Below are 113462 nucleotides of genomic sequence, written 5' to 3'. Positions count from 1 at the left end.
CGCTGTTCGCGGGCGTGATCCTCGCCCGCTGGGACTACGGGGTGGCGTACGCCCTGGACGCCGTGTTGTTCACGGTCGCCATGTACGCGGCGCTGCGCCTTCCCGCGATGCCGCCGCTGGGCGACGTCACGGGCTCGCCCGGGCTGCGGTCGGTGTTCGACGGGCTGCGCTACCTGGCCGGGCAGCCGGTCCTGATGATGTCGTTCGTCGTGGACATCATCGCGATGGCGATCGCGATGCCGCGCGCCCTGTTCCCCGAGGTGGCCGAGACGCGGTTCGGCGGCGAGGGCGCGGTCGGCTACCTGTTCGCCTCGATCGCGATCGGCGCCGTCCTCGGCGGGCTGTCGTCCGGCTGGATCGGGCGCGTGCGCCGCCAGGGCGTGGCGCTCATCGTCTCCATCGTGGTCTGGGGCCTCGCGGTGGCCGCGGCCGGGCTGTCGGGACGGCTGTGGCTCGTGGTGGTGCTCCTCGCCGTGGGCGGGGCGGCCGACCTGGTGTCCGCGGTGTTCCGGCAGTCGATGCTCCAGACGTACGCGCCGGACGAGATGCGCGGCCGACTCCAGGGCGTCTTCACCGTCGTCGTCGCGGGCGGGCCCCGGCTCGGGGACGTCCGCGCGGGTGCGACCGCCAGCGTCGCCGGAGCCACCGCGTCGTGGGTGGGCGGCGGACTCGCCTGCGCCGTCCTGGTCGTGGTGGCCGGTTTCGCCGTCCCGGCCCTCCTCCGCTACGACACCCGCGTGGCGGAGGGCGTCTCGGCCGACGGCTGATTCCCAGCGGTCTCAGCCGAGCGCGGAGGCCGCCACCTTGAGGTCGTCGAGGAACCCGGCGTACATGGCGTCGCGGTCGTCGGCGCGCAGGACGGCGGACGGGTGGATGGTCGCGACGATCCGGGCGCCCGCGCCGTCCGGCGGCTCCGCGCCCAGGTCCCGTCCGGCGGCGGGGGTGCCGATCGTGTCCAGGCCGGGGAGCGGCAGCAGCCGCCCGCGCTCCTTGGTCACGCGGAACGACGACCCGAACAGGGCCTTGCCCGCGGTGGCGCCGAGCACCACGAGCACGTCCGGGTCCACGAGCCGCAGCTCCGCCAGCAGCCAGGGTCGGCAGGCGCGGATCTCCACGGCGCTCGGCGGCTCGTGGATGCGGCGCTTCCCGTTTCCCTCGCGTTTGAACTTGAAGTGCTTGACGGCGTTGGTGACGTACACGTCGTCGCGCTCGATGCCCGCCTCCGCCAAGGCCCGGTCGTGGCGTTCTCGTAGAGCCCGCGGCCCCGGCAACCGGCCGCGGCGGCGCGCAGCTCGTCCACATCCGAACGCTTTTCGGGGGCGTTAGGCAGGAAAGGTGTGGCGTCTGGGGAAGTTCTCGCGTTCATCTTGCGTTCTCCCTACCCGGCTTCAGGGGGATATTCGCTGGGCCCGGCAACGCGTGGTCCGAGCAAGTAGACTCCTGCCCATAAGAGTGGAGGGAGCTGTGACCTCACACGGCCTGATCGATACCACGGAGATGTATCTCCGGACGGTTTTCGAACTTGAAGAGGAGGGGATCGTTCCCCTCCGTGCGCGCATCGCCGAGCGCCTCTCGCAGAGCGGCCCGACGGTGAGCCAGACGGTGGCGCGGATGGAGCGCGACGGTCTGCTGAGGGTCGAGGGCGACCGGCATCTGGAGCTGACCGACGACGGACGCGGTCTCGCCACGCGCGTGATGCGCAAGCACAGGCTCGCCGAGTGCCTGCTGGTCAACGTGATCGGGCTCCCCTGGGAGGACGTGCACATCGAGGCGTGCCGCTGGGAGCACGTCATGTCGGAGGACGTCGAGCGCCGTCTCGTGGCGCTGCTCGGCAACCCGACCACCTGCCCGCACGGCAACCCGATCCCCGGCCTGAGCGAGCTGGGCGGACGTGGTCAGGAGATCGACTCGGCACCGCTGTCGGTGATGACCGCCGTGGCCACCCCAGGGGGCGCCGGGGCCGTGATCAGGCGGATCAGCGAGCAGGTGCAGAGCGACAGCGACCTGATGCTTAGACTCAAGCAAATAGGGATACAACCGGGACGAGAGGTGACTCTTCGGGCGACCGATGACGGGGTGCAGGTGATCAGTGACGACGAGGCCGAGAGTCCCGCGACGGAACTGCCGCGCGACATCGCCGAACACGTCTTCGTCAGCAGCTGCTGACACGGTCGGCGTGCGTGCTGCGGGGGTGCGTACGGGTCCGAAGTCCGATGTACGGGGTGCCGTCTCGACGGTCTATACCGAAGATCTCCGTAGTGGCGGGTCTTTCGGGCGTATCTCGGCGGCGGGTTCGTCGTTCAATACGACGGGACAGGTACGCGCGGCATCCGTGCCGCGACGCCGGGTGACCACGGGCCGCCGCCGCCGACGGCCGGACGCCGCCGGACGGCCGCGTCGGACGGCGGCCACCGCCCGGCCCGCGACAGGTATCGGGATGGGGACATGAACCAGTGGGGGGAAGCGCCTGACGAGGCGCATCTGCCACCCGAGACCGTCCTCAACCAGATGGAGATGGCGGTCATCGTCTGCGACCGCTTCAGCAACGTCATCTACGGCAACGCCTTCGCCCGGCAGCTGTTCGGGTTCGGCGGCGACGAGATCATCGGGCACTCCATCCTGTCGCTGGGCATCGCCGAGGAGGACCACGAGCAGGCCACCGAGCTGGCTCGGCACGTCCTCAAGGGCGGCGTCTGGGAGGGCACGTTCTGCAACCTGCGGCTGGACGGCACCACCGTCTACACCCGTGCGCACGCCGTGCCGTTGCGGCACCCGTCCGGCGCCGTCGACGGCGTCGTCATCTTCGCGCGCGAGGCGCTGCGCTCCAACCAGCGCGAACAGGACCGTTACGGCCTGATGGAGCGCATCGGCGAGCGGCTCGCCGGGTCCCTTGAGCTGGAGAGCACGCTGCGCCGCGTCGCCGACACCCTCATCCCGCAGTTCGCCGACCACTGCTTCATCGACCTGTACAGCGGCGACCGGCTCTACCGGCGGGTGTCGCGGCACGCGAGCGGTTGGGCGCCGCCGCCCGGCACCTGGGCCGAGGTCGGCGAGCCCGTCTCCTACCCGCCGGGGCATCCCAGCGAGAAGGCGATGAGCCGCCGCGACGCCGTCCTCGTCGAGGACACGGTGCAGCACCGGTTCGCCTCGCCGACCGAACCGTCCAGAGGGCTCGGCGACGCCATGGGCATCACCTCGGTGATCTCCGCGCCGCTGCTGGTGCGCGGCGAGCTGCTCGGCGTGATGAGCCTCGCGCTGTCGCACCTGTCCAAGCGGCCCGACCCGCACTACGACGGGTTCGACCGCGACCTGCTCGGCGCCATCGCCAGCCGGGTCGCGCTCGCCGTCGACAACGCGCTGCTGTTCGGGGAGGAGCGCGACACCGCGCTCGCGTTCCAGAAGCACCTGCTGCCCGGCGAGCGTCCGCCCCGCCTGGACGGCCTCCAGATCGCCTGGCGGTACGAGCCCGCCCGCCCGCTGGAGTCGCACGGGCACGGCATCCAGACCCAGGTCGGCGGCGACTGGTACGACGTGATCCCGCTGTCGGCGGGCCGCGTCGGGCTCGTCATCGGCGACGTCGAGGGCCGCGGCGCTCGCGCCGCCGCCGTGATGGGCCAGCTCCGCGCCGCCCTGCGCGCCTTCGCGCAGGACGACAAGCCGCCCGCCGACATACTGCGCAAGCTCGACGAATGGGTCCGCACGATGACGCGGCCCGAGCGGATGCGGTCCGGCTGGAACAGCGACGACCTCGTCCGGCCCCCGCTGGTGTCGTGCACCTACTTCGTGTACGACGCCTGGTCGCGGGTGCTGGAGTTCGCCAACGCCGGGCACGACCCGCCGCTGCTGATCGTCGACGGCGACGTCGAGGACCTGCCGTTCGAGAGCGAGGGCGGCATGCTCGGCCTGCGCGCCCCCGGGCTCGGCGGCGAGATCCTCTTCAACGAGGAGACGACGCAGCTCAAGCCCGGCTCGACCCTCGTGCTGTACACCGACGGCCTCATCGACCGCAGGCCCAAGGACGACGGTGACCACTACACCCGCGAGGAGTCGCGGGAACTGGTCCGCGCCGCCGTCGCCAAGGCCGCACGCGGCGGTGTCGACGGCGCACGCGGCGGTGTCGACGGCGCACGCGGCGGTGTCGAGGCGATCGCGAACGCCGCCTACGAGGCGGTGCCCGGCGACATCGACGACGATGTGGCGATCGTCGTGATCCGCACGGCGGGCGACGAGCTCGCCGTCGAGGAGCGCACCTTCACCGCCGAGCCGATCATGGTGTCGGAGGCGCGGCGGATGGCCGCCGACTCGTTCGCGTCCTGGGGGATGGCCGACGAGCAGGCCGAACTCGCGTGCCTGCTCGTGTCCGAGGTCGTCACCAACGTCGTCCTGCACGCCACGGCCACGCCCTCGCCGCGCCGCGAGACGCCCGTCCCGGTGCCCGCCGGGCAGCCCGGGCGCGGCGGCGAGCCGCTGGGCGCGCCGCCGCCCGTCCAGTTCAACACCGACTTCGGCACCGGCACGCTCGACGGCGACCCCTTCGACAGCGGCGGCTCGTTCGAGAGTGCGCCGTTCGAGGGCGGCCCCTACAAGGGCGGCTCGTTCGACGCCGGGTCTTTCGAGGGCGGCGCGTTCGACGAGGACGACTGGAACCTCGGCGCCGACCTCGGCCGCCGCGAGCCGCCGACCAAGGAGTTCCGGCTCCGGCTCCGCCGTGGCGCCGACGCCATCTGGGTCGAGGTCTTCGACTCCGACATGCGGCTGCCGCGCATCCGCAGCGCGGGCGAGACCGACGAGGGCGGACGCGGCCTGTACCTCGTCGACCAGCTCGCGACCCGCTGGGGGGCACGGCCCACGTCCAGCGGCAAGGCCGTGTGGTTCGAGCTGCCGCTGACGCCCTGACCGCCATGCGCGCCTGGGTGGTGGAGCGGCCGTCCCCGATCGAGACGGGTCCGCTGAAACGCGCCGACCGCGACGTTCCCGACCCCGGGCCGGGTGAGCTGCTGGTCCGCGTCCTGGCCTGCGGCGTCTGCCGGACCGACCTGCATGTGGCCGAGGGCGATCTGGCCGTCCACCTGCCGGGTGTGACGCCGGGCCACGAGATCGTCGGGGAGGTCGTCGCCACCGGCCCCGGCTGCCTGCACGCCGCCGGTGACCGCGTCGGCGTCGCCTGGCTGCGCGGCACCTGCGGGGCGTGCCGGTTCTGCCGCCGGGGCGCCGAGAACCTGTGCCCCGCGTCGACCTACACCGGCTGGGACGCGCACGGCGGCTACGCCGAGTACGCCCTGGCCTCCGACGCCTACACCTACGCGCTGCCACCCGAACTCGACGACGTCCGCGCGGCCCCGCTGCTGTGCGCGGGCATCATCGGCTATAGGGCGCTGCGCCGCGCCGACCTCCCGCCCGGCGGGCGCCTCGGCATCTGGGGGTTCGGCGGCTCCGCCCATCTAGCCGCGCAGATCGCGCTCGCCGAGGGCGCCGACGTGCACGTGTTCACCCGCAGCCCGGCGGCCCGCGAGCTGGCCCGCGACCTCGGCGCGTCCTTCGCGGGCGACTCCTTCGACGCCGCCCCCGCCCCGCTCGACTCGGCGATCATCTTCGCCCCGGCGGGCGAGCTCGTCCTTGCCGCGCTGGAACGTCTCGACCGTGGCGGGACGTGCGCCGTCGCGGGCATCCATCTGAGCGACGTCCCGTCCCTGAACTACCAGCGCGACCTGTTCCAGGAGCGTCAGGTCAGGTCGGTGACGGCCAACACCCGCGCGGACGGCGAGGAGTTCCTGACACTCGCGGCCCGGCTCGACGTCGCCGTCACGACCCACGCCTACCCGCTGGACGACGCCGACCGCGCCCTGGCCGACCTCGCCGCCGACCGCTTCACCGGCGCGGCGGTACTCGTCCCGTAGGGCGAACCAGGGTCAGGGGATCGGTTCGGCGGCGACGTGCGCCCACGACTGCGTGAACCACAGTTCGCCGCCGATGACGCGGGGTTTCGCGCCCGTCCTCGGGCCGCCGTCGACCTCGGCGACGAGCGCGGTGCGGATGCGTTCGGCGGTCGCCTCGTCGCAGGCGCCCGCCAGCCACGGCTCGACGGGACGCTCCACGGTGAACACGTCCAGGCGGCGGATGCTCCCGCCCGCCGACGTGATCATCTCGGTGAGCCGGGCGATGGACGGCGTGCCGGGATGGTCGGGGTCGCGGAGCCGTTCGATGCGGTCGCGGTCGGGTCCGGCGAGGTTGCCGCGCACCAGGTCGGCGATCACCACCCGTCCGCCGGGACGGCACACCCGCAGCAGCTCCCGCAGCACATGATCGGGGTCGCCCAGGTTGTAGAGCGAGAACCGGGCCGTGACCAGGGAGAACGTGTTGTCCCTGTAGGGCAGCGCGGTGGCGTCCGCACGGATGCGAGTGTGGTCGGGGCCGAGCGGATGGGGGACGTGGTCCTCACGTGTCGTGGCGGCGGGCAGCGCGTCGCCGTCGGCGATCCGGACGGGCCCCGTGCCGAACTCCACCGTCGACATGCGGCGTCGCGGCGTGGGCGCGGTGGCCGCGACGGCGGCGGCCGGGACGGGCAGCCGCATCGCGTCCACGGCGGTCAGATGGCGCACCTGCGGGCCGAGCGCGGCGGGCATCGGGCCGCGCCCGCGCGACACGTCGAGACAGACGTCGTCGCGGTCGGGTTCGACGAACTCCAGCAGTCGCCTCAGATGCGGGGCGATCGCGCCGCCGTTCTCCTGCATCGCGGTCGCACTCCCTCGGCTCGGACCGGCTCCGCCGGACGGGGTACCGCTCGCGGCCGCCAGCGCGGCGCGGAACGGGCGTGAAGCCGGTTTCGTCAGTTATGACTCTCCGTCGAGGGAGTTAGTTCGGGATTCTCCGAACGGGTTCGTCATCCGCGCAGCTGGTCGCCGTACAACGTGAGCACGACCAGTACGAACACGGTGATCACCGCGACCCGGGTGGGCATGGGCAGGCGCAGCCGCACGGCGGCCCAGCGTATGCAGAACGCGGCGAGGAGTGACACGACGACGAGGGCGAGGATGCCTTCCATGGTCACCTTCAATCCGGGGGGACTGCCGCCTCCGTGGAAAACAATAGACGTGTAAGGAGGGGATTACCCGGGTCTCCGCGCCGACCGCTCGACATAGATAATCTCCATCTGTGGCAGATGCGAAGGAAACAGACGGCCGGGACGGCGGCGACACGATCGACGGCATGATGACGAACCTCGCGCGGGCGCGGGTCGCCATCGGGGTCGCGGCGTTCGCGGCGCCGAGGCTGGCCGCGCGGGTCGGCGGGAGCGCCCGCGGCGCCGACGCGGGCCGTGACTTCATGGTCCGCATGTTCGCCGCCCGGGAGATCGCGCTCGGCGCCGGGTACCTGCTCAGCGGCGACGACTCCGTCCGCCGCCAGTGGGCCAGGTTCGGCCTCGCCGTCGACGCGCTCGACGTGTTCAGCGCCCTGCGGACGCGGTCCCGCGCTCCGCTGTGGGTCACCGCTGGCGGGGTGGGCGTCGCGGGCACCGCCGCCGGGATCGGCGCCGCGAAGGTCGTCCGGGAGATCCTGGGCTGACGCCCGGTTCCGGGTGATCTCGCCCGGCTCGCGGGTACCCCGGTGGAATGACGGCAGGAATGGCGGGCATGTCGGGAACGGCGCCGAGCGAGCGGGACATGCCGAAGGGCAGGGACCTCTACGTCATCCTCGGCGCGCTCATGCTGGCCATGCTGCTGGCCGCGCTGGACCAGACGATCGTGTCCACGGCGCTGCCGACGATCGTCAGCGACCTCGGCGGGCTGAACCATCTGTCGTGGGTCGTGACGGCGTACCTGCTGGCCGCCACGGCGTCCACACCGCTGTGGGGCAAGCTCGGCGACCAGTACGGCCGCAAACGGCTGTTCCAGTCGTCCATCGTGATCTTCCTGGTCGGGTCGGCGCTGTGCGGGCTGTCGCAGGACATGACCCAGCTCATCCTCTTCCGCGCCGTGCAGGGCCTCGGCGGCGGCGGGCTGATGGTGCTCGTCGTCGCGATCGTCGGGGACGTGGTGCCGCCCCGCGAACGCGGCCGCTACCAGGGATTGTTCGGCGCGGTCTTCGGCGTCGCGAGCGTGTGCGGCCCGCTGCTCGGCGGCTGGTTCGTCGACAACCTGTCGTGGCGCTGGGTGTTCTACATCAACGTCCCGATCGGCATCGTCGCGCTGCTGGTCATCGCGGCGGTGCTGCACGCGACGGGCGAACGCGAACGGCACCGCATCGACTACCTCGGGACCGCGCTGATCGCGGGCTGGGCCGTCGGGCTCGTGCTGATGACGACCTGGGGCGGGACGCGCTACGACTGGGTGTCCGCGCCGATCATCGGGCTCGGCGCCGGGTCGGTCGTGCTGATCGGGGTGTGGCTGCTCGTCGAGCGCCGCGCCGCCGAGCCGATCATGCCGCCCCGGCTGCTGACGAACTCGGTGTTCTCGCTCGGCGCGGCGATCAGCTTCGCGGTCGGGTTCGCGATGTTCGGCGCGCTGACGTTCCTGCCGATCTTCCTCCAGGTCGTGCACGGCGTCTCGCCGACGCTGTCGGGGGTGCACCTGCTGCCGATGATGCTCGGCATGTTGGTCGCCTCGATCGGCTCCGGGCAGCTGATCAGCCACTTCGGCCGCTACAAGATCTATCCGATGCTCGGGACGCCGCTGATAGCGCTGGCCCTGTACCTGTGCTCGCGGCTGGACGAGGACGCCTCCACCCTGACGATGAGCCTGCGGTTCGCGCTGCTCGGCTTCGGGCTGGGGCTGGTGTTGCAGGTGCTGGTCATCGCCGTTCAGAACGCCGTTCCGTACGGCGATCTCGGTGCCGCGACGTCCGGGGTGACGTTCTTCCGGCAGATCGGCGGGTCGTTCGGGGTCGCGGTGTTCGGGTCGATCTTCAGTAACCAGCTCGCGAGCCACATCAACGATCTGGCGCGGATGCTGCCGCCCGGGTTCGATCCGTCCGCCGTCCAGGGGAATCCGGGCCTGCTCGACAAGTACCCGCCGCAAGTGAAGGACGGCGTCCTGCACGCCTATGCGCAGTCGATCGACTCGGTGTTCCTGTGGGCCGTGCCCGTGGCATCTGTCGCGTTCTTGCTGAGCTGGTTCTTGCGCGAGGTCCCGTTGCGGGCCACTTTGCAGACGCCCGACTACGGCGAGGGGTTCGGGGCGGCTCCGACCGTCCGGTCGTCCAGGCACGAGATAGAGCGCGCCCTGAGCGAACTCATGCGGAAGGACCCGAAGGCCGTCCAGCTCTACGAACGGTTGAGCGCGCGTTCCGGCGTCGCGCTTCCGGCGGGCAGCGTGTGGGCTCTGTGCCGGATCGCCAAGGACGGGACGGTCACCGGCCACGACCTCGCCGACCGCGCCGGAGTCCCCGTCGAGCAGGGCCGCCCGTACGTCGACCGGCTCGTCGACGCCGGATACGTCCAGCGCGCGGACGGGACCATCGCCGTCACCGACTCCGGCCGGGAGCTGGCCGAGCGCTTCTTCACCCTCCGCCGCGAGGCCCTCGCCCGCCACCTGGACGGCTGGTCGCCCGAGGACCATCCGGAGCTGGCCGACGTCCTGCGCAGGCTCGCGGACGTGTCCCTCGGCGACGATGCGGACGGCGCGACCTGTCTGGCCCCCGAACCGGGACCCCCTACTTCGTAGTAACCTCGATTCCACCAACCGAATCTCGCTCGGTTTCGGGACGGAACCTCAGACCTTGGAGGCGCAGTGGCCGAGGCGTACATCGTCGGCGCGGTCCGTACCCCCGTGGGCACCAAGAAGGGCGCCCTCAAGGACGTCCACCCCGCCGATCTCGGGGCGCACGTGCTCAAGGAGGTCGTCAACCGCACGGGCGTCGACCCGTCCGCCGTCGAAGACGTGATCATGGGCTGTGTGATGCAGGTCGGCCCGCAGTCGCTCGACATCGCGCGCACCGCGTGGCTGTCGGCGGGCCTGCCCGAGTCGGTGCCCGGCGTGACGATCGACCGGCAGTGCGGCTCGTCCCAGCAGGCGATCCACTTCGCCGCGCAGGGCGTGCTGTCCGGCACCCAGGACCTCGTCGTCGCGTCCGGCGTCGAGCAGATGGCCATGGTCCCGATCGGCTCCGCCGTCGCCATGGGGCTGGAGAAGGGGATGCCGTTCCCGTTCGGCGAGGGCTGGACGGACCGGTACGGCTCGCAGGAGATCTCCCAGTTCCGCGGCGCCGAACTCATGGCCGAGAAATGGGACTTCAGCCGCGACGACCTCGAACGCTTCGCCCTGGAAAGCCACCAGCGCGCCGCCAAGGCCATCGAGTCCGGCTACTTCGACCGGGAGATCGCGCCCGTCGCGGGCGTGTCGCGGGACGAGGGCGTCCGCCCCGACACGTCCCTGGAGAAGATGGCCGCCATGAACCCCCTGCGGGACGGCGGCCGGATCACCGCCGCCGCGGCCTCGCAGATCTCGATCGGCGCGTCCGCGCTGCTGATCGCGTCCGAGGAGGCCGTCCGGCGGCACGGCCTCACCCCGCGCGCCCGCGTGCACACCCTCGCGATGTGCGGCTCCGACCCCGTCTACATGCTGACCGGCCCCATCCCCGCGACGGAGAGGGCCCTGGACCGGGCCGGGCTGAAGATCGGCGACATCGACGTCTTCGAGGTCAACGAGGCGTTCGCGCCCGTCCCGCTGGCGTGGGCGCAGGAGACGGGCGCGTCCCTGGCCAAGACCAACCCGAACGGCGGCGCCATCGCGCTCGGCCACCCGCTCGGCGCCACCGGCGGCGTCCTGATGACCAAGCTGCTGCACGAACTGGAGCGCACCGGCGGCCGCTACGGCCTCCAGACGATGTGCGAGGGCGGCGGCCAGGCCAACGCCACGATCATCGAGCGCCTCTAACCCGCGGTGCCGCCCGCCCGGGTCTCGGACGGGGTCCGACCGAACCGGGCGCGGAAGTGCCGGGCGAAGTGCGCCTGGCTGGAGAACCCCCGGCGGTAGGCGATGTCGGCGATCGTCGTGTCGGCGGCGCCGGGGGCGGTCAGGTCGTCGTGGGCGTGCTGGAGACGGCGTTCCAGGATGTGCCGGGCCGGGGTCGAGCCCGCCGACTCGAAGATCCGTCCGAGATGCCGGACGGACACCCCCATCACGCCCGCGACCTGCCCCGGCGTCAGGCACGGGTCGTGTAGATGCCGCTCGATGTAGTCCTCGGCGACGATCAGCTGGGTCTGGTACGAGGCGGGCGCGGCCCGTCCACCGGAACGCTCGGTGGCCAGCATCCCGATCAGATCGAGCACGGCCCCCCGGGCGACGTCCGGCCCCGGATTCTCCAGGACGGACCGCAGCGCCACCACAAGCTCGCCCTCCCGGGCCGTCCCGCGTCCGAACAGCATCGGACCCGGGACGCCACCGGGAACGCACTCCTCAACGAACATGTCACGCGGGATGTCGACCAGGAACTGCCGCATCGACGACGAGAACCCGAACAGATACGGGCGCCGCGTGTCGTAGACGACCAGGTCACCCGCCGTGGCGGCCAGACAGCCGTTCTCGTGCAGGAAGACCGCCTCGCCCTTGACCAGCAGCGTCGCGAACACCGAGTCCTTCGGGGTGGACCGTGCCACCTGCGGTGTGCGCTCCACGGCGTGCGCGTTGCCGCTGATCTCGGCGAGCCGCACGTCCCCGAGCTGGAAGTTGGCCTGCGTCGCCAGCAGCCCCCGCTCGCTGTAGGACGAGCACGACAGCCCGACCAGCGCTCTGCGGTTGTAGTCCTCCCAGAACTCGATGCGCTCGCGCGGATCGACGTCCCGCGTGCTCGCCTGAGAGATCATCTGTGCAGGTGCGGGCATGTCCTCGCTCCCCAGGTCGGCGGCGCCCTCCTCGTCTGGAGCTTATGCGCTGTTCGAGGTCATACGGCCAGGTAACCCCCGTCCACCGGAAGAACCGCCCCGCTCACGTAGGACGCGGCGGGCGAGCACAGGAACGCCACCACGGTCGCGATCTCCCTCGGACGCCCGTACCGTCCCGCCGGGATCCGGGCCCGGACGGCTTCAGCGGCGGGCGGGTCGTCCAGCAGCCCGCGTGCCAGCGGGGTGACCACGAACCCCGGCGCGACCGCGTTCACCCGGATGCCGTCGTCGGCGTACTCCGCCGCCAGCGACTTCGTGAGCTGCGAGATCCCGCCCTTGCTGGCGCTGTAGGCGGGCCGGTCGCGGCTGCCGCTGAACGAGAACATCGACGAGATGTTCACGATCGCGCCGCCGACCTCCCCGGCCCGCGCGAGCGCGGGCCGGGCCGCCTGGCACGCCACCATCGTCGCCGTCAGGTTGATCTCCAGGACGCGCCGCCACCGCTCCAGGTCGTACTCCTCGCGGTCGTGGCTGACGCCCGCGCAGTTCACCAGCACGTCCAGCGGGTCGGTCTCCGCGATCAACCCGGTGAGGCCGCCGCCGTCCAGCACGTCATGCTCGACCACGCGGACGCGGGGATGGTCCGGCAGCTCCTTCTCGTCGGCCGGACGCAGCCCGAGCGCGATCACCTCGGCGCCCAGCTCGGCGAACAGCACGCCGGTCGCGGCCCCGATCCCGGACGTCCCGCCGGTGACGAACACGCGCCGACCGGCGAACAGGCCCGGCTCGAACCCCTCGGTCATGGCCGCACCAGCACCTTGATCTCCTCCATGGTGTTCATCAGCGTCTCGAACCCGTCGCGGACGACGTCCTCCAACGGGACCACGGAGGTCACGATGGCCGAGAAGTCCATGCCCTCCTCGGCGACGAGCCGGATCAGCTCCGGATGGCAGTCCCGGTAGCCCACCGACCCGATGATCGTCTGCTCGTCGTTGACGAGCGCGAAGGCGTCGATGGAGAACGTCCCGCCGAGCCCCAGCAGCACGACCCGGCCACCACGCCGCGTCCCAGCCAGGCAGTCGCGCAGCGTGCGTTCCATGCCGACCGCCTCGAACGCCACGTCGGCGACGCCTTCCGGCAGCTCACCGGCGTCGACGGTCTCGTCCGCGCCGAGCCGCTCCGCCAGGATCCGGCGGCTGGGCGACGGGTCACACGCGATCACCCGTCCCGCCCCGTACCGGACGGCCAACTGCACCACGAGCAGCCCGATCGGCCCGAGCCCGACGACCGCGACCGTCTCGCCGTCCCGCAACCCGGACCGCCGCACACCGTGCAACGCGACCGCAGCCGGTTCGAACACGGCCGCCTGCTTCAGCGTGACCCCGTCCGGCAGCCGGTGCAGCATGTACGACGGCAGGACGGCGCGTTCGGCGAGCCCGCCGTCGCCCATCAGCCCGGCGAAACCGAAGTGGGCGCACAGGTTGTACTCACCGGCCAGGCAGCGCGCGCATTCGCCGCACCGGTAGTGCGGCTCGACCGCGACCCGGTCCCCGGGCGCGAGCCCGGTCACGCCGGGCCCGACCTCGGTGACGGTGCCGCTGAACTCGTGCCCGAGCGTCAGCGGCGCGGCCCGCCCCGACTCCGGATGCGGCGCCCCGACCGGGATCGCGTGCGGCCCGTCGGCGTACTCGTGCAGGTCGCTCCCGCAGATCCCGCAGTACGCGACCGTGACCGCGACCTCACCGGGGCCCGGGGCGCCGGACGGCACGTCCCGCACCCGCACGTCCCGCGCCCCGTACCAGACGGCCGCCTTCATCAGTTGGCCCATCGGTCAGCGGAAGAGACCGTCGATGTAGTCGGCGCCCAGCCCGACCTTGTCGTAGTGCTTGCGGCACATGTCGATGTAGTCGTGGACGTCGAAGAACCCGGCGGTGTCACCGTTCTCGTCCAGCCAGATGAGCGGGCCCTTGACGATGAACAGCGTCTTCATGGGATCTTCGTGCTCGTAGGCCACGAGCGTGTGACCCTCACCCGGCGACTCGTAGACGAAGTCACCGGCGGTGGCCGTCCACGGCCGCTCCAGGTAGCCCCACTTACCGGAGATGGTGTACGCGAACACCTCGTGCGGGTGGTAGTGCCGGTTGACGAGCCCGGCCTCCTTGGACCGCAGGATGTCGGACCACGTGTTGTCCTTCACGTTGATCCACAGCGGCCGCGACCCGACCGTGTCGGTGAACGGCACGTAGTACCGGTCGTCGTCGGTGGCGACGTTCGGGATGTACACCTCGGGCAGGGCGTCCGGCTTCAGCGAGTTCTCGATCGGCTTGAGGTTCTTCCAGAACTCCGACTTGGGGGCTTCGGGCATGTGAACGGCTCCTCTCACGACGGGATGCCGTGAGTGAATCGTTTTCGGGGCACTCCCGTCTATCCCGGACCGGACGCCGCCTTTTGCAGATCCAAGACATGAGCCCCCGCCGCCCGGTAGTGAAACGCCCGAACCTCCCTGAACCCCGCCCGCCCGTACAACCGCAGAGCCGGGTCGTTCCCATGCTCCACCTGGAGATACATCCGCCAGGCCCCCCGCGCCTCAGCCCATCCGGCCAACGCGCCGAGCACCGCCCGTCCAGCTCCCCGCCCCCGCGCCTCGGGCAGGGTGGCCATGTTGAACACCCCGGTCCAACCAGCCTCGGCGACCGCCCGCCCGACCGCGACGACCTCGTCCCCGACCGTCGCCCGGACGTAGGCGGACGGCGCGTCCACCCGACCGATCATGTTCCGCTCGGAGCGCACATCCCCACCCCGCACCGCGTGCCAGGCATCGAACCAGGCACCGCTCGGACGCTCGTCCACCCGGATCCCGACCGGCCCGGACGTCCGCTCCAGCACGTCCGCGGCCACCCCCACCTGCAACGACACAGGACTTTCCCACCGATACCCACGCTCTCCCAGAACCCCGTCAAGCCCCTCGGGGCACACCCCGGGAGTGATCTGGAACCGAGCAGAAGCACCATGCCCCGCGTAGAACTCCTCCGCCTCCACGACCTTCCGCACAAGATCGTCCGCCCCGACCTCCCCATGCGGAAGCACGGTCTGCACCCACCACGAAGAACCAGGTGCAAGCCGCAGCAACCACCCACCAACGTCCCGCACATGCTCAGCGGGAAGCGCCCGAGCCGCCCGCTCCTGCAACTCCCGCACATCGACCATCGTCAGTGACGGTGCGCCTCGTCGATGGACGCGCCACCGAGACGCGCCGAGACCATGCCGGTAAAACTCGGGCAGTCGAAGAAGTCCTCATGCGGACACGCCAGCGAATGAGCGACGGCAGTCCGAGCCGCCTGAACCTGGACGATCCGCTCATCCAGCTCGGCAAGCTTCCGCCCAGCCACCTCCCGCCGCCCGTCAGCAGACGTCGCCGAAGCGAGAAGTGCCTTGAGATCACGCAACGAGAACCCGACGTCCCGCAGAAGCAAAATCACCCCGACCAGCTCAACCGTAGAAGGCGGATACCGCCGCTGCCCCGACACCCGTACAGGCGGCGGAAGCAGCCCAACCCCTTCCCAATACCGCAACGCAGAAGCCGCGACCCCACTCCGGCCCGCCAGTTGCCCAATCGTCAACGTCTCATCCGCCATAGCGCCTTCAACGGTACGTCAACAAAGCAGCCCGCGCCGGTACATAGCCCACCGAACAGCCGCGTCGACAACCGCCCGCGCCCATGGATGCGCAGGCGCCCAGAACGCCTCCAGCCACGTGGAAGCCAGCAGCCGGGCGTAGTAGTCGACCACCTCAGGATCGGCCGCCTTCCAAGCGTCCAGGTCACCGACGATGTCTTCGGCATCCCTCGGGGCGTGACCGCACGCCACCAGGTTGACCACCAGATCGGCGGGGTTCACGAACCGCGCACCCCGCGAGGCCATACCCCAGTCGACCAAACGGGCACCCGCGCCAGCGACCAGAAGATTTCCAGGATTCAGATCAGTGTGCAGCAACGCCGTCCCAGCAAGTCGCCCCAGGCGCTGCGGAACGATGGCGTAGTCGGACCACCGCCCCTCGAACCACATCACCCTCAAACCATCGGGCACCCGCAGACCGTCCACCGCCGCAAGCGTTTCGAGGACGGCGTCCAAATCCCGAGACCCAGGCGTGTAATCCGCGCGACGCCCCCGCACATGTTCGAACCCCAGCAGCCGCCACTGTCCGCACTCGACGTCGCAGACCAGAGCAGGGGTAATAGACAGGACGTGCGGGTTGACCGCGGCCTCGCGGTCAAGCTGGGCGACCGCGCGCTCGTTGACCACGGGAGCGCCCTTGATGAACACCTGCCCGCCGTCGAAGCGGGCGACAACGGCGAGGGCCGAGCGTCGCCCCTCACGGACGGGCTCGACTGTTGCCGGCTGCCCCAGTTCGTCCTGGACGGCGTCACGAAGTTCGTGTGGCAGGCTCTCCCACTCGACGCGGTCCACGAAGGGAGAGCCCGCCCCGCGATCAGGCACCTGAAATCTTGACGACGCACGGGTTGGGCGGGCAGCACGGGTAGGCCGCGCCCGCCCAGTGCTCGACCTCGACCCGGTACCCGGTGGCGAACAGCGCCGGGAGCGTTCGTGAGATCTCCTTGTCGCCCATGCTCACGCCAGGCGCGGGCGGGACGTGATGCAGGAAATAACCAAACGTCTCCGCGCAGAACTCGGCGTAGTCCTGGCTGTGCAGCAGGAAGGCGTGCCAGCCCGGGTCCACGGTCTCGGACATCCCGAGCCGCACTCCGGGGTTCTCGGCGACGGCACGCAGCCACACCAGCGTCTGCCCGACCACGCCCTCGGCGTAGGAGAGGGTGACCTCCTGGCCTTTGGCGACGTACGCCGACAGCTTCGCGAACAGTTCGGTTCCGACCAGCTCGCGCGGGTCCTTGGCGGTCTTGGCTTTCCGTTCGGTTGCGACGATCACCGTTACCTCCAGACGTCGATTCCCTTCGCGGGACGTCTCCAGATTGGCCGTGCGTCCGGACGCGGGGCCAGGAGCTTGCTTCAGCTTGCTCGTAGCATTCGGACCGCATCCGCGATCAGCTCACGCGCGGCGGGTCCGTAGACGGCTGATCTCGCGAGTACGTCGAACTCCTGGAGGTACACCGCGATCTCTCGTGGCTGTGTGATCGTTAGCTCGGCCGAAGCGGTGTCCACGAGGACGAGGCGTTCGTCGAAGACCCAGAAACCGTGATGGGGTGCTCGCCGATGCCGGGCCCGCGTCGGGATGATGCCAAGGCTCAGCCTCGGCAGGATTGACAGCGTGAGCAGCCGTTCAAGCTGCGCGATCATGACATCGTCGTCCGCCAGTCCGATCGTCAACGCGACCTCGCACATCACCATGTGGAAGCGGCGGTCACGGTCCCCGCGCCTGAGCACGTCCTGCCGGTCCATGCGACTCTGAACGGCCGTGTCGACATCGCCGCCGGTGCCGTGAAAGGCGATGTTGTCGCGGAACCGTTGCGCGGCATAGTCGCGTGTTTGGAGCAGGCCGGGGACGACGAATGGTTCGAAGATCCGGAACAGCCTCGTTTCGGCTTCCTGCGCCGCGATGCTTCGCTGGCGTCGTCCCGCGCCCGCCCGCCACTCCCGCCGCCATTCCGTGTAGGCACTCGAGATGTTCCGGACGGTCGCGATCAGGTCAGGAAGGTGCTCCTCGGCGTTGACGAGGCGGCACCACGTCCGGATGTCGTCCTCGCCGGGCGTCTGCCTGCCGTGCTCGATCTTCGAGACCTTGCTCTCGTGCCAGCCCGCCAGCTCGGCGAGACGGCGCTGCGCGAGCCGCGAGTCCTTACGCAGCTCGCGCAAGCGCAGGCCGAGCGCATCGCGGGCCTGTTGATGGGACGTGGACATGGGCGACGATCAAAGGCCCCGCGAGAACTCGTCCCGGCTGACCGATGCCTTCCAAGCGAGGTCCCGCCACCGCTGGTGCTCCACGACGGTGGCCGCCTCGTCGAGCAGTTCGGCGCCGAGAGGCTGGTCGTCGTCGTCGAAGTGCAGGACGGCCACCCGTTCCTCGTCGAGCAGCCATGCGTCATGCGGTGGCCGCACCGGCAGCCCGAGCGCGGCGGCCCGCTCACGGTCGAGGTATTGGATCTCTTCCCCGGCTCCCAGATTGCCCTGAGCGGACCACAGCGCGTATCGCGAGTAGTCCCCCAGTGGCACCGACACGACGCGGACCCGCGTGAACGGGCGCCCTTCCCTCACCGCCACCCGTGTCATCTCACCCCAAGAGTGCGCGCCGAGGAGGAAGTGCTCGTCCGGGTCGCCCGCGAGAAACCGCCGAACTCGTTCCTGCTCGGCGGGCACGTTGTAGCGGTCGCGCGTCTCCAGCCGGAACGCCGAACGCCGGACGTTGCGGAAGATCGCACCGAACTGGTCGCCGCTCACCAACTCGGCCACGGTCAGCCCTCCGCATGGTGGTCGTCGTAGTGCTCGATCAGATGCCGGACCAGCGCCGGTTCGATCTCCACGATGCTCTCATCGTCGGCGAGGTTACGTACATCGCCGAGCGCTGCTGGGTCGGTGACGACCTTCCCTTGAACCACGTAGGTGCCGCGGTCGGTGGCGTACAACGCCGGGCAGTTGCCGTGGTCGGAATCCGTCCCGAGGAGCCGTAACCGCATGATCCTGCCTCCATCCGAGTGCTTGCCGAGACTTGCTCACCTCACAGAGCAGCTTCAGCTCGCGAGCACGCTCTCGTCCATGACCACAGGCGCTACAACGTGCAGGCGTCCGCGCCCACCTCATGTTGCAAGGGGTCGCCGAATGCCGGACCGCAGAAGATGGGGGCCAGGTTGTGGAGTGGGGGGCTGGCCGAACAAAAGTAAAGCCCCTAGAACCGAAGGAGGGTCTGTGGGGGCGGTTACTGGTCGAGTTCGCCGGTCTTGATGCGACGGACGAGCCCGGCGACCGCCGGGCGGCTGAACTGGAGGACGGGCCCTTGCGGGTCAGTGCTGTCTCGCACGCCGATGACGACGCCCAGGCTGGCCAGTTCGACGCAGGTGCCGCCTTCCTGGCCAGTGTGGCTGCTCGTGCGCCATGTGGTGCCCAAATTAGCGAGTTCGACGCACGTGGTGCCCTCTTGGCCACTGTGGGTGCTCTTACGCCATGTGTCGTGGTCGGATCTCATGGCCTGATGTTCCTCTGTTGGAGGATGGTTGGCGATGCTGTGCTCTGTGGCTGAGCAGCCGAAATACGAGTAAAGCCCCCTCCGGAGAGGGGGCCTGTGAGGGGACGGTTAACGGTCGAGTTCGCCGGTCTTGATGCGGCTGACGAGTTGGGCGACCGCTGGACGGTTGAACTGGAGGACCGGCCCTTGCGGGTCCGTGCTGTCCCGGACGCCGACGGTGAGGTCGAGGTTGGCCAGTTCGACGCAGGTGCCGCCTTCCTGGCTGGTGTAACTGCTCTTGCGCCATGCGACTTGTTCTACGTTCTTCACAAGCTCTCCATCACCTCGCGGATCAGAGCCTCCGACGCCACATCGGGCAAGGCTGCGCTGAAGATTAGGTCCCACAGCTGTCGGAGCCCTTCCACTTTAGAGCTTAGTTCGATCACCCGGCCGGTGCCGCCTGCGCTTTCTACGAACCCGATCTCGGGTTCGCCTGCCTGACTGAACAGTGTGAAGCCTGCCGCAGGATAGACCTCTGCGTCATCCGGTACGACGAGTACGGTGATGTTGGGCTCGCTTATTAGGTCCAGTAGCGAGGTGAGCTGGGCTTTTGTGATCTCCTTGCTGCCAATGATCTTTCGGATTGCCGCTTCGAGAATGAGAACGACGACCCACGGTGGCTCGTCCCTACGCAGCACTTCCTGCCGGGCCATTCGACTGGCGACGGCCCGATCGAGGCGGTGAGCTCGTTGACCTGGCCGCAGAAGCGCGCGTGCGTAGTCTTCGGTCTCGAACAGCCCCGTCACAGCGACGGGTTCGTAGATACGTATGGCGTCGGCGGGGCGCGGGGTCTTGCGGCGGGGGTTTCTGGCCACGCCGGACGTTGTGCGGGAGGGGCGGCTGATCGTCGAGTCGCAGGCGCTTCAGTGGGGGCTTGCCGAGGAGACGGTGCAGGCCGCTGTTCTGATCACGTCGGAGCTGCTCACGAACGCGGTGGAGGCGACTCCGGGTTCGCCGGTCGCGTTGCGGATGGGGCTGGTCGGCAACGGGCTTCAGGTGGAGGTGTGGGACTCGTCGCCCGAGCGGCCGAGGAGGTCTTCGCCCGATCTGGAGGGGCCGCTGTCTGGTGCTGCTGATCCGGGTGGGTGGGGGCTCGGGATCGTGGACGCTCTGTCCGAGGCGCATGGGGTTCGGGACGAGGCCGAGGGCAAGAGCGTGTGGGCCGTGGTGAAGGCGCTCCGGGGAGATCGGCGTTGACTGTCGGTGGTGGCTTCTAGGGTGCGGGTCTGGAGGTGGGAAATGGGGACTTGGGATGCCAGCCCGTTCGGTAATGACTACGCGGCCGACTTCGCCTCGGAGCTTGACGAGCTGCCGCTTGTGGAGCGGGCCGCGGCGATTCGGGGAGCGTTGGAGGACGTGATTCGGGAGGCGGGGTACCTGGACAGCTTCGAGGGCGTGCGCGGGGTCGCCGCTGCTGCGTTGGTCGCTGTGCAATGTCCCGGGGGCCCGTCTACCGACTCTGTCTATGGGCCGGACGAACCTGTGCCGGAGTTGCCTGTCGATCTCCGGGCTTTGGCGGTCAAGGTGTTGGATCGTGTCCTTGCGCCGGAGTCGGAGTTGCGGGAGCTCTGGGACGAGGTCGATGGTCGGGAGTGGCTAGATGAGCTCGACCGGCTCCGCGCGCCTCTCGCCGCATCCCCGAACTGACCGGCGGAGGCCGTTCGGTGGCCAACCGTTGGGTGTGGGTTGGGGCTAGTGGCGGAAGGTCTGCTGTGTGGGGGACTGGTTCTCTAGGGAGATCGCGGACGCTGGGCGGCTGAGGCTGACCTGTTTCCTTGTGGCGTTCATCGTCGGGTTCCTGTTCATCCGGTTCAGCGTCCGGATGATTCGCAGGCAGGCGCGGTGGTGGCCCGGGAACGTCGCACCGGGTGGGCAGCACATTCACCACGTGGTTTTTGGGCTGGTGTTCATGTGCGTCGGAGGTGTCGGCGGGCTTGCCATCGCGGACGGGACGTCGGCGTGGGCGGGGGTCGCGGCGGGGGTGTTCGGGGTTGGTACCGCGCTTGTGCTGGACGAGTTCGCGCTCGTCCTGCACCTGGAGGACGTCTACTGGAGCGAGCAGGGACGGTTGTCGGTCGAGGTGGTGTTCATCACGATCGCGTTGTGCGGGCTGCTGCTCGTGGGCCTGCGGCCCCTGGGGGCGGACGACGTCGCCGGGGACGGCCTCTGGACGATCGCGTTCGTCCTGATCTTCGACCTGTGCCTGTCGTTCGTCGCGCTGCTGAAGGGCAAGATCTGGACCGGGCTCATCGGGTTGTTCGTCGGGATCGTGGCGTTCGTCGGCGCCGTCCGGCTGGCGCGCCCCGACTCCCTGTGGGCCCGGCGTCGGTACGCGGAGGGATCGCGGAAGGAACGTCGCGCGCGGGTGCGTGAACGCCGGTACCGGCTGCCCCTCCAGCGGCTGGGGGACCGGTTGAGCGACCTCGTCGCCGGACGTCCGTCCGGCGGGCCGTAGATCTTTCTGGAAGGAACGCGAACTATTTCCGGGTGCGCGGACGTCTGACTGTGTGGTGGCCGTGGCCATCGGGGGACCACGGCCACCTCGTGGGGCGCGTCTCACCGGTGAATATTCAGGTGGGATTGTCCGATCCGTTTGGCATGCTTGTGACGTGAGCGCGCGTGCGATGAGTCCTGTCCTGGTCGGTCGGTGGGCCGAGCTGGGAAAACTGGACGCTGCCCTCGCCGAGGCGCCCGGGGCCGTGCTCGTCGGCGGGGACGCGGGCCTCGGCAAGACCCGGCTGATCCGCGAGTTCACCAAGGTTGTGGACGGGCAGCGGGCCAAGGTGCTGGCCGGGGGCTGTCTGGAGCTCGGGTCGGACGGCCTGCCGTTCGCGCCCTTCACGACCGTTCTGCGGGGGCTAGTCCGCGACATCGGCATTGATGGGGTCGCGGCGCTCGTGCCGCGCGGTGACACCGGGCTGCTCGCGCGGCTGCTGCCCGAGTTCGGGGAGCCGGAGTCCGACGAGGCGTCCGACGAGGAGCGCGCCCGGCTGTTCGAGGTCATGCTCGCGCTTCTGGAGCGGCTGGCCGAGCGCGAGACGGTCGTGCTGGTCGTCGAGGACGCGCACTGGGCCGACCGGTCCACCCGCGACCTGTTGGCGTTCCTGGTCCGTAACCTCGGCATCGCGCCGGTGCTGATCGTGGTGACCTATCGGACGGACGAGCTGCACCGCACCCATCCGTTGCGGCCGCTGCTCGCCGGGCTGGAGCGGGTCGAGCGGGTCCGCCGGATGGAGATCGAGCCGCTGTCGCGCGCCGACGTCGCCACGCTCGTCGCCGAACTGCTCGGCGCTCCGCCGACCGCCGGGCTCGTCGAGCGGATCGCGGCCCGCAGCGAGGGCAACCCGCTGTTCATCGAGGCGCTTCTCGACGACGACGGCACGCTGGCGTGCGAGCTGCCCGAGTCGTTGCGCGATCTGCTGCTCGCGGGCGTCCAGCGGCTCCCGGAAGAGACACAGGACGTGCTGCGCGACGCCAGCGGCGGCGGCACCCGGATCGAGCACGCGCTGCTGGCCGCCGTGACCCGGCTCGACGACACCGCGCTCGCCCGGGTGCTGAGGCCCGCCGTCGCGGCGAACATCCTGGTCGTGGAGGGCGACGGGTACGCCTTCCGGCACGCGCTGATCCGCGAGGCCGTCCACGACGACCTGCTGCCCGGCGAGTACACGCGGCTCCACAAGCGCTACGCCGAGGCCCTGGAGGAAGATCCGGGGCTCGTTCCGGCGGGCCGATCATGGGTCGAGCTGAGCTACCACTGGAACGCGGCGCACGACAGCACGTGGGCGCTGGTCGCGTCCTGGCGCGCCGCCGCCGAGGCGCGCAAGGCAGTCGCCTACGCCGAGTGCCTGGCGATGCTGTCGCGCGTCCTCGAACTGTGGGACCAGGTCCCGGACGCCGAGGCGCGCATCGACGCGAGCCACGTCAAGGTATTGCAGGACGCGGCCACCGCCGCCGACCAGGCGGGCGAGTACGACCGTGGCCTCAAACTCGCCACCGCCGCGCTCCGCGAACTGGAGGCCGAGGCCGAGCCCGACCCCGAGCACCGCGCCCTGCTCCTGGAGTTGCGCGGCCGGATGCGCTACCAGATGGCCCGTCCCGGCTTCCTTGAGGACATCCGCGCCGCCGCGGACGCGTTGCCCGCCGACCCGCCGACCGTGCTCCGGGCGCGGGCCCTGGCGACGCTGGCGAACTACGTCCGCGTCACCGTCGACATGGAGACGGGCCGCCGGGCGGCCGCCGAGGCGCTGGAGACCGCGCGCCGGCTCGGCGATCCCGTGACCGAGGCCGAGGCGCTGGTCACCGCGTTCTGCGTCGACATCGACTACGCCAGCGACGCGATGCTCGCCGAGGTGGAGGACGCCGCCGAGCACAGCGGCAACCACCGGGTCCTGCTCCGCTACTACGTGATCAAGTCGCATTTCCTGGAGGGCGCCGGACGGCACGAGGAGGCCGCCGCCGTCGCCGGACGCGGCACCGAACTCGCCCGCGAGTACGGGGTGGCGCGCACGCAGGGCACGTTCATGTCCATCAACCAGGCCGAGCCGCTGGTGTCGCTCGGCCGGTGGGACGAGGCGCTCGCCGTCCTGAACCACGCCGTCGAGCAGGACCCGGCGGTCACGACGCGCACGTCGCTGCTCGTCCTGTCCGGGTGGATCGCGCTGGCGCGCGGCGACGTGGCGGCCGCCAAGTCGCGGCTGGTGCCGTCCCGCGAGATCATGAAGGTCAAGGCGAAGTGGCTGAAGACGCAGGACTACTTCGCCGCCCTCTGGCTTGAGGCGAACATCGCGCTCGCCGAGGGTCGCCCCGAGGCCGCGCTGGACGCGGTGCGCCCCGTCCTGGAGAAGCAGGGCCTGCCCGACGACGCCCGTTACGCCTGGCCCGCGCTGATCACCGGCGTGGCCGCGTGCGCGGAACTCGGCGACGCCTCACCCGGTGAGCTGCGCCGGATCGAGGAGCGCGCCGCCGGGCTGCGCTGCGTCGGCCCGCTCCAGGACGCGCACCGGCTGATGTTCGCCGCCGAACTGGCCCGCGCCCGCGGCGATCTCGACACGCTCGCGTGGGACGAGGCCGCGGCCGCGTGGGAGACGCTCGGCAACCCCTACTACCGGGCGCGGGCGCTGCTGCGCGCCGCCGAGGCCGCCGTGGTCGACGGCGACCACGACGGGGCCGCCGAACGGCTGCGCGTCGTGACCGATTTGGCCGCTGGGCTCGGCGCCGTCCCGCTCGGGGAACAGGCCGCCGACCTGCTGCGCCGCACCCGGACGCCGCGCCGCGACGCCTCGGTGCCGCTCGGCCTGACGCCCCGCGAGTTCGAGGTGCTGCGCCTGGTCGCGGACGGACGCAGCAACCGCGACATCGCCGAGGCGCTGTTCATCTCCGTGAAGACGGCCAGCGTGCACGTGTCCAACATCCTCGGGAAGCTGGACGTGACGAGCCGGGGCGAGGCCGCCGCGACCGCGCACCGGCTGGCGCTGTTCACCGCGAACGGCCACTCGCCCCGCGTCGAAGCCTGACCGCGCGTCGAAGCCCGACCCCCGCGTCCAAGCCGACCCCCCGCGTCCAAGCCCGACCCCGCGACCCGGCGGCCCGCCGGGACCCGGTCAGCGTGGGACGCGGGCGACGCAGAAGACCGTCTGGCCGAACGGCGGCCGGACGAAACGCTCGATGGTGCGGGTCAGCGGCACGACCGTCCGGTCGTAGATCTTGACGAGCTTCGGGTCGGGATATCCGGCGCCGCCCCGGCGGACCGCGAACCACCAGGCGATGCCGCCGAGGAAGTTGATCGGCTTCAGCACCTCGGGGACGAGCCCCGCCGCGCGGACGGTCTCCTCCAGCGTCGTCGGCGTGTACCGGGTGACATGCCCGACCTTGCGGTCGAAGTCGCCGTACAGCTGCATGTAGCCGGGCACCCAGATCACGATCCGGCCGCCGGGCTGGGTGACGGCGGCGAGGTCGCGCAGCGCCTGCGCGTCGTCCTTGATGTGCTCCAGGACGTTCATCATCACGACGGTGTCGACCTTGCGCCGGATCTCGATCTCGGCGGGCAGCGCCAGGTCGATGACCTCGACGTCCTCGTTGCCGTCGTAGCGTTCGCGCAGCTCGCCGACGCAGTACGGGTCGTTGTCGCTGACGACGAGGTAGTCGAGCCTCCCGGCGAACTGCTCGGAGAAGTGCCCGAGCCCGGAGCCGACCTCCAGCATCGACCGGCCGACGTGCGGCGCGACGGTGTCGTACTCGTACTTGCGGTAGTTGCGGGCCTCGTCCCCGCCCAGATGGTTCTCCAGCTGGCCCTCACCGGCGGCCGGTTGGACGACGTCGCCGTCCGGGTCCGGCTTGGCGGCCGCCGGTTCCTTCGGACGGCTGCCGACGAGGCTGAGGAGCGATCCCGCGATGGACTTCTTCTGACCAGGTGACTGCATACTTCCCGCTCGCTGGGTGCGTTGGCGTGCGGCGATCTCGCCGCTGTGCTGTTGGTTCCGCCGGATCGAATGACCTGTCCCGACTGGGGACGGCGCGATCTTCGGCGCGAAGGTCGGGTCAGTCTACCGTCGCGTAGATCAGATCGTCCGGTCGTCAGCCGATGGCGCGGCGAACGAGTCGGCCGACGGCCCGGTGAACCAGTCAGCCGATGGTGCGGTGAACGCGTCAGCCGATGGTGCGGTGGACGTCGTCCTTCTCGCTCGGGCCCGGCTCGGACGGTGCGATCCACGGCCCCGGGATGGACGGGTCGATCACGCCCGCCTCCACCCAGGTGAACTCACCGGCGAGCACGCCCCGCGCGAGCTTCGCGTCCATCGCGTCGGTGTTTCGCCACAGCCCTTCGAACAACTCCTCGACGCGGACGCGCGCCTGCTTGCAGAAGGCGTCCGCCAGCAGGATCGCCGACTCGCCGGGGTCCGGGACGCTGGTGCTGATCGGCGGGCCCGCCGCGGACGAGTCGGCGTGGGCGCGCACGCACACCGCGCTCATCGCGAACAGCTCGGCGCCGATGTCGACCATCCGGCCGAGGAAGCCCTGCCGCCGTTCGAGGCCGCCCTGCCAGCGTCCGGCCGCGTAGAAGATCGACCGGGCGAGTTTGCGGGACGCGCGTTCGACGTAGCGCAGGTGCGGCGCGAGCGGGCCAAACTCGCCGTAGGCGTGCGGGCGCTGTCCGGCGCCGGTGACCAGGGTCGGCAGCCAGCGCGCGTAGAACCCGCCCGCCTTCGCCGCCGCCTTGGCCTTCTTGCCGGTGGTCGCGTCCGGGTCGATGATGTCGCCCGCCACCGACAGGTGCGCGTCCACCGCCTCGCGGGCGATCAGCAGGTGCATGATCTCGGTGGAGCCCTCGAAGATCCGGTTGATGCGCAGGTCGCGCACCAGTTGCTCGGCGGGGACGCCGCGCTCGCCGCGCGCCGCGAGGGACGCGGCCGTCTCGTAGCCGCGGCCGCCGCGCAGCTGGACGAGCTCGTCCGCGACCCGGTAGGCCATCTCCGAGCCCCACAGCTTCGCGAGCGCCGCCTCGATCCGGATGTCGTTGCGGTCGTCGTCGGCGAGCTGCGCGGACAGGTCGACCATCGCCTCCATCGCGTACGCGGTCGCCGCGATGAACGCGATCTTCTTGGACACGGCCTCGTGCTCGCCGACCGGGCGACCCCACTGCACCCGTTCGCCCGACCACTCGCGCGCGATCTTGGTGGCCCACTTTCCGGCCGCCGCGCAGGTCGCGGGCAGCGAGAGCCGTCCGGTGTTGAGCGTCGTCAGCGCGATCTTCAGGCCCGCGCCCTCGGACCCGATCAGGTCGGCGCGCGGGACGCGGACGTCGTGGAACCGCGTGACGCCGTTCTCGATGCCGCGCAATCCCATGAAGGCGTTGCGGTTCTCGACGGTGATGCCGGGCGTGGACATGTCGACGACGAACGCGGAGATGCCGCCCCGGTGCCCCTCCGACTTCGGGACGCGCGCCATCACGACGACGAGGTCGGCGACGACGCCGTTGGTCGTCCACAGTTTGACGCCGTTCAGAACGTAGTCGTCGCCGTCCGGGACGGCGGTGGCACGCAGCCGCGCCGGGTCCGATCCGACGTCGGGCTCGGTGAGCAGGAACGCGCTGATCTCGGTGGCGCAGCGCGGCAGCCACCGGTCCTTCTGCTCGCGCGTTCCGAACAGCTTGACCGGCTGCGGGACGCCGATGGACTGGTGCGCCGACAGCAGCGCGGCGATGGCGGGGTTGGCGGACGCGACGACCATCAGCGCGCGCCCGTAGTAGAGCTGGCTGAGCCCGAGCCCGCCGTACTTCTCGGGGATCTTCATGCCGAGCGCGCCGAGGTCGCGCAGCCCGGCGATCACGTCGTCCGGGATGCGCGCGTCCCGCTCGATGGCCTGCGAGTCGATCTTCGAGGCGCAGAAGTCGGTGAGCGCGGCGAGGAACTCCTCGCCCTTGCGCCGCGACTCCTCGTCCGGACGCGGATGCGGGTGGACGAGGTCGAGGCGGAAGTCTCCGAGGAACAGTTGCTTGCCGAAGCTCGGCAGCCGCCATTCGCTCTCGCGCGCCTCTTCGGCGACCTTCCGGGCCGTCCGCTCGTCGACGTGCCCGCGCGGCTTCCCCGAGTGGTGCTCGTGGGTCCGCTGCTGCTGGGTCCGCTGCGTGTGGCTCATGCGTGCTCCTTGTGGGAGACGTGCCCGTTTCACGAAGTTACTCCCCGGTTTTACTGCCGAGTAGTCATCTACGCGACCTCGGCTTTCCCCTGGCCGGATCGGGGAAACGCCGCCCGCCCGCGCGGCGGAGATGATGCAATGGGCGGAACGTCGTCGGAGGCCTTGACCGAGCTGGGCCGGAGGGGTTCGCTGTCCGTGATGAGTGAGACACGCAAACCCACTCTCATCGCCTCGGTGCAGCGCGCTCTGCACCTGATGGAGGCCGTGGCGTCGCATCCGAACGGGGCGCCCGCCAAGCTGCTCGCCCGCGAGGCCCGGCTTCCACTTGCCACGACCTACCACCTGCTGCGCACCCTCGCGCACGAGGGCTACGCGACCCGGCTGTCAGGCGGCGTCTGGGTCCTCGGCGAGCGTGTCGCCGCGCTGCACGGGCAGAGCCGCGGGCAGCGGCTGCTCACCCTCATCCGTCCGATCCTGACGACCCTGCGGGACGAGCTCGGCATGGCCGTGTACTTCAGCATGCACATGGACGACGAGATCCGCCTGATCGACATCGCCGACGGCCCCCGCACGCCGCGAGTCGATCTGTGGGTCGGTTTCGAGGACGCCGCGCATGCCACCGCCATCGGCAAGTGCGTGCTGAGCCAGTTCGACGACGACCGGCGCCGCGACTACCTGTCCAGGCATCCGCTGGTCGACCTGACCCCGAACACCATCACCGAGCCGGGGCGGCTGATCCGGTCGCTCGACTCGTCCGGCGAGGTGCTGTTCGACCGCGAGGAGTACGCCCTCGGCACCGGCTGCGCCGCCGTCCCGGTGACCGACGCCGCGTCCACCCTCGTCGGCGCCCTCGCGATCTCGTGCCCTCCCGGACGGCTCCCGAGGGCGCTCGGGTCGGCGCACCGGCTGCACGCGACCGCCGAGATCCTGGGCCGCGCCCTGACCCTCACCCCCTGAACACGGCGTGCCGACCTCGGGCATCTGGGGCCGACACGCCGTGAGCCGCGCTAGGTGAGGCGGCGCCGCGTCCAGTAGAAGCAGAAGCCCGTCAGCCCCAGGGTCACGATCGCGAACAGCCCGGTCTCGGCCCATTGCAGCGGCCAGAAACGATTGGCCGGGTGGTAGACGACCTTCTGCCGGAAGCCCTGCGCGGCGAGATAGTCGAAGCACGCCTTGGACGGCCCCTCTGGCTCGACCATCGGGCTGCCCGGACCGCCAGGCTCGGGCGGGTGCGGACGGCACGGCGACGTCGCGGGGATCGTGATCTCGCCGACCTTCTTGCCGGACCTGTCGACCGTCTCGTTGGTGAGCGTCCAGGCCCCCGGCTCCACGTCCACCTTCAGCGCCAGCTTCATGGTCTCGCGGTCGCCGTTCATCATCATCTCCCCGTGGTTCTGCTCGGTGATCGCCACCGTCGCGGTCTTGGGCGGGATCAGGTGCGAGCGGATGAACATCGGCGTCACGATCTGGACGGCGACGAACACGGCCAGCGTGATCGCCATGGTCGGCAGCGTGCGGCGGACGACGACCCCGACGGTGACGCCGAGCGCGAACGCGAACGCCGCGTAGCTGATCGGGACGATGCCGCGCGCGTCGAACACCAGCGGCGCGAGCCGCGGCGCGTCCTTGATCGCGGCCTTGTCGATCGGGTCGGACCACCAGTCCACCACGAGCGCCGAGAGGCCCGCCGTCACCGCGGCGACCAGGCCGATCACGCCGAGCTTGACGGCGAGCCACCGGGTCCTGGTGATGCTCTGGTTCCAGACGAGCCGGTGCGTGTTGTGCTCGATCTCCCGGGTGATGAGCGGCGCGCCCCAGAAGACCCCGATGATGCCCGGGACGAACACGACGACGGCGATCATCGCGCCGAAGGACGTCTGGTGATCGTCGAAGAAGTTCCGGGTGAACTTCCCGCAGTTGTCGACCGAGCCGCATTCGGCGAGGCCGTTGCCGTAGTCGTCCACCAGCCCCTGTCTGGTGAGCACGAGGAAGGCGCCGAGGGCGACGAGCCCGCCGAGCAGCACCGCCGCCTGGACGCGGAACTGCCGTAGCGTCAGCCAGATCATCGGACGGCCTCCAGCGAGGGACGCGCCGGCGCGGCGCTCATGTAGGCGAGGACGAGGTCCTCCAGCCCGACGTGCCCGACGCTCCAGCCCGGGTCGTGGATCGGGGAGGTCGTCCGGACGATGAGCGTGCTCTGCCGCTCGGTGTGGCTCTCGGACACGACGTACTGGTCGGCGGGCAGCGTCCCGGGATCGCGGCGCGGCCCGGTGAGCCGGTGGTGGGTGGCGAGCAACTCGTCCACGTCCCCGGCGACCTGCACCCGGGACTCCACGAGCACGACCAGGTAGTCGCACGTCCGTTCCAGGTCGGACACCAGATGCGAAGAAAGCACGACGCTCAGCGACTGGTCGACCGCGGCCTCCAGCAGATTTTGCAGGAACTCGCGGCGGGCCAGCGGGTCGAGCGCGGCGACCGGCTCGTCCAGGATCAGCACCTCGGGACGCTTCGCGAGCCCGAGCGTGAGAGCGAGCTGCGCCCGCTGCCCGCCCGACAGCTTCCCGGCCTTCCGCTTGGGGTCGAGCCCCAGGCGCGTGATCCGCCCGTGGGCCAGCGCGTCGTCCCACTTCGGGTTGAGTCGCTCCCCGAGCCTCAGATGCTCGGCGACGCTCAGCCCGGAGTACGTGGGCGTGTCCTGGGCGACGAACCCGACCCTGGCGAGCTGCGCGGGCCCGTCGGCGGGACGTCCGCCGAGGACCCGGATGCTGCCCGCGTCCGGGCTGAGCTGCCCGACGGCGAGGTTCAGCAGCGTCGTCTTGCCGGCCCCGTTCGGCCCGACGAGCCCGACGACCCGTCCGGCCGGAATGTCCAGCGTGCACTGGGACAGCGCCCACCGCTTCCCGTACTTCTTGCCCAGCCCCTTGGCCTCCAGTGCGGCGGTCACGCTATGCCCTCCTGACGGGCGGACCGAAATGTGGTCATGAACAGCGCCTCGATGCTCTCGTCGTCCATTCCGGCCATCCGCGCCTTGGTCAGCCAGCGCTCCAGGTCCTTGCGCAACGGCCCGTGCGCGGCGAGCGACTCACCCGCCAGCGTCCGCGTCACGAACGTCCCGACACCCGGCCGCGGCGCGACGAGCCCGTCGCGCTCCAGCTCCCGATACGCCTTGAGCACGGTGTTCGGATTGATCGCGAGCTGCGCGACGACCTCCTTGACCGTCGGCAGCTGATCGCCCTCCCGCAACAGATCAAGCCGCAACGCGTGCTTCACCTGCCGCACGAGCTGCATGTACGGCGACACCCCCGACTCGGAGTCGAGATGAAACTCGATCATTGCCACCTCTAATTAACTAGGGTCCTAGTACTTTAGAGGTGTGACGATGGCCGGTGTCAAGACGAACCGACGAAATCCCAGCTCAGTCGATCTGGACGCCATGGGCGCGGGCGAGACCACCGAGCCCGTCCGCCCACCCCTGCCCGAGCGCCCGCAACTTCCAGACGGGCAGCCCGTCCACGGCATGCCGGTAGAACTCAGCCATCACCATGGCGCGGATCGCGGGGTCGGCCGCTGGCCGAAACGTCCAGGTCATGCCGGTGACGCATCGCATGTCCAGCGCGTTTCGCCGTGGACCTGCGACGCGAGCCGCCGCCTACGGAGAAGGCGGTGTACGGATTGCGTGGGTTGGTCGGGTGTGGGCTTGGTGTGGGGGGCGTTGGTCGGCGATGCTGGGGGCGTGTCAATGGAGACTCTGAACGGGGGCGCCGAGCTGCGCGCCTTTCTGCGTGGGTTGCCCGGTGTCGATCGGGTGGGCGCCGAGGAGCGGGCGGCGCGGCTGGCGACCCGGTCGATCAAGACGACGGCGAAGGCCGCGGCGATCGACCTGGCGATCTCGATGGTGGACCTGACGACGCTGGAGGGCGCGGACACGCCTGGGAAGGTGCGGGCGCTGTGCGCGAAGGCGGCGCGGCCTGATCCGGGCGATCCGGGGGTGCCCAGGGTGGCGGCTGTCTGCGTCTACTCGGATCTGGTGGACGTCGCCGTGCGGGCCCTTGCGGGGACGGGCATCGGGGTCGCGAGTGTCGCGACCGCTTTTCCGTCTGGGCGGGCGCCGTTGGAGGCGAAGCTCGTTGATGTCCGGGCGGCGGTCTCTGCTGGTGCCGCCGAGATCGACATGGTGATCGACCGGGGGGCCTTTCTGGCGGGGGACGTCGAGAAGGTGTTCGACGAGATCACGGCGGTGAAGGAGGCGTGTGGGGCCGCACATCTCAAGGTCATCCTGGAGACCGGGGAGCTTGTCACGCTCGACAACGTCCGGCGGGCGTCGTGGCTGGCCATGCGGGCCGGGGCCGACTTCATCAAGACCTCGACGGGCAAGGTGTCGCCCGCCGCGACGTTGCCCGTCACGCTGGTGATGCTGGAGGCCGTTCGCGACTATCGGGCCGCGGCTGGACGGCAGGTCGGCGTGAAACCGGCGGGTGGCATTCGGACCACCAAGGACGCGATTCGGTATCTGGTGCTCGTCAACGAGACCGCCGGGCCTGATTGGCTGGCGCCCGAGTTCTTCCGGCTGGGCGCGTCGAGTTTGTTGAACGACCTCCTTATGCAGCGCCGCAAGCTTGAGACGGGCGTGTATTCCGGTCCCGACTACTTCACGGTGGACTGATCATGGTGTTCGAGTACGCGCCCGCGCCTGAGTCTCGGGCCGTTGTTGACATCCGCGCCTCTTACGGGCTGTTCGTCGGTGGTGAGTTCGTTGAGGGGCGTGGGGAGCCGTTCAAGTCGATCAATCCGGCTGATGAGAGTGTGTTGGCCGATATCGCCTGTGCTGACGAGTCGGATGTGGATCGTGCCGTTGCTGCCGCGCGGACCGCTTACGACACCGTGTGGGGTCCCATGTCGGGACGGGAGCGCGCCAAGTATCTGTATCGGATCGCGCGAATCGTCCAGGAGCGGGCGCGGGAACTGGCCGTGTTGGAGTCGATCGACAACGGCAAGCCCATTCGTGAGTCGCGGGACGTGGATGTCCCGTTGGTCGCGGCTTGGTTCTTCTACTACGCCGGGTGGGCCGACAAGCTGGCTTATGCCGGGTTCGGGGACGATCCGAAGCCCGTGGGTGTCGCGGGGCAGGTGATTCCTTGGAATTTCCCATTGCTGATGCTGGCGTGGAAGATCGCGCCCGCGTTGGCGTGCGGGAACACCGTTGTGCTCAAGCCTGCCGAGACGACGTCGTTGACCGCGTTGTTGTTCGCCGATATCTGTCGGCAGGCGGAGTTGCCGCCAGGTGTCGTCAATATTGTTACGGGTGCGGGTGAGACGGGGCGTGCGCTCGTCGCGCATCCCGGGATCGACAAGGTCGCGTTCACCGGGTCCACCGAGGTGGGACGGCAGATCGCCCGTGTTCTCGCGGGGACCGGGCGGAAGCTGACGCTGGAGCTCGGCGGTAAGGCCGCCAACATCGTGTACGAGGACGCCGCCCTTGACCAGGCCATCGAGGGCATCGTCAACGGGATCTTCTTCAACCAGGGGCACGTGTGCTGCGCGGGGTCGCGGCTGCTCGTCCAGGAGTCGGTCGCCGACGAGGTGCTGGAGCGGCTGAAGGCGCGGATGGCGACGCTGCGCGTCGGTGATCCGCTCGACAAGAACACCGATGTCGGGGCGATCAACTCGGCCGAGCAGCTCGCCAAGATCCGGGAACTGTCGGCCGTGGGGGAGGCGGAGGGCGCCGATGCCTGGTCGCCGCCGTGTGAGTTGCCCGCCAGGGGGTTCTGGTTCGCGCCGACCGTGTTCACCAGCGTTGCGCAGTCGCACCGGATCGCGCAGGAGGAGATTTTTGGGCCCGTGCTGTCGGTGTTGACGTTCCGGACGCCGGACGAGGCCGTCGCCAAGGCCAACAACACCCCGTACGGTCTGTCGGCCGGAATCTGGACCGAGAAGGGCTCCCGGACCCTGTGGACGGCGCAACGTCTCCGCGCCGGGGTCGTGTGGGCCAACACGTTCAACAAGTTCGACCCGGCCTCCCCGTTCGGCGGCTACAAGGAATCGGGGTTCGGCCGCGAGGGCGGACGCCACGGACTGGAGGGCTACCTCGATGTCTGACCGGCTGGACGTCCGCAAGACCTACAAGCTGTACATCGGGGGCGCGTTCCCCCGATCCGAATCCGGCAGGACGTACGTGGTCGCCGACGCCAAAGGACGGTTCGCAGCGAACGCCGCCCAGGCGTCCCGTAAGGACGCCCGTGACGCCGTCTCGGCCGCGCGCAAGGCGTTCGCGGGCTGGTCCGGGCGCACCGCCTACAACCGGGGCCAGATCCTGTACCGGATCGCCGAGATGCTGGAAGGGCGCCGCGACCAGTTCGTGGGCGAGCTGCGCCGCGCGGGTCGCCTGTGGGGGGACGACCCCCCACACCCCCCGAAACGGCCTTCGGTGTCCAAGAGCGAGGCCGCGGACGAGGTGGACGCCGCCGTCGATCGATGGGTCTGGTACGCCGGATGGGCTGACAAGCTCGCGGCGGTGACCGGCGCCGCGAACCCGGTGTCCGGGCCGTTCTTCAACTTCTCGACGCCCGAGCCCGCAGGTGTCGTCGCCGTCGTCGCGCCCGACTCGCCGCTGCTCGGCCTCGTCGCCGTCGTCGCCCCGGTGATCGTGTCGGGGAACACGTGCGTGGTCGTCGCGTCCGAACCGGCGCCGCTGCCGTCCATCACGCTGGCCGAGGTGCTGGCCACGTCCGACCTGCCCGGCGGGGTCGTCAACATCCTCACCGGGCGCCGCGCGGAGATCGCGCCGTGGCTCGCGTCCCACATGGACGTCAATGCGATCGACCTCGCCGGGGTCGGCGCCGACGACGTCGCCGACCTGGAAAGCAAGGCCGCGGAGAATTTGAAGCGCGTTCTTCGTCCAGGCACGACCGACTGGAGTGGGGACCCCGGAACCGCGCGGATGACGGCGTTCCTGGAGACGAAGACCGTCTGGCATCCCGTGGGCGTCTGAGCTGATTTGACTCCGCGTGTGTAGAGCGTCACAAACGGTGGAATAGATCTCCCCGTAACTGATCATCACTGGGGGGAGATCAGTGCCTACCAAGACGGCGTCACGTACGAAGAGCACGACAGCGAAGAAGTCCACCACGGCCAGGAAGCCGGCGGCCAAGCGCACGTCGGCCGCCAGGTCGTCCACGAGAAGCACGACCAGCCGATCCACTGCGGGCCGGTCCACCACGGGACGGTCGGCCGCGAGCCGGTCGACCACGGGCCGGTCGACCACAGGACGGAAGACGACCACGGCACGGAAGACGACGGCGGCGAAGAAGCCGACGGCGGCGTCCAGCCGGGCGTCGTCGGCCGCCGCGACCCGGGTCACCAAGGCCGCGAGCCAGGCCAAGACCGCCGCCACGCAGATGAAGTCGGTGGCGACCAAGGCGTCCACGTCGGCGAAGGCCATGACGGCGATGACCAAGGCCATGACCAGCGCGACCAAGGCGATGACCGACGCCGCGAAGGCGATGGACGCGGCCGCGAAGGTCATCACCACGACGGCCAGGTCCACCGGGTCCAGGACGACGGCCAGGAGCACGGCGGCGAAGAAGAGCACCGCGTCCAGGACGGGGACGGCGCGCAAGTCCACGGCGGCGTCCAGCCGTTCGCGGTCGACGACGTCCGCCCGGACGGGCACCACGGCCCGCAGGACGACGGCGTCGAAGTCGTCCGGCACCGCGAAGAAGGCGACCGCGCCGAAGTCGCGGGCGACGACGGCCCGCCGGACGACGACGTCCCGGCCCGCGTCCCGCCCGGCGACCCGGGCCTCCTCGTCCATGGTCGAGCCGAAGACCGGTTCGCTCCAGCACTCGACCCGGTCGGACGGCGGGTTCCTGAGCGGGCTCACCAGCTCCGCCCGCGACCGCTGACCGACCCATGGACGAGCAGGACGGGCAGGACGAGCGGGGCGAGCGGGACGAGCGGGACGAGCAGGACATCCTGGAACGCATCGGCGAGTTCGTCGGCGAGGAGCAGCGGCTCCGCGAGCGCTATCAGCGCCATGAACTCAGCCGCGAGGAGGAGCACCGGCGGCTGGAGCGGCTGGAGGTCGCGCTCGACCAGTGCTGGGACCTGCTGCGGCGCCGCCGCGCCAGGCTGGAGGCCGGGGACGACCCCGGCGACGAGGACGTGCGGCCGCCGGACGAGGTCGAAGGCTACCTACAGTGACGGGCCCCGGGCCGGTGCGGTTCGGGGTGTCGCTGGCACCGGACGCGTCCGTCTCGCTGCTCGGCACCGCGCGGGACGCGGACCGGTTCGGCCTCGACCTGCTCGGCGTCCGCGACGAGCCGTACCGGCGCGGCACCGCCGACGCGGTCACGCTGGTCGCGGCCGCGTTGGCGGCCACGACCCGGATCCGGGTGCTGCCCGCCGTGGCGTGCCTGCCGCTGCGGCCGCCCGCCGTGCTGGCCAAGGCGGTCGCGACGATGGACCGGCTCAGCGGCGGCCGCGTCGAGTTGGGCCTCGGCGCGGGCGCGTCCCCGGACGGCGTCGACGCCTACGGCGGGACGCGGCCCGGCGGCGCGGCAGCGGCGCGGCGTGCCCTTGAGGAGGCCGTGCAGGTCATCCGCATGCACTGGAGCGACCAGAACGGCCTCCGGTTCGACGGCGAGCACTACCGCTTCACGGCGCTGCGGGCCGGGCCCGACCCGGCGCACCAGATCGGCATCTGGCTCGGCGTCACCGGCCCGCACGGGCTCGACCTGGCCGGACGCGTCGCCGACGGCTGGATCGCGCCGTCGTCGCTCGTCCCGCCGAAACGGCTCGCCGACGGGCAGCGGCGCCTCGACGACGCGGCGACAGCCGCGGGCCGCGACCCGGCGGAGATCCGCCGCGTGTACGTCCTCGAAGGGACCATCGGCGGGCGCGAGCCCGGCGGCCTGCTGCACGGGCCGCCGCGCCAGTGGATCGACGAAATGACCGAGCTGGCGATCGGGCACCGCGTCGACACGTTCCTGTTCGGCGGCGACCCCGAGCAGCTGGCCGTGTTCGCGCTGGAGATCGTCCCGGCCGTCCGCGAGCAGGTCTCCCGCGAACGGGGCGTGGCCCGCGTCTGACCCCTACATGCGTTCCGGGGTGGGGACGCCGAGGAGGTCGAGGCCGGTGACGAGCGTGCGCAGCGTCGCCGCGCACAGAGCCAGCCGGGACGCCTTCGTCTCCTCGTCGGGGGCTTTGAGCACTGGGCAGTTCTCGTAGAACGACGTGTAGGCGTCCGCGACCGCGTAGACGTAGCTCGCCAGCCGGTGCGGCTCGGCGGTGTCGGCGGCCTGCTGCACGACGGCGCCGAACCCGAGCAGTTCGAGGGCCAGCGCCCGCTCGGTGGGGTGACCGAGGACGATCGGGCCGGTCGCGTCCGCCGGGTCGAGCCCGCCCTTGCGGAAGATCGACCGGATCCGCGCCGCCGCGTACTGGAGGTACGGGCCGGTCTTGCCGTGGAACGAGATCATCCGGTCGAGGTCGAAGACGTACTCGCTGTCGCGGGCCACCGACAGGTCGGCGTACTTGACGGCGCCCATGCCGACGTCCCGGACGATCGAGGCCCGGGTCGCGTCGTCGAACGGCTCGTCATGCTGGATCTCGTCGAAGACCGCGCCCGCCCGTTCGATGGCCTCGTCCAGCAGCTCGGCGAGCCGGACGGTCCGGCCCGCCCGGGTCCGCAGCAGCTTGCCGTCGGTGCCGAGGACGCTGCCGATCTGGGCGTGCTCGGCCTCGACGTCGTCGCCGAGCCAGCCCGCCATCCGCGCGACCGCGAACACCATCTGGAAGTGCAGCGCCTGCGTCGAGCCGACCACGTAGATCATCCGGTCGACCCGCTCGGTGTCGACCCGGTACCGGATCGTCGCGAGGTCGGTCGTGGAGTAGTTGTAGCCACCGTCGCTCTTGCGGATGATCACCGGCAGGGGCTCGCCCTCGCGTCCGGTGAACCCGGGCGGGAACGCGCACAGCGCGCCCTCGCTGATCACCGCGATGCCCTTGTCCTCCAGCTCCGCGACGGTCGGGGCGAGCAGGTCGTTGTAGAAGCTCTCGCCCTTGATGTCGTCGTCGGTGAGCGTGACGCCGAGCCGTCCGTACACGTCGTTGAAGTACTGCTTGGACACCTCGACCAGGACGTTCCAGAGCCGCAGCGTCTCGGCGTCGCCCGCCTGGAGCGCCACGACCCGCGCCCTGGACCGGTCGGCGAACGTCGCGTCGCCGTCGAACTTCTCCCGCGCGGCCTGGTAGAACGCGGTCAGGTCGCGGACGGACGAGTCGCCCCGCGCCGCCGCGTCCTCGCCGAGGTCGAGCAGGTGCTCGATCAGCATGCCGAACGGGGTGCCCCAGTCGCCGACATGGTTGTCGCGGACGACCTCGTGCCCGAGGAACGCCAGCACCCGGGAGACGGCGTCGCCGACGATCGTGGTCCGCAGATGCCCGACGTGCATCTCCTTCGCCACGTTCGGCGAGGAGTACTCCACGACGACCTTCCGCGGCTTCTCCACGGCGGGGACGCCGAGCCGCGCGTCGGCCAGGGCCCGCTGTGCCTCCCCGGCGATCCAGTCGTCGCTGAGCGTCAGGTTGATGAACCCGGGGCCGCTGACCTGGACGTCCGACACGACGCCCGCCGTGTCGAGGTTCGCGACGATCTCCTCCGCGACGTCTCGCGGCTTGCGGCCCAGCTTCTTGGCCAGCGGCAGCGCCACGTTGGCCTGAAGGTCGGCGAACGACGACGGCCGGATGACCGGGTCGGCGTCCGCGTACGACGGTCCGAAGGCGGCGCTCAGAGCGGCCTGGACCCGGGCGGCGAGTACGAGTTGCGGATCGGACATGTTCCAAGGCTAGCGGCGCCCCGCCCCCCAGCCGACCGGGTATCCGCCGCACTCAGACGACGCGCTCGGGCGCGGGCTCAGGCGACGGGCGGAGTGTCCTTGCGCTCGGTCGCGGCGGCGGCGCCATCGTCGGTGGGGGTGTCGCGTTCGCCGTGCGTGCGGCGGCCGAACCGGGACGTGCGGGTCAGCGCGACCTGGTCGCGGATCCGCTCCACGATCCGTCCGGCGGCGAGCCGGTCCGCCAGCTCGCAGGCCGAGGTGATCGCCCGCGCGCGGGACGCGCCGTGCGCGATCACGACCGTCCCGTTGAGGCCGAGCAGCACGCCGCCGCCGTAGGTGTCGGGGTCGAGCCGGTCCCGCAGCTCCCGCATCCGGCGGCGCTGGAGCAGCGCGCCCATCCGGGCCGCCGCGCCGCCCGACATCGCGTCCCTGACCTCGGTGAACGCGGTCCGGATCGTGCCCTCCATGGTCTTGAGGGCGATGTTGCCGGTGAAGCCGTCGGCGACGACGACGTCCACCCGTCCGCTCAGCAGGTCGTGGCCCTCGACGTTCCCGGCGAACTCGATGCCGTGGCCCCCGCCCGCGAGCAGCTCATGGGCCCGTTTCGTCAGCTTGTCGCCCTTGCCGGGTTCGGCGCCGATGTTGAGCAGCCCGACGGTCGGACGGTACGACCGGTCCTCGCCGCCGAGCAGGATCTGCGCGTACGCGGTGCCGAGCGCGGCGAACTGGACCAGACCCTCCGGCTTCACGTCGGCGGTGGCGCCCGCGTCCAGCAGGATCGTGGGTCGCGGACGGGTCGGCAACGTCACGGCGATCGCGGGCCGCATCACGCCCTGCTGGCCCTTCAGCCGCAGCCGCGACGTCGCCACGACCCCGGCCGTGCTGCCCGCCGACACCAGCGCCGACGCCCGTCCCTGCCGGACGAGATGGCAGGCGATCGCGATGGACGAGCGGGGCTTGCGCCAGCTCGCGAGGGCGCCCTCGCCCATGTCCAGGGCCTCGTCCGCGTGCACGATCGGGATCTTGCCGACGAAGCCGTGGCGGTCCAGCTCCTGCCGGATCCGCGGGGCCTGCCCGACGAGTACCAGCCCGACGCCGTGCTCGCGGAAGGCGTCCACCGCGCCCGCGATGACCTCCTCCGGGGCGTGGTCGCCGCCCATGGTGTCGACGGCGATCGGCAACGGGCGTGTCGCGCCGATGCCGGTCATGGCAGCTCCAGAAGACTGACGGGTGACGAGGACGCCGACCGCGGCGTACCGCGATCATGCAGCTCATCGCATCGTAGGACGTTCCCGCGTCCGTCCTGACGGTTACCCGTTCTTCTTGCCGCAGTCGGCGCCCAGGCACGAGACGTTCTCCACGAGCGGACGCCCGTCCACGAGGATCGTGTAGTAGGCCTTGTGCGTGTCCTCCTGGCCGGTGCCGAGGACCTCGACCGGCTTCTGGTCGGACGTCGTGCCGGTGCAGGACACGCGCATCTTCGTCTTCGTCCAGCCGGGCAGGTCGGCGCACTTCAGCGGCGACGCCAGCGACACGCCGCGCTCCCGCAACTCGGCCGCCGCCGTCACCGGCATCGCCCGGCGCAGCGCGGACTGGGTCTTGTACTGAAGCTCCCCGCGGCCGGTCAGCAGGAACGCGGCGCCGCCGCCCACCAGTGCGAGCACGAGCAGCGCGGCGGAACCGAGGACCAGGGCCTTCTTGCGACTCGCGCCCGTGACCCGTTGGGCCATCTCCGCGGCCTTGCGACGTATCTCCACAAGAGCAAGGTCACCGACAGTACGCACCTGTATGCGTCACGTGATTGATTTTTCCGTCCCGTATGCGGATTCCTTGCCTGGCGCCAGAGCGTCCCGTGACGCAGAAGTGGGCCCGCGGTTGTCGTTGTACTAGGGGTGGGGCGTCAACGATGATGTCCAGGCGATTTGTCGGGATAGTCCTTGACCGGCTTGGTTCCTCCGGGTAGAGGGCATCAATTCGGCATGAACCCGTCTTAAACGGTTGAATGGTGGTGTCCTGAACACTTTCGATCACGGTACGTGACGTCGCACCCGCCGGGTGCGCCTCCCGCTGACAGCAAGGAGTACCAACACGTGACACTGGTGAACGACGCGGCCCCCGCGGTGCGATCCACCGGTCGCAAGTTCCGCGCCTTCACGGCGAAGCATCTCGACGAGCTCACCGCTCGCGCGGGGCTCTCGCCCGCCCAGCGGCTCGCGACCCGGGCGGTGGCGACCGTACTGCCGTTCCGGACGAACGCCTACGTCATCGACGAGCTCATCGACTGGTCGGCCGCGCCCGACGACCCGATCTACCGGCTGGTCTTCCCGCAGGAGGACATGCTCCCCGCCGCGGACGTCGCGCGCCTGTCCGACCTGCTGCGCCGCGAGGCTCCCAAGGCCGAGATCGAGGCCGTCGCGCACCAGGTGCGGATGCGGCTGAACCCGCACCCCGCCGGGCAGCTGGAGCTGAACATCCCGAGCTTCGGCGACGGCAAGATCCCCGGGATGCAGCACAAGTACGACGAGACCGTGCTGTACTTCCCGAAACAGGGCCAGACGTGCCACGCGTACTGCACGTACTGCTTCCGGTGGGCCCAGTTCGTCGGCGAGGCCGACCTCAAGATGGCCGGGGACGACGTCACCGCCCTGCGCGACTACCTGCTCTCGCACCCCGAGGTGACCAGCGTCCTGTTCACCGGCGGCGACGCCATGATCATGGGCGAGCCGGTGCTGCGCCGCTACGTCGAGCCGCTGCTCGACCTCGAACAGCTCGAATCCATCCGGATCGGCACCAAGTCCCTCGCGTACTGGCCGCAGAAGTTCGTCACCGACCCCGACGCGGACGAGATGCTGCGCCTGTTCGAGCAGGTCGTCGAGTCGGGCAAGAACCTGGCGTTCATGGCGCACTTCACCCACCCGCGCGAGCTCGAACCGCTCATGGTCGCCGAGGCGTGCCGCCGCATCCGCGACACCGGCGCGGTCATCCGCACCCAGTCGCCCGTCATCCGGACGATCAACGACGACGCCGCCACCTGGGAGACGATGTGGCGCGTCCAGACCCGGATGGGGCTCGTCCCGTACTACCTGTTCGTCGAGCGCGACACCGGCCCGCAGGACTACTTCGCCGTCCCGCTGGCCCGCGCCTACGAGATCTTCCGGGACGCGTACAAGAACGTGTCCGGCCTGTCCCGCACCGTGCGCGGCCCGTCGATGTCGGCGACGCCCGGCAAGGTCTGCGTGGACGGCGTCGTCGACATCAACGGCGAGAAGGTGTTCGCGCTGCACTTCATCCAGTGCCGCGACGCCGACCTGGTCAACAAGCCGTTCTTCGCTCGCTACGACCCCGAGGCGACCTGGCTGGACGACCTGAAACCGGCGTTCGCCGACCGATTCCCCTGGCAGAAATGACGGCGACGGCGTGCCCGGCGGGCAGGACGCCGGACCCCGGGCACGCCGTCAACGCAGATAGCGGTGCAGGGCGAGGGACGCGACGACGGCCGCCGCCCCGCACACCGCGATGACCGGCCCCGGCGCGACGAACTCGGCGAGCGCGCCCGCCCCGGCGATGCCGAGGGCCTGCCCCGTCATCAGCCCCGTGTTCGCCAGGCCCATCGCCTGCCCCCGGACCTCCTCGGCCGCCGCGTCGACCAGGCGGCGCTGCACGGTCAGCTCGTAGCTCAGCCCGAAGGTAGCCGCCGCCATCAGCGCGCAGGCCGCGACGAGACCCGGATCGGCCGCGAAAAACAGCAGCGGCAACCCCGTCAGCGTCGCCAGCGGCAGGGTGAGCCGCGCCCGGAGGCCGGGCGGCACGAATCGGCCGACCACGAAGTTGCCGAGCCCCATCCCGATCGCCGCCGACGCGAGGATCAGCCCCGCCGACCCGGCGCGGCCGAGGCCCGTCGCGTACGGGACGAGTACGCCCTCCGCCCCGACCGACAGGGAGATCGGCAGCCAGCCCGCCAGCAGCAGGCCGCGCGTGACCCGTCCGCCCAGCAGGATCCGGTTCACCCGCCAGGTCTCCCGCGCCGTCCCACCGGACTCACTCCGCTTCGCGACCGTGTCCGGCAGCCCCAGATGTGCGACCAGGGCCGCGAGGGCGGCGCTCCCGGCGGCGAGCCACAGCGTCCCGGACGGCGTCAGCACCGACAGCAGCAGCCCGCCGACGCCCTGGCCCACCACCTGCGAGCACGCCGCCGTCATCGTGAACAGCGACCGGCCCAGCACGTACCCCTCGCCGGGCAGCAGGGCGGGGAGCCTGCCGTGCATGGCGGCCGACCCGACCGGCGCGAACAGCCCGACCACGACGAGCAGCAGGATCGTCACCGGCAACGGGACGACGTCCAGCGCGAACACGGAGATCACCGCGAACCGCAGCAGATGGAACGCGGCGAGGAGGCGGCGGCCTGGGAAGCGGTCCGCGAGCGAGAGCAGCACCGCGCCGCCGACGACGTACGGGAGCATCCCCGCCGCGAACACGACGGCCGCCGCGAGCGACGAGCCCGTCTGCTGGAACGTCAGCACCGACAAGGCGATGATCCGGATGGCCTCGCCCCCGACCAGCAGCGTCTGCAACGCCGCCAGCACCCGGAACTCGAGGACGCCGAAGATGTCGCGGTACGTCGCGGAGCCGGACGTCATGGCGGGTGCGGTCATGACCCGCAACTCTGGGGCGAGCGGCGCCGCCCCGATAATGTTTCGGGGAGGAGCGAAACATGTACCGGATCGAGGTCGATCCCACCGACGTGGCCGCCTGCCGCTTCGGCGTCGCGCCGCTGCTGGAGACCCTGAACGCGCTCGGCCTCGCCGCCGGTCGCGTCCCCGTGGGGCCCCTCGGCCCGTGGGTGGAGCGGGCGCGGTCCCGATACCCGCCGATCGCGGGCGACCCGGCCGTCCGCGCGCTGACGTTCCTGCGCCGCCGGGCCGCGTACATGGCCGACTTCGTCAGCCCGCCGCCCGCCCGGCCCAACCTGACGATCGCCGAGCACCTCGCCACGATGCGGGCGACGCCGCTCGACCAGGCGCGCGGTGAGGTCGCCCGCAACCTGGTGGGGCTGCCGGAGCCGGACGCCGTCGTCCGCGACGTCCTCGCGGCCCCCGACATGGTCGAGCGGCTCGCGACCGGCCTGGAGACCGCCTGGCACGTCCTGCTGGAGCCGGACTGGCCGGTGCTGCGCTCGATCGTGGAGGCCGACATCGCGCACCGCGCGGGCCGCCTGGCCGCCTACGGCTGGGCGGAGGCCCTGGACGGCCTGTCCCGCCAGGTCCGCTGGCGCGACGGCGTGATCGAGGTGGACATCCTCGGCGGCGGCGACACCACCCGCCGTCTCGGCGGCGCCGGGCTGATGTTCGTCCCGGTGGTGTTCTCCGAACTCGGCCTCTCCGTCGAGCGGGACTGGCCGTACACGCTGATGTACCGCGCCAGGGGAGTGGCGGCGCTCTGGGAGGGCCGGACAGCGTACGCGCCGGGCGCCGACCCGCTGGCCGACCTCCTCGGCCGCACCCGCGCCGACCTCCTGCGGCTCCTCGCCGACCCGGCCACGACGACCTGGTTGGCCGCCCGACTACGGATGAGCCTCGGCGGAATCGGCGACCACCTCGCGGTGCTACGCGCGTCCGGTCTCGTCACCCGCGAGCGCAGCGGCCGCTCAGTCCTCTACCACCGCACGGCCGTCGCCGACGTCCTGGTCGGCCCGGGTTGACGGTGGCAAGCCGGACGATGCGGTATGGGCCCACAGCGCGGCCCCGGCTCCGGATGAGTCTTGGCGGGGTCGGCGACCATCTCGCGGTGCTACGCGCGTCCGGTCTCGTCACCCGGGAACGCAGCGGCCGTTCCATCCTCTACCGGCGGACAGTTGTCGGGGACATGCTCGTCGGCAGGGCTGAGGCCGCGCGGGCGTGTGTGCCCCCTTGTTTATTTTCGATTTTCGATTTTCGAGGTTTGATGTTCTGGGGTTCGGGTGGGGGGCTGCGCCGCGTACGGGGCCGTCCCTGGGTGCGGCTTACGTCGGGCAGGCTCCGCCTGCACCCAGCCCGACGCGCCACCCCACCGTCCAATTCCCCGAGTTCGGAGATCGAGCGATCGCAAGTTCTGAGGCGTTCAATGCGGTTCTGATTTCGCTTGACTCTGACTATCTATCAGGTGACAAAAGTCCAACTCTATTTGGTGACGTGGGGCTCGCTCCGCTTGGTATTCTTTGGCTATGGGTTCGGTTGAGGTTGATCTCGGAGCGGCGTCCACCAGGGAATTGGTGAACGCCATTGCCGTGATCGCCCGCGAACTGGCCGGACGGGACGCACCCGATTCACCAACCGCCTGCATGGAACTCGCAGAGACTTTGGCAATGGCCTCTGATCGGCAGGAAAGCGCACTGGCCGAACTGATCGGCCGGGCGGACGCCTCCGGTGAAATGCGCCGTTGGGGGCTGCCGTCCACTCAAGCGTGGCTGCGGTCGCGGCTGGGCATGCGCGAGTCCCGGGCCAAGGAGCGGATCGCCCTGGCCCGGCAGCGGCACCGGCTGCCCCGAGTCGCCGAACTCCTGGCAACGGGCGAACTGAGCTACGGCTATGCGTCGACTGTGGCCGATGCCGTCACCCGGCTGGACGACGAGGATTGCGCAGCCGCTGAGAAAGTGCTGCTCGACATGGTCGACCAGGGGTTCTCGGCAGGGAAGGTCGCCTCGTTCGGCCGCCGCATCCGCGACGTGATCGCCGAGCGTGACGGCACCGAGAGCGTTGATGAGGACTGCCAGCGCGGACACGAGCGGTCCTGGGTCACCTCCACACGCTCATTGGACGGCGGCCGCTATGTGAAGGGCTGGCTGAACGCCGAGGACGCCGCCGTCTGGGACGGCACTCTGGGCCCGCTGGCCAAGCCCGCCGGAACCGATGACCGTCGTGACCTGTCCGAGCGCACTGCCGCCGCCCTGACGGGTGTGCTGGCAGGCGGGCACCGCGCCACCAAGGTCACCGTCATCTGCGACCTGGACACCCTCACCGGCGGCACCGCCCCGGCCCGTCTCACCGACGGCACGCCGATCTCCGCGGAGCAGGCCCGCCGCATCGCCCTCAACGCGGGAGTCTCACCGCTCCTTCTGGGGCGCGGACACGTGCCGCTCTATCTCGGGCACCGCACCCGGTTCGCCACACCCGGTCAACGGCAGGTCCTCGAAACCCTCTACCCGACATGCGCGGTACGGGGATGCGAGGTCCCCGGCGCCCTGTGCGAAGTCGACCATGTCGACGGTTGGGCAATCGGCGGCCCCACCGACATCGACCAGCTCGCCCTCTGCTGCGGATGGCACAACCGCTTCAAACACACCAACGCCGAACAGGTGCGTATCATCCGCGACGCCACCGGACGATACGTCTACCGCGTCCTCCCGCCACCGGACGCCAACGCCCCACCCACCGAACTCGCCCAAGCCGCCTAACCGGCCCCCGCTCTCCAGGGCTGGGTGGTCGGCGGCGTTGCCTGATCCGCCCGCAGAGGCCCCGCCCCCGGCGGCCAGCCAGATCCGACGCCGCACCGATGTGGCCGGGACTTCCCGTACGGGCCGCCATCACACCTGAAGTGACAAGCTCGAATGCCTCCCGGCCACAACGAACTGGCCGGACGGACCATACAACGTCGCAAGCCCTCGGCCTGCGGTAGGTCGAGGGCTTGTTGGTGCGGGGGGTTCAGGCCGGGTCGTGGTGGCCGTTCTTGACCTGGCGGGTGAGTGTGCGCCAGCCAGCGGTGCTGAGGGTCAGTTTGGGGCCGTCCGGGTCCTTGGAATCCCGGACGGCGATCACCGTCGCGAGGTCGGCGACCTCGACGCAGTTACCGCCTTGGGCGGTGCTGCGGCTGCTCTTGCGCCAGCGCGCGGCCGACAGCTCCAGGGGGGTCACGTGTACTCCTTAATGATCTTCCGGATCATCGCGAGAGACTCTTCGGTGCGGAGGGCCTCTCCCATCACGAGATCGAAGCGTACTCGGTACTCGGCCACGGTGGCCCCGTCCTCGATCACATGACTGATTTCGGGCGCCTCCTGGTAGGCGACGTCCACTCCGCCGGGGAGGGTCAGCACGGTGAATGAGCCGTCGAGTCCAGCGTAGGTAACCGAGGAGAACGGGAGCACGCGGACCTGTACGCGGAGATTCGTGGTCACGATCTCGACCAGCCGCTCGAGCTGCTCGCGCATGACCTCGGGGCCACCCACGGGCCTTCGAAGCGCGGCCTCGTCGATCACGAACCACATGCGCGGGTTCTTGGTGCGGGCGATGTGCTCTTGCCGTTCGATACGCGCGGCGATGTGTTCTTCGGCGTCGTCGGAGGTTTGCCTCGTAGCCCATATCGCCCGTGCGTAGGCGGGCGTTTGGAGCATGCCGGGCACTACCTGTGGGTCGAATTGGCGGATGGTGTCGGCCTCGGCTTCGAACTCCGTGTACCTGTCGAAGCCCGGTAGCACGGCGAGGTGCTTGCCCTCGCGCTTGATCTCGCGCCACATGGTCCAGAACAGTCGGGCCGGGCCGGTGTCGAAGTAGGTGTCGAGATCGTCGGCCGTCGCTTCGGACGGTGGCTTTTGCGCGGTCTCGAGCTTTTCGATCCATCCGGGTTTGCATCCGAGCGCGTCGGCGAGTTGGGGGCGCGACAGCCCGGCCGCTTCTCGGTGGGCGCGCAGGACCGCGCCGAAGTTCCTGATCAGCGGGTCGCGCGTGTAACCGCAGTCGTCCTGTGTCATGGGGAGTCTCCCTGCCGAAGTGGGATGACCTCTGGGGAGTAGCGAGGTCGTAGCTGAGCGTATCTCCATTGCGTGAATCTGGTCACACGATTTCGGCAGTCAGACCAATCATGGAGATTTCCACAATGGACACGCGACCGACACATCCCGACGATCAGGAACTTATGCGACTTCGCACGGAATTCACCGGGCATCGGATATTTCGGGCGGTTCGGTCGGACGGGCGGCTGGGTGAATGGGTGGCGACCCTGCACGACCCGGCGGCCGGAGTCGACTCGACCGTCATGTGCCCCACGCCGGAGTCTTTGCGCGCCGCGCTGGCAGAGGAGGCCGAGCGGGCCGAGCGCAAGCGGGCGTGGGTTCGGTGACGCGCGGTGGAAGCGCCCTGCGTCTCCACCGGCAAGGCAGACCCGACAGGAGCGAGGTGACCGGGATGAGTTTCGGCAAGGGACGACACGCGGCGACCCCGCGCGCCGTGCCGCCGCGCAACGATCGGCGCACGTATCTGTTCGAGCTGGACGCGGCCGTGCGGACGCACCCCGAACTGGCGGGCGGGTTGGTCGAGCGGCGCGGGGTGACCTGGGTGAGCGTGGCGGGTCACGGCGGCCCGCGGCGGACGGTCGAAATCGGGTGCGACTTCCGGGACGGCCAGTGGTGGTTCTGCTGGGCTGCGGACGGCCGTCCCATCCGGCCCGCTCGCGACGTCGCCCAGACCCTGGACGCCGTCGCGAGTGCGTTGGGAGGGTCGGTCAGGTCCCGTACTCGGGGATGATCGTGGCGCGGGCCAGGGTGTGGGCGGTGATGTTGAAGCCCACGGCGGCCGGGGGCGTGTCGGAGTCGATGCCGAGCGACTCCGCGTCCAGGGCGTGGACGGTGAAGACGTACCGGTGCGGGTCGCCGGGGGGTGGGGCGGCGCCACCGAACGCCTTCACGCCGTAGTCGTTGCGGGCCTGCACACCGACCTTGGAGTCGGCGGTGCCCGCGCTGGTGGGCAGTTCCGTCACGTCCGCCGGGATGTCGAACAGCGACCAGTGCCAGAAGCCGCTGCCGGTCGGCGCGTCCGGGTCGAAGCACGTCACCGCGAAGCTCTTCGTCCCGGCGGGGAAGCCCGACCAGCGCAGGTGCGGCGACTCGTTGCCGCCGCCGAGGCCGTCGAACACGTGCCGGTCGGGGAGACGCGCGCCGTCGGTGACGTCGTCGCTGGTCACGGTGAACGACGGGACCTCGGGCAGGAACTCGTGCGGAAGCGGCGGCCTACCGGCCATGGCGACCCTCCTTGATGGGAATCTGCGTGCGCACTCCATCTCTATCAGGAGGGCAACGCGCGGAAGCGCCCGGCTACTTGTCGATGGCCTCGTTGTAGGCGGCGATGACCTCGTCGGGGTCGCCGTCCATGTGCATGCGGCCCTTCTCGATCCAGATGACGCGGTCGCACATCTCCTTGACCGTGTCGAGCTGGTGCGCGACGAGGAAGACGGCGCCCGCGTCGGTGCGCAGCTCGTCGATGCGGGCCTTGCTCTTGCGCCGGAACCTGGCGTCGCCGGTGGCGAGGGCCTCGTCGATCAGCAGCACGTCGTGGGTCTTGGCCGCCGCGATGGCGAACCTGAGCCGGGCGCCCATGCCGGACGAGTACGTCCGCATCGGGTACTGGATGAAGTCGTCCTGCAAACCGGCGAAGTCGACGATCTGCCCGTACCTGGACCGCGTCTCGGCCGGGGACATGCCCATCGCGAGGCAGCCGAGGACGATGTTGCGTTCGCCGGTGAGGTCCTTCATCAGGGCCGCGTTCACGCCGAGCAGGGACGGCTGCCCGTCGGTGTAGACGCCGCCGCGGTGCGGCGGCAGCAGCCCGGCGATGGCCTTGAGCAGCGTCGACTTGCCGGACCCGTTGGTGCCGATGATCCCGACGGCCTCGCCCCGGTAGGCGACGAACGACAGGCCCTTGATCGCGTGGACCTCGGTCATCGACGGGCGGCGCTGGCGCCGGATCACGCGGGAGAACGCGGAGGCCGCGTTGCCCTTGCCGCCCGCTCCGTACACCCGGTAGACGATGTGCAGGTCGTCGACGACGACGATCGGCTCCCGGTGCGGGTCGACCTCGACCTTCTGCTGCCGGACCTTCGTGTCAGCCACGGCCGTATCGCTCCTCGGCTCGGTAGAAGTAGACGAACCCGCCGACGAGCATCACCACGGACCACACTCCGCCGTACAACCACAGCCGCGTCTCGTCGTTCTGGCCCAGCCTGGTGACGTAGCCGTGGTACTCGCCCAGAAGCACGTACCTGCTCAGCTCGACGTACACGTGCGCCGGGTTGAGCTGGAGGATGTCGCCGAGGATCGGGTACTCGGAGAACTTGCCCCGCTCCAGCAGCGTCGGCAGGCTGAAGATCACGCCGGACATGTACAGCCAGGTCCGCATCACGAACGGCAGGAGCTGGGAGATGTCGCGGTTGAACGCGCCGAGCCGGGCCATCACCATGCTGATGCCCACGTTGAACATGAGCTGGAGAGCCACGACGGGGATGAACAGCAGCATGTGGAAAGTGACGGGCTCCCCGAACGCGAACACGATCGCGAACAGCACGACGAGGGCCAGCAGGAGCTGCTGGAACTCGACGACCGCGATCGCGAGCGGCAGCGTGGCCCGCGGGAAGTGCAGCGCGCGGATCAGCGACAGGTTGTCGCCGACCGACTTGGCGCCCGAGGTGACCGACCGCTGCGTGAACCCGAAAAGGAAGACCCCGGTCACCAGGAACGGGATGAAGTCGGTGATGCCCCGGTTCACGCCCAGCAGCAACCCGAAGATCAGGTAGTAGACCCCGGCGTTCAGCAGCGGCGTCAGCAGCTGCCAGACCTGACCCAGCCGCGAGTCGCTGTACATCGAGATGTTCTTGGCGGACGCGAACGCCCAGATGAAGTTCCGTCGTGCCCACACGCTCTGGAGGTACTTGCGCAGCGGGGGGCGCGCGGCGCTCTGCCTCAGCCCGTGGCGGGCGGCGTAGTCGGCCAGCGTCTCGTTCACGTGAGGAGGCTCCGCGATCGTTCCGACCGACTCGCCACCCGGGGAACCGAGCCGTTCCGGGTGACTCATGTCGCGAAGCTTATTGCAGTCGGTGAGCCCGGCGTGACGTCCACCCGCATGTGACCCCCGATTTGAGATCTTTACGGCATCATGTCGTCGCCTCTGGGGATACCCGGGGCATGCGCGTCAATCGCTCACGGCGCATCGCCGTGCCGTCACGGTCCGTCATATGGCGTAGTCAGCGGCCGGTGTCGGAACCTCCCCACCCCCTCTCCCGTGGCGTTCTGCGCAGGCTCGGACGGGTGGACCGGTGGGCGTTCGACCGGGTGGCGGCGGCGCGGCTCCCCGGGCTGGAGTACGTCCTGCCGAGGCTGTCCAGGTCCGCCGACCACGGGGTGCTGTGGTTTTCGTCGGCGGGCGTGATGGGCCTGACGGGACGGGCCCGGCTGCGCCGCGCCGCGCTGCGCGGGTCCATCGCGATCGCGGTGGCCAGCCCCCTCGTGAACCTCCTCGGCAAGCAGGCGTTCCGCCGCAAACGGCCCGTCGTGGACCTCGTCCCGCCGATCCGGATCCGGTGGAAACTGCCGACGTCGCACGCCTTCCCGTCCGGACATTCGGCGTCGGCGGCGGCGTTCGCGACCGGTGTCGCGTTGGAGGCGCCGTCCCCGGTGGCGGTGCCGGTCGTCGGGGCGGCGGCGGCCGTCGCGTTCGCCCGCGTCTACACCGGCGCGCACTATCCGGGCGACGTCCTCGCGGGCCTCGGGATCGGCGCGCTGGCCGCGTTCGGGACGCGCCTGGTCTGGCCCGCGCGCCCCCCGGTGGCACGGCTGACCGACGCCGAGGACGCGCGCGACCTGGTCACGGGGGACGGCGAGGGCCTGGTGGCGGTCGTGAACCCGGAGGCGGGCGGTTCGGGCGGGGCGACCGCCGCGATCCTGCCGGGCCGTCCGGAACTGGCGATGGAGCTGCTGGAACGGGAGCTGCCCGCCGCGGAGATCGTCCGGTTCGGGCCGGACGACGACGTCGACAAGGTGTTCGGCGAGGCCGCGGAGCGGGCCAGGGTGCTCGCGGTGATCGGCGGGGACGGCACCGTGAACGCGGGCGCGCGTGCCGCGCTGGAACACGGCGTGCCGCTGCTCGTCGTGCCCACCGGCACGTTCGACCACTTCGCCCGCGCGCTCGGCGTGGAGTCGGCGGCGCAGGCGATCGCCGCGTACCGGGGCGGACGGCTCGGCCGCGTGGACGTCGCCTACGCGGCGCCCACCTCCGGAGAGGGCGCCGAGGAGGAGCGGCTCTTCCTCAACACGGCGAGCTTCGGCGCCTACACGGAGCTGGTCGACCTGCGGGAACGGCTGGAGCGGCGGCTTGGAAAGTGGCCCGCGCTCGCGGTCGCCTCCGTCCGGGCGCTGCGCCGCTCCGAGCCGGTCGAGGTGACCGTGGACGGCCGGAAGCGCCGCGTCTGGCTGGCGTTCGTCGGCAACTGCGTGTACGGCTCGCGCGGCGCCGCGCCCACCTGGCGTGACCGGCTCGACGACGGGCGCCTGGACATCCGGATGGTCGCGACGGGACGCCGGGTTCCGCGCGTCCGCGCCGTCGCCGCCGTGCTGGTCGGGCATCTGCACATAACGCCCGGCTATCGCGCGTGGAGGGCGTCCGACCTGGAGGTGGCCGCGCCGTCCGGTGGCCTGCGGTTCGCCCGGGACGGCGAGATGTCATCTCTGGCGGGCACGATCCGGTTCGGCAAGCATGGCCGCGCCCTCTCGGTGTTCGCTCCGGTCGACGCCGGGTAGACGACGGGCGCCTGCCGCTGGCGCCGTGTTCGGGGCTGGCTTCGTTGTCGTACAGGTGTTGTTCACGCAGAGTTCCGCGGACGACCACCGGGCCGGGGCATGCTCGGTCGCGAGATGATCCCCGCCAGGGGGTCTGGGCTCGGGCCTGTGGCCCGAGCGCGGGCGGCGCGTGTGAACTGGTCGTCGAGGCTACGTGGGAATGGCATGAGGCGGTGTATGTCCCGCCATGGCGCGAACTGCCGGACCGCGTTGAACCCGGCGGCGGTCACGATCCGTTCGACGTTCGGGCCCGGTGCGCAGGCCGGATAGGCATCCAGGTGTGCGGCCTCGGGTGGCAGACCGTCCGGCCGCCGGGGCGACACCAGCGTCATCGGCGGGTGGACGCCCTCGATGGACGCCATGTCCCGCGCGTAGGCGACGAGTTCGCGTGTCTCCGCGTCGGGCCCGCTGTGGACGATGAGCCACCCGTCCACGTCGATCGGCTCCGCCGGGGGATCGACCAGGACGAGCGGCGACAATTCGGCGGAGACATCCCGCAGATAAGAGTGGTGGGCCGGGGCAAGCGGTTCGAGGACGAACGTCCGGTCGAAGCGGAGCGGGTCGGCGGGGAGCAACGGCTTGTAGGCGTCCCATCGCAGCAGTCGCGCCAGGTGAGTGAGCCTCGCTCCGGACGGGACGCGCGCCAGTTCCCCCTTCAACCCGGCTGGAAAGGCGTCGACGAACACTTCGTCCGCGTCGATCCCCTCTAGGGAGGGCACGATTTTCCAGTCGCCCGTGACGCGCGGATCGTCCGCGAATGGCGAGGACGTCACGACGGTGACGGGCCCGTCCACGCGCAGGGTGTGCAGGACGGCGCGCAGCCGCGTCAGATGCCCCAGCCCGTCACCGGCCGCGTAGCAGACGATCACCGGACCGAGTCGAGGACGGTGAGGTACCCGGCGGTCTCGGCCGCCGGGGTGAAGTCGTCGCGGATGCGTTCGGCGGCGGACGCGCCGAGTCCGGCGAGGTCCTCCTCGCTCGCCCGCGCCGCCCGGTCGATCGCCGCGCGGCAGGCGTGCGCGTCGCCCGCCGGGAACGCGAAGCCGATCGTGTCGTCGGCGACGTCGGCGAGGCCGCCGCCGTCCGAGGCGAGCAGCGGCACGCCGAGCGCCGCCGCCTCCAGAGCCACGTTCGGCATTCCGTCGTAGAAGGACGGCAGCGCGACCAGGTCGCAGCTCGCGTACACGGCGGGCAGGTCGTAGCGCTCAAGGAACGGCATGAACGAATGCGGGATCGAACTGGCCCGCTCCGCCAGCCATTCCCGCACGGACTCCTCGACCTCGCCGACCAGCACCAGATGGAAGGCGTCGGCATGCCCGGACGCGGTGAGCGCGTCCAGGAAGAACCCGATGCCCTTCTTCACCTTGAGCTGCCCGATGATCCCGATCGTGCGGCGTCCCGGCCGGACGTTCGCGTCCCGCCACGCCGCGCCCCGCTCCCGCTCGGACGGCAGGATCCGCCACTGGTCGGTGTCGACGCTGTTGGCGACGAACGTCACCGCCGCGCCCGGGGCGAGCGCCGACACCAGCGGCGCGTGCGAGCGGGCGACGACGCACACGCGGGAAGAGGCGCGCAGCGCGTCCGCGAGCGCGCCGCGCCGCCGCAGCGAGAACGCGCCGACGTCGATGTCGTTGCCGCGCAGTAGCGTGACCAGCGGCGCGTCCAGCAGCGCGGCCAGGACGGGCGCCGCGAGCAGCGCGTACACCCCGCCGAACGCGACGACATGGGTGTGACCGGTGACGCCCTCGGCGGTGAGGGTCGTCCACAAGCGGCGCAACGCGTGTTCGGAGTCGTCGCCGAGCGGCGCGGTGACCAGCAGCCCGCCGTGCTCGCGCGTGACGCCCCAGGGCCGGTCGCGGCGCGTCAGATGCGCGACGTCGACGCGGACGCCCGCGCCGCGCAGGCCCCGGACGATCCGGTCGCACGACTGCGCCATGCCGCCCCGGCTCGGCGGATAGTGCTCGGTGATCCACAGGATGTGGGTGTCTGTGCGGAGGAGTGGGGTGGCCATCAGCTGTCCACGAAGCCGGTGTCGTCGTCCGGACCCCAGTCGCCGCCGTGCGAGTAGTCGTCGCCGGGGTTGAACGCGCCACGGTCGTACTCGTCGAACGACGAGTACCAGGACGTGTCGGCGTACGTCTGAGAACTGTCGTGGTAGTAACGGCGCCGGTATCCGCCTGTCCAGGACGGATGGTGCGGGTCCTGCGTGCCGTATCCCTGGGCGGCGGCGCATTCCGGGCAGATCCCGTTCGGTCCGGCATGGGCGGCGCACACCGGACGCGCGCACGCAGGGCACGACGCGGCGGCGGCCTGTCCGCAGCGTCCGAGCAGGAAGAACCCGGTGGTCACATGGCAGCGGGTCACGTGGCCCTCCTCGCGGCCGGGCCGGGCGGCGTCCACCGGAACGGCTCCGTCGACACGTGCAGAATCGTGCTGATCAGGGCATGGTTCGCCAGCGGGCCGGGGAACTTGCCGCTGGCGCGGATCACCGTCCGCCGACCCGGCTTGACCCGTACCCGGACCCAGCGCGGCGGCGGTGAGGCGGGCCGTCGGACGGCCGTGTCCTTCGCCAACCGCCGTGTGACCTGCACGATCTGCACCGTCTTCGCCTTGCTCTTGTACTTGGTCTTGCCGCGCGGGTTGCGCTTGCGGTACGCGCGATTCCTGATCCGGTCGGTGACGACGAGTTCGATGACGCTGCCGTCCCGCAGCTCCGCCCGCATCCGCAGCCACGAGTCGACCGTGTACCACTGCTTCATCGACATGATCGGCCGTTGGACCGGCATGTCGTACTTCGGGCCGTTCTTCTCCGGCGGCCGGCCGCCCCGCATGTCCGCCGCGACGGCCAGCATGCCGTCGGGCGGCATGTCGGCGGCGAGGATCCGCAGCATCGGCACGAGGACGCTCGGCACGCGCTCGGGCAGCCGCCATTTGCGCCGCCGCACCTCGACGCCGTGCCCCGCGAGGCTCTGGATCACCGGCTCCCAGTCGTCCCGCCGCAGCGAGACCGAAAAGCCCCTCTCCAGGGTCAGCGCCCTGTGGAGCGGGTGGAACCGCTCGATCGCGGCCTTCTGCTTACGCCAGAACATGACGAACCACCTTCGCCACCCCTAAAGCTCCGTCGGCGCGATCGTACGGTAGACCTCTGCCAGTCGGGCCCTTGACCGTGCCCAGGTCAGATGTTCCTCAATGTGCTCACGTCCTTGGCGGCCCATCGCGGCGGTCTCGTCCGGGTACTCCAGCAGGATCCGGACGGCCCGCGCCAGTTCGGCGGGACGGTCGGCGGGGACGAGCCGCCCGTGCACGCCGTCCACCATCAGTTCCCGCACAGCGGGTAGGTCGGAAGCCACCACCGGAACGCCCGCCGCCATGGACTCGATGACCTTCAACGGCGCACAGCCCTGGTCGAGATTGCGGGCGCAGCCGGTCAACGGCGCCACGGACACTTCCGCATGCGCGAGCCATGCCGCCACCTCGTGGTGCGGCAACGTGAATCGCCAGTCGATCCGGTCGGCGATCCCGAGCCGCTCCGCCAGCCGCCGCACCGGCTTCGCCCGCCGTTCCGGGACGGACGCGCATACGACGAGCCGCAGATCGTCCAGATCGGCGAGCCTCGCGAACGCGCGCATCAACACGTCCAACCCCTGCCAGGGCTGCAACGCCCCGACATAGACCAGATAACGCTCGGGCGCACCCTCGGGGCGTTCCTTTCGTTCGGCGACCTCCGCCCCGTTCGGCACCAGATGGATCTTGGTGTCCGGAACGCCGAGCTGTTCGACGGCCGCGCCGATCACCCGCGACGGCACCACGACCGCGTTGCTGCGTTCCAGGCAGAACCGCTCCAGCTCCCGGACCTTGGCGAGCGTCCCCGGCGCGGCCCACGGCCAGGTGTGCGACATCTCGATCGACGGGAGCCCGTTGACCTCGTACACCACCCGGTGGCGGCGCCCGTCGGCCACCGCTGGCAGCGCGCTCCACGGGTCGCGGACGTGGCAGATTTCCAGAGTGTCTCGATGCGGTTCCAGATGGGCCGCGACCCACTTGGAGAACTCTTCGGCCCTGTCGATGAGGTTCGGCACCTGCGCGTCGAACCGTGCGACCTCCCGCGTCCCCTCCCGCTGGTAGCGGGGGAGGCCGCCGCCACCGAGCACGGCCAGCAGCCCGCCGCCGAACCCGTGGAACAGCTCGTCGGCCATCTGCGCGATGTGCACCGCCGACCCCTTGCTGGACGGGAACCGGTCGAACGCGACATAGGCGGCCCTGTGCTTCATCCGACCCGCACCTCCCGCAGCGTCCGGTGCCACGCGATCTGGTCGGCGAGGCCCGCCGCGAGATCGGTCGTGGCCGTCCAGCCGAGCAGCCGCCGGGCGCGGTCGGTGTCGGCCCAGGTCCGCGCGGCGTCACCGGCCACCGGCGCCTCCCGCCTGACCTCCGCCCGGACGCCCAGCACGCCGGTGAGCAGCGCGATCGCGTCCGTCACCGTGACCGGTTCGGCGTGGCCGACGTTGATGACGACCCCGGGCGGAAGGTCCTCGGCCGAGGCCGCCAGCGTCGCCGCGACGACGTCCCGGACATGCGTGAACGATCGAGAGCTGCGTCCATCTCCGAACACCGGCAGGGGCCGCCCGTCCAGGGCCGCCTCCGCGAACCGGTGGAAAGCCATGTCGGGACGCTGCCGTGGCCCGTACACCGAGAAGTATCTGAGCAGGACCGTCCGCAGCCCATCCCGCGCGGCCACCCTCGCCAGCCGCTCCACCTCGACCTTGCTGACCGCGTACGGGCTCACCGGGCTCGGCGGATCGTCCTCCCGGTTCGGTCGCGGCCCCGCCGACCCGTACACCGACGAACTCGACGCCACGACGACCCGTGGCCCGCGCCGCTCCGGCCGCTCCATGCAGGCGGCCAGCAACCGCCGCGTCGCGAGGACGTTGTCGCGTTCGGCGACGGCACGTCCCGCACCCCACGAGTCGCGCACGCCGGGCCGTCCCGCCAGGTGGACGACCACGTCAGCGGCGGCCACGGCGGACAGGTCGGCCACCGCCAGATCGGCCTCCATGGCGACGACACCCGGCCGCGCCGTGACCTCGGCCCACGTCCGCCACGCCAGCTCCGGGGTCGGCGACCGTCCGGGCACGTCGACGGCGAGCACCTCATGCCCGGCGGCCGAGAACGCGTCGGTCACATGGCTCCCGATGAACCCCGCCGCGCCCGTGACTGCCACCCGCATCCGGGCACTTTATCCATCAATGGCGGCGTTGCGGGCGAAGCGCCTTCGATGTCGTCCTGCCTGATGGGAGGCCCCGGGACGGCGCCGTCCGATGCCAGCGAGTTCAGGAAGAGCGCGATCTGCCGCCGCACCATCCGCGGCCAGTCCGGACCATAGGAGAGGGGCTGCGTGATGAGCGCGGCGAACGCGATGACGTCGGTGGCGTTGACGTCCGCCCGGATGCTCCCGTCCGCCCGGCCCCGATCGAGATGGTCGTTCAGCCGCCGGTCGATCGTCGCCCGCGCCCGCACGGCCTCCGGGGTCATCAGCGGGGGCGCGCCGTGCAGTGGCAGGACGAGTTGATCCCCCACCGCGAAGCACCGCGCGAGGTACTCGCCGACCGAGTCCAGCCCCGTGCCGCCCGTTCCGTCGATCTCCGCCAGGATGCCGACGAGCAGGTCATAGGCGCGGTGTTCGAGGTCGTGCATGAGCGCCTGCCGGTCGGCGTACCTCCGGTACAGGGTGCCGATCCCGACGCCCGCCTCGGCGGCGATGGTGGCGAGCGGGACGTCCCGTCCCTCCCGGAGCATCACGGTGACGGCGGCGGCGAGCAGCCGCTCCCGGTTGGCCTCGGCGTCCCGGCGCGGTCGTCGCCCGCGTCCCCCCTCGGTCATCGAGCCTCTCTCACCTGCTGACGGTCGTCGCGGACCAACGGTAGTCGAGCACCGGGAATCACCCGGCACCCTCGCACGTTAAAGCGGACGAAATCTTCCGCTTTACCCGAAGGGAAGCCCCCATGGCACTCGACCTCTTCACCCCCGAGGACACAGCGGTCGTCCTCATCGACCACCAGACCGGCATCCTGAGCTGGGTGCGCTCGTTCGACTTGGACGAGCTCAAGGCGAACGTGCTGGCGCTCGCCAAGGCCGCGAAGGCGCTGGACATGCCCCTGGTCCTGACCACGTCCCTCGAAGAACGCGCGCAGGGCCCGCTGCTCCCGGACTTCGCCGAGATCGCCCCCGTGGAGACCGAGAACCGCATCCGCCGCCAGGGCGTCGTCAACCCCATGGACGACCCCGCTTTCGAGGCCGCCGTGAAGGCCACCGGCCGCCGCAACCTGATCGTCGCCGGGGTGACCAACGACGTCTGCACTGTCTACCCGACGTTGAGCGCCGTCCAGGACGGGTATCGGGTCCGGGTCGTCGCCGACGCGGGCGGCTCGATGACCAGGCTGGCCGACGACATCGCCCTGCGGCGCATGGAGAACGCGGGGGCCGTCATCGCCTCGACCAACATGGTCCTCACCGAACTGGCGGGCGACTGGACGTCCCCGACCGGGCAGAAGCTCATTCCCATCGTCGGCGCCCTCATTCCCGAAGGAGCATGATGTCCATCCCGTACCTGGCGCAGCGCGAGCAGCAGCAGAAGCTCGAATGGCTCGACGGCGGCGTCTTCTCCGTCCTGCTGGACGCCGCCGCCACCGACGGCCAACTGACCGTAGGCCGTTTCGAGGTCGCGAAGGGCGAGGCCCCGCCCTTCCACATGCACACCCGTGAGGACGAGGTCTTCATGCTGATCAAGGGCAGCGCCCTGCTGTGGGCCGGGGACGAGGAGATGGAGCTGTCCGAGGGCGGCATCGTCTACCTGCCGCGCAACATTCCGCACGGCTACCGCGTCACGTCCGACCGGGCCGACCTGCTCATGATGGCGACGCCCGGCGGCATCGAGGGGATGTTCCGCCAGGCCGGACGCGACCTGTCCACCCCGAGGCCGGACGGTTTCGAGATCTCCAAGGAGGCCCTGTCGGCGGCGGCCGACGCGTACGGCCAGGTAATCGTCGGCCCACCGCGCTGACCCGGTGCCCGCGGACGTCCTCGTCCCCGCTAGGGCTTGCGGGCCACCGCGCCATAGCCGTGGACGTGCGCGGCCTCGTCCTCCGGCCGCCACGCCGAGATGGAGACGACGCCCGGCTCGACCTTCTCCAGACCGTCGAAGTAACCGTTCACCTGGTCGATGGTGCGCAGGTTGTAGGGGAGCGTCCCGGACTCGGCGTACTTCTCCGTACTGAGCCGGGCCTCCTCGGACGTGTCCGTGCAGTCCCACAGGACCAGGAAGCTGCCCGACGGCACACCCGCCATCGTGTCGACCACGACCTGCCGCGCGACCTCGTAGTCCGGGCAGAAGCCCAGCACGCCCATGAACATCACCGCGATCGGACGGTCGAAGTCCAGCACCTTGGCGGCCTCGTCCAGAATGCGCAGAGGATCGTGGAAATCGGCGTCGAGATAGCCGGTGATCCCCTCCGGCGCGGTTCCGCGCATCAGGGCGCGCGCGTGGACAAGAACCATGGGGTCGTTGTCGACGTACAGGACGCGGGCGTCGGGAGCGACCTGCTGGGCGACCTGGTGGGTGTTGGACTCGGTGGGCAACCCGGCGCCGATGTCCAGAAAATTGCGGATGCTCTCCTCCGCCGCCAGGTACCGCACGGCGCGGCTCAGGAACTGGCGGCCCTGCCTCGCCTGCCGGATGAGTTCCGGGTTCAGCGCGGCCGTGGCGTCCCCGACGATCCGGTCGACCTCGTAGTTGTCCTTGCCGCCGAGCCAGTAGTTCCACGTCCGCGCGGGCGAGGCGATGTCGGTACGGAACCGCGCCTGCGCGTCTTCGGGCAGGTGGGGGGTGTGATTCGAGGACGAGCCGCCGGAAGTGGCACCGGATGGGGGCATAGTCGACTCCTCGAAATGGTCTGGCCGCCTGTGGAAGATCCTACTTTTTCCTTGGCATGCCGCGTGAATCCCCACCGAACCCTGTCGGGAGCGTCAACCACCACACTGACTAGTTTTCTACCAAGCTAGGATGCTAGCATTCAGGTCATGGGTGGTGCAGAGGTCAAGCAGTTCAACGTGTACCTGCCGGTCGACCTGATCAGGCAGGTCAAGCATCACGCCATCGAAACGGGTTCGTCCCTGTCGGCGCTGGTTGCCGAGGCGTTGCGCGCTTACCTGGACGCACCCGGGCAACAAGAGCGATCAAGAGAAGGGGATGAGTGACATGACCGAAGGAATCGAGGCCGTGTTCCTGGAGACCCACAACTTCGGCAAGGCCGCCGGGTTCTTCCAGGCGCTGGGCTACGAGCTGGAGTTCGAGACCGACCACGCCTCCGGGATGCTCCGCAACGGCGACGGCCCGTACGTTTTCATCTCCGAGATCCCGCAGGACCGCGAACCGCAGACCCAGATCGCCTTCAAGGTCGCCGACGCGGACGTGTTCCGCCCGGCCGCCCCGCTCGTCGAGGTCGTCACCCCGTTCGAGGACACCCACTACGGGACCAGGGAGATGACCGTCCGCGACCCCGACGGCCGAGTCTGGAGCCTCCAGGCGCCCCTGAAGAAGTGACGCCTACCTGGGACGGGCGACCCGGGCCTCGTCCCAGACAGGTTCCACGGACTCGTAGACGGAACCGTCCGCGCCGAACACCAGGAACCGGTCGAACGACCGCGCGAACCAACGGTCATGGGTCACCGACAGGACGGTGCCCTCATATGACTCCAGGCCCTCCTGGAGAGCCTCGGCGCTGGCCAGATCCAGGTTGTCGGTGGGCTCGTCCAAGAGCAGGAGCGTGGCGCCGCCCAACTCCAGAAGCAGGATTTGCAGACGAGCCTGCTGGCCACCCGACAGCGTCTCGAAGGGCTGCTCGGCACACACGTTGAGTTCGTACCGGGCGAGATCGTTCATCGCGTCATTGCGCAGCCGAGCATGCTCCGTCATGACGATCTCGCACGGCGTCCGCCCGGCCAGATCAGGACGAGCATGCGTCTGCGCGAACAACCCGGGAACGACCCGGGCACCGAGCCGCGCCGTCCCAGCATGGGCCACCGGCGCCACCGAGATCGCGCCACGCGGCAGAACCTCGGCAATAGCAGCCAGCAGCCGCAGGAAATGCGACTTCCCAGACCCGTTAGAACCCAGAACGGCGACACGCTCGCCGTACCAGACCTCAGTATCAAAGGGCTTCATCAACCCGGTCAGCTCAAGGTTCTCGCAGATCACCGCCCGCTTACCGGTGCGCCCGCCCCGCAGCCGCATCCGCAGACTCTGATCACGCGGCGGCAGCTCGGGCGGCCCCGCCTCCTCGAACTTCCGAAGCCGCGTCTGCGCCGCCCGATACCGCGACGCGAACCCGTCGTTGACGGCGGCCTTGATCCGAAGCGTGTTGACAAGCTCCTTCAGCTTCGCGTGCTCCTCATCCCACCGCCGCCGCAGCTCCTCCAACCGCTCAATGCGATCACGCCGAGCAGCGGCGTAACCGGCGAACCGTCCACCGTGAACCCAGACCTTCCCGGCTTCCACGGTCACGATGCGATCAGCGGACCGATCGAGAAGCTCTCGGTCGTGGGAAACGAGAAGCACGGTCTTGGACGTCTCCCGAAGCCTCTCCTCAAGCCACCGTTTCCCTGGCACGTCGAGATAGTTGTCCGGCTCGTCCAGAAGAAGAACCTGGTCGGGGCCGCGAAGAAGCGCCTCCAAAGCGAGCCGCTTCTGCTCACCACCCGAAAGCGTCCTCACCTCACGCCACCGGCAGGAGTCATACGGCATCCCCAGCGCCGCGACGCAACAGGCGTCCCACAGGACCTCGATCTCGTACCCGCCCGCGTCGCCCCATCCAGAAAGAGCGGTGGCGTACCGAAGCTGGGTCGGCTCGTCGTCCCGCTCCATCATCGCCAGCTCGGCCGCCTCAACGACGGCCGCCGCCTCCCGAACCCGAGGCGGCGCGACCGACAACAGCAGGTCGTGGACGGACGAGTCGTCCCGCATCCCACCGATGAACTGGCGCATCACACCAAGCCCACCGCTGTGCGCGACCGTCCCCTCCTGCGGAGCGACGTCCCCCGCGATCAACCGAAGCAACGTCGTCTTCCCGGCCCCGTTCGGACCCACGAGCGCGGAGACGACACCGTCCCCAACCCGAAACGACACGTCGTCCAGCAGAACACGACCGTCCGGCAACGTATGCCGCACATGCCCAACCTCAACGTGTCCCATGGACCCGAGTCTCGAAAGTGATCGCCGTCCCGTCAAACGAATTTCCGCGCCCCGCGCCGTGCAAGGCGCACTCGGGTCAGCCGAGCGACGAGGTGAATTTGTAAAGCGCCGCCGCTAGGCTTGCGTTGAGAACCTCGACAACGTCATCCCAGTGCGTCTCGGGGGAGTCACTGTAGATCCAAGTCACGGTCTCGGTGGGAGAAGAGATCACGACGCGTTCCGCGTCCTGCTTGGCTGCCTCGTCCTCGTCCCGGCTCAAAATCTCACCGTACACGGTTAGAGCCAGAACACCGGTTTCGCCTCGGCCCACCTTTTGGATGAAGACCAGGAATCTCAACTCCTGACCCAAGGCGAATAGCAGAAGCCTCGTCCACCATACCCCGGACTGCGTATTGGCGAAGAAATCAACACTCCGCGCCGCCTGGACGACTTGCCGGTGCCAGAACCTGGCTCGTTCGTCCGGGGGTGCCGCGCTCTGGTGTGTTGCCTGGGAATCGCAGTCGATCCCGGACAGAATGTTCTTGAACTGCTGGGACGCGTTCTCGATCCATGCTTCGACGCGCTGTTGGACGCCGGTGGCGAGTCTCTCCGTCTTGCGGGCGCGCTCCGCCGCTCCCGTCTCCATCTGGAGGCTGCGAAGTCGCTCGACTCCGGCTTCCAGGACGGCGACGGCGCCGCCGGTCATCTCGCCTTCCCCCAACGCTGTGGGAGGACGCTCAAGCTCGCTGCGGAGGGCTGCTATCTCCAGTTCTGCAAAGAAGCGGACGAGAGGACGAAGGTCTCCTTCGTTCGCCGAATCAAGGCAGCGCAAGTACCGGTTGCGTTCCCTGCGATCCACGACCAGAGGGGCAAGATCTTCTTTTAGCAGCCCAAGGAGGGTCAAGCATCTGGCCACTCGCCCGTTCCCATCCTCGAAAGGATGGATTCGCACAAACCGGTGATGTAGCCAGGCGGCGCGGGTCAGGGGAGGTGAGGATTCCGTTTCTTTGTACAGCCTGACCAGCTCGTCCATCTGGACTGCAACGTGATCGGGTGGGGTGTATTCCAGCTTCGAGCCGTCAGGCCGTGTGACGTGATTTGGCTGGGTCTTCCATTCCCCATGATGAAGCGTAGCTGGGAAGGTCATCCCTGTGGGTCCCGTTGCAGTGTAAGTAGCCTGCTGTCGAGTGAGCACCACATGAAGGTCCTTGATCAAGGAAACCGACACATCGCGACCATCGCGAGCCGCCTGAGTAAGGAGTTTCAGGGCGTCGTACTGTGACCGGATTATTTCCAGCACATCTTCGGAGACCTCGCCGTTGACACGCGCGGCTGCATCTGCGGTGAGACCTTCGGCGACGAGCGCCTCCGTGACTCCCCAGTCAACATCGTAGAGCCGTTCGATGATTCCCGTTTCAATTGCGTGCCGTCGCATCGAACGTTGTCGGGCTTTCTGAAAGGCGGCGTCGTTCGCGGACACCACTCTCCGCCAAGCACCTTGGAGGGCCTGAACAGACTCAAGCACCGAGGTGAGGTCACCGTTGAGATGCCGCAAGGGTTCCACGTCACACCAAGGAGAGTCAGGCATTTTCATATGGACAGGCTATCCCCCTTGAGGGCTGCGCGGCGCAGGCTCGTTCGGGAGGGGCACAGTTGGCCGCTTCGGGCAGAATCGCCCCCGATCCACCAGTTTCTGGACTACGCCGGATAGCGTCCTGAGTTCACGTCAGCAACCGGGTGCAATGGGGATCCCGAGGGTGACGGTGCAGGACATGCCTCAGAGCTCCTCAACGTAGCCGCTCACATTGGGCACCCCAGAGTGTGGTGGCGTGGTGGACCGCGTCCTACCCCGCGCCCCTCGCGGGGGCGTCGGTCCGTCGTGGGCCATCCTCGGGTGACCCGAGAGGGCCTGGGAGGTTTTCAACTCGCCATCTGCTTGCCGCCCGGCCAGCACGAGCGGCTAGTCCGTGACGTCCGTCTTCCTCCGCGTCAGCCGCTGAGGTTGTGTTGGTCGACCTTGATTTGGGACGCGAGGATGCGCCAAGCGGTGGTGGTGACGGCGAGGACGGGCCCGCCCGGGTTCTTGGAGTCGCGGACAACGATGGCGGGGGAGAAAACCGCGACTTCGACGCATGCTCCGCCTCCGTGACCACTATGGCTGCTCTTGCGCCACTGGGCCGTGCTTATGGTCAGCCTCCGAGATCGTGTCGGTCGGCCTTGATCTGGGTGGTGAAGGTGCGCCAGGCGGCGGCGGAGAAGGCGAGTCTGGGTCCCTCGGGGTCCTTGGAGTCCCGGACGCCGATCATGGGTGCGAGGTTGGACACCTCGACGCACGATCCCCCCTCGTGGCCGCTGTAAGTGCTCTTGCGCCACTCGACTGACGGCTTCCGTGAGTTCACAACGTCTCCATCATCTGCTTGATCTGGTTCCGCGATGCCTTACCGTGAGGCAGCGCGTGCCCCTGAAGCGAGCTGTACCGCTCAAGATACTCGCCGACCCGGGCGGGTTCTTCGATCAGCAGTCCAATACCGGCCGACTCCACATAGGCCGCGTTGGCGCCGTCCTCGAAGCCGAGAACGTAAAAGCTTCCCGTGAGTCCCACGTGGTAGCCGATTTCCTTTGGGATTACTGTCACCATGACGTTCTCGAGTTCGCTCAGTTCCAGGAGGTGCTGGAACTGAGCCTTCATGATGGCGGGGCTTCCGATGATTCGGTGCAGCGCGAACTCATCGACGGCGAACCATGCGCTTACCGGGTTCGGGCGGGTGAGGATCTCCTTTCGCTTCATCCGGTCCGCCACCAGCTCGTCGACGGATTTCCCCGCTGAGTAGGCGCCGATCATTGCGCGCGCGTAGTCTTCGGTCTGCAGGATCCCGTTGACCAGCGCAAGCTCGAAGTTGCGCACCGAGCGGGCCTCGTTCTCGCGCTTGACGTAGGCAGTGAAGCCGGGCGGCAGTGTCGAGATGTGGCGCGTTTCTACGATCCGTTTGCGAAGTCGGCCGAACAGGCCCTCGGTCGTGAAGTAGGTGTCGAGGGCCTCCGCGAATTCCTGGGAGGGCAGGTTCTTGCACAGCTCGACCTGGCCGAGGTAGGAGTCGGCGAAGCCCAGGACCTCGGCGAGTGCCTTCTTGGTGAGTTCGGCGTGCGTTCTCCGCCACTCCAGTTCCTCCGCGAAATTGGTGACGGCAGGTGCCTCGTAAGGTTCGGACTGAGCGGGCATGGCTGTCCTCCGGGGAGTTCGCACCTTGTTGAAAGGTGCGGTCGATCTTGGAAATGGGGCCGCAGCGGTGGTGGTTGGTTGATTTCATTGCGTGGCTTGGCATGTCAGGCTGAATACGAAATCGGAAGGCGGGATGAGTAGCGAAAGGTCGGGGATGGACACGCGAGGGCAGGACGAAACGGAACTGCGGCGGTTGCGGGCTGACTTCGGCGGGTAGCGGGTCTGGCGGGCGGTGAAGCGGGACGGCGGCTTGGGGGAGTGGGTCGCGAGCCTGCACGACCCTCGGGCCGGGGTCGAGCCGACGCTCATGTTCCCCACGGCGCCGCTGCTGCGGGACGCCTTGGTCAGGCAGGCCGAGACGGCTCGTTTCAGACGATGAGCTGGTGATGGGCGCCGCTCATCACCGTTGGGCGCGGCACGGCTGGTGGACATCCCCCCAGGTTCATCGGCCGTGTCGCCTCAGCCCTGGGAATAGGTGAGAGTCTGGCCCGACGCGGTCACCGTCATGTGGAGGTCGTCGTGGCATTCGATGGCCCGCTGGTCGACCGGTGACAGGCCCTGGCCGCGCAAGGGCATGAACGATGCCGTGCCGTTCATCCCGCCCGAGGCGACTCCCGCTGAAACGGTGAGGACCAGCAGTGCCCATCTGTGCCCCTCACCCGTGTAGGGGGTCACGATCAGCCCTTCGTCGATGCATTGCTCCACCCATGTGTAGGGGATGTTGCGGGCCGCCGCCGTGGAGAGCACTCGATCGAATGGTGCGTGGTCGACCGCTCCTTTCTCGCCGTCGCCGGTGAGGACGATCACGTTCGGATGCCCTGCCCTGCCCTGCGCAGGTTGGCGCGGGCGCGGTCGGCGATCGCGGGGTCGATCTCTACGGAGATCACCTCGGCGCCGAGGGCGTCCAGGCACGCCGCGTTCCAGCCCGTCCCTGTCCCGATTTCGAGTACCCGCATGCCCGGCGTCACCTTCAGCGCCGCGATCATGCTCGCCATGACCAGGGGGCTGGACGATGACGACCTCGGCCAGGTGTTCTTCTTGAGTTCGGTCGTTATCGAATCCTCGGATGTCACCAGTAGTTCCCACTTGGTGAGGTCATCGTGACGGGACACGCGTACCCATTCGCCGTCTTCGACGACCCAGACATCATCAGGGACGAACGTACGACGGTCGACCGGTGGCAGTTGAGGGAAGATGACTGGGCTCTCCGTCATGCGTTTCCGCTCCCGTTGCAGGTGGGGCACGTCTTTTCCTCGACTCCCTTTCCTTTGTGGCCGTCTGCCGAGAGCGGGATCTTGCCCGTCCCGCCGCAGGTTCCGCACGAATTGGTCTTTCCGTGCTTGCCTATCCGCGTGCACCCCTCCTTGATCGTTTGTGCTCTGGTGGTCGATGGCGTTCTGGGGACCACTGTGCCATCACCTCGAGATCTGGGGAAGTGTTTTTGTGGCTGGAGTTTAAAGCGATCTTGACAATGGAGAATATTGTCCTATTTGAGTTTCTGTGCCCAGTGCCGCCCTGCCCGAAGATGCCCAATACTGCCCGTCGAGAAGGGTGCCTAGGTGAGGTGGGATGGAATTCAAAGGCGCTTGATGGTTCTGGCAATGGTGTGGGGGAGGTGGGCATGCGTAGGCCCTCCGGAACGGGGCTGTGTTCCGGAGGGCCTGGTGGTGCGGGTTACAGACCTAGTTCCTTGGCGGCCAGGGCTGTGCCTTGGATGCGGGCGGCGATTTTCGCGAAGGCGGTCTCTCGGGAGGTGGAGGTGTCGTCGGCGTAGGGCGCGAAGCCGGAGTCGTCGCAGGTGCCGAGGCGGTCTGCGGGGAGGTGTCGGGCGGCGGTCAGGACCCGGTCGCGGACCTGCTCGGGCGTCTCTACGGCGGGGTCGATCGGGTCGATGACGCCGATGAAGACGCGGGCGTCGGCGGGCAGGTGCTCGGCGATGATGCTGAGGGCACGGTCGGGGTCGCTTTCACTGGCCATCTGGAGGTAGAAGGCCCCGGCCCTGAGTTGGAGCAGCTTCGGCAGCAGGTCGGCGTAGTCGACGTCGAGGCTGTGCGTGGAGTCCTGGTCGGCGCCGGGGGAGCTTTGGACGCCGACGCGGGCGCGTTCTTCGCTGGAGAAGCGTTCCAGCACCTGGTTGTTGAGCGTGATGAAGTTGTCCAGCAGACTCCCGGACGGGTCCAGCTTGAGCGACAGCCGCGCTTCGGTGAAGTCGAGTTGGACGACGTGCGCCCCGGCGTCCAGGCAGGCGCGGATGTCGGCTTCGGCCTCGCTGGCCAGGTCGTCCAGGAACGCCTTGACCGGATATCCGTCGATGCCTTCGGGCGGATACAACAGGCTCAGCATCGACGGTGCGATCACCGCCTGTTTGACGGGCACGCTCGCTTGGCTTTGCGCCGTCTTCAGGTAGTCCACGGCGCGATGGGTGTAGCGGAACGGCCCTTCGGTCAGCCGGGGCAGTTGCCGCTGGTGCCCGTCGGCGTACGGGATCACCGCGCCGTCTGGGGAGAGGCTCGACAGTCCCGCGATCGGGTAGGTGGCGAAATTCGGCTTGGCCTGCTCGCCGTCGGTCACCACCGGCGAGCCCGTCTCCTCCAGACGCTGGATGGTCTCGCGGACGGCACGCCCGGTGGCGGCGGACAGCTCCGAGGGCGGGGCGGCCAGCAGTTCGAGCGGGCGGGGGATGCTGCCGATTGGCTCAGTGGGTATAGGCATACGGCCAGCCTATGGACACTCACGGCATGTGAGTAGTGACTTTAAGTTACCAAATTCTCACCGCCGCCCCGAAGTGGCGGCCGAGCGCCTGCGATGGCATATGCCCGTATACGACTGATATTATACGGGTATGCCATTGAATGCGGTGGACAATCCGCTGGCCCTGCGGCTGCTCGGGCTCCTGGTGGAGCAGCCGAGGCACCAGTACGCGCTGGCGGTCGCGCTCAAGGAGCGCTATCCGTACGTGAACGCCAAGAGCGGCTCGGTCTACACGCTCGTACGGTCGTTGGAGGTCGCCGGGTGGGTGGCCCCGACAGAGGTCGAGCAGGTCGGCAACCGTCCGACGCGTACCGTCTACGCCCTGACCGAGCAGGGCTGGGACGTCTTCAGGGAGCGGGTGCGGCGGCAGATCCGCGAGGCCAAGGTCACCACTTCGGCGTTCGTGGACGCCCTGGCCTATCTCGGCGCGCTCGACCCCGCCGAGGCCCCGGACGTGCTGCGCGAGCGGCAGGCGTCCGTGGAGGAGCGGATCACGGAGTTGGAGCAGGCGGCCGGTCGCGGCCCGATGGAGATCACCATGATCGAGGTCGACTTCGTCCTGTACCAGCTGCGTTCGGAGGCGGAATGGCTCCGCGCGCTGATCACGCGCATCGACGACGGCGAACTGGCGTGGCCGGGGACGGAGCGGACATGAGCGGATTGACGTACGGCATCTACGCGGCCGGTCAGGTGGCCACCACCGTGGGCCCGCCGGACGATCCCAACGCCATCGACGACCTGGTCACCCGGTTGAGCGGTGGAAGGCCATTCGTCGTCCGCGAGTATCTGCATTTCCTCGGGACGCCTGCGGACCCGGAGAAGGTCCGGGTTTTGGAGCCCGAACGGCGGATGCGCGAGTTGACCATGCCCGACGAGTGGTACACGGCAGGAAATCGTCGGCTCGACTTGGTCCTGTGTTACCTGCCCGTCGAGCGCGACGTTGACGGCTGGCTGGACTTCATTGGGCAGGCGGTTCGGCGGTATGGGGCCGTCGCCCGGCTTCTGCAAATCACCCTGGAGCCGAATTTCAAGCTGCCCTGGATCGACGGCAGTTCGCCCGGCGTCCTCGATGCCCTCATCGCCGGGACGCGTCATGCCCGCCGCCTGCTCGACGCGGCCGGGCATCGTGACGTTCGGCTTGGGTTCTCCGTGGCCGAGCCGCCCGAGTTCCTCGGCGGTGACGAAGAGTTCTGGGCGCACCTGGAGGCGCTCTCACCTGCGGATTTCGCGGCCCATGTCGATTACATGGGGCTCGGGCTCTATCCGGACGCCTTCTCTCCCGTCCCGAAGTCCGCCGTGGCCGGGCTTACCGAGCATGCGCTGAGGCAACTGCGTGAGCAGAACATGCCTCGCGCGCACCTCGGCCCGGACGTGCCGATCCACGTCGCTGAGAACGGCACTCCCACGGGGACCGATCGCACAGCAGACGATCAGGCCGACCGGCTCGGCATCATGATCCGGACGGTGGCCGCCACCGCCGCGCGCCTCAACGTCACCCACCACGAACTGTTCGGTCTGCGGGACGCCGACTCCACTCGTCCCGAGCCGATGTCCCAGTTCGGGCTGACCAGCAGTGGCTATCAGCCCAAGCCCGCCTTTGACCTCTGTCGCAAGCTGATCGGCGAAGGTGGGCCGTCTATGCGGTGAGAAGGGTTTGGAGGTGCGTGAGGACGGAGTCCAAGGGGAGTTTGGTGGTTTCGGCGGTGGTGCGGGTCGTTACTTCGGCGGTGCCTTCGGCCAGGCCGCGACGGCCGATGGTGACGCGGAAGGGGATGCCGGTCAGTTCTACGTCGCGGAATTTGACGCCCGCTCGTTCGGCGCGGTCGTCGATTACCGTTTCGATGCCCTCTGAGCGCAGGGCCTGGTAGATGGTTTCGGCGGCTTCGGCCACGGCCGGGTCGTCTGATTGGGCGGGGACGACGGCCACCTGGAACGGGGCCACCGAGAGGGGCCAGACGATGCCTCGGTCGTCGTGGTGGGTCTCGACTATCGCGGCCATGGCGCGTTCTATGCCGATGCCGTAGCTGCCCATGATCACTGGGACGCGGCGGCCGTCCGGGGCCAGGACCTCGGCGCCGAGGGCGCGGGCGTAGCGGTCGCCGAGTTTGAAGATGTGGCCGACCTCTATGGCGCGGCGGATCTCCAGGCGTTCGCCGCAGCGGACGCAGCGCTGGCCCGCCGTGACCTCGCGCAGGTCGGCCCACAGGCCGACGTCGATGTCGCGGTCCACATCGACGCCGCGCAGGTGGACGTCGTCGGTGTTGGCGCCGGTGAACATGTCGCGGCGGCCGCGCAGCGCCTCGTCCGCGATCACCGGGAGCGACACGCCCACCGCGCCGAGGCTGCCAGGAAGAGCGCCCAGGGCGTCCTGGATCTCGGAAGGGTCGGCGGGACGGACGTCGGTGGCGCCCGTCGCGTCCCTCAGCTTCTGCTCGTTGAGGGGATGGTCGCCGCGGAGCAGGACGAGCGTGAGCGTGCCGTCCAGGATGTGGACGAGTGTCTTGATCTGTCGCTCGCCGGGGGCATCGTAGGCGACCAGATCGTCGATCGTGCGGACGCCGGGGGTGTCGAAGCGTTCGGGGGAGGGGAGGCCGGGGGCGTCGGACGTGGCGGGGAGGACGGACGTCGCGCGTTCGATGTTGGCCGCGTATCCGCAGCCGGGGCAGTGGACGACGAAGTCCTCCCCGACGTCGGACGGGCACATGAACTCGGTCGAGTCGGAGCCGCCCATCGCCCCGCTGGACGCCTCGCACGGCAGCGCCGCGATGCCGAGCCGCTCGAAGATGCGCGTGTAGGCGCCCTGGTAGGCGTTGAAGGAGGCGTCCAGGCCGGGAAGGTCGGCGTCGAAGCTGTAGGCGTCCTTCATGGTGAACTCGCGTGTCCGCATGAGGCCGCCCTTGGGGCGCGGCTCGTCCCGGAACTTCGTCTGGAACTGGTACCATTGCTGCGGCAGCTGCCGGTAGGAGTTCAGTTCCCGCGCGACCGTCACGAAGATCTCCTCGTGGGTCATGCCGAGGGCGTGGTCGGCGCCGCGCCGGTCCTGGAGGCGGAACATCTCCTGGCCCATCAGGTCCCAGCGGCCGGAGCGCTTCCACGGCTCGGCCGGGTGCAGGGCGGGCAGCAGCATCTCCTGCGCGCCGATCGCCTCCATCTCCTCCCGGACGATCGCGATGACCTTCGCCCGGACGCGGACGGCCAACGGCAACAGCGAGTAGTGCCCGGCGGTGAGCTGCCGGATGTAGCCCGCGCGCAGCAACAGCCGGTGGCTTGGGGCGTCCGCCTCCGCCGGGTCGTCGCGGAGCGTGGGGGCGAACATCTGGGACCAGCGCATCCCGCGAGGGTAGCGAAGCGACCGTGAGCGGGTGAAAGCGTTCGTCGCCCGTCGCGGCAGTCAGTACCCTATGGCCGTGAGTCGAGAAGGTGTGACGCCGCAGAGTGAGGATTTCTCCGCCTGGTACAACGAGCTGGTCGTGCAGGCGCAGCTCGTCGACCGAGGGCCGGTGCGCGGCACGATGGTCATCCGACCGTACGGCTACCGGGTGTGGGAGCTGCTCCAGGCCGACCTGGACCGGCGGATCAAGGAGGCGGGGCACGACAACGCCTCGTTCCCGCTGCTGATCCCCGAGTCCTACCTCAAGCGCGAGGCCGAGCACGTCGAGGGGTTCTCGCCGGAGCTGGCGGTCGTGACGCACGCGGGCGGCAAGGAGCTGGACGAGCCGCTGGTGGTGCGGCCGACGTCCGAGACGATCATTGGCGAGTACATGGCCAAATGGATCGACTCGCACCGCGACCTGCCGCTGCTGCTGAACCAGTGGGCGAACGTCGTCCGGTGGGAGATGCGGCCCCGGCTGTTCCTGCGCACGACCGAGTTCCTCTGGCAGGAGGGCCACACGGCCCACGCCGACGAGGACGACGCCATGCGCGAGACCATGTGGGCCCTGGACGCCTACGCGGGCGTCTCCCGGGAACTCGCCGCGATGCCGGTCGTGGCGGGCGAGAAGACGCCGGGCGAGCGGTTCGCGGGCGCCGTCCGCACCTACACGCTTGAGGGCATGATGCGGGACGGCCGGGCGCTCCAGGCCGCGACCTCGCACTACCTCGGCACCAACTTCGCCAAGGCGTTCGAGATCCAGTACCAGGACGAGGCGGGCAGGCTGACGCTCGCGCACACGACGTCCTGGGGCATGACCACCCGCATGATCGGCGCCGTGATCATGACGCACGGCGACGACAAGGGCCTGGTGCTGCCGCCGCGGCTCGCGCCGTACCAGGTCGTGGTCGTCCCGATCGGACGCAAGGAGCAGGGCGAGCAGGCCGCCGCCGAGGCCCGGCGGCTCGGCGCGGCGATCAAGTCGATGGGCATCCGGGTGCACGTGGACGACAACCGTCCGCAACTGTCGCCGGGGTTCAAGTTCAACGAGTGGGAGATGCGCGGCGTCCCGATCCGCGTCGAACTCGGCATGCGGGACATCGACGCCGGTGTGGCCACGCTTGTCCGGCGGCTCCCGACCGTCGAGGGGCAGGGCAAGGAGCAGATCCCGCTGGAGAAGCTTCCCGAGCTGCTGCCCGGGATCCTCGCCGACTTCCAGTCGTTCCTGCTCGCGCGGGCCGAGACGTTCCGCGAGGACAACACCGCCGTCGTGGACGCCTGGGACGCCTTCACCGCAGGTGTCGCCACCGGTTGGGTGCGCGCCTTCCACTGCGGCGAGCCGACGTGCGAGGACGACATCAAGTCCGAGACGGCGGCGACGCCCCGGGTCATCCCGTCCGAGGCGCCCGAGGAGACCGGCGTGTGCGTGAAGTGCGAGCGCCCGTCCGCCTACGGCAAGCGCGTCATCTTCGGCCGCGCCTACTGACAACTGACGCCAAGTGAGAGCCCCGGCCGCCGCCCGCGGCCGGGGCTCAGGCGTCCTTGTCGATGTCCGCGCGGTGCGCGGCCAGACGCGTCAGGTACGGCTGGACGAACCACGCCCACCCGCACAGCGCCAGCACGATCACGGCCACGACGACCGTCAGGGCCGCCGTGTCCTCCAGCGACTCGACGATCAGCGCCGTCGCCGAGGTGATCGAGACGGCCAGCGCGAACGCGCCGAGGATCCCGAACCGGTTCGCGCGGCGGATCAGCAGCGCCTTCTGCCCGAGCTGGAACAGGATCCGGTGCTGGAACACGGGCGCGATGAAGCAGATCGACGCGAACGCCGCCCCGAACAGCGCGATGTAGAACAGCGGACGGCCTCCGCCGTCCACCCTGTCGAAGTTCGCGGAGAACGGCACGGTCAGCAGAAACGCGAACAGCACCTGCACACCGGTGACCGCGACGCGGAAACCCTGGAGAAGCTCCATCAACTGCCGGTCGAGACGTTCGTGCCGCGTCTCGTTGCGCGGCTTGTCCGCGGGATCGCTGGTCATAGGTCTGCTTTACCCCACAAAAGGGTCATCAGTCAGTCGAGAGACGGCGGCTCCACGCGCATCGCCAGCATCGACACGTCGTCGCGGAGGTCGCCGTCGCAGTACTCCACCAGCGCCTGCTCCACGGCGGTGAGCATGCCCTGCGGGGTGTCGCCCGCGTGCGCGGCGAGGGCCTCCAGCAGGCGTTCCTGCCCGAACTCCTGCCGCATCATGTCGCACGCTTCGAGGACGCCGTCCGAATGCAGGATCAGGGTGTCGCCGACGGAGAGTTCGATGACGTCCAGCCCGGGTTCGAAATCGTCGAACAGGCCGAGCGGGACGCCGCCGCGCGACGCCGACCTGATCACCCCGTCCGCGCGGACCACGATCGCCGGGGGGTGGCCCGCCGTGCCGAGCGACACCACCACCCGCTCGGTCTCCAGCGTCAGCCCGGCCATGACGGCGGTGACGAAACGGTCCTCGTCGAGCAGTGCCTCGTTGACCATGCCGAGGACGTCGCCGGGGCCCGACTTCCACCGCGACGCGAGCCGCGCGCAGTGCCGGGCCGTCGCCGTGACGGCCGCCGCGTCCTCGCCCTTGCCGCACACGTCGCCGAGGATCAGGCCCCAGCCGTTCACGGTGCGGAACACGTCGTAGAAGTCGCCGCCGACCTCCGACCCGTGCGTCGCCGTCAGGTACTTCGCGGCCACGCTCACCCCGGGAATGGACGGCAGCGACTTCGGCAGCAGCCCCGCCTGCAACGTCTCGGCGACCTCGGCGCGGCGCCGGTACAGCCGGGACGCCCTGATCACCAGGGCCAGATAGCGGCCGAGGCGCTGGACGAGACCGAGGTCCATCAGGTCGAACGGGCCGTACTCGCCGCTCGCCGCCAGCGTGATCGTGCCGATGGCGCGGTCGCCGTCCTCGATCGGGACGCTCAGCACCGACGTCACGCCGATCTTGGTGCAGACCGGCTGGCCGTCCCGGCAGACGCCGAGGACGTCGAGATCCTCCACATGGGGCCGCAGCGTGCTCTGCCGGGTGACGAACACCGTGAGGGGCAGCGTCCCGTCGACCGGGTCGACCTCCTCCAGCGTCCGGGCGGCCTCCACGGAGAACTCGTCGTCCGGGCCCATCACGACCTGCCTGCGCAGCAGCGGACCCGTGCGGGACGCCGCGCGCGGGGACGTTCCAGCCGCGTGCGCGCCGCCGGGGGAGGACGGGCCGGGGCCGCCGTTGCCCGGGGCCGTCAGGTCGATGAACGCCCAGTCGGCCAGCTCGGCGGCCAGCAGCCGGGCGCAGCGCCGGATCGCCACCGTCTCGTTGAAGACGGGCTCGTCCAGCAGCAGCTCGCTGGCGGTCGCGAGGACGTCCATCCGGTGCACGATCGTCGCGACGGCCTCGTCGTCGGGCGCGGCGCCTCGCTCGGCCCGCGCGTGGGCGGAGCCCGTCGAGACCTGCCTGCCCTTCGGCGGCTTCGCGGCGGACACGTCGCCGATGGGCGTGGTCGTCGGACCGGCGGCCACCACCACCATCGGGTCGGGTTCGCCGCGGATCCACACCCGGGCCAGCGTCACCACGGCGTCCACCGGACGCTCCCGCCCCAGGAACCTGACCTGGACGCTGCGTCGGCGACCCGTCCGGATCACCGCGGCCAACTGCGACCGCACCGCCGCGCGGGTCGCCATGTCGCAGAACGCCGTGAACTGCTTGCCCGACACGTAGCCGGAGGACGTGCCGAGGAGGGCCGCCGCCTGCCGGTTGAGCCGCCGGACGCCCGTGTGCCGGTCGAGCAGGAACAGCGGAACCGGGGCGTCCTGGAAGGCCGTGCGCAGCACCCGCCGCTCGGTCTCCGCCGCCGCCGACCAGCCCTGCTCACCGGGCGGCTCGGCGCCCATCGTCCGCAGCACGGTCAGCGCCAGCTCCAGCTCGACCAGCGCGGCGTCCAGCGTGGCGCGCAGGTCGGGCTCGGGCACGCCCGCGGCCTGGCGCAGTTCGCCGATGCGTCCTTCGAGGTCCGTGATCTCACGCATCAGGGACTCGGGTTCGAGCTGGTCGGGCTGATCGTGCATCTGGTCTCCCTCTCCTCCGCGTCACACGGCGGAACCAGGCCGGTGCCCGCCCCGGCGGGACCGGACCACGATCGCCTGGGCCGCTCCGCGCGACCCCGGCAGTGCGCAGCTTATGCGCCGCAGCTGTGTGCTCCTAGTTCATGACCTAAGGAAGGCCCTGATGACCGACGATACGCTGGGCGAGGGCGGTGAGCTTCACGTGACGTGTCTGCGAGATGCGGCGCATCTCGGCGAAAGCCTCGTCGGCGTCGCAGCCGAGCGCGTGCATGAGGATGCCCTTCGCCTGGTCGACGACGGCCCGCGCCTCCACCGCCTGCTGCAACTGGACGGCCGTGCGGTGCGCGTCGTCGTACTGCCGGGTGTTGGTCACCGCCGCGCTGCCCTGGGCGATCAGCAGCGACGCCAGCGCGTTCCGCCCATGGCCGAGCGCCCTCGGTGTCACCCCGTACAGGGTGAGCGTGACCAGCACCGGCGGGTTCAGATGCGGCGTCGTGGTGAAACAGCGCACCCCCCGGCGCAGCATGTCGGACATCGCCTCCGGCCAGCGCGTCTCGCCGAGGATGTCGTCCGACGTCAGCGCCCGGCGGTCGAGCACCACGTCGAAGATCGGGCCGTGCCCGCGCGACAGCTGCCGGTCGGTCACCTCGGCGAGATCGGGATGGCTGGCGGCGGCCGCCAGCGGCTCGGGCCGGATGTCCTCCGGCAGCGGCGGCGGCGTCTCCGGCCCTGTGCTCTGCAACGGGACGCGCGGGACCTCCTGCGACGGATCGGGCGGCAACCCCAGCGCCGCACCGGAATCGGCGCCCGACGTCTTCGGCAACTCCCAGCGCACGCTCGCCGCGCCCGCGCAGCCGGGGATCCCGCGCGAGGCGAGCTCCGTCACCCGGTGCAGGGTTCCGATGTCGGACGACTCGCCCACCATGCCCAGCCGGGCGATCTCCAACGCGAGCTGATCCGTCAGGACCGTTTCGGTGGCCGTCACCCCTCCGACGATATCCTGCGGCACCGCGTCCCAGGGTCGCGGGCTCATGTGTGTTCCCCCTGGTCTTGGCCTAGTTGTTCGGTGGCGCCTTGCTGATCTCCGTCAGCGGGCCCGGCTGCCCGTCGGCGGTCGCCAGATCACCGATGCAGACGATGCCGAGGGGGCGCTGCTCGTCGTCCACGACGGGCAGCCGCCGGACCGCCTGCTCCGACATCAGCCGCGCCGCCTTCCCGGTGTCGTCGTCGGGACGGACGGTCGTCAGCTCCGCCGTGCACACGTCGCCGAGGGGGGTGAGCGCGGTGTCGCGGCTCTCCGCCACGGCCCGCACGACGATGTCGCGGTCGGTGACGACGCCGCAGAGCCGTCCCGCGTAGGTGACCAGCACGTCCCCGATGCCGCGGTCCCGCATGACCCGGGCGGCCTCGTACAGCGTCGCGTCCAACGGCAGGGTCTGCGGATCCGGCGTCATCACGTGTTTGACTTGCATTTCTCTCCTCCTTCGGCCCCGGGGGGGCCTCCATCGTCGAGAAACGCGGGCGATCGCTGGCATCGCTTCGGCTCGCTGCGCGATCAGGTTTCTCGCGAGCTCGAAACCTGCCTTCGGACGCGATCGCGCGTGTCGAGGTTGTTGTGTGGTCACGACGATGGCTGGGGGTGGCGCTGACCGTGTGAGTCTCGCTCTCGGTACCCGTTGAACGACCCCTCATGCCACCGGGCGCGATTCCTCACGCCCTGGGACGGGACGATCCCGCAACCACGGGGTAGTTGCGGGATCGGGTGTTGTCCGCCTTGGCGGGATTCTTCGCGTTACGCGGCCAGGACCAGGCCGGACAGGGACTCGCGGAGCTGCTTGCGGCCACGGTGCAGGCGCGACATGACCGTGCCGATGGGAGTGCCCATCATCTGGGCGATCTCCTTGTACGGGTAGCCCTCGACGTCGGCGAGGTACACGGCGTCCCTGAAGTCCTTCGGCAGGGCGCGCAGGGCGTCGATGACCTCGGAGTCGGGGATGCGGTCGAGCGCCTCCGACTCGGCCGAGCGGAAGCCGGAAGAGCTGGCCTCGGCCTGCGCGATCTGCCACTCCTCCAGCTCCTCGGAACCGGCGCGCTGGGGCTCACGCTGCTTCTTGCGGTAGGTGTTGATGAAGTTGTTGGTGAGGATGCGGTGCAGCCACGCCTTGAGGTTCGTGCCTTCCTGGAACTGGTGGAAGTTCATGTAGGCCTTGGCCAGGGTCTCCTGGACGAGGTCCTCGGCGTCGGCGCTGTTGCGGGTCATGCGGACGGCACTGGCGTACAGCGGGTCGGCGAGCGGCAGGACGTCGCGCTCGTAACGTCGCGTGTTCTCTATGGTCGCGGCGCCCTTCGTGCCGTGGCCGGTGTCGCGGCGCGCGTGCGTGCTGACAGTGGTCATCGTCGCTCCCCGTAGGTAGTGGCCCTCGGGAGGGCCGGTTGCTGGCGCGTGTTCGGGGGCACGCGCGGACCGGGCGGTCGAACCGCCCACCGTCAGGTGATACGTGCCACCGTTCCCGGCGGGTTCGCTCGCGGCCTCGTTCGATGGGTGGGCTGAGGCTCGTGCGTGGGATCGGCGGTGCCAGGGCGACCCCGTCTTCCGGGACGTCGCGGGCCGTGCTCGATCAGGGAGTTTCCACCCGCCGGTGGTCTTCCTGCTGTGTAAGACGCACGGGAGGGCGTGGATGGTTGCTCGTGGCCGCGTGTCGTTCATCACATGCTGCTGCGCGCTCTCTGATCTTGCGGTATAGGGCTCTGGTCGCTCTGATCTCGCGGTGTCCGGGCGGGCGGCGCTCCTGGGGGGCGCCTGGGAGCGCCCCCGGGAGCCCGGTGCGGGCCGGGCTCCCGGGGACTTCGGGGCGTCAGTCGAGCAGGTACCGGAGCGCCCTGGCCATCAGGGCCCGCCGGTCCGCGGCCTGCTCAAGGCCGAAGCCGAGCAGGACGGTGTCCCTGGTCGCGACCGACGAGACCGAGTCGATCAGCGCCTGGGAGCGGACGTACTCGGCGCCGTTTCCAGGGCTTCCCGCAGGGGCGCCCTGGACGGCCCAGGGCCCGAGGCTCGTCTCGAACCCTTCGGCGTCGGACGGGCCACCGGACGTGGTGAACCGGGTGTCGTCGACGAAGAGTCCGGTGCCACCGCTGCCGGGGTCGCTGACGTAGGAGATGGACACCTCCACCTTCTTGCCCGCGTAGGCGGACAGGTCGAACGCGACGGGCACCCAGCCGTTGGAGTCGCCGGTGATGGCGTTCCACTGGCCGGACGTGCCGGTGTTGCCGCACGGGTTGCCCCCGGTCAGGTAGTGACCGAGGAATGGGTGCATGTTCAGGAGGTAACCCTGTTCGCACTGTTGCGGGACGGTGGTGCTCGACCTGCCGTTCTTCTCGGGCAGCGTCGTCCAGTCCTCGGCGCCGGAGGTGTGCGCCTCGACGATGACGTTGTCGAAGCCCGCCTCGGTGCTGTAGGAGAGTTGGGCCTGGAGCGCCGGTGCCTGCGCGGCCGTGACCGTGGACAGGTCGATCGTCCTGGTCAGGCGACGGTAGGCGCCGTCCTGGTGCGGCCCCGCGACGTACCACTGGCCCTCGACGGGTTCGGTGGGCGCCGCCGCGCCGGTGTAGTCGCCCGTCTTCCAGCTCTTGAACTGCGGGAAGTCGGCCGTGGGCAGGACGGTCGAGGTGACCTGGAATCCGCCCGCCTCGTTCACCGGGTTGGATTCGGTGCCGGGAAGCTTCGACGTGATGCCCTTGTACGGGGTGTCCGTGCCGGTGAATCCGGTCGGTACGCCGACGCGCTGCCGGTCGTAGGCGCCCAGGTAGTACTGGAAGAAGTCGTCCGACAGCAGTTCGCAGTCGTCCCGGAAGTTGCTGGACACCACGCACGGACGTTCGGGGTGACCCTTCAGCCCGTAGTAGATGCCGCCGCCGTTGGAGCGGCTGAGCGGACCGAAGTATCCGGCCGTCTCACCGGTGTGGAGGAGTTTCCCGCCCTCGTTCAGGTAGGAGCGCAGGGACAGGACGAGGTCCTTCTCCCGGTCCGCCACCTGCGAGTCGGGCTGGTCGCCGAGGTAGGTCTTCACTGGTTCGTCGGCGGCGTCCTGGGTCAGGCGGTTGTCGCCCAGGTACCAGACGACGGCGTCGAAGTGCTTCAGCACGCCGAGGTCATGCGGGACGCCGTCGCGGTCGATGTCCCAGACGAGCGGCTTGTACCGGGCGGATCTGACGAGGTCGGCGTACTGGTCGGCGTAGCGGGGCTTGGCCGTTCCCGGCGGATAGGTGGGGTTGACGCCCTTGTAGTCCTCGTCGGCGATGACCAGGACGTCCGCGTGGTGTTGGTCACGGACGGTGTAGGTGAAGTGCTTGCTTTCTACGGTCGTCCGGCCCTTTCTGCCGGTGAACCACACCTCGACCTTGTCGCCGGGCCGTTGCCGCCTGATCTCGCCCCGGTACTCGGCGTAGTAGACCTTGTTCTCGTCCCCGAACCGCTCGCCGCCGCGCCATTCGCGCACGGCCGTGTTGTGCGCGCGACCGTTGTTGATGCGGTAGTTGAGCTTCTTGTGTCCGAGGGACCTGCGGATGACGGACGCGACCTTCTGCGAGTAGCCGAACGACGTGGTGAAGGCGTCGGGCTCGAAATCGGGCGCGGTGCGTCCGACGGGCGAGACGGGATGGTCCGGGTCCTGCGCCGACTGGCCGATGGAGAGAGCGAGCGGCAGGTTCTTCACGAACTCCTTCTGGATGAGCGTCTCGTCGTCCGGGAACTCGAAGACGCTGCCGCAGTCGCCGGGCTCCCACTCGTCGTCGGGATCGGACCGGGCGGCCGTGGTGCACGTCGCCATCTCCGGCGTGACGGACAGGGAACCGTAGCGGTTGTCGGCCTGCCCGTCGGTGTCGCCGTTGGTGGTGTACAGCTGGGCGCCCAGTTCGGGCGTGTAGCCGGGGACGGCCGAATTGTCGAGGTCGCCGAGCAGCGCGTCGTGGATCGCGTCGTCCGGGCTGCGGGTGAGGGCCTGCCAGCCGACGCCGTGCAGAAGCAGTTCGGCTGCCGAGTGGTAGTTGACGATGTACTTCGGGCGGACGTGCTCATAGAGCGTCGTCTGCGTGCGCGTCTCGGGCTCGGACGCGGGGCTCTTGCCACGGTACGTCTCACTGCCCGGCAGGTTGGACGACCCCTCGTTGTCGTAGCCCCACTTGTAGGGGAAGTTGCGGTTGAGGTCGACGCCGTCCCCGGCGGTTATCTTGCCGTCGCCGTTGTTGTCGCGGGCGTTCTTGCGCCAGAGCCTGAAACCGTCCTGGAACGTCAGGTCGTAGCCGTCGACGTTGACGACCGGGACGAACCACAGCTCGGTCGTGTCGATGATCTTGGTGATCGCGGCGTTCTTGCCGTATCCGTCGACGTAGTAGTGCAGCAGGCGCCGGACCATCTCCGGTGTGATCCACTCGCGGGCGTGCTGCGCCGCCTGGTAGACGACGACGGGCCGGTCGCCGTTGTTGGGCTTGGCCGGGTCCTTGGTGACGCGGACGGCGGTGATCGGCTTGTCCTGGACCGTCGTCCCGATGGTGGTGGCGGCCGCGATGGACGGGTGCTCGGACGCGACGCTCAGCAGCTCCTCGCGAATGCCGCCCGTACCGCTGTAGGAACGGAACACCTTGGGCGCGGCGGCCTTCGCGCGCTGGCGGGCGTCCTTGCCGTCGACCTTCTTGACCGTCAGATCGAGGCCCTGACGGTTGAGCGCGGCGGCCTGGACGGAACTCATCACGGCCTCGACGTGGACGCTGCCCTTCTCCTTGCTCTGGGAGATCCGGACGTCCTCGCGGTCGAGGCCGGAGGCGTTGAGCAGCTTCACCTCGGCGGGGTTGAGGTCGGCCGCGTAGACGTCCACGGCCGCGCCCGTGGAGGCGGGCTTGGGGGCGGCGTCGGCGGGGACGGCCGCCAGCGTTCCGATCAGGAGCGCGGCGGCGGCGATGGCGGGGGTGAGTCTTCGATGCCGGAACAGTGTGCGCTGTCTGCGCGGCATTGCGCCTCCCTGGCAGGGGGATCACGACGGGGGTCGCGTGATCTTCTGCCGAGGAGAGAAGGGTGTCAATGGGCTCTTAGGGCGTTATGCCGCATTCGGTCACAGCCAGGGTCGGCCACGGGCGTCAGGGCCCGGTTCAGGCGTCCCGTCCGGGCGCGTGTCCCGCCAGAACGGCACGGACGAGGCCCGCCGCGAACTCCTCCGGCGCGCCCGGCAATTGGGCCCCCGACGCCACCGCCTCCGGGCCCGCGAGCCGCGTCAGGAACGCGTGCTGCTGGCACCCTCCGAGCAGGGCGGCCGCGACGAACGGCAGCGGGGCGCCCGCGGCCAGCCGTCCGGCCCGCCGCTCCGCGTCCAGGTAGCCGATCAGGGCGCCGTTGCCCACCACGGGACCGGTCGCCGAACCACCCGAAGGCCCGGCGGGCGGACCGCCCGGACCGCCCGGAGCGCCCGACGGAGGCGCCGCCCCCGGCTGGCCACTCCTGGCCCTTGTGCCCATCTTGGCGGTCGCGTCTTTCTGTGCTTGTTCCTGCGCTCTGGTGGGGCCGTTGTCGCGCAGCCACGCGATCAACTCGGGGTCGGCCAGGACGGGCCCGGTCATCGGCAGCAGCTCGCCGTAGAAGCGGACCATGTCCGCCGCGTACCGGACGAGGTTCTCCTCCACCGTGCCCTGCCCGACCGATTCGAGGAGCGTCGTCATGGCGGCGCGGGCCGTCCCCGTCACCTCGCCCAAAGCGGCCGCGAACAGGGCGGTCTTGCTGGTGAAGTGGTTGTAGAGGCTGCCCTCGGAGACGCCCGCGCGGCGCGCGATCTCCTTGGTCGTCGCGGCCACGATCCCGCGTGAGCGGATCACCTCCACCGCCGCCGCGAGGATCCGCTCCCGCATCGGGCCACGTGCCGCCGACCCCGCCGATCCCGCCGCCGATCCCGCTGCCACCGCACCTCCCGCGCGCCCCCGGCGCCGTGTTCCCGCTCCGCCAGCCTCGGACGGTAACACGGGTCCCGGCCTCGGCGAGCGGCGGTGAGTGAGCGCTCACTCGAACGAGTTCCCCGGAGTGCCAGCGCGACACGCTCACGAGTTGTAACGTCTCCTTTACTAGTAGTTGCCATGGGCGTCGTTCAGCCTTCGCTCTGGAAGTCAGCCTTCGCTCCGGAAGGGGACCGGGTGGTCATCGCCGACCTGCTGGGTGTCACACGGATGACCGCCATCACCCTCAACGACAGCGGCCGGATCAACCACTGGGACGAGACCGCCGCCAGACTGTTCGGCATCGGACGCCTCCAGGCCGTGGGCCGCCCGCCCGGCGCGCTGCTGCGGCTGCCGCCCGAGCACCGAGGCGTCTTCGAGCCCGCGGTCTTCGGCCACGTCTGGTGCGGCGCCTGCACCGTCCCGCGCGTCGACACCGGCGCGCTCGCCGAGATCGGCTGGTGGGTCTACCCGATCGAGACGGGCCCCGGCGGCCACGGCATCCGCGTCCTCGCCCTCGCCACCGACCTGCGCAGGCTCCGCGAGGACGGCCCGTGCGTCACCACCGGCGACCGGCTCGCCGAGCAGCCCGACGACAGCGCCCGGCGCGCGGCCGGGGTACGGCTGCTGCGGGTCGAGCCCGCGCTGGCGACGCCGTCCGCCGACTTCGGCTCGACGCCGACCACCGAGCCGTTCGCCGTCCGGCTCGCCGGGCTGCTGCCCGACGTCGGGCCGGACGCCGCCGAGTCGATCGCCTCGCGGGTGCTCGGCCTCGGGCGTCCCGCGATCTCGCTGGGGCTGACCTTCCGGCTGCCGGTCGTCCCGTACACGGGGGGCGCGACGTCTGTCCCGCGCCCGCGTCCCGCGACGTCCCGCACCCTTGCTCCGCCCGGCACGCCTGCCCCGCCCGGCTCCCTTGCCCCGCCCGGCTCCCTGGCTCCGCCTGGCTCTCTTGCCCCGCCTGGCACGCTCGGCCCGCCAGGCACGCCGCCGTCCACCACGCCGCCCGTCGCAGAACCGCCCGTCGCAGAACCGCCCGTCGTAGAACCGTCCACCACGGCACCGCCCACCGTGGAACCGCCCGTCACGGCACCGCCCGCTCTCGAACCGCCCGTTGTGGAACCGCTCCGCCCAGTTCGCCCGCCCCGTGGTTCACGCCCGGATGCGCCGCATCCGCCCCCCGTCCCGAGTCCGTGTCCTGAAGAGGGATTGGAGACGATGGCCGTGAGGGAACCCCTGACCTACCTCGGCGAAGCCGGACATCAGATCGGCAGCTCGCTCGACCACCTACAGGCCGCCCGCGCGCTCGCCGAGGTCCTCGTGCCCCGGCTCGCCGACTTCGCCGCCGTCGAGCTGCTCGAACGCATCGTCACCGACTCGGGGCCGCTCGTCTCCGAGATCGACGAGACCACGCGGATGCGCCGCGTCGCGGTCGTCCACAACGACGAGCCCACCCGCTGGGACGACGTCGCCCCCGAGGGCGAGGCGCTGTGCCTGCCGCCCTGGACGCCGTTCGTGACCGCCATGCGGACGGGCCGTCGCGTTCACGTCCCGCGCGTCGGGCCGGAGCTGGCCGCCGAGTTCTCCGGCTTCTTCGGCCGCGACCTGCGGCCGCTGTTCACCGGCCGGGCGCTGCTGATCGTCCCGCTGATCGCGCGGGGCCGGGTCGTCGGCACGTTCAAGATCCTCCGCAAGCCCGACCGGCCCGGGTTCGACGAGCTCGACCTCGCCATGGTGGACGAGCTGGCCCGCCGCACCGCCCTGTGCGTCGACAACGGGCGCCTGTACCGGCGCGAGGTCCAGGTCGCCGAGCAGCTCCAGCGCAGCATGCTGCCCGACGACCCGCCCGACGTCGCCGGGGCCCGCGTCCGGTACCGCTACCGGCCCGCCGAGCAGGCCGTCAACGTCGGCGGCGACTGGTTCGACGCCATCCCGCTGCCCGGCTGTCGGCTCGGCATCGTCGTCGGCGACGTGATGGGCCACGGCCTCACCTCCGCCGCGATCATGGGTCAACTGCGCACCGCCGTCCGCACCCTCGCCGCCGAGGACATGCGGCCCGCGCGGCTGCTGCGCCAGCTCGACGGCCTCGCCCGCCGCCTCGGCGAGGACTACCTCGCCACCTGCCTGTACGCCGTGTACGACCCGGTGGAACGGCGGTGCACGCTCGCGAACGCCGGGCACGTTCCCCCCGTCCTGGTTCCGGCGCTCGGCGACAGCCGCGTCCTTCAGCTCCCGTCCGGCGTGCCGATCGGCGTGGGCGGCGAGCCGTTCGAGTCGATGGAGGTCGAGGTCGAGGACGGGGCGCAGCTCGTCCTGTGCACCGACGGCCTCCTGGAACGCCGCGACCGCGACGTCGAGCAGGGCCTGGACGAGATGCGCGGCCGCCTCGTCGACGTGACGCCCGACCTCGACCACACCTGCGACTCCCTGCTCGACGGGCTCGCCGCCGCCACGCCCGCCGACGACATCGCCATCGTGGCCGTCGGGTTCGACGGCATCCCGAAGGAGTCCGTCGCCGTGTGGGAGCTGGAACCCGAGCCGAGCACCGTCCCCTGGGTCCGTGCTCAGGTCGCCGACAAGCTCGCCGAATGGGACGTCGGAGCGCTCACCGACACGGTCCAGTTGCTGGTCAGCGAGCTGGTCACCAACGCCCTCGTCCATGGCGCGGGCTCCATCAAGCTTCGCCTGATCAAGGGCCTGAGCCTGGTCTGCGAGGTCTATGACGACGGCGCCGACCTGCCCAGGCTCCGCCACGCCGACGCCACCGACGAGTCGGGCCGCGGGCTCCAGCTGGTCAGCCACCTGTCCGGCCGCTGGGGGACGCACCGCGCCGAGCCGGGAAAGGTCGTCTGGTTCGAACACGATTTCCCGAAACCGCCGCGATCGTACTGACCAGCTAGGACACGGGTGGCATAACGGATTTGCACGGTAATGTCCCATTCGCGCCAGTTAGTTTCCGCCTTTCTCGTCCGGTCTGATCGATATCGTTGACGCCGCATCGAGGCCCTCCGGGGGGAACAGTTGGGTGAGGATCTGACGCTGCCGGTTCCGGAGACGCTGCACGGCACCTACGCCGTGGCGCTCCCCGAACCGATCGCCGACCCCGCCGACCTGGCCCGGGGCGAGGTCGCCCGGCGCACCGCGCCGCCGCTGCGCGGCCGGGTCCTCGGCATGCTCGACAGCCCCATGCTCAGCCTCGACCAGCGTCCCGCGTCCCATTTTCCTCCGCTGCCCCGCGATCTGCTCGCCGCGTTCGGCGCCGCGCCGTCCGACCTCGCGGCCATCGACACGGCCACCCACCTCCTCGCCGTCCGCGCCGCGTACCGTCCCGGCCACCCGCCCGCCCACGAGTGGGGCGCGCGGGCGGTCGCGGGCGCCGTCGGGGCCGCGCTGGGCGCACCCGTGATCGACGTGTTCACCCCGCAGGTCCTCAGCCCGGGCCACGTCGCCCGCTCGCTGCCCGGCTTGGACGGCATCGTCCGGCTCACCGACTGGATGCTGTTGCCGCACACTCCCGGCCCGCACGGCTTCTTCTTCAGCACCAAGGGGCTCGCCAGGTATGGGCTCCCCGAACTCCAGACCGAGAACGTTCCGTCTGGTCTTGTGGAGCCGTGGGGGCGCTTACTCAACGGCGTCGCGTTCCGCGTCCTCGAACTGTGGCTGGACGAACTGCGCGTCGACCAGCCCGTCGCCATCGACCTCCCCGAGACCATCTCCGTCGGCCTCCAGGACATCGCCGCCGCCCAGGGCACCGGCGACCCGTCCCGCCGCGAGGTCGCCGTCCGGCTCAGCCTCGACCGCGCCCCGGAACCCGCCCTCACCGTCGGGCCCGCCCGCGACGGTCCGGAAACCCTGCAAGCCTTGTGCACAGCCCTGTTCGGCTCACCCGAAAGCCGTCCATGACCTTGCCCATGATCTTGATCTGAGCGCAGGATCGACACCGTGAGATTCGGCCCGCGAGACCGTCCAAGCCCCGAACCCGACGACCCCGGCCACCCGGAGGACATCACCGCAGCGCCCCGCCCCGGCCCCTACCCGGAGGACGTCCACGTGGCGGGCACCGCCCCCGAGGACGAGCAGCCCACCGCCGACTGGGAACCCGTCCAACCACCGGACGAGACGGCACGTGACCAGGCCCCCTGGGCACCCCACGTCCCAAGCCCTCCCGAACCGGAAGCGTCCCCGGAAGCCCCACCCTCCTGGGGCCAACACGAACCGGCGCCTGTGGGCCGCCCGACCGGCCGCCACGAACGAATCGCCGACGACCCGTCAACAACAACCCCAGACCCACCACCGCCCCTGGACCCCTGGCGTGCCAGAGCCCAGGCGGACGCCTTCGTCGCCGAATACATGGGCAGCACGACTTGGCGGGCAACACTGGCCGTGCTGGAAGGGGCCTTCCCAGGCCTCGGCCTCGCGGCGACGCTCTCCACCCGGAGCGACGAGCTGTGGCGAATGATGGGCGCGGTCGACCGAAAGGCGGCGGCCAAACTCGGCGTCCCCGTGTGGCTGGACGACGCCGGAATGGTCTTCGACCTCAGCGCCCACGTGGGCGTACGCGCCGTCCGAGTACCGATCGCGGGACGGGCGGCGCCCCACGCGTCCAGGCCCTACGCCGGTGCGTTCGTCATCGACATGCTCGACCCGCTCCGCTACCACCGTGCCGTCGGCGGCCCCCGAGCGCCACGCGACCTGCCCGAAGTGCCCGTGCCGGACGCCGCCGAAGACGACGACAGCGGCGTCGTGATCGTCGCGAACCTCCGCTCAGCAGGGGTCCGCGTCCTGGACTCAGCAACCCTCTGGCGCTACGCGGGCCAGGTCATCACGGACACACTGCACGAAACAACTCGTCCGGAGACCCGGACCAGGACACGGCAAGCCCTATGGGCCATCAGACGCGTGGTCTTCGTCGACCCCGACGTCGGGCTCGGCCTGTGCCTCCAGGTCGACGCGACACGCGTACCCCGCTGCCTGCTGGCGTTCCGCGTGGACCGGACGGAGGGCGCGCCCCGCTTCGTCCGGCCCTGATCACTCGTCGGGCCGCAGCCAGGACAGGTCGCACTGCCGGTCGGCGGGCAGGCCGTGGACGAGTTCCACGATCCGCCTGGGCGCCTCTGGCGGTGCGCCGTCCGGCAGCACACCGCAGACGAGCGCGCCCTGCGTCACGGCCACGGCGAACGGACCGAACTGCGCGACCCCACCCCCGCGCAACGCCGCCAGCTCGACGAACAACGCGCCGAGCGCGGACGGGTCACCGGGGTCGTACATCTCCCGGGCATGGGCGAACAGATCCTCGGCGAGCACCTCGGCCCGCCGTCCGGACAGGTGGTAGACCGTCCCCCCGACGTCGGACCGCTGGTCACGAACCCGGACGCGCAGCCCGTACTCACCGGCGCACCGCTCGTAGACATCGGTGAGCAACGCCTCGGCCTCCCCCTCCTCGCTGAGCAGGACACCGGTGACGACGCCCTCCTCGCGGTCGAGGCGGTCGAGCATCTCGCGGTTCAGTTCCAGGACGTCCCGCTCCACGGCGTCCAACGACCGGGCCAACGCGTGCTGCGCCTCCCGATCGAGGTCGGCGCCCGCGAGCTCCTCGGAGATGTCACCGAACTGCTTCTCCAACCGCTCGACCCGCCCGGTCACGGAGTCGAGCCGCTCCAGCACCTCGCTGGGCGGCGCTTCTTGCTGCGGCGGCGGAATGGGGATACCGGCGGGCTCGGTCGCCTCGTCCACCACCGCCGCGAGCGCCTCATGTCGCCGCGCCAACTCGGCCACCTGCCCGCGCAGTTCGCGCAGTTCCGCCTGCGCGCGGGGGAGCCGCTTGTCGGACGCCAGGTACAGTTCACGCCCGCCGATCGCGAGACAGAGCAGGACCAGGATCACGGTGGTCATGGTCACGACGATAACCATCCAAGGCCCACTTGGCCGAAGACGCGGCGGATCTCATCCGAATGCCAAGCCAATACCGCCCACAAAAGCCCACCCCGTCCCACTTTCCCCACCCAACCCAAGCCCCCCAACGCCCCGCCCCACATATCCGGCGCCCGCTCTACACAAGGCGTCCACAGCCTGACACCCACCGCAACAAGCGACCTCCTCCGCGCACCCACCAACACAAGCGCCGCACCCCCACAACACCACCCGCAAGCCGCGAAGCCAGGCCCCCACAGAACGCTCACCGACAGAGCCCTCAACATCCCACACGCCCCCAGCCGCGCCACCCGCCAAGCACGACGCCCCACGCCCCGCCCGCAGGCTGCGAAGGCGTCCACGAGGTGGTCGCTGATGTCGCCCGTGACATTTTGCGGGTACCCGGTTGTGTTCACGCGCTGGGTGCGAGGCCCCCCATGCCCCCACCGGCGGGTTGTGGGGGCGTCTCCGGAGTGGCCGTCGGTTTGGCCTGCGACGATCTGCCCGTGCCCGGGCGCGTCCAGTGTGGGACGGGCCCACGATGGGGCTTGCGGGGTGGGTTAGCCGAACAGGCCGCCCAGGAGGCCGCCGAGGATTTCGGCGGCGCCGCCTGCGATCTCTCCGGCGATGTCACCGGCGACTCCGCCTGCGACGTCGGCTGCCACGTTTCCGACGACCTGGCCGGCGGCCTGGCCCGCGTATCCGACTATTGCGTTGCCGAAGGCGTCTACGGGGTGGCCGCCGATGTAGCCCGCGACGTTCTGGGCGTATCCCGCCGCGTCTACCGCGCCGAGGGCCATGCCTCCTACAGCGCCAGCCGCGATTCCTGCCGCTGCGGCGCCGCCGACCATACCGGCGGCCCCGATGCCGTGGCCACGGTGCCCGTGGTAGCCGTGGTGGACATGCGCAGGGGCCGGATGGCCATGTACTGGAGGCGGAAAGGGCGCGGGTCCCGCCGGGGCGGGTGGCGGAGGCGCGGAATGCGCCGCTGGTGGATAGGGCGCGGGTGGGGGTGCAGCGCCGTACGCCCCCGGAGGGGGCGGGGCGTGTCCGTGCATCGCCGCTCCCGGAGGCGGTGGCGGTGTGTGCCCGTATGCCGCGCCGGGGGGTGGCGGCGGGGCATGGCCGGGTGCCACTGGCGGGGGTGCGGCGTGCCCGGGTGCTGCTCCCGGAGGCGTCGGTGGGTTATAGCCCGGTGCTGCTCCCGGAGGGGGCGGTGGGGCGTGTCCGTGTGCCGCTGCTCCTGGGAGCGGTGGCAGGGGCTGGCCGGGGGCGGCTGGTCTTGGTGGTGGGACGTGTCCGTGAGGTGGGGGCGCTGCGGGGGTCTCGCCGGGCCAGGGTGGGGTGCCGGGAGGGGGTGGTGGGAAGCCCTGGTTGCCTGCGGCTTGGCCCTGTGGGTACGCGTGGCCCGGCTGGGGTGGGGCGTGGGCCGGGTTCTGCATGGCCGCGGGTGCCAGGTCGGGGGAGGGGGATTGGCCGGGGGCCGGTGCGGGTGGGGGGACCTGGGCGTAGTCTCCGGGGCCGCCGTAGGCGGCGGGCTGGGCTCGGGATCCGGCTGGTGGGGGTGGTGGGAACGGTGATGCGGCGCCCGGAGGTGGGAGGGGCGCCTGGCCGTGGGCGGGTGGGCCGGAAGTGGACGAGCGCGGTTGCGCGGCCGCGGCCTCCAGCCATTGGTTGATCTTGGCTTTCCAGTCGGTCTCGGCGGCCTCGGAGTGCGGGACCTGGAAGACGCCGAACGACTCGTCCCGCGGGGTCTCGCGGTCCTCGGCGCGTAGGACGAAGGCCATGGTGCGCGGGCTCGCGACGAAGCTCAGACCGACCTTCTCGATCCGGCCCTGGTGCGACGGCGGCGGGCTGAGGTGGATCTCCTGGTGGAAGGGGAGTCGCTGGGAGACGCCCCGCAGCTTGGACGACTCGAACGTGACGTTCGTGATCTGGAACCCGAGCTGGGCGATCGCGGCGAGGGCCCACTGCTGTGATTCCAGCGGCTCGACGGAGATCGGGTCGACGTCGCCGGGGTCGGGTTGGCCCTTGGCGTCGACCTCCGTGCACAGTCCGATGGTGAAGCCGGGCAGTTCGTGGCCGAGCACGGTCGTGAACGGCAGCTCGTACGGCAGCGGGATGGAGAACGACAGGTCACGCTGCTGCGCGGCCTCCAGCCGGAAGCCGCGCGTGAGGGCGCCCCGGTACACCTCGGGCCCGGCGGTCTCGCCGCCGTAGCCGTTCTGCATGCGCGGCATGAGCGCCAGCGTCACGTGCCGGATCTCGACGGGTCCGGCTCCGCCGCGCAGATGCACCTTGCCCGCCACGACGCCGCCGGGTTTGCAGTTCGGCTCCGACAGGATCGTGTCGACGGATGGCCCGCCGCCCGCCATCTGCCCGTAGGACACCGGCCGTTCCCTTCTCCGACGGCGAGGACATTCCTCGCACGAGTGGCAACGCATTCCATCCACGTCTGACCACGACCGTCGGACCGTTCCGCCGGACCCGGTTCAGGCGTGGGTGGGGGTTGGTTGCGCACTGTTGGACTTAGTTCACCATGCCATTGGTTCGGGTGCGAAGCGGATCACGGTGACGAAATCGTTCGGCGCGGGTGGGCCTACTCCTTGGCGGTGACGGTCACCGGGGCGTAGCCGAGGGCCTCCAGGGGTTCGCGGATCTGGGCGGCGTCGCCGACGGCGATGACGGTGAGCGCTTCGGGGTCGATGTGGGTGCGGTAGGCGCGGGCGACGCCGTCCGGGGTGGACGCGCGGACGGCGGCCAGGTAGGCGCTGGGGAAGTCGGCGCCCAGGCCGTTGGCGGACACGTCGGCGAGTTCGGCGGCGACGGCGCGGGCCGTCTCGTACTCGGCGGGGGCGCGGTCGGCCAGCGCGCGGACGGACGAGCCGTGCTCGTCGGCGTCGATGCCCCGCGACAGGATGCCGCGCAGTTCCGTCAGCGCGTCGGTGACGGCGTCGGCGGTGACCTCGGTGTGGACGGCGCCCTGGGCGATGAACAGCCCGCAGTGCCGCATGCGCAGCAGGCCCGCCCGCATGCCGTAGGTGTAGCCCTTCTCCTCGCGCAGCACCGCGTTGAGCCGGGACGTGAGCCCGCCGCCGAGCACGTGCGACGCGACCATCAGGGACGGCCAGTCGTGGTGGGAGCGGTCGGGGACGCCGTGCCCGAAGCTGAGGTACGTCTGCACCGAGCCGGGACGGTCGACGACGACGATCCGCGCGGCCGACTCCGGCATGACGCGGTCGGCGGTGGGCAGCGTCTCGCCGGACCCCGCCCAGCCCTCCAGAGCCGCTGTGAGCGCCGCGTCCGCGCCCGCCCCTGTCAGGTCGCCCGCGACGACCGCGGTGGCCTCAGCGGGCACCACGGAGCCGTAGAAGCCGCGAACGTCGGCGCCCTGGAGTTCGCCGACCGAGGTTCGGCTGCCGCCGGTCGGCCGGGACGCCCGCGCCTGGCCGGGGAACATCACCGCGCGCAGTTCCCGCATGGCGCGGGAGCCGGGGTCGGCGTCCTCCTGGGCGATCTCCTCCAGGCGTTCGCGGACGAGGCGGCGGATGTCACCGTCGTCCAGTGCGGGACGGCGCACCACCGACGAGAACAGGTCGAGGGCCGCGTCGAGCCGGGTCACCGGGACGTCCAGCGCGATCCGCAGCGCGGTCAGGTCGGCGGACGCGTAGAGGCTGGCGCCGAGGCGTTCGAACGCGGCGGTCAGCGCGGTGCCGCCGCCCGGTTCGGTGCCCTCTAGCAGGGCACGCGCCGCCAGTGTCGCGACGCCGTCGAGGTCGGCGGGTTCGCGGCCCGCGCCCGCGTGCAGAACGAGCCGGACCGCGGCGAGGCGGCGGCCCGGCAGGTCGCAGCGCAGGGTGCCGGGACCGGCGGGGACGCGGCCCGCATCCGCGGCCGGGAACGCCCACGCGGGCACCGGCCCGGGGACGGGACGGGGCTGTAGGTCGAGACCGGTGCTCACGAGGCGCCTCCGTAGGTCAGGGCGGTGCGGCCGCCCGGCGCGAGCCAGCGGCCCGCCATCTCCTTGATCGAGTCAGCGGTGACCGCGGCGGCGCGGCCGGGGGCGGTGAACACCCGGGCCGGGTCGTCGAACTGGGTGGCGTTCTGCGACAGCGCGTTGGCGAGGCCCGTGACGGTCTCGGTCTGCTCCAGGAAGCCGCGCTCGGCCTGCGCGGTGGCGCGGGCGGTCTCGTCGGCGTTGGGGCCCTCGGCGGCGAACCGTTCGAGTTCCTCGTCGAGCACGGCGGCGATCTTGTCCGGTTCCGGCCCGATCGCGTCCACGATCGCCAGCGACTGGCCGGAGGCCAGCCGGGTCACGCCCGCCCACACCTCGGTGGCGATCTCGTCGCGCCGCACCATGCGGTCGTACAGGCGGGAGCCGGAGCCGCCGCCGAGGATCTCGACCGCGAGTTCGGCGGCCTCGACGTCGTCGCCGCCGTCGGTGGGCAGCGTGAACATCGCGAAGTAGGCCGGGGAGGGGACCTCCTCGTCGAGGGCCTCCTCTCGGACGCCGCTCAGCGGGCCGAGCTCCCCCGGCCGCGCGGACGGCTTGGCCGGGCCCGCGGGCAGGCCGCCGAAGTAGCGTTCGACCGCCGCGATGGTCTTCGCGGGGTCGACGTCGCCGACGACGGACAGGACGGCGTTGCCCGGCGCGTACCAGGTGGCGAAGAAGTCGGTGCAGTTCTCCAGCGTGGTGGCGTCCAGGTCTTCCATGGAGCCGATGGGGGTGTGCGCGTAGGGGTGGCCCGCGGGGAAGGTCAGCGCGCACAGCCGCTCGAACGCCGTCCCGTAGGGCTGGTTGTCGTAGCGCTGGCGCCGCTCGTTCTTCACCACGTCGCGCTGGTTGTCGAGGTTGGCCTGGGTGAGCGCGGCGGGCAGCGTGCCCATCCGGTCGGCCTCCAGCCAGAGAGCGAGGTCGAGATGGCTGACCGGGACGGTCTCGTAGTAGTTCGTCCGCTCGAACGAGGTGCTGGCGTTGAACGCGGCCCCCGCGCTCTCCAGCAGCGCGGCGTGCTCGCCTTCTGCGACGTTCGCGGAGCCCTGGAACATCAGGTGCTCGAAGAGGTGGGCGAGCCCGGTCCGGCCGGCACGCTCGTGCCGGGAACCCACGCCGTACCAGATGTTCACGGCGGCCAGTGGTACGACATGGTCTTCGCAGACCACCACGCGGAGGCCATTGCCGAGCGTGTGCTCATGCAGCGGCTGTTCTGCCACGGAGCGCTCCCGTCCGTTCGATGGGTCGGCTGGCGGACAGCACCGCGCGCGTCGGAGGGACGTGCCCAGGCGGCGGGCTTGATCTCGGTCTCACCGTACCGGCTGCGCACGACGGCGGGTGCGTCGGCGCGAACTGTGGATAACCGGCCCGACGAAGCCGGTCGGGCGCATGCGGATCAGGCGGAACGCATCCAGATCAGGAGGAAGCGGACTCGTGGGCGGCGATGGCCTCGTCCAGGGAGCGGTGCAGCACGAAGATCTTGGTCAGCTGGGTGACGTGGAAGACGCGGCGCACCCGGTCGTTGACGCCCATGAACGACATCGAGCCGTCGCGCGCGCGGAGCCGGTGGTAGATGCCGACCAGCACGCCCAGCCCGGTGGAGTCGAGGAAGGTGACCTCGCCCAGATCGATGACGAGGTGCGAACCGCCGTTGTCGATGATGTCGAGCAGGGCTTCGCGCAACCGGGGACTGGTGAAGACGTCGATCTCACCGCTGATCTTCACGACCGTGAGGCCCTTCTCGACGCGGTGTTCGACGGCGAAATCCACCGGTGCTCCTCTCTGCCGGCCGTCTCCTCGCGAACCGGGCGGGAACTCTCTAGCTACCCGTGTGGCGCTCCGTTACGCCCGGGTCAGCAGGTGCTGAACAGTGCCCAGACGACCTTTCCGTTGGTCAGGGAGCGCCAACCCCACCGAGAACTGAACGAGTCGACGAGATGCAGGCCGCGTCCGGTCTCGGCGATGTAGTCGGGCTCCCTGCGGCGTGGCGCGGACTTGCTCGCGTCCAGGATTCCGCACATCAACCAGTTCGTGTCGTGGCCGAGTCGCAGCCTGATGGCCGACGGGGCGGAGCCCAGCGGATCGGCCGGGTCGCCGTACACGCCCTCGTGGCGTACGGCGCGGCCCGGCCGGCCGCTCAACGTCCCCCCGCTGTGCCGCAGGGCGTTCGTGACCAGCTCGGACACGACGAGCCCCACGTCGTCGGCCAGTTGGGGAAGGCCCCATTCGACCAGGCGGCACATGGCGAAATGCCGGGCCGCCGTGACCGATTCCGGATCCGGCCGGACCGTGAACGAGACGGTGGAACCTCGCATATCGGTCAGGTCCGTGACGGCCGAGTCCAGGCATGGGGCCAGGTCGGACGACTCCGGGACGGGCGTCGACAGCGCGGCGTGGTCGTGCGCGCCCGTCGGCCCTACGAGGGGGCCGAGCTCCCACCGCGTGTCGTCGTGCGCATGGCGTGACGTCATTCCAACCGGACCCCGCAGAGTGATCTCGTTGTGCAGCCGTACTCGGAAGTCTCGTGCGTTATCCTGCGCATCGTAGCGTGCGAATGCAAGGCCCAATGCACGTGCATCCGCGTTGTGAGGGTGTGGGGCGACGCGGACGGCACGCGACTGATCGGAGGTAGCCGCAGGACACAGAGGCCAGTGACACACTAGGTTCGCTGTCCGCCGAATAGCCGGGAGGTTGGGCGTGACTCCAGAGACGCCGGGAAGCGGGTCGACGGTTCGCCGCATCCTGCTCGGGTCGCAACTTCGCCGTCTGCGCGAGCAGAAGGGCGTGACCCGTCAGGACGCCGGCTACGTCATCCGTGCGTCGGAGTCAAAGATCAGCCGCCTCGAGCTCGGCCGGGTCAGCTTCAAAGAACGAGACGTGGACGACCTGCTCTCGCTGTACGGCGTCAGCGACAAGACTGAACGCGAAGCGCTGCTACAGCTGGCGCGGGAGGCCAACACCCCCGGTTGGTGGCACCGGTACAACGACGTGTTGCCCAGTTGGTTCCAGACCTACGTCGGCTTGGAGGAGTCGGCGGCGTTGATTCGCACATATGAACTGCAGTTCGTCCCGGGACTGCTGCAGTCGGAGGGGTATGCGCGAGCGGTGATCCGCCTGGGTAACGCCGGAGCCACGGAACAACAGATCGACCAGCGTGTGGAACTTCGCCTGCAACGGCAGGAACGACTCACGGGCCCGGAAGCGCCGCGCCTGTGGGCGGTGGTGGACGAAGGGGCGCTGAAGCGTCCCATCGGAGGCCCCGAGGTGATGAGAGGCCAGTTCGAACACCTCATCGAGATGTCGAAGCTGCCCAACGTCACCATCCAGATCATGCCGTTCAGGTTCGGGGGCCACGCCGCCGAGGGAGGCGCGTTCACCATCCTGCGCTTTCCCGAGCAGGACCTGCCGGACGTGGTTTACGTCGAGAACCTCACCGGCGCGATGTACCTGGACAAGCGCGACGACGTCGACACCTACCTACAGGCGATGGAACGCCTGTGCGTCGACAGTGCGACCCCGGAAAGCACCGTCGAGCTTCTCGGTGATTTTCTCAGAGAGACATGATGCTCCAGATCGACTACGACAACGGGATGCCCGCCGCCGACCTCCATGGGGCCCAGTGGCTGAAATCCCGGCGAAGCAACTCCCAGGGGAACTGTGTGGAAATCGCTGAACTGCCCGGCGGGCAGGTGGCGATGCGCAACTCCCGCCATCCCGACGGTCCCGCACTGATCTACACCCGCCCGGAGATAGAAGCGCTGATCCTTGGAGCCAAGGACGGCGACTTCGACCATCTCATCGCCTCCCACAACTGAATCCGCCTAGAGACCGCCGCGTGACCACCGCCTGAGCACGCTACGCGGGGAACGGGTTCGGACCCGCTCCTCACCAGGTGGGCGTCCTGACGGTCAGTCGGAGGGCGACGGGTCGGCTCCGGTGCACCGAATGTCGACCCGTCCGCCACCAGAGCAGAGGCCACCCCGGCGCGAGGGTGGCCTTTTCTGTGAGAGCGGCTTTTCCGGGGTCAGCCGCAATTGCCGTAGGGGGCGGTGCCGCCGTTGCCGCCGAAACGGACGCAGGTGTTGGGCGCCTTCACGTACACGGGCCCCGCGTACCAGGCGAACGACCCACCGTCGGCGATCGAGCTACTGCCCTTCTTCTGGATCCAGACCGACACTCGGGATTTCGTTCCGACCTTTTGCGTCTTGATCGTGACCGCGCAGTTGTAGGTGGAACTGTTGTACAGCAGGTAGGCGATACCACCGGAGACCCTCAGGGAGCGCTGAATGTAGTAGCCGCCTCCGTGGCCGCCGCTGTTGCACGCCTGCTGCGGGGTGTACTTGTTGGCCGGTTCCTTGGGCGGTGTTCCGCCACCCCCTCCGCCCTTGGACGGCGCGGAGCCCCCACTCGGCGGAGTGCTCGGCTTTGTGGACGAGTTCGGATTCGCTGGGTTCTGACTCGCGTTCCCGCTCGGCTGCCCCGGCTTCGTGCTCACGGGGTTCTGCGCGGCGCCCCCTGTCGCGGCACCCTGGCCGCCTTGGGCCGCCTGGTCGTTCTCGGACGCCGACAACTGCCGGTCTTTGTCCTTGCCATCACCGGTGTTGGTCGCGGCCCAGACGGCACCGCCCGCGATGACGGCCGCCACTGCGGCGGCCGCCGCGATGGGGATGAGACGTCCGTACCTCTTGCCTCCGTCCGAGTGGCCGTGGGACGGACCAGGGAGAACCGGTGGCGGCATACCGGGAGCACCGTGCGCGTACCCACCGGGGCCCTCATGCGGTTGGTCGCCGAAGGACGCGGGCTGTGGAGCCGTCCTGTGCCTTGCGCCGGACGGGTCCGTGACGTGGTCGGGTGGGAGTACGGCACCGGCCTGCGGGTTCGTGGACCCTGACGGCGTGTTCCAGGCTCCCGGGCCGTCCTGGAGCCCCGGAAAGGCGGGCAACGGCTGGACGGGCGACGCCGACGACGTGCCGCTGCCCGCGCTGACCAGGCGCTCCTGGGCTTCCCGGGCGGTCGGACGCTGCGCGGGCTCCTTGGCCAAGCACGCCGCGACCAGGTCGCGCATGGGCCCGGCCAGTTCGCCGAGCTCCGGCTCACCGGTCAGGATCCGGTGCATGACCGTGGCCATCTCGTCATTGCCGAACGCGGGACGTCCCGTGGCGGCGAACACCATGGTCGTGCCCCAGGCGAACATGTCGGACGCCGTGCTGACCTGCCCGCCGGTGAAGTGTTCGGGTGCCATGTAGGCGGGCGTGCCGACGTTCTGCGTCTCACCGGCGGCGTCCAGCGCGCGCGAGACACCGAAGTCGATGACGCGCGGACCGTCCGGCCCCATCAGCACGTTGTGGGGTTTGAAGTCGCGGTGGACGATCCCTGCCTGATGGATCGCCGTAAGCGCGGTCAGGGTGCTGATGGCTAGTCGTTCTAGAGCGCCTGCTCGGCGAGGGCCGTCCGTGCGAACCACGTAGTGCAGCGAAAGGCCCGGTACGTATTCGCTGACGATGTAGGGCTGGTCACCCGCGACGTCGGCATCGAGGACTTGGGCGGTGCAGAACCGGGCCACGCGCTTGGCGACGTCGAGTTCGCGGACGAAGCGCGCGCGGGCGGCGTCGTCACCGGTGAGCCCGCCGTGCAGCAGCTTGATGGCGACATGGTCCGCGAGGGGGTCCGTGCCGGGAGCGGCTCCGGCCTCACCCGCCGGGCGGCCCAGGAAGACCGACCCCTGCCCACCCTCGCCGAGGCGGCCCAGGATCTGGTACCCGCCCAGCTCGGTCGGGTCGCCCGACCTGAGCGGGAGGGCGTCCGGCATCGTCCTGTCCGTCACACCACTCGCTCCCCGTTCACGTTCGCTCATCGGCAGTGCCCCAGCTTATGGGCAGATGATGGTATGCGCTGCGCAATGGAGTTGATCTAGCCGTGGCAGTTGATCTAGCGCGTTGGCACCGCGCACATAACTGGACTACAGTCCGAATGAATGGGGAGGAGACGTCCATGGACCGTGGTCCGGCCGGTAGGAGGCGCGTCGACCTGGAACTGATGCGGACCCCGCCGCCCAAGGAGCGGGCGGACGCGGCGCGCAACCGCGTCAAGGTCCTCGAAGCGGCCGCCGAGCTTTTCGCCAGTCACGGTGTGGAGTCGGTGTCCATGGACGCGATCGCCACCGCGGCGGGCGTCGGCAAGGGAACCCTCTTTCGCCGGTTCAAAGACAAAGCGGGCTTGGCCGCGGCTCTCCTGGACGACCGCGAGCGTGACTTGCAGGACGCGATCCTGTCTGGCCCCGCACCTCTCGGCCCCGGGCTAGGGGACACGACTGTCTCACCGTCCGAACGGCTGCACGCCTTTGCCGATGCCTACCTGGACTACGCGCTGAGCCATCTGTCTCTGGTTCGCATGTCGGAAACCGCTGCGCCGGGCGCGCGGTACCGCATTGGCGCCTACGGATTCTGGCATCGGCACCTGACGATGTTGCTCGATCAGAGCGTCGACGACGGAGACGCGTTGGCGCACGCACTTCTGGCCGCCCTAGGCGCTGAACACCTCACGGCGATGGTCGAGAGCATTGGCAGGAAACGCGCGCGTGCTGCCGTCCACGTGCTGTTCGAGGCAGCCACCTAGACGCAGCCACCTAGACGCAACCTAGAAACGCCAAAGCCCCCGTGCTGAGCACGGGGGCCGCGGGTCGCGCCCAAAGTCGGGGCGGGTGTGGGTCAGGCCGGGTCGGGGCTCGGACGATCCGCGTCCTCGTCCGCCCGGCCGTTCACGTGGCCCGGTGGCCCCTCCGGGGCGTGGTTGCGTTCCAGGCGCGCGGCGACGACGAGGGCGCGCAGTGATGTGGTCTTCACGTGGTCACGCTGGGAGTGGGCGCGGGTACGGGGGATGCTGCTCGGCACGGTTCGTCTCCAAGGGGTCGTGGACTGGGGTGCCACCGGGGGTCGTCCGGATCTTGCACAGTAGTTGCAACCGCAAGATCTCGAGTGCTATTCCGAGTGATCGTTCCGTTTAGCGGCCGTCCGGATCCGGACGTGGACGGGAAGTTCTCGCCGCCATCTAGGTTGTATAGCTTACTAGATTGCGTTAGCGTCTACATCGCTGATCGACACGGGTCGTTCAGCGATCTGATCGGAGGGGGCATGGCCGCCGACCGCCGGGCCAGCTGGCTCAAGGGCGTCCTCGACCTGCTGGTGCTCGCCAGCCTGACGAAGGGCGAGAGCTACGGATACGAGATCGCCAAGACGCTCGCGGGCGCGGGCCTCGGCCAGATCAAGGGCGGAACCCTGTATCCGGTGCTCAACCGTTTGGAAGAGGCCGGGTTGGTGTCCGCGGAGTTCCGTGTCGCGGAGCGCGGCCCAGGGCGGCGTTACTACCACCTCACCGAGCAGGGACGGGCGACCCTCGCCGAACAGCGCGGCCTATGGCTGGAGTTCGACGAGTCGGTGCGCACGGTGCTCACGCAAGGAGCGGGTCGATGACAGGGAGCGGGCCGATGACGACGCCGTACTTCGAGGAACTGGCCGAACGGCTGCGCGCGGGCGGTGTCCCGGCGGACGAGGTCGCCGGGACCGTGGACGACCTCGCGGCCTACGTCGCCGAGTCCGGGGCCGATCCGCGCGACGAGTTCGGCGAGCCCGAGGAGTTCGCCGCGCGCCTCGCCCCGTCCGGGGGCGGGGCGGTTCCCGAGCCGTCCGTCGCGACGCCGTCCGAGGAGACGGCGTCCGCCGAGACCTGGCGCTGGACCGCCGACGCCTTCCACGAGCGGCGGTTGCTGAACCGCTTCGGCGAGGAGGGCTGGGAGGTCGAGCGCGTCGACTCCCTGGGGCGTTTCGTCAGTCATCGCGATATCGAGAACCCGCAGCGTTGGGAGTACCGGCGCGAAACCGTCCTGCCCGCGCGCCGTGCCGCCGCCGCCGAGCGACTGGCACCAGACGGCTGGGAACCGTGCGGAAGCTGGGTTTGCTTCGAGTACTTCAAGCGTCCCAAGGCCGCCAGCCTCGGCCCCGAAGCGGAACTGGACGACCCGCCCATGGCCCCGGCACGGCACATCTTCTGGAGCAGGCGCTTCGCCATCTTCATCGTGTGCTATTCCGCCTTCTGGATCGCGATGTGCGCCGTGTGGCTGTTGGTCGCGCCAGGTGAGGACCGCTCACGATTCCTCCTCGGCTGCCTGGTCGGGGCTGTCCTGGCGGTGGCCATGGTGGTCACTGTCCGATGGCGCCAACGGGCACGTTGAGGTTCGGGCAAGCGGACGGGTGGTCAGCGGGAGCGCAGGTGGGCGAGAAGCTCCCGGTGCCGTTGCCAGTATTCGGGGGAGCGGCCGTCGCCCAAAGGAAACCAGGTCAGCGGACCCACGCGGTGCCGTGTGAACCCGGGGGCGCCGTTGAACGTGCCATTGACCGCGAGGCCGATGGGTGCGGCGGCACCCGTCCAGCGCGGTTCGGTGGTGAGGTCGGCGGGGCCGGGGTTGAGTTGAGCGACGAGGGACGCGACAGGTGACGTGTCGGCGAGTTCGCCGATCAGGGAGGGCAGTTCGGTGAGCGGGGGCTCTTTCCCGGGGCCGTAGCCAGCGGTGAGCGTCGTCAGTTCGGTGCCGCCGGAGACTTCGACAGTGGCGATGACGCCCGCGCCCACGGCTATGACGCGCTGGTTGGGCAGATCGGAGGCGTTCCAGCTGTGTTCTAAAGGCTCGGTGGTTCCCCAGCCCGCCGGTGGGTGCCCCGTTAGGAGACGCATCAGGGTTTCGACCCTGGTACCACGGTGTTCGCTGGGCGGGGCCTGGAACGTCAGGACGAGTTGGCTGCCGATGGGGACGGACGTGCGCGTCGTGTAAGCGGGGGCGTAGTCGCGGGCACCCGGATCCGTGGTGAAGGAACTGCCGCCCCAGAGCATCGGACGTCCGGTGAGGCCCTCGTAGTAGCCGTCGGAGTGAACGATCCACTGTGCCTTGGACGTGCGTAAAGGCAGAGTGATGCGGCTACTGGGCGACGTGACCACCTGTAGGACGCGGTTGGTGTTCTCGCACTCGCCGATGGCGTTGGCCAAGGCGCGGTTCAACGGGACGATGGGCCGGTCTTGGAGGAAGACCATCGCGGTGGGTGTGAGGACGTCCGCCCCGCCGCTCATGGCCATAGAGCCCCTCCTAGCGTTCGGTGCCGTCGCGTGCGTGGCCGCCGAGTCTAGGGGTGGCGCGGCCCCGCCCTCGCAAAGAACAAACGTGCATTTTTCTCGTCTGGTGTGATCTGTCGCTTTGTTCATGATTTCGGGTTGGGTCGGTGGCCGTCCCGACCGCTCAACTGGGTACGTAACAGAGGATCCGACGCTCCCCGTGCCGCCGTCCCTGGAGACCCACGTGATCACGAAGCTGCTCGTCGCCAACCGTGGCGAGATCGCCGTCCGCGCCTTCCGCGCGGCCTACGAACTCGGCATCGCCAGTGTCGCCGTCTATGCGCACGAGGACCGGCTGTCCCTGCACCGGCAGAAGGCCGACGAGGCGTACGAGATCGGCGAGCACGGCCATCCCGTCCGCGCCTACCTGGACGTCGACGGCATCGTGGAGACCGCGCTGCGGGTCGGCGCCGACGCCGTCTACCCCGGATACGGGTTCCTGTCGGAGAGCCCGGAGCTGGCGGAGGCGTGCGAGCGCAACGGCATCAAGTTCGTGGGCCCACCGTCGTCCGTGCTGAGCCTCGCGGGCAACAAGATCGAGGCAGTCGCGGCGGCAAGGCGCGCGGGGCTGCCCGTGCTGCGGTCCGTCACGCCCGAGCGGGGACGGGAGTTGGAGGCGGCCGACGAGGTCGGGTTCCCGCTGTTCGTGAAGGCGGCCGCGGGCGGCGGCGGGCGCGGACTGCGCCGCGTCGACCACCGCAAGGACCTGGAGGCGGCCGTCGACACCGCGCGCCGCGAGGCGCAGAGCGCGTTCGGCGACCCGACGGTGTTCCTGGAGCAGGCGGTGGACCGCCCCCGCCACATCGAGGTGCAGATCCTCGCGGACGGCTCCGGAACCATCGTCCATCTGCGCGAACGAGACTGCTCGGTACAGCGCCGCCACCAGAAGGTCGTGGAGATCGCACCCGCGCCGAACCTGGACGCCGAAGTCGTCCAGCGACTCTGCGAGGACGCGGTGCGGTTCGCCCAGGAGATCGGCTACGAGAACGCGGGAACCGTGGAGTTCCTCGTGGACGACCGAGGCGAACACGTCTTCATCGAAATGAACCCGCGCATCCAGGTCGAGCACACCGTGACGGAGGAGGTCACGGGCATCGACCTGGTGCAGAGCCAGTTGCGCGTCGCGGGCGGCGAAACCCTCACCGATCTCGGCATCACGCAGGACCGCGTCACGGTCAGCGGGTTCGCCGTCCAGTGCCGCATCACCACGGAAGACCCCGCGAACGGGTTCCGCCCCGACACGGGCAAGATCTCGGCCTACCGTTCACCCGGCGGCGCGGGCGTTCGCCTGGACACGGGCACCGCATACGGCGGCGCCATCGTGTCTCCGCACTTCGACTCGCTTCTGGTGAAGCTCACCTGCCGGGGTCGGACGTTCGAGGAGGCGGTGCGTCGTGCACGGCGGGCCGTGGCCGAGTTCCGTATCCGAGGGGTCTCGTCCAACATCCCGTTCTTGCAGGCACTGCTGGACGAGGCGGACTTTCGTGGTGGCGGAGTAACGACGTCCTACATCGCCGACCATCCCGAACTGCTCACGGCCCGGTCGAGTGGTGACCGCGCGACACGGCTCGTCCGATACCTGGCGGACGTGACGGTCAACAAGCCGCACGGTGAGGCGCCCACCAACCTGGACCCGGCGACGAAACTGCCGCACCTCCCCATGGGCGGCCCGTTCCCAACGGGCTCACGCGACCGGCTACTGGCGCTCGGCGCGCGCGCTTTCGCCGAGCAACTCCGCTCCCAGGACGCCTTGGCCGTCACCGACACCACGTTCCGGGACGCGCACCAGTCGCTCCTCGCCACACGAGTACGCACGTTCGACCTTCTCGCGGCGGCACCTCACCTCGCCCGCATGACTCCGCAGCTTCTGTCCGTCGAAGCGTGGGGCGGCGCAACGTACGACGTCGCGCTTCGCTTCCTCGGTGAGTCGCCCTGGGACAGGCTGGCCGCGATCCGTGAAGCGGCTCCGAACCTGTGCATCCAGATGCTTCTGCGTGGGCGCAACACCGTCGGATACACCCCGTATCCCGACTCTGTGGCGCGTGCCTTCGTCAAGGAGGCGGCCAGTACGGGTGTCGACATCTTCCGCGTGTTCGACGCACTGAACGACGTGGAACGCATGCGTCCGGCCATCGACGCCGTCCTGCAAACACACGCGCTCGTTGAGGGGACGCTCTGCTACACGGGTGATCTGTCGTCCCCGGACGAGCGGCTCTACACGCTCGACTACTACCTGCGCCTCGCGGAGGAACTTGTCGAAGCGGGCGTCCACATCCTGTGCATCAAGGACATGGCTGGCCTACTCCGCGCCCCCGCCGCACGCACTCTCGTCACGGCTCTGCGTGAACGGTTCGACCTTCCCGTCCACCTCCATACTCACGACACGGCGGGCGGACAGATCGGCACCTACATCGCCGCCATCGAAGCTGGTGTCGACGCCGTCGACGGGGCCGCCGCGCCCCTCTCGGGCACCACCAGCCAGCCGCCGCTTCAGGCGATCGTCGCCGCGACCGACTTCACCGACCGCGCCACCGGAATCGACCTGGACGCGCTGACCGTCATGGAGCCGTACTGGGAGGCCGTCCGGAAGCTGTACGCGCCGTTCGAGATGGGGCTCCCGTCGCCGACCGGCCGCGTCTACCAGCACGAGATCCCGGGCGGGCAGCTGTCCAACCTGCGGCAGCAGGCCGTGGCGCTCGGCCTCGGCGACCGCTTCGAGGAGATCGAGCGCCTGTACGCGGCGGCCGACGCGATCCTCGGACGGCTCGTGAAGGTCACCCCGTCCAGCAAGGTCGTCGGTGATCTGGCACTGCACCTGGTCGCGGCGGGCGCCGACCCAGACGACTTCGCAGAGAACCCGGAACGCTACGACATCCCAGACAGCGTCGTCGGTTTCCTGAACGGCGAATTGGGCGACCCGCCAGGCGGATGGCCCGAACCGTTCCGCACCAAGGCCCTCGCAGGACGCCAGTACACGCCTGTCCAAGCCGAACTGGACGGCGCCGAAGAGAAGGCACTGAACGGCCCTGAAGTACGCGACACCCTGGACCGCCTCCTCTTCCCCGCACCCGCGAAGACGTACCAGGAAGCGCGTGCGGCTTACGGCGACCTGTCCGTCCTGCCGACGGGCCCGTTCCTCTACGGTCTCCGCACAGGACACGAAGTGGCGTTCGACCTCGAACCTGGGGTGCGCGTTCTGGCCGCATTGGAAGCGGTAGGCGACATCGACGAGGCGGGCGTGCGGCAGGTCATCTGCACCGTGAACGGCCAGCTCCGCACACTTTCCGTTCGCGACAGATCCGTCGCGTCGGACGCGCCACCGGTCGAACGAGCCGACCCGGCTGACCCCGGCCACATCGCCGCGCCCTTCGACGGTTCGGTGACCCTCCGCGTGGCGAAGGGCGACGAGGTCACCGCCGGAGACGTGGTCGCCACCATCGAAGCGATGAAGATGGAGGCCGCCATCACCGCTCCCATCACGGGGACCATCACCCGCTTGGCCGTCCCAGAAGTCACCCAGGTTCAGGCCGGTGACCTCCTACTGGTCGCGACTCCGTCCTCCGACGCCTAGCCCTACAACGATGCCCAGCCCTGCAACGACGCTTAGCCCTACAACACGGCGTAGGTCGCCAGGGCTGGGGTCAGGAGGTTGAAGGCGGTTCTCGCGGTTTCGGCGAGGGCTGTGGCGATCTCGTCGTTGGTCTGGCCGTTCAACGTACGGCGCAGAGCGTCCTGGAACAGGACGCGGTGGACGCCGCCGAACTGCGCGGCGGCCAGGCGGGGGAGCGGATCGTCCGGGGACGCCCCGGTCTGCTCGGCGAGGACGGTGGCCAGGGCGTCCTCGCGTTCCTCGTGGAACTCGCGGAGGCGCGCCACCAGCGCGGGGCTATCGACGACCATGCGGGCGAAGCCGGGGCCGGAGAAACCGATCACGGGATCGTGCCGTTCGGCGGCGTTCAGGAAACCGCGGCGCAGGGCGATCAGCGCCGACTCGCCGGAGGTCCGGTCGGCGACCGTGCGGGCGAGGCGGGAGACGAAGTCCTCGTGCATGTCGAGCGCGAGGTCCTCTTTGTGGGGGAAGTAGTTGGTGACCGTCATCTTGGCCACCTGCGCCGCAGCGGCGACGTCCGCGATCGTCACCCGGTCGAAGCCGTGCCGCAGGAACAGGCGCGTCGCCTCGTGCGAGATCGTCTGCCGCGTCTGCTGCTTCTTCATCTCCCGGAGTCCCATGACGTCATCGTGCCATACGCGACCTAAATATAGCCTTAACACAAACTTAGTCTTGTTCTAAGTTTAGGTCGCGAGTCTATCGGGTACCGAGAACGGGTGAGCCGTTCCCTCCCGGCCGGACGAACAAAGGACACCGCCCTGAACGCCAGCCACGCGCCCAGCGCGACCCCCCGTGCGACGACCGTGAACGTCGTCGACCCGATGAAGGACTACCTGTCCCGCATCGGCCGCACCGCGCTGCTCACTGCCGAGCAGGAGGTCGACCTGGCCAAACGCATCGAGGCCGGCCTGTTCGCCCGCGAACGTCTTGAGACCCTTGGCGACGACCTCAGCCTTCAGGACCACGCCGACCTGGAGTGGATCGCCGCAGACGGGCACCGCGCCAAGGAGCACATGGTCGAGGCGAACCTTCGCCTTGTCGTGTCCCTGGCCAAGCGCTATATGGGCCATGGGCTCCCCTTGGGCGACCTCGTCCAGGAGGGCAATCTCGGGCTGATCCGCGCGGTCGAGAAGTTCGAGTACCGGCGCGGCCTGAAGTTCTCGACCTACGCCGTGTGGTGGATCAAACAGGCGATCAGCCGGGCGTTGGCCGACCAGAGCCGGACGATCCGCATTCCCGTGCATGTCGTCGAGGTCCTCAACCGGATGACGCGCGTCCGGCGGCGCATGATGCAGGACCTCGGCCGCGAGCCGACGTCGCGGGAACTCGCCGTCGAGCTCGACGTCACTCCGGAGAAGGTCGAGTGGCTGCGCAGGCAGGCGCGCGAGCCGCTGTCGCTGCACACCCCGCTTGGCGAGGACGGTGACGGTGAACTCGGCGACGTCATCGAGGACCCGGACGGCGGCGATCCCGCCGATGTCGTCGCGTCCTCGATGCTGCGCGGACGTCTCGACGCCGTGTTGGAGACGCTCACCGAACGCGAGGCGGGCGTGATCTCGATGCGGTTCGGCCTCGCGGGCGGCGAACCGAAGACGCTCGAAGAAGTCGGCAGGGTTTACGGCGTGACGCGCGAACGAATTCGGCAGATCGAATCCAAGGGGATGCACAAACTGCGCCATCCGTCGCGTCGCGAGACCCTCGCTGACCTGCTCAGCTGACCCTCCTTAACCGGCGTCACTCATCGGAAGGAGATGATCTCCTTCGGTAGTGGGATGACAGCCCGCTCGTCTCCGATCACACTTCTCGTGGGTGTGTGAACGAACGGAGACGAGGACGATGGCGAAGCTGTTCGTACGGCGAAGACTGCTCGTTGGCTCCCGCGTGGTCTGGCGCGCCGCGGCGGGAGTCACAGCCGTTGTGACGGTCATGGCCGGGTTGGTCGCCGCAGAGGCGGTAACCGTGCCCGCGGCGTCAGCCGGTGTGCTGGGACGGGCGCCGACCGCGCCGTTCGACCCGTCGAGGTTGCGCGCCACCCTCGACGCCTCGCAGGAGGCGGGGATGTACGGGCTGTACTCCGCGGTCCAGGACGGGCGAACCAGGTGGAAGGGCGCGTCCGGTGTCGCCGACGTTCGGACGGGCCGCCCCGTCACACCTGACATGCCACAGCGCGTTGGAAGTATCACCAAGACGTTCGTCGCGACGGCGATCCTCCAGCAGGTCGAGAAGGGGCGCATCGTTCTCGACGCACCGGTCGCCCAGTACCTGCCCGACGTTTTTCCCGGACGGAACGGCAAACAGGTCACCGTGCGGATGCTCCTCAACCACACCAGCGGCATCGGTGACTACGTCGGGTTGGCGTTCCCGTCCTTGAAGCACTTCTCGTCCAAGAGCCTGGACGACTATCGCCTACGCGAACTCCCGCCGGAGCAACTCATCGCGTGGGGGATGCAAGCGCCGCGCACCGGAGAGCCGGGTGAGCGTTACTCCTACTCCAACACCAACTACGTCATCGCCGGACGGCTCCTGGAGAAGGTGACCGGGACGAAGGCGGAGAAGTACATCGTCCGGAACGTCATCGCCAATGCCGGGTTGAAGCACACGTACTTCCCGTCCAGCCCGCGCATCGCCGCGCCCCACTCACGGATGTACGAATCGCTCTACCAGCACGTGACACCGCCCCGCGACTACAGCACGTTCAACATGAGCTGGGCGTCGACGGCGGGCGCGCTGGTCTCCACCATGCGCGACCTCAACCGCTTCTACCGCGCGCTCCTCACCGGACGGCTCGTCAGTGAAGGTTCGCTGGCGGAGATGGAGCGCACCGTCCCGGTGAAGGACGCGGACGGCAACGTGCTGATGAACTACGGCCTCGGCATCTACTCGATCGAGCTGCCCTGCGGAACCTTCTGGGGTCACGACGGCGCCGTCTTCGGGGCCGCGACCCAGTCGCTGTCGTCCGCGGGCGGGGCGAGGCAGATCTCCCTCGCCCTCAACCTCACGAAATACCAGAAACTCGACGCCAACGGCGTCCCCGTCCAGCACCCGATCGACAGCGCGCTAGGCGCCCACGTGGTCGAGGCGCTGTGCGGGAGCGGGCCCGACGCCCGGTCCGCCGGGGCGGGGCTTCCCGTCCGCCTGCTGCCGCTCCAGGAGTTCCGCGTGATCGGCTGAGCGTCGCCCGGCCGGAACTGTCGGTGGGGTGCTCTAACGTCCAGGGCATGCTGAGCGCTACCGACTCCATCGCCCTGGACGCCGCCCACGCATGGGACACGGTCGCCGCCCTCATCGACGGACGCGACGCGCACGCGGTCGCCAACGCCGTCCTCCGCCTCGATCCCGCCGGACGACGCGCGGTGGCCAAGGCGTTACCCGGCCACGTCAAACGGGCGCGGGCCCGGCGCGACCCGTGGGAGGACTTCGACGACTACGCGCCCGCCTTCCGCGCCGCGGGCGCGGGCACGCTGACCGGCGCCTCCACGGTCGCGTCCTGGCTCAACCGGCGCGAGTTCAACTCCCGCTGGGTCGGCGACCACGACGACACCGACCTGCTGCTCGCCCTCTGGAGAGACCGCGACGACGCCTGGGCGGCCGATCTCGCCCGCCGCCTCACCCTCCGCCTGCGCGGCCCCCGGCACCTCGGGCTCGACCTCGTGCTGGCGCTGCTCGCCGAGACGGGCATCGAACCGCCCGACCACGATCCGCTCGTGGTGGGCTGGGTGTCGTCCGCCCCGCCCCGCGCGAACGACCCGCTGCTGCCGTTCCTGCTCCCGCGCGTGTTCGAGGCGGACGGCGTCGGCCGGGAACTGCACGACAGCTCGTCCTGGCCGCGCACCCTCGCCACGCTCGCCGACCGGGGCGCCGCCGACCGGCGAATGCTTCTGAACGGTTGCCGCAGCCGGTTCCTGCGCGGCGGAACGGCGACCGACCTGCGCTTCTTCGTCCGGTTGCACGGCCTGCTCATGCCGGACGACCCCGCCGCCCGCGCCCGCGAGATCCGCGCACACGCGCTCGACTACGCGCGGCTGCTCCCCGCCGCGCCGGGCCCGGTCGCCGACCTCGCGCTGGGCCTGCTCAGGGAGGTCCCGGGCCTGCCGTCGGACCAGGTCGTGGAGGCGCTGGACGGCGTGCTGTTCCGCGCCGAGTCCGGGCTGGTGAAGTCGGGGCTGTCGTGGCTGGAACAGACCGTCCAGCGGCGGCCGGGCCTCGCCGATGACTGCGCCGTTCCCCTCGCCCGCGCGTTCGGGCACGAGTCGTACGGGGTGCGGCGGCGCGCCGTCCGGATCGCGCTCAAGCTCCCCGCCGGGATCGACGCCGCCGCGATCACGGACGCCGTCCCGCTGCTCCCGCCCGACCTCGGCGCCGAGGCCGCCGCCCGCTTCGGCGGCACGATCTCCGCCCCCGAACCGGATGACGAACCCCCGCCCCCACTCGCGGCGCGTCCACCGAGCGAGCCGCTTCCTCCGCTTCCGCCGCCGATCACCACCGGCGCGGAACTGGCCGGCGCCCTCCACGACATGCAACTCGACTGGGCGGGGACCGAACGGCTGATGGCCGCGCTGGTCACCCTCGCCCATGACGATCCGGACGCCATCCGCGGCTCCCTCACGCCACTGATGCGATCGAGCTACTACCCGGGCATGCACGTTGAGGTCGCCTGGACCCGACCCCACGAATGGCTCGTGGCGACGGGACGTCTCCTCACCGCCACCGCACGTTCGGACTGGCACGGCCGACTGCCTCAGCCCCGGGACGTCTCCGCCCCACACCTGCTCTACCTGCACCGATGCGCGGAGATCTACGCCGCCGTCGAGAAGGGCGCACCGCCGCCCCTGCTCCTGGCCACCCCCACGGAGCCGACCGGGCACCTCGACCCGCTCACACTCGTGGACCGCCTCGAACTGCTCCAGGACGCGGGCGCCGACTCCGGGCCCGCAGACCTCCAGCAGGCCCTGCTGCGGCTGCCCCGCGACCTGCCTCCCGAGGCGCACCGTCGCGCGGCCCGCCTGACCTCACCGTCCGGCCGGGCGGTCGCACGCTGGTTGGCCACCGGCGGCCTGCCCACCCCCGACGTGTCGATGCACCCCCTGGTGGACGACCATCCGGAGGCCGTGATCAGCGCGCCCCCGACCGGGCTCCCGCTGGTCGACGCGGTGTTCACGGCTCCGCCCAAACACGTCTACGACGACCACGGCTGGTTCGAGGAGTCGTGGCCGCGACTGCTGCCGTCCCACCCCGACGTCGTCGCGGCGCACGTCCTGCCCCACCCGCGGCACGGCAGGTTCTCCTTCAGCTATGGGACCTCGGTCGGCAGGTTCGTCCAGCTCACCCGGGGCGACGGCCCGTTCGCCGAGGCGGTCGGCCATTTCCTGGCGCGGCAACTCGTCCTGCGCAGACACGACCGCGCCGACGCCGCGCTGCTCACCATGTCCGCGCGCGGCGACCTCCCCACCACCGAGTTCGGACGCCAGCTCGCCCGGCTGATCCAGTCCGGCGACATCCAACCCGCCAGAATCATCGACGCCCTCGAACGCGCCGCCGACGCGGGCGCCTACCCCGCGATCTGGAACACCATCGCCGCCGCCCTCCCCCTCCTCTGCCCAGAACCCGGCCAGCGCCCCGTCCACGGCCTCGACCGCCTGATCGCCCTGGGCCTGAAAACGGCCCGCTGGTCAAACGCCACCGTCCCCATCCCCGAAATCAAGGAGCTGGCCGCCCGAAAGGGCACCGCCAACTTCCTCCGCGAGGCCCGAACCCTGGCCACCCACCTGGCCCCCTGACCCCAGCCTCAGGTGGCGAGGGTGGTGGGGGGCGTGTTGGCGCCGCAGAGGACGACCATTACTCGTTCGGTGGGGGAGGGGGTGTAGGCATTGGTGCGGAGGGCGGCTACGGCGGTGGCGGTGCCGTGTTCTATGGCGAGGCGGTATTCGTCCCAGATGAACTGGCGGGCCTCGATGATGGCCTCTTCGCTTACCAGGACGGGGCGGACGCCGGTGCGGGTGGCGACCGAGAACGCGATTTCGCCGAGGCGGGTGGCGCCCAGGGAGTCGGCGGCGATGCTGGAGACGTCCACGTCGACCGGGCGTCCGGCGTGGAGTGCGCGTTCCAAGGTGGGGATGCCTTCGGGTTCCACGCCGATGACCTGGGCCTGGCCCTCCAAAGCGGTGGCGACGCCCGCCATCAGGCCGCCGCCGCCGACCGCGAGCAGGACGGTGTCGACCTCACCGGCCGTCTGTTCCGCGATCTCCAGGCCGAGCGTGCCCTGGCCCGCGCAGACCTCGGGCAGGTCGTAGGCGTGGCAGAACAGGGCGCCGGTGTCGGCGGCGCGTTTGGTGGCGGCGTCCTGCGCCTCGGCGTACCGGGTGCCGACCTGGACGACGGCTGCGCCGAGCGCGCGCAGCCGGGCGACCTTCATGGCGGGCGCGGTCTCCGGGACGTACACCTCGGCGTGGGCGCCCACCTGGGCCGCCGCGTACGCGAACGCGAGACCCGCGTTGCCGCCGGAGGGCGCGACGATCCCCGCCTCGGGCAGGCGTCCCTCGTCCCGGGCGGCGAGGATGTGGTTGAACGCGCCGCGCGGCTTGAACGACCCGGTGTGCTGGGTCAGTTCGAGCTTCAGCCACATGCGCGCGGCGGGTGCGAGGGGCGCCGGGTCCACCTCGAGCACGGGCGTGCGGCGGACATGGCCCGCCACGCGCGCGGCGGCGGTCTGGACGTCTGCGTGATCGATCAACGGTTGTCCCCTCGCGAGACGCTGCTTCCACTAAGCAGCAAACATTATTTGGGGCCTGTCTCGCACCGTCACCTGGAGGCGCGGTCCAGGAGGGCCCCGCGTTCGGCGGCGTTGCGGGTCAGGGTCGCGGCGCGTTCGAACTCGGCGCGGGCCTCGTCATGGCGGCCCAGGCGGGCGAGGAGGTCGCCGCGGACGCTCGGGAGAAGGTGGTAGCTGCGCAGGGACGGCTCGTCCAGAAGGGTGTCGACGAGTTCCAGGCCCTTTTCGGGACCGTGGGCCATGCCTATCGCCACCGCGCGGTTCAGGTCGACGATCGGGGACGGCGTCGTCATCGCGAGGATCTCGTACAGCGACGCTATCTGCGTCCAGTCGGTGTCGTCGGCGGTCAGGGCCTGCGCGTGGGACGCGGCGATCGCGGCCTGGAGGACGTACGGGCCTGGTGGGGCGCCGATCGCCTTGGCGCGGAGGAGCGCGGCGAAGCCGCGGTGGATGAGGAGGCGGTCCCAGCGGCCACGGTCCTGTTCCAGCAGCGGGACGGGTTCGCCGGACGGCCCGGTGCGGGCCCGGGTGCGGGACGCCTGGATCTCCATCAGCGCGACCAGCCCGTGCACCTCGGGTTCGTCGGGGGCCAGTTCGGCGAGGATCCGGCCGAGGCGGAGCGCCTCCTGGCAGAGGTCCGTGCGCACCCAGTCGGCGCCGGTCGTGGCCGTGTAGCCCTCGTTGAAGATCAGGTAGATGACCTCAAGGACGGAGGACAGGCGGGCCGCGCGGTCCGGCCCCTCGGGGACCTCGAACGGCACGCCCGCGTCCGACAGCGTGCGCTTCGCCCGGACGATCCGCTGCGCGACGGTCGGTTCGGAGGTGAGGAACGCCCGCGCGATCTCCTCGGTGGTCAGGCCGCCGAGCATGCGCAGCGTCAGCGCGACCCTGGCCTGCGTGGACAGGACGGGGTGGCAGGCGGTGAAGATGAGGCGGAGCACGTCGTCCTCGATGTGCTCGTCGTCGGGGATCTCGAACTCGACCGCGGGCCGGGTCTCCAGGTCGCGGCCGATCTCCTCCAGCTTGTGCTCCAGGCGCTGGAGGCGGCGGATCCGGTCGATGGCGCGGCGCTTGCCGACGGCCATGAGCCAGGCGCCCGGGTTGTCCGGGACGCCCGACTCGGGCCACTGTTCGAGCGCGGCGACAAGCGCGTCCTGTGCCAGCTCCTCGGCGAGCCCGAGGTCGTGCACCATCCGGGTGAGCCCGGCGATGATGCGGCCGGACTCCAACCGCCACACCGCGTCGACGCTCGCGTGCGGCGCCGCCGCCGCCCCGCCGGGGCGCTCTGGCGCTGCCTCGCCGGGCGGCTCTGGCGCTGCCTCGCCGGGCGGCTCTGGCGCTGCCTCG

The 113462-nt window shown here is 70.1% G+C and carries 112 protein-coding genes and 1 pseudogene (1 of these 113 running past the window's edge); 44 read left to right on the top strand and 69 right to left on the bottom strand.

Features of this window, described 5'->3' with window-relative positions; genetic code table 11:
• Nucleotides 1-767, top strand: partial view of an MFS transporter gene (locus tag ABD808_RS35075; RefSeq protein ID WP_344906638.1) — the 3' portion only. The gene continues 565 nt to the left of window position 1, outside the view; only the last 767 of its 1332 coding nucleotides appear in the window; the start codon falls outside the window, past its left edge; the stop codon is at nt 765-767.
• Between the two features lie 12 nt (nt 768-779).
• On the opposite strand, the gene ABD808_RS35070 is transcribed toward ABD808_RS35075, so the two are convergent.
• The gene (locus ABD808_RS35070) at nt 780-1229 is read right to left on the bottom strand and encodes a uracil-DNA glycosylase family protein (protein WP_344906636.1); all 450 of its coding nucleotides are present in this window, start codon (nt 1227-1229) and stop codon (nt 780-782) included.
• A gap of 235 nt (nt 1230-1464) precedes the next feature.
• Here ABD808_RS35070 and ABD808_RS35065 point away from each other — a divergent pair, with 235 nt between their 5' ends.
• Entirely contained in the window at nt 1465-2166 is a 702-nt protein-coding gene (locus tag ABD808_RS35065) for an iron-dependent transcriptional repressor DtxR (RefSeq protein WP_344906633.1), read from the top strand.
• A 134-nt stretch (nt 2167-2300) separates the two neighbouring features.
• Here the strand turns inward: ABD808_RS35065 and ABD808_RS35060 are convergent, their stop codons facing one another.
• Entirely contained in the window at nt 2301-2447 is a 147-nt protein-coding gene (locus tag ABD808_RS35060; protein WP_344906630.1) for a hypothetical protein, read from the bottom strand.
• Between ABD808_RS35060 and ABD808_RS35055 the strand changes: the two genes are divergently transcribed.
• Nucleotides 2446-4896, top strand: coding sequence for a SpoIIE family protein phosphatase (locus ABD808_RS35055; protein ID WP_344906627.1), 2451 nt, complete (start codon nt 2446-2448; stop codon nt 4894-4896). The genes ABD808_RS35060 and ABD808_RS35055 overlap by 2 nt on opposite strands.
• Before the next feature lie 5 nt (nt 4897-4901).
• Nucleotides 4902-5897, top strand: coding sequence for a zinc-dependent alcohol dehydrogenase family protein (locus ABD808_RS35050; protein ID WP_344906624.1), 996 nt, complete (start codon nt 4902-4904; stop codon nt 5895-5897).
• Nucleotides 5898-5909: 12 nt separating this feature from the next.
• Here the strand turns inward: ABD808_RS35050 and ABD808_RS35045 are convergent, their stop codons facing one another.
• Both ABD808_RS35045 and ABD808_RS35040 read right to left on the bottom strand, forming a co-directional pair.
• Nucleotides 5910-6731, bottom strand: coding sequence for a class I SAM-dependent methyltransferase (locus ABD808_RS35045; protein ID WP_344906621.1), 822 nt, complete (start codon nt 6729-6731; stop codon nt 5910-5912).
• A gap of 149 nt (nt 6732-6880) precedes the next feature.
• Nucleotides 6881-7042, bottom strand: coding sequence for a hypothetical protein (locus ABD808_RS35040; protein ID WP_344906618.1), 162 nt, complete (start codon nt 7040-7042; stop codon nt 6881-6883).
• A 110-nt stretch (nt 7043-7152) separates the two neighbouring features.
• Between ABD808_RS35040 and ABD808_RS35035 the strand changes: the two genes are divergently transcribed.
• The 3 genes from ABD808_RS35035 (at nt 7153) to ABD808_RS35025 (ending at nt 10871) form a co-directional block, all read left to right on the top strand.
• Nucleotides 7153-7563, top strand: coding sequence for a hypothetical protein (locus ABD808_RS35035; RefSeq protein WP_344906615.1), 411 nt, complete (start codon nt 7153-7155; stop codon nt 7561-7563).
• 47 nt (nt 7564-7610) lie between these two features.
• Entirely contained in the window at nt 7611-9659 is a 2049-nt protein-coding gene (locus ABD808_RS35030; RefSeq protein WP_344906612.1) for a DHA2 family efflux MFS transporter permease subunit, read from the top strand.
• 66 nt (nt 9660-9725) lie between these two features.
• Nucleotides 9726-10871, top strand: a complete 1146-nt coding sequence (locus ABD808_RS35025) for an acetyl-CoA C-acetyltransferase (protein WP_344906609.1) — start codon at nt 9726-9728, stop codon at nt 10869-10871.
• Here ABD808_RS35025 and ABD808_RS35020 read toward each other — a convergent pair.
• From ABD808_RS35020 to ABD808_RS34955, 14 genes are all read right to left on the bottom strand, one after another.
• Nucleotides 10868-11818, bottom strand: a complete 951-nt coding sequence (locus ABD808_RS35020; protein WP_344906606.1) for a helix-turn-helix domain-containing protein — start codon at nt 11816-11818, stop codon at nt 10868-10870. The genes ABD808_RS35025 and ABD808_RS35020 overlap by 4 nt on opposite strands.
• Before the next feature lie 59 nt (nt 11819-11877).
• Nucleotides 11878-12621 carry an SDR family NAD(P)-dependent oxidoreductase gene (locus ABD808_RS35015; RefSeq protein ID WP_344906604.1) on the bottom strand — a complete coding sequence of 248 codons (744 nt, stop codon included), beginning with the start codon at nt 12619-12621 and terminating at the stop codon, nt 11878-11880.
• Nucleotides 12618-13646: a 2,3-butanediol dehydrogenase gene (locus tag ABD808_RS35010; protein ID WP_344906602.1), complete on the bottom strand. Its 1029-nt coding sequence runs from the start codon at nt 13644-13646 to the stop codon at nt 12618-12620. Before ABD808_RS35010 ends, ABD808_RS35015 begins: the two co-directional genes overlap by 4 nt.
• Before the next feature lie 3 nt (nt 13647-13649).
• Nucleotides 13650-14183, bottom strand: coding sequence for a 2,4'-dihydroxyacetophenone dioxygenase family protein (locus tag ABD808_RS35005; RefSeq protein ID WP_344906599.1), 534 nt, complete (start codon nt 14181-14183; stop codon nt 13650-13652).
• A gap of 59 nt (nt 14184-14242) precedes the next feature.
• Nucleotides 14243-15025: a GNAT family N-acetyltransferase gene (locus ABD808_RS35000; RefSeq protein WP_344906596.1), complete on the bottom strand. Its 783-nt coding sequence runs from the start codon at nt 15023-15025 to the stop codon at nt 14243-14245.
• Between the two features lie 2 nt (nt 15026-15027).
• Nucleotides 15028-15453 (bottom strand): MerR family transcriptional regulator, encoded by a 426-nt coding sequence (locus ABD808_RS34995; protein ID WP_344906593.1) that lies wholly within the window; start codon nt 15451-15453, stop codon nt 15028-15030.
• Nucleotides 15454-15471: 18 nt separating this feature from the next.
• Nucleotides 15472-16284, bottom strand: coding sequence for a hypothetical protein (locus tag ABD808_RS34990; protein ID WP_344906590.1), 813 nt, complete (start codon nt 16282-16284; stop codon nt 15472-15474).
• Nucleotides 16285-16306: 22 nt separating this feature from the next.
• Nucleotides 16307-16762 carry a glycine-rich domain-containing protein gene (locus ABD808_RS34985; RefSeq protein ID WP_344906587.1) on the bottom strand — a complete coding sequence of 152 codons (456 nt, stop codon included), beginning with the start codon at nt 16760-16762 and terminating at the stop codon, nt 16307-16309.
• 80 nt (nt 16763-16842) lie between these two features.
• Entirely contained in the window at nt 16843-17691 is an 849-nt protein-coding gene (locus tag ABD808_RS34980) for a helix-turn-helix domain-containing protein (RefSeq protein ID WP_344906584.1), read from the bottom strand.
• 9 nt (nt 17692-17700) lie between these two features.
• Complete coding sequence (locus ABD808_RS34975; protein WP_344906582.1) at nt 17701-18240, bottom strand: DUF6879 family protein; 540 nt, start codon at nt 18238-18240, stop codon at nt 17701-17703.
• Between the two features lie 2 nt (nt 18241-18242).
• Entirely contained in the window at nt 18243-18464 is a 222-nt protein-coding gene (locus ABD808_RS34970; protein WP_344906579.1) for a hypothetical protein, read from the bottom strand.
• A 239-nt stretch (nt 18465-18703) separates the two neighbouring features.
• A complete protein-coding gene (locus tag ABD808_RS34965) occupies nt 18704-18970 on the bottom strand; it encodes a DUF397 domain-containing protein (protein WP_344906576.1) in 267 nt (88 codons plus the stop codon).
• A gap of 108 nt (nt 18971-19078) precedes the next feature.
• The gene (locus ABD808_RS34960) at nt 19079-19279 is read right to left on the bottom strand and encodes a DUF397 domain-containing protein (protein WP_344906573.1); all 201 of its coding nucleotides are present in this window, start codon (nt 19277-19279) and stop codon (nt 19079-19081) included.
• The gene (locus ABD808_RS34955) at nt 19276-19824 is read right to left on the bottom strand and encodes a DUF5753 domain-containing protein (RefSeq protein ID WP_344906570.1); all 549 of its coding nucleotides are present in this window, start codon (nt 19822-19824) and stop codon (nt 19276-19278) included. The genes ABD808_RS34960 and ABD808_RS34955 overlap by 4 nt, the downstream gene beginning before the upstream one ends.
• Before the next feature lie 10 nt (nt 19825-19834).
• On the opposite strand from ABD808_RS34955, the gene ABD808_RS34950 reads away from it, so the two are divergent.
• From ABD808_RS34950 to ABD808_RS34935, 4 genes are all read left to right on the top strand, one after another.
• The gene (locus ABD808_RS34950; RefSeq protein ID WP_344906567.1) at nt 19835-20206 is read left to right on the top strand and encodes an ATP-binding protein; all 372 of its coding nucleotides are present in this window, start codon (nt 19835-19837) and stop codon (nt 20204-20206) included.
• A gap of 42 nt (nt 20207-20248) precedes the next feature.
• Nucleotides 20249-20656, top strand: coding sequence for a DUF4259 domain-containing protein (locus ABD808_RS34945; protein WP_344906564.1), 408 nt, complete (start codon nt 20249-20251; stop codon nt 20654-20656).
• A 67-nt stretch (nt 20657-20723) separates the two neighbouring features.
• A complete protein-coding gene (locus ABD808_RS34940) occupies nt 20724-21464 on the top strand; it encodes a hypothetical protein (protein WP_344906562.1) in 741 nt (246 codons plus the stop codon).
• A 154-nt stretch (nt 21465-21618) separates the two neighbouring features.
• Entirely contained in the window at nt 21619-24522 is a 2904-nt protein-coding gene (locus tag ABD808_RS34935; protein ID WP_344906559.1) for a helix-turn-helix transcriptional regulator, read from the top strand.
• An 87-nt stretch (nt 24523-24609) separates the two neighbouring features.
• On the opposite strand, the gene ABD808_RS34930 is transcribed toward ABD808_RS34935, so the two are convergent.
• Entirely contained in the window at nt 24610-25428 is an 819-nt protein-coding gene (locus ABD808_RS34930) for a class I SAM-dependent methyltransferase (RefSeq protein ID WP_344906556.1), read from the bottom strand.
• A 226-nt stretch (nt 25429-25654) separates the two neighbouring features.
• Complete coding sequence (locus tag ABD808_RS34925; protein WP_344906553.1) at nt 25655-27643, bottom strand: acyl-CoA dehydrogenase family protein; 1989 nt, start codon at nt 27641-27643, stop codon at nt 25655-25657.
• Between the two features lie 198 nt (nt 27644-27841).
• Here ABD808_RS34925 and ABD808_RS34920 point away from each other — a divergent pair, with 198 nt between their 5' ends.
• Entirely contained in the window at nt 27842-28600 is a 759-nt protein-coding gene (locus ABD808_RS34920; RefSeq protein WP_344906550.1) for an IclR family transcriptional regulator, read from the top strand.
• A 50-nt stretch (nt 28601-28650) separates the two neighbouring features.
• Here the strand turns inward: ABD808_RS34920 and ABD808_RS34915 are convergent, their stop codons facing one another.
• The 4 genes from ABD808_RS34915 to ABD808_RS34900 all read right to left on the bottom strand — a co-directional run bounded on the left by ABD808_RS34915 (nt 28651) and on the right by ABD808_RS34900 (nt 31232).
• Entirely contained in the window at nt 28651-29709 is a 1059-nt protein-coding gene (locus ABD808_RS34915) for an ABC transporter permease subunit (protein WP_344906547.1), read from the bottom strand.
• On the bottom strand, nt 29706-30587 hold the full coding sequence (locus ABD808_RS34910) for an ABC transporter ATP-binding protein (RefSeq protein ID WP_344906544.1): 882 nt from the start codon (nt 30585-30587) through the stop codon (nt 29706-29708). The genes ABD808_RS34915 and ABD808_RS34910 overlap by 4 nt, the downstream gene beginning before the upstream one ends.
• The gene (locus ABD808_RS34905) at nt 30584-30976 is read right to left on the bottom strand and encodes a GntR family transcriptional regulator (protein WP_344906540.1); all 393 of its coding nucleotides are present in this window, start codon (nt 30974-30976) and stop codon (nt 30584-30586) included. The genes ABD808_RS34910 and ABD808_RS34905 overlap by 4 nt, the downstream gene beginning before the upstream one ends.
• An 82-nt stretch (nt 30977-31058) precedes the next feature.
• Nucleotides 31059-31232 (bottom strand): TerD family protein, encoded by a 174-nt coding sequence (locus tag ABD808_RS34900; RefSeq protein WP_344906537.1) that lies wholly within the window; start codon nt 31230-31232, stop codon nt 31059-31061.
• Between the two features lie 150 nt (nt 31233-31382).
• On the opposite strand from ABD808_RS34900, the gene deoC reads away from it, so the two are divergent.
• From deoC to ABD808_RS34870, 6 genes are all read left to right on the top strand, one after another.
• A complete protein-coding gene (deoC, locus tag ABD808_RS34895) occupies nt 31383-32306 on the top strand; it encodes a deoxyribose-phosphate aldolase (RefSeq protein WP_344906710.1) in 924 nt (307 codons plus the stop codon).
• Between the two features lie 2 nt (nt 32307-32308).
• Entirely contained in the window at nt 32309-33739 is a 1431-nt protein-coding gene (locus ABD808_RS34890) for an aldehyde dehydrogenase family protein (protein WP_344906534.1), read from the top strand.
• Nucleotides 33732-34631, top strand: coding sequence for an aldehyde dehydrogenase family protein (locus ABD808_RS34885; RefSeq protein WP_344906531.1), 900 nt, complete (start codon nt 33732-33734; stop codon nt 34629-34631). Before ABD808_RS34890 ends, ABD808_RS34885 begins: the two co-directional genes overlap by 8 nt.
• An 82-nt stretch (nt 34632-34713) precedes the next feature.
• Nucleotides 34714-35544 (top strand): hypothetical protein, encoded by an 831-nt coding sequence (locus ABD808_RS34880; RefSeq protein ID WP_344906528.1) that lies wholly within the window; start codon nt 34714-34716, stop codon nt 35542-35544.
• Between the two features lie 7 nt (nt 35545-35551).
• Nucleotides 35552-35842 (top strand): DUF2630 family protein, encoded by a 291-nt coding sequence (locus ABD808_RS34875; protein ID WP_344906525.1) that lies wholly within the window; start codon nt 35552-35554, stop codon nt 35840-35842.
• Nucleotides 35839-36729: an LLM class flavin-dependent oxidoreductase gene (locus tag ABD808_RS34870; RefSeq protein ID WP_344906522.1), complete on the top strand. Its 891-nt coding sequence runs from the start codon at nt 35839-35841 to the stop codon at nt 36727-36729. The genes ABD808_RS34875 and ABD808_RS34870 overlap by 4 nt, the downstream gene beginning before the upstream one ends.
• A gap of 3 nt (nt 36730-36732) precedes the next feature.
• Here ABD808_RS34870 and argS read toward each other — a convergent pair whose 3' ends face one another.
• The 3 genes from argS to ABD808_RS34855 all read right to left on the bottom strand — a co-directional run bounded on the left by argS (nt 36733) and on the right by ABD808_RS34855 (nt 40235).
• On the bottom strand, nt 36733-38478 hold the full coding sequence (argS, locus tag ABD808_RS34865; RefSeq protein WP_344906519.1) for an arginine--tRNA ligase: 1746 nt from the start codon (nt 38476-38478) through the stop codon (nt 36733-36735).
• Nucleotides 38479-38555: 77 nt separating this feature from the next.
• Entirely contained in the window at nt 38556-39686 is a 1131-nt protein-coding gene (plsX, locus tag ABD808_RS34860) for a phosphate acyltransferase PlsX (RefSeq protein WP_344906516.1), read from the bottom strand.
• A gap of 102 nt (nt 39687-39788) precedes the next feature.
• A complete protein-coding gene (locus ABD808_RS34855; RefSeq protein WP_344906513.1) occupies nt 39789-40235 on the bottom strand; it encodes a flagellar basal body-associated FliL family protein in 447 nt (148 codons plus the stop codon).
• Between the two features lie 333 nt (nt 40236-40568).
• On the opposite strand from ABD808_RS34855, the gene ABD808_RS34850 reads away from it, so the two are divergent.
• Entirely contained in the window at nt 40569-41885 is a 1317-nt protein-coding gene (locus ABD808_RS34850; protein ID WP_344906510.1) for a KamA family radical SAM protein, read from the top strand.
• 48 nt (nt 41886-41933) lie between these two features.
• Here ABD808_RS34850 and ABD808_RS34845 read toward each other — a convergent pair whose 3' ends face one another.
• The gene (locus tag ABD808_RS34845) at nt 41934-43130 is read right to left on the bottom strand and encodes an MFS transporter (RefSeq protein WP_344906507.1); all 1197 of its coding nucleotides are present in this window, start codon (nt 43128-43130) and stop codon (nt 41934-41936) included.
• A gap of 59 nt (nt 43131-43189) precedes the next feature.
• Between ABD808_RS34845 and ABD808_RS34840 the strand changes: the two genes are divergently transcribed.
• Both ABD808_RS34840 and ABD808_RS34835 read left to right on the top strand, forming a co-directional pair.
• Nucleotides 43190-44176 carry an ArsR/SmtB family transcription factor gene (locus ABD808_RS34840; protein WP_344906504.1) on the top strand — a complete coding sequence of 329 codons (987 nt, stop codon included), beginning with the start codon at nt 43190-43192 and terminating at the stop codon, nt 44174-44176.
• Between the two features lie 501 nt (nt 44177-44677).
• Nucleotides 44678-45907 carry an HNH endonuclease signature motif containing protein gene (locus tag ABD808_RS34835; protein WP_344906501.1) on the top strand — a complete coding sequence of 410 codons (1230 nt, stop codon included), beginning with the start codon at nt 44678-44680 and terminating at the stop codon, nt 45905-45907.
• A 247-nt stretch (nt 45908-46154) separates the two neighbouring features.
• Here ABD808_RS34835 and ABD808_RS34830 read toward each other — a convergent pair whose 3' ends face one another.
• Nucleotides 46155-46364: a DUF397 domain-containing protein gene (locus ABD808_RS34830; protein WP_425549014.1), complete on the bottom strand. Its 210-nt coding sequence runs from the start codon at nt 46362-46364 to the stop codon at nt 46155-46157.
• Nucleotides 46361-47197 carry a helix-turn-helix domain-containing protein gene (locus ABD808_RS34825; RefSeq protein WP_344906498.1) on the bottom strand — a complete coding sequence of 279 codons (837 nt, stop codon included), beginning with the start codon at nt 47195-47197 and terminating at the stop codon, nt 46361-46363. Before ABD808_RS34825 ends, ABD808_RS34830 begins: the two co-directional genes overlap by 4 nt.
• Nucleotides 47198-47436: 239 nt before the next feature.
• Here ABD808_RS34825 and ABD808_RS34820 point away from each other — a divergent pair, with 239 nt between their 5' ends.
• Nucleotides 47437-47565 carry a hypothetical protein gene (locus ABD808_RS34820; protein ID WP_344906495.1) on the top strand — a complete coding sequence of 43 codons (129 nt, stop codon included), beginning with the start codon at nt 47437-47439 and terminating at the stop codon, nt 47563-47565.
• A gap of 65 nt (nt 47566-47630) precedes the next feature.
• Nucleotides 47631-47969, top strand: a complete 339-nt coding sequence (locus ABD808_RS34815) for a hypothetical protein (protein ID WP_344906492.1) — start codon at nt 47631-47633, stop codon at nt 47967-47969.
• Here ABD808_RS34815 and ABD808_RS34810 read toward each other — a convergent pair.
• The 3 genes from ABD808_RS34810 to ABD808_RS34800 all read right to left on the bottom strand — a co-directional run bounded on the left by ABD808_RS34810 (nt 47947) and on the right by ABD808_RS34800 (nt 50288).
• Complete coding sequence (locus ABD808_RS34810; RefSeq protein WP_344906489.1) at nt 47947-48462, bottom strand: YbhB/YbcL family Raf kinase inhibitor-like protein; 516 nt, start codon at nt 48460-48462, stop codon at nt 47947-47949. The two genes, ABD808_RS34815 and ABD808_RS34810, sit on opposite strands and share 23 nt — an antisense overlap.
• Nucleotides 48463-48535: 73 nt before the next feature.
• Nucleotides 48536-49330, bottom strand: coding sequence for an ABC transporter ATP-binding protein (locus ABD808_RS34805; RefSeq protein ID WP_344906486.1), 795 nt, complete (start codon nt 49328-49330; stop codon nt 48536-48538).
• Entirely contained in the window at nt 49323-50288 is a 966-nt protein-coding gene (locus ABD808_RS34800; protein WP_344906483.1) for an ABC transporter permease, read from the bottom strand. Before ABD808_RS34800 ends, ABD808_RS34805 begins: the two co-directional genes overlap by 8 nt.
• A 179-nt stretch (nt 50289-50467) precedes the next feature.
• On the opposite strand from ABD808_RS34800, the gene ABD808_RS34795 reads away from it, so the two are divergent.
• Nucleotides 50468-52009, top strand: coding sequence for a bifunctional phosphatase PAP2/diacylglycerol kinase family protein (locus tag ABD808_RS34795; RefSeq protein ID WP_344906480.1), 1542 nt, complete (start codon nt 50468-50470; stop codon nt 52007-52009).
• A gap of 62 nt (nt 52010-52071) precedes the next feature.
• Here the strand turns inward: ABD808_RS34795 and ABD808_RS34790 are convergent, their stop codons facing one another.
• From ABD808_RS34790 to ABD808_RS34760, 7 genes are read right to left on the bottom strand one after another with little or no spacing between them, the layout of a single operon-like run.
• On the bottom strand, nt 52072-52917 hold the full coding sequence (locus ABD808_RS34790; protein WP_344906478.1) for a hypothetical protein: 846 nt from the start codon (nt 52915-52917) through the stop codon (nt 52072-52074).
• Nucleotides 52914-54059, bottom strand: a complete 1146-nt coding sequence (locus tag ABD808_RS34785) for a glycosyltransferase family 4 protein (RefSeq protein ID WP_344906476.1) — start codon at nt 54057-54059, stop codon at nt 52914-52916. Before ABD808_RS34785 ends, ABD808_RS34790 begins: the two co-directional genes overlap by 4 nt.
• Nucleotides 54059-54412, bottom strand: a complete 354-nt coding sequence (locus tag ABD808_RS34780) for a hypothetical protein (RefSeq protein WP_344906473.1) — start codon at nt 54410-54412, stop codon at nt 54059-54061. Before ABD808_RS34780 ends, ABD808_RS34785 begins: the two co-directional genes overlap by 1 nt.
• Entirely contained in the window at nt 54409-55137 is a 729-nt protein-coding gene (locus tag ABD808_RS34775) for a hypothetical protein (protein ID WP_344906470.1), read from the bottom strand. The genes ABD808_RS34780 and ABD808_RS34775 overlap by 4 nt, the downstream gene beginning before the upstream one ends.
• 21 nt (nt 55138-55158) lie before the next feature.
• Nucleotides 55159-56319, bottom strand: a complete 1161-nt coding sequence (locus tag ABD808_RS34770; protein WP_344906467.1) for a glycosyltransferase family 4 protein — start codon at nt 56317-56319, stop codon at nt 55159-55161.
• Nucleotides 56316-57275, bottom strand: coding sequence for an NAD-dependent epimerase/dehydratase family protein (locus ABD808_RS34765; protein WP_344906464.1), 960 nt, complete (start codon nt 57273-57275; stop codon nt 56316-56318). The genes ABD808_RS34770 and ABD808_RS34765 overlap by 4 nt, the downstream gene beginning before the upstream one ends.
• Nucleotides 57227-57928 (bottom strand): TetR/AcrR family transcriptional regulator, encoded by a 702-nt coding sequence (locus tag ABD808_RS34760; RefSeq protein ID WP_344906461.1) that lies wholly within the window; start codon nt 57926-57928, stop codon nt 57227-57229. Before ABD808_RS34760 ends, ABD808_RS34765 begins: the two co-directional genes overlap by 49 nt.
• A gap of 122 nt (nt 57929-58050) precedes the next feature.
• Between ABD808_RS34760 and ABD808_RS34755 the strand changes: the two genes are divergently transcribed.
• Entirely contained in the window at nt 58051-58641 is a 591-nt protein-coding gene (locus ABD808_RS34755; protein WP_344906458.1) for an isochorismatase family protein, read from the top strand.
• Nucleotides 58638-59108, top strand: coding sequence for a cupin domain-containing protein (locus ABD808_RS34750; RefSeq protein WP_344906455.1), 471 nt, complete (start codon nt 58638-58640; stop codon nt 59106-59108). The genes ABD808_RS34755 and ABD808_RS34750 overlap by 4 nt, the downstream gene beginning before the upstream one ends.
• A 29-nt stretch (nt 59109-59137) precedes the next feature.
• Here the strand turns inward: ABD808_RS34750 and ABD808_RS34745 are convergent, their stop codons facing one another.
• Entirely contained in the window at nt 59138-59977 is an 840-nt protein-coding gene (locus ABD808_RS34745) for an SAM-dependent methyltransferase (protein WP_344906453.1), read from the bottom strand.
• Nucleotides 59978-60124: 147 nt separating this feature from the next.
• Between ABD808_RS34745 and ABD808_RS34740 the strand changes: the two genes are divergently transcribed.
• Both ABD808_RS34740 and ABD808_RS34735 read left to right on the top strand, forming a co-directional pair.
• Nucleotides 60125-60301: a ribbon-helix-helix domain-containing protein gene (locus ABD808_RS34740; protein ID WP_344906450.1), complete on the top strand. Its 177-nt coding sequence runs from the start codon at nt 60125-60127 to the stop codon at nt 60299-60301.
• 1 nt (nt 60302) lies between these two features.
• Nucleotides 60303-60647, top strand: a complete 345-nt coding sequence (locus ABD808_RS34735) for a VOC family protein (RefSeq protein WP_344906447.1) — start codon at nt 60303-60305, stop codon at nt 60645-60647.
• Between the two features lie 3 nt (nt 60648-60650).
• Here ABD808_RS34735 and ABD808_RS34730 read toward each other — a convergent pair whose 3' ends face one another.
• From ABD808_RS34730 to ABD808_RS34710, 5 genes are all read right to left on the bottom strand, one after another.
• The gene (locus ABD808_RS34730) at nt 60651-62294 is read right to left on the bottom strand and encodes an ABC-F family ATP-binding cassette domain-containing protein (protein ID WP_344906444.1); all 1644 of its coding nucleotides are present in this window, start codon (nt 62292-62294) and stop codon (nt 60651-60653) included.
• A 76-nt stretch (nt 62295-62370) separates the two neighbouring features.
• The gene (locus tag ABD808_RS34725; RefSeq protein WP_344906441.1) at nt 62371-63753 is read right to left on the bottom strand and encodes a Fic family protein; all 1383 of its coding nucleotides are present in this window, start codon (nt 63751-63753) and stop codon (nt 62371-62373) included.
• 509 nt (nt 63754-64262) lie between these two features.
• Entirely contained in the window at nt 64263-64460 is a 198-nt protein-coding gene (locus tag ABD808_RS34720) for a DUF397 domain-containing protein (RefSeq protein ID WP_344906705.1), read from the bottom strand.
• Nucleotides 64461-64462: 2 nt separating this feature from the next.
• Nucleotides 64463-64672: a DUF397 domain-containing protein gene (locus tag ABD808_RS34715; RefSeq protein ID WP_344906438.1), complete on the bottom strand. Its 210-nt coding sequence runs from the start codon at nt 64670-64672 to the stop codon at nt 64463-64465.
• Nucleotides 64669-65493, bottom strand: a complete 825-nt coding sequence (locus ABD808_RS34710; RefSeq protein ID WP_344906435.1) for a DUF5753 domain-containing protein — start codon at nt 65491-65493, stop codon at nt 64669-64671. The genes ABD808_RS34715 and ABD808_RS34710 overlap by 4 nt, the downstream gene beginning before the upstream one ends.
• Before the next feature lie 250 nt (nt 65494-65743).
• On the opposite strand from ABD808_RS34710, the gene ABD808_RS34705 reads away from it, so the two are divergent.
• Nucleotides 65744-65872, top strand: a complete 129-nt coding sequence (locus ABD808_RS34705) for a hypothetical protein (protein ID WP_344906432.1) — start codon at nt 65744-65746, stop codon at nt 65870-65872.
• 80 nt (nt 65873-65952) lie between these two features.
• On the opposite strand, the gene ABD808_RS34700 is transcribed toward ABD808_RS34705, so the two are convergent.
• The 3 genes from ABD808_RS34700 to ABD808_RS34690 all read right to left on the bottom strand — a co-directional run bounded on the left by ABD808_RS34700 (nt 65953) and on the right by ABD808_RS34690 (nt 68205).
• A complete protein-coding gene (locus ABD808_RS34700; protein ID WP_344906429.1) occupies nt 65953-66300 on the bottom strand; it encodes a hypothetical protein in 348 nt (115 codons plus the stop codon).
• Complete coding sequence (locus ABD808_RS34695) at nt 66297-66707, bottom strand: protein-L-isoaspartate O-methyltransferase family protein (protein WP_344906426.1); 411 nt, start codon at nt 66705-66707, stop codon at nt 66297-66299. Before ABD808_RS34695 ends, ABD808_RS34700 begins: the two co-directional genes overlap by 4 nt.
• A 460-nt stretch (nt 66708-67167) precedes the next feature.
• The gene (locus tag ABD808_RS34690) at nt 67168-68205 is read right to left on the bottom strand and encodes a uroporphyrinogen decarboxylase/cobalamine-independent methonine synthase family protein (protein WP_344906423.1); all 1038 of its coding nucleotides are present in this window, start codon (nt 68203-68205) and stop codon (nt 67168-67170) included.
• A 130-nt stretch (nt 68206-68335) separates the two neighbouring features.
• Between ABD808_RS34690 and ABD808_RS34685 the strand changes: the two genes are divergently transcribed.
• On the top strand, nt 68336-68899 hold the full coding sequence (locus ABD808_RS34685) for a PadR family transcriptional regulator (RefSeq protein ID WP_344906420.1): 564 nt from the start codon (nt 68336-68338) through the stop codon (nt 68897-68899).
• Between the two features lie 5 nt (nt 68900-68904).
• The gene (locus tag ABD808_RS34680) at nt 68905-69891 is read left to right on the top strand and encodes a glycoside hydrolase family protein (RefSeq protein WP_344906417.1); all 987 of its coding nucleotides are present in this window, start codon (nt 68905-68907) and stop codon (nt 69889-69891) included.
• Here the strand turns inward: ABD808_RS34680 and ABD808_RS34675 are convergent.
• A complete protein-coding gene (locus ABD808_RS34675) occupies nt 69881-71575 on the bottom strand; it encodes a proline--tRNA ligase (RefSeq protein ID WP_344906415.1) in 1695 nt (564 codons plus the stop codon). The genes ABD808_RS34680 and ABD808_RS34675 overlap by 11 nt on opposite strands.
• 76 nt (nt 71576-71651) lie before the next feature.
• Here ABD808_RS34675 and proS point away from each other — a divergent pair, with 76 nt between their 5' ends.
• On the top strand, nt 71652-73100 hold the full coding sequence (gene proS / locus ABD808_RS34670) for a proline--tRNA ligase (RefSeq protein ID WP_425549013.1): 1449 nt from the start codon (nt 71652-71654) through the stop codon (nt 73098-73100).
• A 46-nt stretch (nt 73101-73146) separates the two neighbouring features.
• On the opposite strand, the gene ABD808_RS34665 is transcribed toward proS, so the two are convergent.
• The 7 genes from ABD808_RS34665 to ABD808_RS34635 form a co-directional block, all read right to left on the bottom strand.
• On the bottom strand, nt 73147-73653 hold the full coding sequence (locus ABD808_RS34665; protein ID WP_344906409.1) for a DUF6328 family protein: 507 nt from the start codon (nt 73651-73653) through the stop codon (nt 73147-73149).
• A 32-nt stretch (nt 73654-73685) separates the two neighbouring features.
• The gene (locus ABD808_RS34660) at nt 73686-75704 is read right to left on the bottom strand and encodes a SpoIIE family protein phosphatase (protein ID WP_344906406.1); all 2019 of its coding nucleotides are present in this window, start codon (nt 75702-75704) and stop codon (nt 73686-73688) included.
• A 145-nt stretch (nt 75705-75849) separates the two neighbouring features.
• The gene (locus tag ABD808_RS34655; protein WP_344906403.1) at nt 75850-76686 is read right to left on the bottom strand and encodes an ANTAR domain-containing response regulator; all 837 of its coding nucleotides are present in this window, start codon (nt 76684-76686) and stop codon (nt 75850-75852) included.
• A 70-nt stretch (nt 76687-76756) separates the two neighbouring features.
• Nucleotides 76757-77173 carry a CBS domain-containing protein gene (locus ABD808_RS34650; RefSeq protein WP_344906400.1) on the bottom strand — a complete coding sequence of 139 codons (417 nt, stop codon included), beginning with the start codon at nt 77171-77173 and terminating at the stop codon, nt 76757-76759.
• A 320-nt stretch (nt 77174-77493) separates the two neighbouring features.
• Nucleotides 77494-78096 carry a sigma-70 family RNA polymerase sigma factor gene (locus ABD808_RS34645; protein ID WP_344906397.1) on the bottom strand — a complete coding sequence of 201 codons (603 nt, stop codon included), beginning with the start codon at nt 78094-78096 and terminating at the stop codon, nt 77494-77496.
• 460 nt (nt 78097-78556) lie between these two features.
• Nucleotides 78557-81706: a M14 family metallopeptidase gene (locus ABD808_RS34640; RefSeq protein WP_344906394.1), complete on the bottom strand. Its 3150-nt coding sequence runs from the start codon at nt 81704-81706 to the stop codon at nt 78557-78559.
• 136 nt (nt 81707-81842) lie between these two features.
• Nucleotides 81843-82643 (bottom strand): TetR/AcrR family transcriptional regulator, encoded by an 801-nt coding sequence (locus tag ABD808_RS34635; protein ID WP_344906391.1) that lies wholly within the window; start codon nt 82641-82643, stop codon nt 81843-81845.
• Between the two features lie 228 nt (nt 82644-82871).
• Here ABD808_RS34635 and ABD808_RS34630 point away from each other — a divergent pair, with 228 nt between their 5' ends.
• From ABD808_RS34630 to ABD808_RS34620, 3 genes are all read left to right on the top strand, one after another.
• Complete coding sequence (locus ABD808_RS34630; protein WP_344906388.1) at nt 82872-85565, top strand: SpoIIE family protein phosphatase; 2694 nt, start codon at nt 82872-82874, stop codon at nt 85563-85565.
• 129 nt (nt 85566-85694) lie between these two features.
• Nucleotides 85695-86576 (top strand): hypothetical protein, encoded by an 882-nt coding sequence (locus tag ABD808_RS34625; protein WP_344906385.1) that lies wholly within the window; start codon nt 85695-85697, stop codon nt 86574-86576.
• Nucleotides 86577-86615: 39 nt separating this feature from the next.
• Nucleotides 86616-87701 (top strand): hypothetical protein, encoded by a 1086-nt coding sequence (locus ABD808_RS34620; protein ID WP_344906382.1) that lies wholly within the window; start codon nt 86616-86618, stop codon nt 87699-87701.
• Here the strand turns inward: ABD808_RS34620 and ABD808_RS34615 are convergent, their stop codons facing one another.
• The 6 genes from ABD808_RS34615 to ABD808_RS34590 form a co-directional block, all read right to left on the bottom strand.
• On the bottom strand, nt 87702-88565 hold the full coding sequence (locus ABD808_RS34615; RefSeq protein ID WP_344906379.1) for a hypothetical protein: 864 nt from the start codon (nt 88563-88565) through the stop codon (nt 87702-87704).
• Nucleotides 88566-89143: 578 nt separating this feature from the next.
• Nucleotides 89144-90973 (bottom strand): sporulation protein, encoded by a 1830-nt coding sequence (locus ABD808_RS34610; protein ID WP_344906376.1) that lies wholly within the window; start codon nt 90971-90973, stop codon nt 89144-89146.
• A gap of 209 nt (nt 90974-91182) precedes the next feature.
• On the bottom strand, nt 91183-92544 hold the full coding sequence (locus tag ABD808_RS34605; protein ID WP_344906373.1) for a M16 family metallopeptidase: 1362 nt from the start codon (nt 92542-92544) through the stop codon (nt 91183-91185).
• Nucleotides 92541-93797 (bottom strand): M16 family metallopeptidase, encoded by a 1257-nt coding sequence (locus ABD808_RS34600; RefSeq protein WP_344906370.1) that lies wholly within the window; start codon nt 93795-93797, stop codon nt 92541-92543. Before ABD808_RS34600 ends, ABD808_RS34605 begins: the two co-directional genes overlap by 4 nt.
• A 196-nt stretch (nt 93798-93993) precedes the next feature.
• Nucleotides 93994-94347: an STAS domain-containing protein gene (locus tag ABD808_RS34595; RefSeq protein WP_344906367.1), complete on the bottom strand. Its 354-nt coding sequence runs from the start codon at nt 94345-94347 to the stop codon at nt 93994-93996.
• An 83-nt stretch (nt 94348-94430) separates the two neighbouring features.
• Nucleotides 94431-95048, bottom strand: a complete 618-nt coding sequence (locus ABD808_RS34590) for an ATP-binding protein (RefSeq protein ID WP_344906364.1) — start codon at nt 95046-95048, stop codon at nt 94431-94433.
• A 271-nt stretch (nt 95049-95319) separates the two neighbouring features.
• Between ABD808_RS34590 and ABD808_RS34585 the strand changes: the two genes are divergently transcribed.
• A complete protein-coding gene (locus ABD808_RS34585) occupies nt 95320-96141 on the top strand; it encodes a helix-turn-helix domain-containing protein (RefSeq protein WP_425549017.1) in 822 nt (273 codons plus the stop codon).
• Complete coding sequence (locus tag ABD808_RS34580) at nt 96138-96392, top strand: DUF397 domain-containing protein (RefSeq protein ID WP_344906358.1); 255 nt, start codon at nt 96138-96140, stop codon at nt 96390-96392. Before ABD808_RS34585 ends, ABD808_RS34580 begins: the two co-directional genes overlap by 4 nt.
• Before the next feature lie 209 nt (nt 96393-96601).
• On the opposite strand, the gene ABD808_RS34575 is transcribed toward ABD808_RS34580, so the two are convergent.
• Entirely contained in the window at nt 96602-98401 is a 1800-nt protein-coding gene (locus ABD808_RS34575) for a serine/threonine protein kinase (protein ID WP_344906355.1), read from the bottom strand.
• A 167-nt stretch (nt 98402-98568) separates the two neighbouring features.
• Here ABD808_RS34575 and ABD808_RS34570 point away from each other — a divergent pair, with 167 nt between their 5' ends.
• Complete coding sequence (locus tag ABD808_RS34570) at nt 98569-99192, top strand: TetR/AcrR family transcriptional regulator (RefSeq protein ID WP_344906352.1); 624 nt, start codon at nt 98569-98571, stop codon at nt 99190-99192.
• Nucleotides 99193-99284: 92 nt separating this feature from the next.
• Here the strand turns inward: ABD808_RS34570 and ABD808_RS34565 are convergent, their stop codons facing one another.
• On the bottom strand, nt 99285-99419 hold the full coding sequence (locus tag ABD808_RS34565) for a hypothetical protein (protein WP_344906350.1): 135 nt from the start codon (nt 99417-99419) through the stop codon (nt 99285-99287).
• 288 nt (nt 99420-99707) lie between these two features.
• Between ABD808_RS34565 and ABD808_RS34560 the strand changes: the two genes are divergently transcribed.
• Nucleotides 99708-100046 (top strand): PadR family transcriptional regulator, encoded by a 339-nt coding sequence (locus ABD808_RS34560; RefSeq protein WP_344906347.1) that lies wholly within the window; start codon nt 99708-99710, stop codon nt 100044-100046.
• Nucleotides 100043-100804 (top strand): hypothetical protein, encoded by a 762-nt coding sequence (locus ABD808_RS34555; protein WP_344906344.1) that lies wholly within the window; start codon nt 100043-100045, stop codon nt 100802-100804. Before ABD808_RS34560 ends, ABD808_RS34555 begins: the two co-directional genes overlap by 4 nt.
• Before the next feature lie 23 nt (nt 100805-100827).
• Here the strand turns inward: ABD808_RS34555 and ABD808_RS34550 are convergent, their stop codons facing one another.
• Nucleotides 100828-101700 carry a DUF6177 family protein gene (locus tag ABD808_RS34550; RefSeq protein ID WP_344906341.1) on the bottom strand — a complete coding sequence of 291 codons (873 nt, stop codon included), beginning with the start codon at nt 101698-101700 and terminating at the stop codon, nt 100828-100830.
• A 220-nt stretch (nt 101701-101920) separates the two neighbouring features.
• Between ABD808_RS34550 and ABD808_RS34545 the strand changes: the two genes are divergently transcribed.
• Nucleotides 101921-105307, top strand: a complete 3387-nt coding sequence (locus ABD808_RS34545) for a pyruvate carboxylase (protein WP_344906338.1) — start codon at nt 101921-101923, stop codon at nt 105305-105307.
• Nucleotides 105308-105345: 38 nt separating this feature from the next.
• On the opposite strand, the gene ABD808_RS34540 is transcribed toward ABD808_RS34545, so the two are convergent.
• Nucleotides 105346-105966, bottom strand: a complete 621-nt coding sequence (locus tag ABD808_RS34540; RefSeq protein WP_344906335.1) for a TetR/AcrR family transcriptional regulator — start codon at nt 105964-105966, stop codon at nt 105346-105348.
• Nucleotides 105967-106161: 195 nt separating this feature from the next.
• Between ABD808_RS34540 and ABD808_RS34535 the strand changes: the two are divergent.
• The 3 genes and pseudogenes from ABD808_RS34535 to ABD808_RS34525 all read left to right on the top strand — a co-directional run.
• Nucleotides 106162-107064: pseudogene (locus ABD808_RS34535) on the top strand (RNA polymerase sigma factor); the annotation flags it as partial.
• Nucleotides 107065-107182: 118 nt separating this feature from the next.
• Nucleotides 107183-108517, top strand: coding sequence for a serine hydrolase domain-containing protein (locus tag ABD808_RS34530; protein ID WP_344906333.1), 1335 nt, complete (start codon nt 107183-107185; stop codon nt 108515-108517).
• A gap of 47 nt (nt 108518-108564) precedes the next feature.
• Nucleotides 108565-111123 (top strand): DUF7824 domain-containing protein, encoded by a 2559-nt coding sequence (locus ABD808_RS34525; RefSeq protein ID WP_344906331.1) that lies wholly within the window; start codon nt 108565-108567, stop codon nt 111121-111123.
• 8 nt (nt 111124-111131) lie between these two features.
• Here the strand turns inward: ABD808_RS34525 and ABD808_RS34520 are convergent, their stop codons facing one another.
• Both ABD808_RS34520 and ABD808_RS34515 read right to left on the bottom strand, forming a co-directional pair.
• Complete coding sequence (locus ABD808_RS34520; RefSeq protein WP_344906329.1) at nt 111132-112076, bottom strand: threonine/serine dehydratase; 945 nt, start codon at nt 112074-112076, stop codon at nt 111132-111134.
• 68 nt (nt 112077-112144) lie between these two features.
• The gene (locus ABD808_RS34515; protein WP_425549016.1) at nt 112145-113308 is read right to left on the bottom strand and encodes an RNA polymerase sigma factor; all 1164 of its coding nucleotides are present in this window, start codon (nt 113306-113308) and stop codon (nt 112145-112147) included.
• Between the last annotated feature and the right edge of the window lie 154 nt (nt 113309-113462).

Origin of the sequence: Actinomadura meridiana, assembly GCF_039537545.1 — a bacterium.
Lineage (GTDB): Bacteria > Actinomycetota > Actinomycetes > Streptosporangiales > Streptosporangiaceae > Spirillospora > Spirillospora meridiana.
The sequence above is the reverse complement of the archived record's forward strand: the minus strand, read 5'-3'. Positions and strand labels throughout refer to the sequence as shown.

Bases quoted from the DNA above. Each gene is read 5' to 3' on its own strand.
- ABD808_RS34570 (WP_344906352.1), top strand. From the start codon at position 98,569: ATGGACCGTGGTCCGGCCGGTAGGAGGCGCGTCGACCTGGAACTGATG.
- plsX (WP_344906516.1), bottom strand. From the start codon at position 39,686: ATGACCGGCATCGGCGCGACACGCCCGTTGCCGATCGCCGTCGACACC.
- argS (WP_344906519.1), bottom strand. From the start codon at position 38,478: ATGTCCGATCCGCAACTCGTACTCGCCGCCCGGGTCCAGGCCGCTCTG.
- ABD808_RS34845 (WP_344906507.1), bottom strand. From the start codon at position 43,130: ATGACCGCACCCGCCATGACGTCCGGCTCCGCGACGTACCGCGACATC.
- ABD808_RS34675 (WP_344906415.1), bottom strand. From the start codon at position 71,575: ATGCGCTGGTCCCAGATGTTCGCCCCCACGCTCCGCGACGACCCGGCG.
- ABD808_RS34555 (WP_344906344.1), top strand. From the start codon at position 100,043: ATGACAGGGAGCGGGCCGATGACGACGCCGTACTTCGAGGAACTGGCC.
- ABD808_RS35050 (WP_344906624.1), top strand. From the start codon at position 4,902: ATGCGCGCCTGGGTGGTGGAGCGGCCGTCCCCGATCGAGACGGGTCCG.
- ABD808_RS35020 (WP_344906606.1), bottom strand. From the start codon at position 11,818: ATGCCCGCACCTGCACAGATGATCTCTCAGGCGAGCACGCGGGACGTC.
- deoC (WP_344906710.1), top strand. From the start codon at position 31,383: ATGGAGACTCTGAACGGGGGCGCCGAGCTGCGCGCCTTTCTGCGTGGG.
- ABD808_RS34550 (WP_344906341.1), bottom strand. From the start codon at position 101,700: ATGGCCATGAGCGGCGGGGCGGACGTCCTCACACCCACCGCGATGGTC.
- ABD808_RS34835 (WP_344906501.1), top strand. From the start codon at position 44,678: ATGGGTTCGGTTGAGGTTGATCTCGGAGCGGCGTCCACCAGGGAATTG.
- ABD808_RS34745 (WP_344906453.1), bottom strand. From the start codon at position 59,977: ATGCCCCCATCCGGTGCCACTTCCGGCGGCTCGTCCTCGAATCACACC.
- ABD808_RS34890 (WP_344906534.1), top strand. From the start codon at position 32,309: ATGGTGTTCGAGTACGCGCCCGCGCCTGAGTCTCGGGCCGTTGTTGAC.
- ABD808_RS34930 (WP_344906556.1), bottom strand. From the start codon at position 25,428: ATGCAGTCACCTGGTCAGAAGAAGTCCATCGCGGGATCGCTCCTCAGC.
- ABD808_RS34660 (WP_344906406.1), bottom strand. From the start codon at position 75,704: ATGCACGATCAGCCCGACCAGCTCGAACCCGAGTCCCTGATGCGTGAG.
- ABD808_RS34965 (WP_344906576.1), bottom strand. From the start codon at position 18,970: ATGAGATCCGACCACGACACATGGCGTAAGAGCACCCACAGTGGCCAA.
- ABD808_RS34690 (WP_344906423.1), bottom strand. From the start codon at position 68,205: ATGCCTATACCCACTGAGCCAATCGGCAGCATCCCCCGCCCGCTCGAA.
- ABD808_RS34840 (WP_344906504.1), top strand. From the start codon at position 43,190: ATGTACCGGATCGAGGTCGATCCCACCGACGTGGCCGCCTGCCGCTTC.
- ABD808_RS34980 (WP_344906584.1), bottom strand. From the start codon at position 17,691: ATGTCCACGTCCCATCAACAGGCCCGCGATGCGCTCGGCCTGCGCTTG.
- ABD808_RS34640 (WP_344906394.1), bottom strand. From the start codon at position 81,706: ATGCCGCGCAGACAGCGCACACTGTTCCGGCATCGAAGACTCACCCCC.
- ABD808_RS35015 (WP_344906604.1), bottom strand. From the start codon at position 12,621: ATGACCGAGGGGTTCGAGCCGGGCCTGTTCGCCGGTCGGCGCGTGTTC.
- ABD808_RS34810 (WP_344906489.1), bottom strand. From the start codon at position 48,462: ATGGCCGGTAGGCCGCCGCTTCCGCACGAGTTCCTGCCCGAGGTCCCG.
- ABD808_RS34800 (WP_344906483.1), bottom strand. From the start codon at position 50,288: ATGAGTCACCCGGAACGGCTCGGTTCCCCGGGTGGCGAGTCGGTCGGA.
- ABD808_RS34740 (WP_344906450.1), top strand. From the start codon at position 60,125: ATGGGTGGTGCAGAGGTCAAGCAGTTCAACGTGTACCTGCCGGTCGAC.
- ABD808_RS34815 (WP_344906492.1), top strand. From the start codon at position 47,631: ATGAGTTTCGGCAAGGGACGACACGCGGCGACCCCGCGCGCCGTGCCG.
- ABD808_RS34590 (WP_344906364.1), bottom strand. From the start codon at position 95,048: ATGACGTCACGCCATGCGCACGACGACACGCGGTGGGAGCTCGGCCCC.
- ABD808_RS34970 (WP_344906579.1), bottom strand. From the start codon at position 18,464: ATGCGGTTACGGCTCCTCGGGACGGATTCCGACCACGGCAACTGCCCG.
- ABD808_RS35010 (WP_344906602.1), bottom strand. From the start codon at position 13,646: ATGGGCCAACTGATGAAGGCGGCCGTCTGGTACGGGGCGCGGGACGTG.
- ABD808_RS34760 (WP_344906461.1), bottom strand. From the start codon at position 57,928: ATGACCGAGGGGGGACGCGGGCGACGACCGCGCCGGGACGCCGAGGCC.
- ABD808_RS34525 (WP_344906331.1), top strand. From the start codon at position 108,565: ATGCTGAGCGCTACCGACTCCATCGCCCTGGACGCCGCCCACGCATGG.
- ABD808_RS34580 (WP_344906358.1), top strand. From the start codon at position 96,138: ATGATGCTCCAGATCGACTACGACAACGGGATGCCCGCCGCCGACCTC.
- ABD808_RS34645 (WP_344906397.1), bottom strand. From the start codon at position 78,096: ATGACCACTGTCAGCACGCACGCGCGCCGCGACACCGGCCACGGCACG.
- ABD808_RS34650 (WP_344906400.1), bottom strand. From the start codon at position 77,173: ATGCAAGTCAAACACGTGATGACGCCGGATCCGCAGACCCTGCCGTTG.
- ABD808_RS34905 (WP_344906540.1), bottom strand. From the start codon at position 30,976: ATGATCGAGTTTCATCTCGACTCCGAGTCGGGGGTGTCGCCGTACATG.
- ABD808_RS34515 (WP_425549016.1), bottom strand. From the start codon at position 113,308: ATGGTGCACGACCTCGGGCTCGCCGAGGAGCTGGCACAGGACGCGCTT.
- ABD808_RS34735 (WP_344906447.1), top strand. From the start codon at position 60,303: ATGACCGAAGGAATCGAGGCCGTGTTCCTGGAGACCCACAACTTCGGC.
- ABD808_RS34755 (WP_344906458.1), top strand. From the start codon at position 58,051: ATGGCACTCGACCTCTTCACCCCCGAGGACACAGCGGTCGTCCTCATC.
- ABD808_RS34925 (WP_344906553.1), bottom strand. From the start codon at position 27,643: ATGAGCCACACGCAGCGGACCCAGCAGCAGCGGACCCACGAGCACCAC.
- ABD808_RS34530 (WP_344906333.1), top strand. From the start codon at position 107,183: ATGGCGAAGCTGTTCGTACGGCGAAGACTGCTCGTTGGCTCCCGCGTG.
- ABD808_RS34770 (WP_344906467.1), bottom strand. From the start codon at position 56,319: ATGAAGCACAGGGCCGCCTATGTCGCGTTCGACCGGTTCCCGTCCAGC.
- ABD808_RS34540 (WP_344906335.1), bottom strand. From the start codon at position 105,966: ATGGGACTCCGGGAGATGAAGAAGCAGCAGACGCGGCAGACGATCTCG.
- ABD808_RS34710 (WP_344906435.1), bottom strand. From the start codon at position 65,493: ATGCCCGCTCAGTCCGAACCTTACGAGGCACCTGCCGTCACCAATTTC.
- ABD808_RS34995 (WP_344906593.1), bottom strand. From the start codon at position 15,453: ATGGCGGATGAGACGTTGACGATTGGGCAACTGGCGGGCCGGAGTGGG.
- ABD808_RS35060 (WP_344906630.1), bottom strand. From the start codon at position 2,447: ATGTCCCCATCCCGATACCTGTCGCGGGCCGGGCGGTGGCCGCCGTCC.
- ABD808_RS34775 (WP_344906470.1), bottom strand. From the start codon at position 55,137: ATGTTCTGGCGTAAGCAGAAGGCCGCGATCGAGCGGTTCCACCCGCTC.
- ABD808_RS34765 (WP_344906464.1), bottom strand. From the start codon at position 57,275: ATGCGGGTGGCAGTCACGGGCGCGGCGGGGTTCATCGGGAGCCATGTG.
- ABD808_RS34750 (WP_344906455.1), top strand. From the start codon at position 58,638: ATGATGTCCATCCCGTACCTGGCGCAGCGCGAGCAGCAGCAGAAGCTC.
- ABD808_RS34730 (WP_344906444.1), bottom strand. From the start codon at position 62,294: ATGGGACACGTTGAGGTTGGGCATGTGCGGCATACGTTGCCGGACGGT.
- ABD808_RS34900 (WP_344906537.1), bottom strand. From the start codon at position 31,232: ATGACCTGGACGTTTCGGCCAGCGGCCGACCCCGCGATCCGCGCCATG.
- ABD808_RS35030 (WP_344906612.1), top strand. From the start codon at position 7,611: ATGACGGCAGGAATGGCGGGCATGTCGGGAACGGCGCCGAGCGAGCGG.
- ABD808_RS34915 (WP_344906547.1), bottom strand. From the start codon at position 29,709: ATGATCTGGCTGACGCTACGGCAGTTCCGCGTCCAGGCGGCGGTGCTG.
- ABD808_RS34885 (WP_344906531.1), top strand. From the start codon at position 33,732: ATGTCTGACCGGCTGGACGTCCGCAAGACCTACAAGCTGTACATCGGG.
- ABD808_RS34920 (WP_344906550.1), top strand. From the start codon at position 27,842: ATGAGTGAGACACGCAAACCCACTCTCATCGCCTCGGTGCAGCGCGCT.
- ABD808_RS34785 (WP_344906476.1), bottom strand. From the start codon at position 54,059: ATGGCCACCCCACTCCTCCGCACAGACACCCACATCCTGTGGATCACC.
- ABD808_RS35000 (WP_344906596.1), bottom strand. From the start codon at position 15,025: ATGGTCGATGTGCGGGAGTTGCAGGAGCGGGCGGCTCGGGCGCTTCCC.
- ABD808_RS34825 (WP_344906498.1), bottom strand. From the start codon at position 47,197: ATGACACAGGACGACTGCGGTTACACGCGCGACCCGCTGATCAGGAAC.
- ABD808_RS35045 (WP_344906621.1), bottom strand. From the start codon at position 6,731: ATGCAGGAGAACGGCGGCGCGATCGCCCCGCATCTGAGGCGACTGCTG.
- ABD808_RS34685 (WP_344906420.1), top strand. From the start codon at position 68,336: ATGCCATTGAATGCGGTGGACAATCCGCTGGCCCTGCGGCTGCTCGGG.
- ABD808_RS35055 (WP_344906627.1), top strand. From the start codon at position 2,446: ATGAACCAGTGGGGGGAAGCGCCTGACGAGGCGCATCTGCCACCCGAG.
- ABD808_RS35005 (WP_344906599.1), bottom strand. From the start codon at position 14,183: ATGCCCGAAGCCCCCAAGTCGGAGTTCTGGAAGAACCTCAAGCCGATC.
- ABD808_RS34665 (WP_344906409.1), bottom strand. From the start codon at position 73,653: ATGACCAGCGATCCCGCGGACAAGCCGCGCAACGAGACGCGGCACGAA.
- ABD808_RS35040 (WP_344906618.1), bottom strand. From the start codon at position 7,042: ATGGAAGGCATCCTCGCCCTCGTCGTCGTGTCACTCCTCGCCGCGTTC.
- ABD808_RS34945 (WP_344906564.1), top strand. From the start codon at position 20,249: ATGGGGACTTGGGATGCCAGCCCGTTCGGTAATGACTACGCGGCCGAC.
- ABD808_RS34875 (WP_344906525.1), top strand. From the start codon at position 35,552: ATGGACGAGCAGGACGGGCAGGACGAGCGGGGCGAGCGGGACGAGCGG.
- ABD808_RS34560 (WP_344906347.1), top strand. From the start codon at position 99,708: ATGGCCGCCGACCGCCGGGCCAGCTGGCTCAAGGGCGTCCTCGACCTG.
- ABD808_RS34615 (WP_344906379.1), bottom strand. From the start codon at position 88,565: ATGACCACCGTGATCCTGGTCCTGCTCTGTCTCGCGATCGGCGGGCGT.
- ABD808_RS34695 (WP_344906426.1), bottom strand. From the start codon at position 66,707: ATGACGGAGAGCCCAGTCATCTTCCCTCAACTGCCACCGGTCGACCGT.